Below are 115,343 nucleotides of genomic sequence, written 5' to 3'. Positions count from 1 at the left end.
AGTTCACAGAAGCATCGCCGACTGATAGAGCTTTTTTTATTGATAAAGCGGTAAGTTACTGTATTGAAGGTACCTTACTTAATCGTTACAGCGGCTATAGTAATTATCGTGCAGATGGTGTACCAATAACGGTGCCAGTACTTATGGCAAAATTTTTAGATGTTGGAAGTCGCTTTCAAGTAAATGCGGCAAGTCAATTGCGCTCAGGTAATGTTTTAGTGCGATTGAACTTTATCAAAAATAACGAAAAAGTGAGTTTTAATAACGAAATTCAGGTGCCGAATGTTCCTTAATCGAATCCGTCTAAGTAAAACTACACAATTGCAAGCATACGCAAATAAACGTAAGCAGCGAGGCAGTGCCCTAGTGATTGCAATATTTATCATTATTGTTATGACCTTATTAGGTACGGCATTAGTGCGAATGTTGTCAACAGAGGCTGAAAGTGTTGCTTACGAAGTTATCGGAACTCGCGCTTTTCTAGCAGCTCAATCAGGAATGCAATGGCAACTTCAGCAAGTTTTTCCATTAAATAGTTCAGCAACGGATTGCCCTGTAGCCTTTAGTACCAAAGACTTTACTAATAGTGGTGTTGATGGCAAGGGTCTGAAAAATTGTAGGGCTGAACTTAGCTGTGAAAGCTTTATACATACCGATGGTGTACGCTATTATCAGTTGGAAAGTACAGGTATCTGTAGTGTTGCTGAGGTTGTAACCTCACGAAAAATTGCAGTTGATGCAAGAAGCTTATAAATGTGTAAGTAATTTTTACACTTATCATTTTTATGTTTATAAAGTTTTATCTAATTTGTTGTTATTGTTAGTTATTATTTTTATGGTATAACAATTGCATTGTTTATGTATAATATTTATCATTAGTAGAGGTAATTTAATGATTAAGTTCGCTCATAAATTTCTATTTATCGCTTCAATGTTTTTTTTAAGCTCAGCGCAAGCTGGATTGATCACTTCAGATCTTACCGAAGATAACTATGTTGTTATTGGTGAGTTGCAATGGGCTTGGGCTTCACCTGTTAATGTTGAAATTTGGAATAACAATACGTTGTATGCACCAAACATTCATACTGGTTGGAGTTACGCTTCTGACGAGCAACTAAATTTACTAAAAGCGGCAATACGTGAAGATATGTTAGATAACGTTTTTGAGTTATTTACGCGTACAAACGCTAATGGTAGCTTTTATGTGCATGCGTTTGAGTATTGGAATAGCTTTTACAGTTACGTAGACACAACCGAAGATGTTGAGGCTGAAATAGTACGTAGTGTTTGGGCAGAAAACGACCCACTCGTGTCAGTTAATAATTCTCTCGCTTATATGCTAATGGAGCAAGCTGACACTTTCTATGTTAGACCAAACGTGCAAGGCGGTGGTGGTAGTGTATCTGTTCCTGAGCCCACTACTATTATGATATTTGGCTTTTGTTTAATTGCTTTAGCAGTCCGTCAAAAATTTATTCTGTAAAATAACTTTTTTGTTTCATGAATATAAAGCCCCACATTTGTGCTGTCTCTTGATCACATTTTCAGATCAAGAGATTGGGCTAATTCATAGCCTTCAAGGATGGTTTGCAATTTAAACCATCCTTCCCATAATCGCTCCCACCCGACACGGCCATTACGTTTTGAATCGTGCCAACCCGCTAACTTCCCAAGGTTAATGTAAGCCCAATAAAGGCTTGGTGCCGTTGTCGGTGGTTTTGATTTTTCTCGTTTTGTCCATAGCAACTTCCACGCTAACGGACTTAAAACCGTTTCACAACTATGCTTTTCTGCTTCTTTCTTATTAAGGCCAAGGTAACGAAGTTGATGAAGGCGTGCGGCAATAAACGCTAATATCACAATCACCTTTTCTAAATTGTCTTTACTTTGCATACGTAAATCTTCTACTTGAGTACCGCCGCTTTTCCACGCTTTGTGGAACTCTTCAATTAACCAGCGTTTTTCATAGTAGGTCAATACTTTTTCGGCTTCCTCTTTGCACGTCACAGGCTCAGATGTTAACAGGTGCCAACTTAATCCTTGGTCATTGTTTTCTTCCTGACAACCCACATAATAGAGAGATACCGAAGCGCCTTTTTTATTCGCTGGCATTTTTACATCAACTTTGGCATAACGTATTTGACAAGAAGCCTCCCGCGCTTTGCGTCCGCCTTTTTGCCTCACCGAAACAATACGTTGACCTGCTGATTTTAACGACTCACTATATTGATAAAGTTTATTTTCACTTTGTTCAATGCAACGACTCTGCATTGAGCGCACGACAAAACGTTGCTGCCTCGCTGTTTTATAAGTCAGGTATTCAATAATATCTGACTCTCTATCACACACTGAAATTACCTTATTCATTGTTGAACCTAGACGGGGAGTCATCGCTTCTGATGCTTGCTCCCACTTATAGCTTTCTTTGTCTTCGTACGCTCGGCTGGCATGGCGATTATTTTGGCCGTACAAACTGACGTCTCGTGTCCATCGTTTTTGCTCAATCAGACCAACAACATGCTGCTGCTCAGGGGCAAATAGCAATACGGAATGAGCATGCATGCCACGCGAACGCTTATTCGAAGTGGTATGCCCCATTTCATCGCGAATCGTTTGATGTTTAAATTCAAGTGATGTGGTGTCTTCTAAAGCAAGTAGGCAATCATAATCTTTAACTTTTGCTGCTGTTGCCTTAAAGCCAGCCTCAGCTATAGCTTGAGCATCAATAGCTTTATTACGAGTAAAACGATAGGCCGCTTCAATATCGGCTGTGGACGTAGATGATTGCACGAGTGATTGCCCTAACTTGTTGGAAAGATTAGAGGCTAACACAACAAGTCGTTTAGCTCTGCGGGTATCGCCCAATTTTGCATGTAAAAATGTTTCTTCTGCCCATTGCTCTGAACTTGTTGTAAACATAGAAATCCACCTCATCACTGAATAAATGGATCAGATCACGTTCTGTACAATAAGTTCATAAAAAAATCCCTCGATTTTTATCGAGGGATTTGTGTAGGAAAGACAGCACATTTGTGGGGCTTTTTATTGGAAAGTTTATATATTTTTCACTCTGAATTAATAAAGCTTATACGCAGCGTTACTGATTTTGATAAAGTTCCAACTCCAACATGGGAGTTGGATAGTAGGGTAACGCAGGAGCAGTTACGGAGAATAACCATTATCTGTGATCAGTGCCTTGCCTCTAAGCTCTTTTAATTCTCGCTGAAGAAACAAATGTTTTTTTCAATTAGGGTCTGTTGATCTTTCAGTTTATAGCTCTGTTGCACTTGAAAAAGATGACAGTCGAGGCACTTAATGTAATGTTTGGTTGTTCCAAATGCACATTAAGTAACAAAGAGTGACGCTTTTTCAAGGCAACCCAAAGGGCTATGACTATTTTTCAACCTAACATCGTTAAAAATGGTTAAAGTACGACTGCACGGATGCAGAAGGTAGAGCGACGCAGGATGCCAAAGCCGAGAATGACTACATTGCACCGTTTTCGCCTTGTTATCTTAAAAAATAGTCTATAGCAGAGGCTAAAATGAAAGATCAACAGACCCTAGTATTACCGTGGAGTGAATGTGAAAAAAGTTACCTCTATAAGTTTAGCGCTTTTGTTCTTGAATGTTATGCTATTGCGTGTTTAGAAATTGACTCGTCGGTGCTTGGTTAGCAGGATTTTGTTGAATGTTGCGCTTACATACAGAGTTGTTACGTTCTAAATCAATCGTTTTTATGCTTTTCTGCAAAAAAAATACAAATTATTACGTTTTTTTCGCTAAACAGGCATCACATCTTGTGAAACCTAAGGTATGATTAACCCATTCGAAAAAATAATGATTATGTTCAGGCAATGACTTGCCTTGTCTACGCACAAAGGACAATTAAACCTTATGTTTAAAAAATTACGTGGCATGTTCTCAAATGATTTATCAATTGATTTAGGAACAGCAAATACACTTATTTACGTACGAGACCAAGGCATAGTGTTAGACGAGCCTTCCGTAGTGGCTATTCGCCAAGATCGTGCTGGTGGCTCTAAAAGTGTGGCTGCAGTGGGTTCTGCTGCAAAACAAATGCTTGGGCGAACACCTGGTAATATTGAAGCTATTCGTCCAATGAAAGATGGTGTTATTGCCAACTTTTTTGTGACTGAAAAAATGCTGCAATATTTTATTAAGCAAGTGCATAGCAACAACTTTCTACGTCCTAGCCCTCGAGTCTTAGTATGTGTACCTTGTGGCTCTACTCAAGTAGAACGCCGTGCGATTAGAGAGTCTGCATTAGGTGCTGGCGCGCGCGAAGTATATTTAATTGATGAACCTATGGCCGCTGCAATTGGAGCGGGTATGCCGGTATCTGAAGCAACTGGTTCTATGGTGGTTGATATTGGTGGTGGTACTACAGAAGTCGGTATTATTTCACTTAATGGCGTAGTGTATTCATCTTCGGTTCGTATTGGCGGTGACAAATTTGATGATGCTATTATTAATTATGTTCGTCGTAATTTTGGTAGTCTAATAGGTGAAGCAACAGCCGAGCGCATCAAGCATGAAATCGGCTCAGCCTATCCAGGTGAAGAATTGGTTGAAATTGAAGTACGTGGCCGTAATCTTGCAGAAGGTGTACCGCGTAGTTTTACGCTTAACAGCAATGAAATTTTAGAAGCATTGCAAGAGCCGTTAACGGGCATTGTAAGTGCTATAATGGTGGCGCTAGAACAATCTCCGCCTGAATTAGCGTCAGATATTTCTGAACGTGGCATGGTGCTTACTGGCGGCGGAGCGTTATTAAAAGACTTAGATCGTTTACTAATGGAAGAGACGGGAATTCCAGTAGTTGTAGCTGATGATCCATTAACATGTGTTGCACGTGGTGGTGGTAAAGCTTTAGAGATGATAGATATGCATGGTGGTGATTTATTCTCTTATGAATAAAGAGGATCAAGCGACTACTTTTACTAAAGTTAGTTACACTGGTTGAGCACTCTTATTATTAAGCGATGGTAGTACCATCGCTTAATCCTATTTAACATAATTAGCTGCTAGCGGAGAAATTAGCGCATCAATGAATCCGATATTTAAACACGGCCCATCTCCTCAGCATAGACTCATTTTGGTGCTCATCCTGTCATCTGCATTTATCTTTTTTGATCATAAAATGGGTAGCTTTGACGTTGTTCGTGGTTATCTCCAATCTTTAGTAAGCCCATTGCAATATTTGGCATCTACGCCCAAAAATGCCGTTAACTGGGCAGTTGAGAACTTAGGGACACGTCAAGCATTAATCGATCAAAATCAACAGTATAAAATGAATGAGTTGCTATTTAACGAGCAATTAATGCAACTTGATATTCTTAAAAAAGAGAATGAGCGATTACGCTCCCTGCTAGCCTCGCCAGTGCGAACCGATTCAAAAAAGATGGTGGCAGAAATACTTTCGGTTGACAGTGATCCATATTCCCATCAAGTTGTTATTAACCGAGGGGCGAATGACGGTGTGTTTGAGGGCCAAGCTTTAATTGATGATAAAGGTATTGTTGGCCAGGTATTACACGTTGGCACTATTACGAGTAGAGTTTTACTTATCACAGACGTAACTCAAGCAGTACCCGTTAGAATTAGCCGTAATGGTGTGCGTTTAGTGGCTAATGGTACAGGCACCCTCGACAGATTAACGCATAACTTTGTACCTCATAGTACAGATGTTAAGCAAGGAGATACCTTAGTTACCTCTGGCCTTGGCGGAAAATATCCAGAAGGGTATCCTGTCGCTAAAGTAACAGTCGTTCGACAAGATGAATCACGTCCATTTGCACAAGTACAAAGTGAGCCTGTTGCTGAAATAGATCGCTTGCGATATTTATTATTATTATGGCCTAAACATAAAAGTAGCCTGTTTTCTTCTCGCCCAGATAATAATGAGCAGGAGCAATAACAGTGTTTTCTCATAACGGTATTATAATATTATTAACATTTATTGTGGCTTTAATGGCAACCATTATGCCTTTACCAATTGCTGTTGATGCATTTCGTCCTGACTGGGTATTGGTGGTAGTGCTATACTGGTGTTTAGCATTACCAAATAGGGTTAATGTGATCACTGCATGGTTATTTGGTTTATTAATTGATATTTTATTAGGGTCAACTTTAGGTGTACATGCTGCAGCAATGGCGCTAACTGTATTTATAATTGCAGGTAACTTTCAAAAAATACGTAACTTTTCTGTTTGGCAACAGGCGCTTATCGTAGGTGTTTTATCTGCGCTTTATCATTTACTTGTCTTTTGGTTTCAGCGGTTTTTAACTGACGCTGTGTTTGTACCGCAATATTTATATCCCGTAATCACGACTGTGATACTGTGGCCTTGGGCATTCTTATTATTAAGAAAAATTCGTCGTCACTTTAAAATAAAGTAAATAGGGTTGAGTAAATGAACCATAAACTTATTCTTGCTTCTCAATCACCTAGGAGAAAAGAGTTACTGACTCAACTTGGTTATGACTTCGAATGTTTAAGTGCAAATATTGACGAAAGTCAGCAAGAGTCTGAAGGAGCGAGTCAGTACGTTAAGCGGCTTGCTTTAGCAAAAGCTCAACACATCGCGCAAAATAAACCTCAAAAGCTTATTGTTTTAGGCTCTGATACAGCCGTTGTGTATCAAAATACTATTTTAGGTAAACCTGAAAACCTTACGCAGAGCATTAAAACGTTGAGTTTACTGTCAGGTAAAACACATCAAGTACTAACAGCAGTAGCTGCCGTGCAAGGTACATATCACGAGGTGATTGAGGTTGTAACAAATGTCACCTTTAAAGTGTTAACAGAGCATGAAATTATTAATTATTGGCATACTGGTGAACCACAAGACAAAGCAGGTTCATATGGTATTCAAGGTATTGCAGGGCAGTTTGTCACTCATATTAGCGGCAGTTATAGTGCGGTAGTTGGTTTACCCTTATTTGAAACAGCACAGTTACTTGCTAAGTTAGATTTACCCACTGCAATACAGCAAAAAGGTTGAAAATAATGAATGGGGAATTACTGATCAATGTGACACCTAGCGAAACTAGAGTGGCATTAATTGAAAATGGTGTGCTGCAAGAGGTGCATGTAGAACGTGAAGCTCGCAGGGGGCTTGTTGGTAATATTTATTTAGGCAAAGTGATCCGCGTGTTACCTGGTATGCAGGCAGCGTTTGTTGATATAAATTTAGAAAAAGCGGCATTCTTACATGCTTCAGATATTAACTCTACTCTCATTACAAACGAAGATAAAGAGTCAAAACAAGTACCAGATATTCGAAGTTTAGTACACGAAGGCCAGCACATTGTAGTGCAAGTAGTTAAAGATCCGCTTGGTACTAAAGGCGCAAGGTTGACTACAGATATTACTGTAGCAGCACGGTACTTAGTTTTAATGCCAAATGCGAGCCATGCAGGTATTTCACAGCGAATTGAAGATGCTGCGGAGCGAACACGATTAAAAAATATTGTTACTCCTTATTGTGATGATGAGCATGGCTTTATTGTACGAACAGCGGCTGAGGGAGTAGGAGAGAGCGAACTTAAACATGACGCAGAGTTTTTACGAAGGGTATGGTCTAAGGTATTAGAGCGTAAAAAGCGCAAGCAAACAAAAATAGCATTATATCAAGATCTATCACTTGCATTTAGGGTGCTTCGAGACTTTGTTGGTGTATCGTTAGAGCGCGTTAGAATAGATTCTAAGTTAACCTTTGATCAGTTAAGTGACTTTACAAAAGAATTCGTACCAGAGTTAACTGGTTTGATGGAATATTACCCTGGTGAGCGACCTATTTTTGACTTGTTTGATGTTGAAAACGAAATTCAACGGGCTTTGCATCGTAAAATTATTTTAAAGTCAGGTGGCTACTTAATTATTGATCAAACAGAGGCGATGACCACAATTGATATCAATACCGGAGCGTTTGTAGGGCATCGTAATTTAGAAGAAACCATTTTCAACACTAACATTGAAGCTACGCAAGCAATAGCAAGGCAATTAAGGCTGCGTAACTTGGGTGGAATTATTATTGTTGATTTTATTGATATGACTGATACTGATCATAAGCGTAGAGTGCTGCATAGCCTTGAATCAGCTATGGCTAAAGATAAAGTAAAATTTAGTATCAGCGGTTTTTCTGCGCTAGGCTTAGTTGAGATGACGCGAAAAAGAACACGTGAAAGCCTTGAGCATATTTTATGTGGAGAATGCGAGGTTTGCTCAGGTAGAGGTAATTTAAAAACAGTAGAAACAGTTTGCTATGAAATTCTAAGAGAAATAGTGAGAGTAAATAGAGCTTACGATGCTGATAAATTTATTGTATACGCATCGACGTTAGTCAGTGAGTCATTAATTAATGATGAGTTTCATAATTTAGCAGAGCTAGAGGTATTTATTGGTAAGCAAATTAAAGTGCAAACTGAAACCATGTATAATCAAGAGCAATTCGACGTTGTTATGATGTAATTAAACTCAAGTGAGTTAGTGGCTGTTGAGTGTTTTTAAAAGAGTATAAATGAGTATTTCTAAAGTCTTAAATCGTTGGTTAAACCGTTTTTACAAAATCATTGCTATTTTGTTGGTGTCCTTTGCGGTTTTGATAAGTTCATTAAGGTTACTACTTCCTTATGCTCATAACTATCGCCTCGACTTTCAAGATTATATTAATACCACCTATCAAAGTAATGTTGTTATAGGCTCATTACACATGGATTGGAAAAGCTCTGGTCCATCTATGGTTGCTAATAATGTAAGTTTTCTTCAAACCGATGGCGTTGAAATATTTATCGGTGCTATCGATTTTCATCTCGACTTTTGGCGTAGTATCCGCCAATTAAACTTTGTAACGAAAGCATTAACGCTTGACGGTGTAAAAGTTTATGTAAATAAAGGCGTAGTAATAAATACAGAAAAAAATAACCAGCAATTAGCGATAGTCGATAATGTTACTGAGTTATTTTTACAGCGCATTAATCGCTTTTCATTACGTGATAGCCAAATTATCTACCGTACCGAACAAGAAGTGCAAACCTTTCTAATTAGCGAGTTAAATTGGTTGAATAATGGAGATAAACATCGCGCTGAAGGTAAAGTAATCATTGATGGTTTAACTTCTAATAATCTAAATTTAGTATTAGCACTAGAAGGAAAAAAACTGTCAACAATGAAAGGGACTGTCTATGTTAAAGCAAATAAAGTTAACATAACTCCCTGGCTTGATAAGGTGCTAGCGATAAAAGATGAAGATACTCACTCTTCGATTAATTTTGATGCGTGGTTAGCAATTAATGATGGCTTGATTGAGAATATTAAAGTCGCTTTAGGGGAAAATCAGATTGTTTGGCAACACTTAGCCAGTATACAGAGTTTTAATATCGAGCACGGCTTAATTCTGATTGAAAATATTAGCGATAATCAATACTTCAACTTCAGTACATCAGAACTCACCTTTAGATCAAATAACAGAGCTTGGTTACCACTAACAATAGAAGTATCTGCTAATAAAAACCAATACAGTGGCTATATTTCAAGTATAGATGCTGAAGGTATAGCGCAATTAGTTCCTTTATTTACCAGTAATAAAGATGCCAGAAAACTGTTATATAGCCTAGCACCTCAAGGGGTTTTAAATGACGTTGTTTGGCAAACCAAAGATTCAAAAACAAGTGTAACTGCAGAGTTTTCACAACTTGGAATTAGTTATTATCAAGGCATACCTAGCATTAACCAGTTATCGGGTGAAGTGCTTTACCACGATCAACAATTATTGATGAAAGTGCAAAGCAATAATGGTGAAATTGACTTTAAAGAGCATTTTATTAAGCCCATTCCTTACCAAACGTTAGCAGCAACAGTTTCTTTATTTTTTCAAGAAAGCGGCGTGTTAGCTAAGATTAACGATATATCACTAAACTCAGAAGAAATCAGCCTATCAGGCGAAGTAACTATTGATGCCCGTGATGATAAGCCTATTACCATGGCCTTATTGGCAGATGTTCAAAACGTTGATGTTAAAAATGCACCGCATTATTACCCAGAACTATTAATGGGACCTGACTTAGTTAACTACTTGAATAAGTCTATTATCAGCGGTAAAGCTACACAGGCCCAGGTATTGTTTAATGGCCCACTAGTTGATTTTCCATTTACTGAGCAACAAGGTATTTTTACCGTTGATGCAGAATTAACTGACGCGACTTTTAAATTTGACTCGGAGTGGTCGGCGATTGAGCAGTTTAATGGCAATTTAAACTTTACCAATAATAGTATGTTGATCACAGGGCGCTCAGGATCACTTGAAGGTGTTGACGTAAGTGGTGTGACTGCGCGTATTGATGAATTAGTTGGCGCTCAGCTACTGGAAATTGAGGCTGGCTTTAATAATACAAAGGCGGCTGATGTTACTCTTTTAATGCAAAAAAGTCCGTTAAAAGAAAGTGTAGGGGTTGTTTTAGAGCAAGTTAAGGTGAGTGATAATATTGCAGGAACTTTTTCACTGACTATCCCGCTAGAGGACACCGACAATACGGTGGCGAAGGGAACTGTTGTATTTACTAATAATAGAGTGTCATTAACTGCCCCTGAAATGGAGTTTGAACAGGTTAATGGTCAGTTAAACTTTGTGAATGATGTTATTACGACTAAAAATATTAAGCTAAATTGGCGCGATTTACCCTTAGCATTAAACGTGAATGCAGAGACAACACCTGAGCATTATCAGACGAATATTGATATTACTGCAGATTGGTCTCAAGCATTATGGCAAAAGCAATTACCCCCATTATTAAAAGATTATGCTAAAGGCCCTTTACAATGGCAGGGTGAATTAACCCTTAAAAATGCTGATGATGGTCAGTTTAAATATGACTTGTTGGTATTGTCAGATCTTGCGCAAACAGAACTAAAGCTTCCAGCACCATTTGAAAAAGTAATAGACGACAAACGTTCAGTACTTGCTAAAGTACAAGGTAACGAAAAGCAATCTATCATAGATGCTGTTGTCGGTAAGCAAATGAGTTTTTACGGCGTGTTAGATCATGAGCTAGTAACATTTTCACGAGCCCATTTAATTCTAGGTAAAGAGGATATGTTACTGCCACTTAACGGCTTTCATATTACTGCAAATTTAGAAAAGGCTAGCTTTGAGCAATGGCAGCCTTTCGTTGTTGATATTATTGACTCATTAGCTAGCTTTTCAAATGATGAAGATAATGTGCAATCGCCTTCTTTGCTTACTCAACCTCAGCGGATTAGGGGCGAAATTTCTCAATTTACACTATTAGGAGAAACACTCGATAATGTTGCTTTTAATATATCTGACGAACAAGCTTGGTGGTTGCTAGCGCTTAGTAGCACACAAGCTAGAGCCGATATTAAGTTTTTACCCAATTGGCTTGAACAAGGGGTTGTGGTCGAGGCAGACTTTATCAATCTTGCTAATACAAAAACGGTGTTACCTAGCGTAGAGTCGAAAAGTGTTAATGAACAACAAGTTATTCCAATTCCAACAAAGTCAATTGAAGAAATTGCTCAAGAGAATGCTGCTGTCGCACATATATTCAATAATGTGCCTCCGGTAACGTTCAGTTGTAAACAATGCCAATACAATGGCTTAGATTTGGGTCAAATCGATTTTCTGATCAAACGAGAGGATGATAACACAATCGCGCTGAATAACTTTGTAGCAAAACGTAAGCGCAATAATGTGAGCTTTGATATGCTATGGCAGCGACAAGCAGATAATTATATTACGTCTATTAATGGAAAGTTATCAATTGATGATTTGGAGCAAGAGTTTAAGCAGCTTGGTTTTGCTTCATTGATCAAAGATAGTGGTGTTGAAGCAACTTATGATATTAATTGGCAGGGTGCACCTTATCAATGGAATGTTGAGACGCTTAATGGTGAGCTTTACACTAAACTAAATGACGGATATTTGGCTGACATTGATGATAAAGGGTTGCGAATTTTTTCCGTGCTGAGTTTACAGTCTTTAGTACGAAAGCTAACATTGGATTTTCGTGATATTTTCAGCGATGGTATGTTTTATAGCCAAATAATAGCCGAAGCACACATCAAAGATGGCGTACTTTATACTGATAACGCAAAAATGAAAGGGGCTGCTGGTGACCTTTCAATTAAAGGTAATACCAACCTGTCGGCTGGCAATCTTGACTATAGAATGTCGTATAAACCAAATTTCAGTGCCAGTTTACCTGCGATTGCTTGGATAGCCACATTAAACCCAGTCACATTTTTAGGCGCATTAGCATTAGATGAAGTGTTAATTTCTAAAGTTTGGTCAGAGTTTAACTTTGAATTAACCGGTAATATTAATGAGCCTGATCTGCGTGAAGTTAACCGCAAAAGCCAAAACATTAGTGTGGGTCGCTCGACACCTCCACAAATAGTAGATGCTGAAACAAATATTCAAGAAGATAAAAAAGCTGCTGAGATAAAGCTTCCAGCTAAAGAAGTAAAAGAACTGGATAAAATCGATGGTTAAATTATCAGTAATGCAAATGTGCTCTGAGCCTAATGTTGAAAATAACTTAGCTTATATCGAGCAGCAGCTTTCAGGTTTAAAAATAGCAGATGAACACATAGTGGTGTTGCCTGAATGCTGTTTATTCTTTGGCGGAAAGGATGCTGACCAACTCGCACTAGCCAAAGAAACAGCACCAGACAATAGCTTGGTGGCTGAATTAGCAGCAATAGCAAAGAAGTACCAAATAATTTTAGTGGCAGGTAGCATTCCTTTACTCACAGAAGAAGGTGATAAGTTTACTAATTCATGTTGTGTTTTTTCTTCAACAGGCGAACAAATAGGGCGCTATGATAAATTACACCTGTTTGATGTAGTGGTTGATGATGCTGAAAAAAATTACTTTGAGTCCCGTTATACACAAGCAGGTAAAGAAACAAAGGTATTGCCAGTCACTCAGAATATTAACCTAGGTCTAACGATTTGTTATGATTTACGCTTTCCTGAATTGTTTCGCTCCCTAACAAGCCAAGGAGCCAATGTGATCACCGTGCCGAGTGCTTTCACTAAAGTAACTGGAGAGGCGCATTGGCAGGTACTACTTCAAAGTAGAGCCATTGAAAATCAGGTTTATATAGTAGCCGCTGGGCAGTCGGGCACTCATGCAAGTGGCCGAGAAACATGGGGCCATAGTATGATAATTAGTCCTTGGGGTGAAGTGCTAACAAATTTAGCAGACCAAAACGGCTGTGCTACAGCAACGTTTTCACTCGAAAACTTAAAAAAAGTACAACAATCAATGCCAGTAAGGGCACATAACCAGTTTATAACCAAGTTGAAATAATATGAATAGTGTAGAGCAAGAGCTCTTGGCCGATAGCCAGTTAGATCCTAGTTTCTTAAATAAAACCCTTTCAAGTATTTATCAGCGACAAGTTGATTTTGCGGATCTGTATTTTCAAGCAAGTAGTCATGAGTCTTGGATGCTCGAAGATGGGATCGTAAAAGAAGGTTCGTATAATATCGAACGTGGCGTTGGTGTTCGTGCGATATCAGGAGAAAAAACCGGCTTTGCCTATTCTGACGATATTACGCCTGAAGCTTTAACTATTGCAGCTGATGCCGCTAAAGGCATTGCTGCTGCCGATAAAAATGGCAGCGTTCAAGCCTTTAAAAAGCAAAATGTGTCACTTATTTATCAAGCGACAGACCCGTTAACAAGCTTAGCTCAAGAACAAAAAATAACGTTACTACATGAAGTTGAAGCACACGCTAGATCGGTTGATGCAAGAGTTAAACAAGTGATCGTGAGTTTATCGGGCGTGTATGAAAAAATATTAGTAGCTGCAACTGATGGAACTTATGCAACCGATATTCGTCCGTTAGTACGATTAAACTGCTCAGTGCTTGTTGAAGAAAATGGCAAGCGTGAGCGAGCAAGCGCTGGTGGTGGTGCACGTACAGACTACAGTTACTTTTTTGAGTTAGAAAATGGTAAAGCGCGTTACTTGAGTTATGCTGAAGAGGCGGTACGACAGGCCTTGGTTAATTTGGTGGCAGTGGAGTCACCCGCTGGTAATTTCCCGGTAATTTTAGGCAGTGGTTGGCCCGGTGTATTGTTACATGAAGCTGTTGGTCATGGTTTAGAAGGTGACTTTAATCGTAAAGGTTCATCAACTTTCTCAGGTCGTATTGGTCAGCAGGTTACCTCTGAACATTGTACTATTGTTGATGATGGCACCTTGCAAAATCGTAGAGGCTCTATGTCGATTGACGATGAGGGCACGCCTTCACAATACAATGTGTTAATCGAAAAAGGCATACTAAAAGGTTATATGCAAGATAAACACAACGCGGGCCTAATGGGCGTTAAACCTACAGGTAATGGGCGCCGAGAGTCTTATGCTCACTTACCTATGCCACGTATGACAAATACCTATATGTTAGCCGGCGAGCATGATCCGAAAGACATTATTGCCACAGTAAACAAAGGCATATATGCGCCCAATTTTGCTGGTGGCCAAGTTGATATCACCTCAGGCAAGTTTGTCTTTACAAGTTCTGAAGCGTATTTAATTGAAAATGGCGAAATTACCACGCCAATAAAAGGCGCAACATTAATTGGTAGTGGGCCAGAAGCAATGAGGAATGTAAGCATGGTAGGCAATGACTTAACCCTTGATGCCGGAGTGGGCGTTTGTGGTAAAGATGGTCAAAGCGTACCTGTAGGCGTTGGGCAGCCAACCTTAAAAATTGATGAAATGACTGTAGGTGGAACACAGTAGTGAGCGATATAACTTCATACCATATATGGCTGTAAAGCATTCTGCTTAGCGACTTTAATTGCTTTGTAATTAGACAGGCTCCATATATGGCATGAGTTATTGTTTCACAATAGTTTTAATAACTTAACCTGAGTTCTGGATAAGCTAAGCAGGTCAATGTCACGATTTTTGCGCGTATCTGCGTTGCCTGCATGGACGTAGGTACTTGGTTTTTGTCTGGAACTAAAAAACCGTTAATTTGCTACTAATAGCTCGCTATTAGGTACGCAAACTTGCCTTGATTCACTCAACACTTATAACATTGATATATAACTACATAAGCAATACGATTGTTCTATAGTAAGTAATTTAAAAATATAACTTTATCTGTATTGAAAGTACATCCGTTATCCAGAGCTCAGGTTAACTTAAATAACCAACACAATGCAGAGCCTATTATCTTTAAAGAAAAGATCAATTTTCCTATTTGCTTCATTGTATTATTGTCTTTAGTGTTATAGTATCACAATCACTATGAGTACTTTAAAACTAAAACTAATTCCGAAATATCGATTAACCAGCCTATTCATGCTGGTGTTTTTGTTGTTTTTTAGTTTAGGGCATGCTCATACGATAGATGTAACAAAGTCTAATGTTGAACAACAAGAGTGTAATTTATGTCAACATAATATTGGTAGCATACCTCAAAGGCTCACGGTAACACCTGTTGAAATCAGTGAGTTTACGCAGCCTTCGACGATAGACAATATTAAGCATGCGACTAAAACTGATTACTTTTCCCCTCAATTAAGAGCGCCACCAACTCATACCTAACCAGTATACAAATTTCTATTATTAGCTTTGCTTAACCCAAGTGAAGTTAATTTAAGCTATCCAATATTGTTTCGCTATTTTAGTGAATGTTTATTTATTGGGGCGTAGAACATTCGAACAAATATTTTCCAGAGATATACATTTTTCAATTAGGTAAAAAATAATGTTAAATAAATTAGTAGCAGCTAGCTTGCTATCATTAATGTATAGCCAGACGGGCTACGCACAAGAAGTAATAGGTAAGATAAAAGACTTGTCAGGTAAACCCATTGTTAATGCAGAAGTAAGTCTTGTAGGTAGTAGCCGAGTGGTTAAAACTGATAAAAATGGCCAGTTTTCTATCGACAACCTTAATCGTGGGGTAGTCGAATTACACGTTACCGCAAAAAGTTATAGTCATAAAAATCAGCGTCTCACAATAGGCGAAGCCGATCTAACCGAATTTGAACTAACACTAATACCAAGTGTTATGGAAGTTATTGATGTACATGCTACTCCGCTACATTCATCTAATATAGAGTCGGCTTTACCGGTTAACGTGTTGGCTGCAGACGAACTTCGCACTAAACATGCCTCAACTCTTGGAGAAACGTTAAAGAATGAGGTTGGTGTACATTCATCTTACTATGGTCCTGCGTCTAGTAGCCCGATTATTAGAGGGCTTGATGGGCCAAGAGTATTAATTACTCAAAATGGATTAGATGTTGGAGATGCGTCACGCGTTGGGCCAGATCACGCAGTTTCTTCCGATACCGCAAATGCTCAACAAGTAGAAGTACTGAGAGGCCCAGCAACACTCTTTTATGGGAGTGGTGCTATTGGTGGTGTTGTAAACGTTGTCGATAATAGAGTTCCTCAATATTTAGATGACAGTGTCGACTATATGGTTAAACATAATGATGTTGCGGATGAAAATGAAGTATCAATAGCGGTAAATACATCGTTTAATAACTTTGCATTTCATCTTGATGGTTTTTGGCGAAATGCTAATAACTACAACATTCCTGGCAACTCAGAGTCTGAAAATCATCATGAAGATGGTGAGCATAGCGAGCACGAAGAGGCGAACACTGGTATTTTATTAAATAGTGACGGTAAAGCATCTGGTTTTACTTTAGGCTCAAGTTATATTTTTGATAGCGGTTATATTGGTTTTTCATACGGCAGAACAGATCGCACATATGGTATTGTCGGTCACAGTCATACGGAGCATGAACATGAAGATTATCACGATGAAACAGGTGAAGAAATAGGGCATGAAGAGGAGCGTGTATATGCTGATCTGAGTCAAAACAAATTTCAAATGCTGTCAGAGTGGAATATTAATAATGCAATTATTAGACAAATTAATAGCAAAATAGCCTTTACAGACTATCAGCATAAAGAAATAGAACATGATGTGGTTGGCACCGTTTTTACCAACGACATGCTCGAAGCGCGAATAGATGCATACCACCAAGAGTTTGATGGTTGGAAAGGCGCGTTTACTTTACACTATAAAAATACCGACTTTTCAGCACAAGGTGTTGAAGCATTTACCCCACCGTCAGAAACAGAATCAATCGCCGTTGCTTGGCTAGAGGAAAAACATTTTGATGATGTATTAATCCAGCTCGGTGCTAGGGTTGAGCATATTTCAATTAACGTTACATCAGCATTAAATAGTGGTGATTTTGTTGGTTTATTAGATGAAGAATACACTTTTACACCAACAAGCGCTTCTTTAGGTTTAGTTTGGGATTATCAGCCAGGATATAACTTAGGTGTGTCGGCGGCTATCTCTCAACGTGCACCTTCCGCAGCTGAGCTATTTTCATTTGGCCCTCATATCGGTACAAGTACTTATGAAATAGGCGCCTTATATCAAGTTGAATATCACCAGGGTCATCAACATAATCATTTTGGGCTTAGTGATAGCCAAGCAGAAATAGAGACTTCTTATAACCTAGACTTAACATGGAGAAAGTTCGAAGGCGACTTTGGCTTTGTTGTTAGTGCTTTTTATAACCGTATTAACGATTATTATTACGCACAAAATACGGGCTTGTTTTTTAGTGAGGAACACGACCACGACCATGATCATGATGAAGAAGAGACTCATGAAGTAGGGCTACCTATTTATAATTACCAACAAAATGACGTTAATCTCTACGGTATAGAAGCAGAACTTGTTTACCAGATTAATAACAATGTTAAAGCAACCTTGTTTAGCGATTATATTCGAGCATCTTTAGTTGATGGTGGTAATTTACCTAGAATACCGCCTTTACGTATTGGAGGACTACTGAATTACCAAGTAGATAGTTATGAAGCAGAGGTGTCGGTGAGTCGCTATAATCAACAATCTAGATTAGCGCCATTAGAAACTCACACTGATAGTTATACTATGATCGATGCGCATCTAAACTACTACTTGCAAGGGGTTGGTGATGATTTAGTGCTGTTTATTAAAGCGAATAACTTAACCAATAAAGAAGCGCGTGTACATTCATCATTTTTAAAAGAGCTTGCCCCGCTACCTGGACGTGGTTTTACCGTTGGTTTTAGAGGCAGCTTTTAAAGAAATGATAAGCTAAAATCACGAATTTGAACCAGTAAATAGTTAATAATTACAGCCTCTTAAACATGTATGTTTAAGAGGCTTTTTAATGATAATTGTTGATATGCACTGACAGTGAACAACACCTTAACCTGTGTATAATACCAATCTCACTAATTATGTGATCATTTCTACTGGTTAAAACAATCAACTACTGCGTTATTTATTTTATAATTAGAACAACTAGTTATAAAATAAATGCCTTGTATTTGCCTGTTTTCACTGCGTATAAAATAGATCACTTATTTAATGAAACTGGTATAAGGCAGCTATTTTGATGAACAAGTTTTTACCACGTTCATCAAGTATGCAAACATATAAAAGTCGGGCATGTAGATCGATTCCCCAATAATATTTAACCTGAGTCCTTGATAACGGATGTACGAGTAATGCCGATAAAGTTATATTTTTCAACTGCTTATTATATAACAATCGTATTGCTTATGTAGTTATAAATCAATGTTATAAATCAATGTTATAAGTGTTGAGTGAATCAAGGCAAGTTTGCGTACCTAATAGCGAGCTATTAGTAGCAAATTAACGGTTTTTTAGTTCCAGACAAAAACCAAGTACCTACGTCCATGCAGGCAACGCAGATACGCGCAAAAATCGTGACATTGAGGTGCTTAGCTTATCCCGATTCAGGTTAAATATTATCAGCCCGTTATGTGGGCGTGTTTTGGTAGAATCTACACTTAAAACGTATCAGATTAAATAGGTGCTACTATACACTAGGTTAGTTTTATACCGTTTGGCTCTATTGTTAATTTACCTTGCTTTAACAAGTTACCAACTGTTGCTTTAAATGTTTTTTTGCTTACACCTAGCTCTTTTTTGATCAGCTCAGGAGCGCTTTTATCATTCAATGGGCTATGCCCACCATGTTGGGTTAAATAGGCAATGAGCTGGCTACTAAAGTCGATTACTTTTCCTTTACCAGCACGAGTTAAGGTTAAGTCAATTCGTTCATCTTCACGTACTTGCTTAATATAACCTGTAACTTTTTGGCCAACGCGTAGTGGTTGAAAAATTTCGTTATCGTACAGTAACCCCCAATGCTTATCGTTAATTACTGCCTTAAAGCCAAGGTCAGTTTTTGCGGCTATCATTAATTCAACTTTTTCTTCCACTTGGTAATCTGCAGGCCAAATATCAACAAATTTATCAATTTTACTCGAAGCAATTAGTCGTTGAGTGCTATGGTCAAGAGATATTCGTACCAGATAATGACGGCCCACTTCCATTGCTTTATGTTGTTGATTATATGGAACCAATAAATCTTTTGGTAAGCCCCAGTCAAGAAAAGCTCCCATTTTATTTACCTGTACAACCTTAAGTGAAGCAAAGGTATCAACTTCCGCATAAGGTTTTTGCGTTGTAGCTACTAATCTATCGGCTGAGTCCAAGTAAATAAATACAGAAAGTTGCTCACCAATTTCACAGTTGGCAGGTAAGTATCGATTGGGTAACAGTATTTCACCCAAATCGCCTGCATCTAAATAGACACCGTTGTCGGATTTTGCAATTACAGGTAGGGTATTAAATTTGCCAATATTAGCCATAGTTTGCCATAAGTTGGTTAATACTAATCTCACTAACTATGTGAATATTTCTACCGGCTAAAACAATCAACTACTGCGTTATTTATTTTATAATTATCACTACATGGGTGTAGCTTATGTGGACAATGAATGAGCATTATTGTCCTGAACAACTCGTTATGAAAATAAATACCTTGTATTTGACTGTTTTCACTGTGTATAAAATAGAACACTTAATTAATGAAACTGGTATAAGTAAAAACAGTTAAATTTATTATATCGCGAATTGATAGTTAGCGCTGAAATAATTTATTTCACACTAGCTCAAACTAGGAGGATATTACATCTTTTGCTTGTATATATTCACTTTGGCGCAAGTGCAATAAGTCAGCAATTCGTCTAATAGTATGCTCTTCAATCGCACTCACTTCGCCATCTGCTAAGGCTAATAACCATAAGTGCTTTACCATTTCTATTTTTTCTTTAATTGTGCAGTTTTTATTAATTTTAGACGTGAACTGGTAAAAGTCTATGGCATGTTCACTTGTTAAAATAGCTTCTTTTATTAATAAAGAAACTTCTTCTTCATTAAGTTTAAAGCGGTGAGTAATTAGCTGGGTTAGCTGCGCAAGCTCTTCTTCATCTAACTTTCCGTCAGCGCGCATTACTTCACATAACAATACGGTTGACGCCATTTCGATAGAAAGCTCGCTATCACTATTAACTGTCTCTTGTTCAGATAGTTCGGTTAAGAATTGTTTTATCTTTGTGATCATTGTGGTGTTGTCCGTTAGGTTATTTTAAAGACCCTAGTAGTTAGCATCCCTATATCGCATATATTATGCAAGTGCGAAGTGTAATATTTTATTGCATTTTGGTGGCTGAACTTTACAATCAATAATGACAGCGCTGTCTAAGCGCCTTTAAATTGGGTGAAAATTAAATGGAAGATCAATTGAACACCACAAAGCCTGAGCAAAAAAAGAAACGCTTATTATCAGTAGATGCATTACGTGGCTTTGACATGTTTTGGATTTTGGGAGGAGAAAAATTCTTTGCTGCATTATTTATTATTACTGGCTGGTCTTTTTTTCATATCGCCTCTTTACAGATGGTACATTCAACTTGGCATGGCTTTACGGCTTATGATCTTATTTTCCCTTTATTTATTTTTTTGTCTGGTGTCAGCTTAGGTATTACAGGTAAGCCTTTATCGCATTACCCCCCTGAAAAAGCTAAGTCAATCGTATTACATGGCGTTAAAAGGTTAGTCATACTAATGTTGTTAGGGATTATCTATAACCATGGTTGGGGCAAAGGTATTCCTGCAGATATTGAGTCTATTCGTGTAGCTAGTGTTTTAGGTCGAATTGGTATTTCTTGGTTTGTTGCGGCTTTACTAGTGTGGTTTTTTAGTGAACGAGTTCAGTGGATAGTTGCATTAACTGTGCTGCTTGGCTATTGGTTACTATTGTCTAGTGTGTCAATAGCAGGCTTAGGGGGCGGTGACTATTCAGCAGATGGGGCAATTAACGTTTGGTTTGATCAGCATTTTTTACCTGGCGCTATACTTCGAGATAAAGCTTTTGATCCAGAAGGGGTTTTATCGAATTTACCTTCTATAATTAATGCGCTTTTTGGGGTGTTTACTGGGCGATTTATAATCAAGTATTCTGCTAATGCCCTAAAGCTAACTTCGTTCTTGATACTTGCTGGTATTTCAATGGTTATTCTCGGTTATGTTTGGGGAATATTTTTTCCAATAAATAAAACGTTGTGGACAAGTTCTTTTGTATTGGTTACCTCAGGTTTTAGTATTTTATTATTAACACTTTTTTATGTATTGATCGATGTGGTTAAAATAAGGGCTTGGGCTACTTTCTTTGCAGTAATTGGTACTAACTCAATTGTTGTCTATGTTGGCAGCAGCGTCGTTAGCTGGGGATACATCAGTAAAAGCTTTTTAGGAGGCTTAATTAATATTGCACCGCCTGGTTGGTCTTCGCTCATATTTTTTGGCGGTGTAGTGCTATTTCAGTGGTTAGTGTTGTACTGGTTATATTGCCGAAAAATTTTTATAAAAATATAATATTTGGTGAGTTACGCTAATTTAGTATTGGCATACCGATCAATTTTCGTTCCTATTTTTTGTGAATTTCATTTCTTTTTCTTGCTATAAGTTGCTGTTATTAAAAGGTAAAAAATTAAAGTTGAAGCCTTTTTATTAATTTTACAAAAACGGCGTAGATCTTGTAATAAGTATTTACACTTTATTTAAATTTTATAAAGGTAATATCGTTAATATATTAGCCATTATAAAAACAACATAACTATAACAATTTTTTTATCATTATTAGCTTGCTTGAAATTCATTCATTAACAACGAATAGTCTTTAATTTTAATTGCAGGGCCAATAATTACTCAAATTGCTATACATTACTTGGGGACTTAGTGATGACAAGAAAAAAACAAATAATTGTACCAATAGCGATAATAGCGGCAGGGGCTTTACTGTTTATATTATTTTCTAACATGAAAAAACCGCCCGAAGAAAAAGAAAAAATTGATACAACACCAATTGTATCAGTTCAACCTGTGGCCATTGGCCCTATGGTATTGGAGGTTAACTCGTATGGCATTGTTACGCCAAAATATGAAACAGAGCTAGTTGCACAAGTTAGTGGACCAATCGTTGAACTTTCACAAACATTTGAACGAGGTGGTTTTGTGGCTAAAGGTCAATTATTGGCACGTATTGACCCGAGTGATTATGAAGCTGCATTAATTGATGCTCAAGCGAACTTGGCGTCAGCACGCGCATCATTAGAAAAAGAACGTGCTCAAGGTAAAGTTGCTGAGCAAGAATGGAAAGAAATTACAGACACTTCACCCACTGAATTAAGTTTACGTAAACCTCAGCTTGCGCAAGAAATAGCACGAGTTAAAGCGGCCCAAGCGTCAGTATTAAGAGCAAAGCGTAATATGGAGCGTACAGAAATTAGAGCGCCGTACGATGCAATGATAGAGAATCGAAATATAGGTTTAGGTTCATTTGTTGGTACCGGCAGTATGGTAGGTAAATTATTAGGTACTGCGATAGCTGAGGTTCGCCTTCCAGTTGCCGATGGTGAGCTACAATTTTTAGCTGAGCAGGGTAAAGATGCATCAGTTGTGCTTATTGGCGATTTTGCGGGTCAAGAAATTGAGTGGCAGGCTAAGGTAATACGTAGTGAAGGGGTAGTTGATGCAAAAAGCCGGATGAGCTATTTCGTTGCACAAGTTCAAGACCCTTATGGCTTAATTGATGAAAAAAAACATGAAATACCACTGAGGTTTGGCGCGTATGTTAATGCGAAAATTAAAGGAATAGAATTAACAAGTGCAACCATAGTACCTCGATATTTAGTGGTTGATGATAAAATTGCGACCTTAGATCAAGATAACAAGCTTCAATTTGTTGCTATTGATATTGTGCGTCAAGTCGGACGAGATGTCATTGTAGCAAGCGGGCTTAATGAAGGAGATCAGGTAATAACCTCAGCTTTAGATTATCCGGTTAATGGCATGAAGTTAGCCTTGCCAGATGACGAAGAAGGTGATTTACCAAAAACAGATGAAACGCAACTAGCAAGTATTAAGGATTAGTTATGGATGATACTAATAAAGGCTTAATTGCTTGGTTTGCACGTAATAGTGTTGCAGCAAATCTTTTAATGATATTTATAATTGTTGGTGGCTTGCTTACCGCATTTACAATTAACAAACAAATGTTCCCCCAATTTAAAATTAACTGGATCCAATATACTGCGGTATATCCTGGTGCTGCGCCGCAGGAAGTTGAAGAAGGGATCACGATCAAAATAGAAGAAGCGCTAGAAACAATTCAAGGTTTAGAGCGTGTTATTACGTATTCTAATCGTAATGCATCGTCGGGGTACTTTCGTGTTGATGAAAGCTATGATCCGCAAGTCGTTTTAGAAGAAATAAAGTCTGCGATAGATTCAATACCAAGCTTTCCTGACGGCATGGAGCGCCCGAAAGTAGAACGTATTAAGTTTCGCCAAGAAGTAATGTATATCAGCTTATATGGTGACTTATCAACGAAAGAACTAAAGGAACTTGGCCGTAATATTCATGATGAGATACAGCAGCTACCATTAATTAATATTTCTGAGTTTTATAGCGGTTTAGGTTATGAAATCTCAATAGAAGTGAGCAAAGACAAATTACGTGAATATAATTTAGGTTTTACCGATGTGGCTAGTGCGGTTCGAAGCTATTCACGCAATATGTCTGCAGGGCAAATAAAAGCCGAAAATGGTTATATAAATTTACGAGTTGAAAACCAAGCCTATCGTGGGCATGAATTTGAACAAATTCCGTTAATGACCTTAGCTGATGGTAGCAAAGTGCTGCTAGGTGAAGTAGCTACTGTTAATGATGGTTTTCAAGAAGGAATTCAATACTCAAAGTTTAATGGTAAAAATTCGATGACCTTTTTTATTGGTGCTGCTGAGAATCAAAGCATTACTGATATTGCCGATATTATGCACAAATATGTTGCCAAGAAAAGTGAAGAGTTACCCAATGGTGTAGATTTAGAAACATGGGTTGATATGACTTATTATCTAGAAGGTCGTTTGACTATGATGCTAGATAATATGAAAAGTGGTGCATTTCTTGTGTTCTTAATGCTAGCGTTGTTTTTACGCATTCGTTTAGCGTTCTGGGTAATGATGGGCTTACCGGTCTGTTTCCTAGGTACATTATTAGTTATGCCGATGGAATTCGTAAACGTTACTATTAACATTACGAGCTTATTTGCATTCATATTAGTACTAGGAATAGTCGTCGATGATGCCATTGTTATGGGTGAAAGTGCCCATAGTGAAATAGAAAAAAATGGCCAGTCAACAGAAAGTGTTATTCGCGGAGTACAACGTGTCGCAATGCCAGCAACATTTGGCGTGTTAACAACGGTTGCAGCTTTTGTGCCTTTTATTTTAGGTGATGGTCCATCATCAGCTTTTAGTAAATCAATTGGCTTTGTGGTTATCTTCTGTTTGCTATTCTCTTTAGTTGAATCAAAACTTATTTTACCAGCGCATTTAGCCGGTATGAAACCTAAGAAGTTTAATCCGAAGAACCCGTTAGATAGAGTCAGAAGAAGTATAGATAAAGGATTAAAACACTTTGTTGATACAGTTTATAAGCCCTCATTGGTCGTATTTATCCGCTATCGTTATGGTGTATTAACCTTTTTTATATCGCTACTGTTGATCAGTGCGGGTTTATATAGTGGTGGAATTTTACGTTTTGTTGGTCAACCTAAGATACCCCATGACTTTCCACGCATTAGCATTGAGATGAATGTCGATTCTTCTGACAAGGCAACGTTAAATACTTTATTAAGAGTAGAGAATATTCTAAATGAGCAAGATAAAATAATTGAACAAGAGTTTGGCAAAGGTATGATTGCCGATATGAATGTTGAATTACGTGGACGTATTGCTGGTAATATTACTGTTAAACTTGTTGAGCCTGAAGACCGAGTAATGGATACCTTTGCTTTAGCTGACAGGTGGCGAAAAGCTATCCCTAAAATGGCGGGTGTTAAGTCATTTAGTATTAGTGATAACTTATTTGGTGGTGGACGAGAAGATGGCGATATTAGTTTTAGGCTTGAGAGTAAAAATGATGATCAACTCTTAGCAGCCGCTATTCAGCTTAAAGCTAAACTTAATTCTTTAAAAGGTGTTGGCGATGTTAATGACAGCCGACAAACGAGTGCTAAAGAAGTACAGTTTGAACTAAAACCACTTGCTTATAGTTTGGGTTTAACCTTATCTGATATCGCCTCGCAAGTTGGTTATAGCTTTTATGGTTTGGAAGCACAACGAATCTTACGAGATACCGAAGAAATTAAAGTAATGGTTCGTTACCCACTAGAGCAGCGCAGTTCAATTGGTCATGTTGATAATGTGATGATCAAAGCGCCTAATGGTGCAGAATTACCACTTTCAGAGTTAGCCGATATTAAATTAACTGAAGGGGTTACCAGTATTCGTCGAGAAAGTGGTAATCGAACAATTAATGTGTGGGCAACGGTTGATGCAGACCAAGTGGAGCCTTTTGCGATTGCTAAAGATATTCGTGAAAACTTTATTCCTAAGTTATTGCGTCAGTTTCCTACAGTTAAAAGTGAAGTTACTGGGCGAATTCAAGAAGAAATGGAAAGTGCGGCTGAACAAATGCGCGACTTTATCATTTCATTAATGGTTATTTACTCGTTATTAGCGGTACCGTTACGTTCTTATTCACAACCTTTTATGATTATGTCGGTGATCCCTTTTGGCATTATAGGTGCTGCCTTTGGTCACTTAATACTCGGTATGGATATGAATACATTATCAATATTTGGTATTATTGCAGCTGCTGGGGTTGTGGTGAACGACTCGCTGGTTATGGTTGATTATGTTAATAATGCGCGCAAAGAAGGCATTCCCCTTAAAGAGGCGGTTGTTTTTGCTGGAACACGTCGTTTTAGAGCGATAATGCTAACGTCTATTACTACTTTTATTGGCTTAGTGCCTATTGTTTTCTTTGAAACAAGCATGCAAGCTAAATTGGTTGTGCCAATGGCGGTGTCATTATCTTTTGGTGTATTGTTTGCAACAATTGTAACGCTAGTATTAATACCAAGCTTATACGTAATTATTGAAGACTTGCGTGGAGTATTTAAGCGGAAGAAAAAAGCAAGTAGTGTTTCTGATAGCAACTCAACAGAAGTGCTTTCAAGTTAATACAGAAAAGGTAAGGTTAAGATAAATCTAATATCACTTACTTTAAAGCCCTGTTTTGTAACAGGGCTTTTTGCTAACAATAATAAGCGCATTAAAAAGTTATACCAGTTTCATTAATTAAGTGATCTATTTTATACGCAGTAATTGACTGTTATAACAAGTAGAAATGATCACATAGTTAGTGAGATTGGTATTATTTTACTCCTAATTCTTTTAAGCGTTCTAGTAAGTAACTGGCTTGTGTATGTTTTTCAGATAAAACAACTTCATCTCTTGGGTGTAAAAATAACGGTAATGAAATACGTGATTTTTTCGCGCTTTCGCCTGTAGGATTAACAACTCTATGGCTTGTAGATGGGAAATACCCAGCGGAAGCTTCTTGTAGCATATCACCGATATTTATAATGAGATAACCAAAGTCAGAAGGAACATCTAACCATTCTCCTGCTTGTGACTTAACTTGTAGGCCAGGTTCATTTGCGGCGGGTAAAATAGTAAGTAAATTAATATCTTCGTGCGCAGCGGCTCGTAATGCTCCTGCTTCTTCATTACCTGTTAAAGGCGGGTAATGTAGCACTCGTAATAATGTGTTTGGTGTGCCTTTTATCATGTTAGATAATGGTTCAGAGTAGTTTTTAGCAATATCTTCAGGACTATATTGCTCAACCCAATCAAGTAATTGTGCAGCAAGCGCAGATGTGCTTTCATAATACTCAATTATTTCTCCTTTAAGTTGGCTCGGAATTCTTCCCCACGGATAAATATGAAAATATTCTTTGATGTCTTTTTTAGTGTGGCCCTTTGCTGTTTCTGATATTTCAGTGGCAAAATAACCGTCCTGCTTTTGTGGATCAAACGCAAAGTCTTGAGGGTTACCATGTGTAAAAAATTCATACCAGTTACGATAAATCGAATCAACGAGTGATTGCTTTATGGGATGATTTTTTAAGACACCAAAACCGGTAGATTTTAAACTTTCTACAAAGCGCTCTGCTGCATCATCTGCATGATAATCAACAACTTGAACTTGCATTTTTTTCTCCTGTTAATCTAATTACGGTATTAACCGTATAAAACAGCATGGTTTTAGTACAGTTTAAACTCGTAATATAAGCTAGTAAGAAAGTATATACTTAAACTGTTATAAGATGCGAGCTTAAGTCAACACTGATAAGCGCTTTAAGCTTTTTTATGGCGTCTGTATTTGTAGAGTAAGCCTGTAGTTCTGGCTTACTTCAAAGGTATAAACTCACGTTATTATTGTCTCACTTTGTACACAAAAAAGAGGTTAAATCAGTGGAAGTATACAATTGCCAAGGGCAACCTGGTGGCAGATAACCTTTTATTTATCTGAACTTGTTTTTTAGGCTTTATGTAATGACCTTCAATGCTTATACTAAAAGTGATAGGCAATTGCTTATCACTACTTTCTTACTCAAAAGAGCCTAAATATGAATATAAAAACGCTATGTGGTGTCGCAATTTTTTCTGCTATTTCGGGATGTGCCAATCAATCAAACCCCTGTGAAGATATTCGCATGGCAAATGAGCAACTAAAGCAATGTGAAATTTTACAAAAGCAAATTACCCAAGCCGCCGGAAAGCCAATACTTAGAACAGAGCTAGAGCGTAGGTACCAAGAGTCTTGTATCGATATTCGCTATTACCGAGATGAGCATCAAGACGCCATTTGTGGCAATAAAGAAGAAATGAAAAAAATAGAAAAATCGATAAGTGATAAAAATTAATAACTTACAATAGCCTACACCTAGTACTCTTAAATTATTTTAGTGGAATTATTATTAATAAGGGTTCATTATGTTAATTGTTAATGGAAGTTATAAAGCTGTGATGTCACGGAATTTACAGGTAATCAATTGAATAAAAAAGAGAATGATCTAGCAAAAGAAAGTTTAATTTTACTAGATAAATATCGCAAACTAGAAGCACGGTATACCGCGCTGTTTACGCTTAATCAACTCGCGGTAGATTGCGCTGATCTTAATACCTTTTTTACTCAAGTTCATCATGCTATTTCAGCGATAATGCCGGCTAATAACTTTTATATTGCCATGTACGATCAAGGTGCTCAAACAATCAACTTTGTCTATGAGGTTGATGAAAAAGATTCTTACCCTCCCGGTGAAATGCCTTTTGCTGAGTTAGAAGGCTCAATGACTTGTTATGTGATCAAGTCAGCAAAACCCTTACTTGCTACGCCAGAGCGAATGGAAGAGCTAATTCAAGAGAACAAAATTAAGCAGGTAGGTACTCGAGGTACGGACTGGTTAGGTATACCGTTAATTAGTGATGGCTTTGTTATTGGTGTAATGGCAGTGCAGAGCTATGACGAAACGGTCCGATATCAAGAGCATGATCTAGAGATGCTAACTTTTACCGCGCAACATGTTGTGAATGCGATGATGCGTTTGCAAGATCGCGAGCGATTACAAAAAGCGGTTGATGCCCGAACACGTGAATTAATGGGGCAAATTAGAGAGCGTGAAAAGTCAGAATTGTTACAAGAGTCACTTTATCGAATTTCTGAATTAACCAATGATACTTCACTCGATATAGATAAGTTCTATAGCATGGTGCATAACATTATTGGGCAGTTAATTAATGCAAAAAACTTCTTTATCGCTAAGTATGATGAAGAGCAAGAGTTATTGACCTTTGCTTACCATTCTGATCAACGCAATACTTATACAGATGCTGACTTTGCTCCCAGAAAGTTTGGCAATCACTACACAGAGCTAGTAATTAAATGTGGTAAAGCAATGCTGCTAACTCATGATGACATGATGGCATTATATGAAGCAGGCGAAGCTGTATTACCTCCGAAGGAAACCAAATCTTGGCTAGGAGTGCCGTTGATCCAATCGGGTAAGGTGATTGGTGCCATGGTTATTCAAAGTTATCAAAAAAATGTTATATTTAATGAGCAAGACCAAGAGCTGCTAAAATTTGTTTCTCAGCATGTATCTACCGCAATAAAAAGAAGAGAAATAGCTGATATTGAAAGAGAAGCACATGAATTGCTAGAAAGTCAGGTTAAATTACGGACAGTCGCGTTAGAAGAAGAAATAAAGCAGCGAAAAGAGGCAGAAGCTAAATTAAAGTATGCCGCCACTCATGACAGCTTAACAGGGTTGCCAAATCGTGCAATTTTTGTTGATTTATTAAATCATGCTATCGCTTGTAATGTTCGTCGACCTGAGTTGAAATTTTCTGTTTTATTTTTAGATTTAGATCGTTTTAAAGTAGTTAACGATAGTTTAGGCCATCATGCTGGCGACCAATTATTAAAAGAAGTTGCGCTTGAATTAAAAAGAATAGTACGCACTAAAGATGTGGTAGCGCGGCTAGGTGGCGACGAATTTGTTATTTTGATTGAGGATTTAGAAAGTAATCAAGAGGCATATGATGTTGCACAACGAATAACCGAATACCTTGCTACGCCTTTTTACATAGCTAATCAGGCTGTATTTATCGGTACTAGTATAGGGCTCTTGTTTAATGACCTTCGCTATACTAGCGCTGATTTAATGCTCAGAGATGCTGATACTGCAATGTATCATGCAAAAGATAAAGGAAAGGGGCGTTATGAAGTGTTTGACGCTAGCATGCATAAAAAAGTACAAAATGCGCTGCGTTTAGAAACTGATATTCGTGAAGCCATTATCAAAAGTGAGTTTATTCCACACTTTCAGCCAATTGTGCGCTTAAGCGATGAGGCTATTGTTGGCTTTGAGGCATTAGCTCGATGGGAAAGTGACCAAAGAGGGTTTGTTTATCCTTCAGAATTTATTCCATTAGCAGAAGAAACCAACTTAATTATGGCAATTGATTTTGAAATATTAGAAAAGGCATGCCGACAATTAAAGTTATGGCAAGATCAATTCAAACGCTTCGACCTTTATGTTAGTTGTAACTTATTTGCTAATCATTTTTTTAATCGTACTCTGCCAGGAGATATTATGAAAATATTGAAGGAGGTTGGATTAGATCCAAGCCACCTTCATATTGAGCTTACTGAACGGGCTTTACTTGAAAATACGCATATTGTGCTTGAGAATATGAATGCACTGAAACAAATGGGTATTAAAATTTTACTTGATGATTTTGGTACAGGCTATTCTAGCTTAAGCTATTTACATCGTTTTCCGATTGACGTGCTCAAAATAGATCGATCATTTATTAATAATGTTGATGAACACGATAATCATCAAGCAATTATTAAAGCGATAATCGATTTAGCAACCAATTTACAAATGGCCACTGTGGGCGAGGGAATTGAAAACCTGTCAGATGCCAAGCTACTACAGGAAATGGATTGTATGTATGGCCAAGGGTTTTATTTTTATAAACCTATGCCCGCACATGATTTAGCTAAACACTTGCAACTTCCTTAACAAGTATAAAAGTGCTAAAGGATACTTGTTGTAGCTCATTCATAAAGAAAACTATACCTGGTTAGCTACGTCTCAATTACATCACTTTAATTCGTACAGAATTTGTACCTTAAAGTTCAACGCGCTTAGTGTAAACCTTATCTTAACTTGAGTTTTGGATGACGGATGTACGATCAACACCGATGAAGTTATATTTTTCAATTGTTTATTATAGAACAATCGTATTGCTTATGTAGTTATATATCAATGTTATAAGTGTTGAGTGAATCAAGGCAAGTTTGCGTACCTAATAGCGAGCTATTAGTAGCAAATTTCACGCAGATACGCGCAAAAATCGTGACATTGACGTGCTTAGCTTATCCAGAATTCAGGTTATCTTATTCCCTTATAAACTCTCTGCTTAAACGATTCCTGTAAGACGCTATGTATTACCGCTCAAATAAAAATTACCCTGGGAATAAAATGTGTTTGCGAAAGGGGCATAAATGCAGAATAATCCACGGTATATTATATATTAGCTGAACATGTATACCACGATGAATACAATTACTAGAGCATTGGATAGAATCGATATTGCTATTTTAGACATTTTACAAAAAAACGGTCGAATTTCTAATGCTAATTTAGCTGAAAAAGTTAACTTAAGTGCTAGCCCTTGTTTAGAGCGGGTTAGGCGATTAGAAAAAGAAGGTTTTATTGAAAGCTACGGTGCATTTCTTAACGCTAGTAAGCTTAAATATGGCATGTCTGCATTCATTCAAGTTACACTAGACAGAGCTAATGGTGGTATTTTTAATGAATTTCGCCAAGAGGTGGTAAAAATAAAAGAAGTAGCTGAATGCCATATGGTTGCTGGTGGTTTTGACTATTTACTACAACTACGGTTTGAAAACATTGATGCATACCGTGGGCTATTGGGTGCAATAGTCGAGCTTCCAGGCGTATCGCAAACACACAGCTATATTGTATTAGAGCATGTTAAGCGTGACACAGGTATACCGATACTTTAAAGACTGTTACCTAACAGCTTAAATAATTAAATAAGAGAGAAAAATGAATTTTAAAAGACTCACTTTTACCGGCATTATATTAGGTTTACTTGTTGGTTGTGGCCAGCAAGCGGTTCATCAACCTGAGATTGCTGCTCCAACATCAACAGTTAACCCTGAAAATATAAAAGCACATCTAGAGTTTTTAGCTGACGATACTTTAAAGGGCAGAGATACAGGCAGTAGTGGTTATCAAATTGCAGCAAATTACGTAAAATCTAATTTTAAGCAGTTAGGATTAACACCCATGGGGGAAGGTCGCGGCTTTGAACAACAAGTGACTTTTCGAAAAACTTTTTTAGAGAAAGACAGTGCGTCTTTAACAATCAAAAGCTCAAATGGAACTGTTGAGCTAAAAGAGTTAGATCACTTTATTACTTCTGGCTCACCTATTGAGACTAACTCAATGCTTGAGGCAGAAGCCGTTTTTGCTGGCTATGGTGTAATTGCTGCTGATTTTGGCTACGACGATTACAAAGATTTAGATGTTCAGGGTAAAGTTGTAGTGGTGTTAACAGGCCGCCCTGACGACTTACCTTCAGAAGAGGGGGCGCATTTAGGCTCGAGTAAAGAAAAGCTTAGGCATGCCGCAGAGCGTGGAGCTGTCGGTTTTATTACGATACATACCCCTAAACGAGAGAAAGTGAGAACATTTGAAAAAACGGCAAGTTATGCTAGTAGTCCTCGGTTTACTTGGTTAGATCAAAAAGGAGAACCTTATGGTCATCAGCCAACAATTAAAGGTGCTGCCTATTTGCATCATGATCACGGGCAAGCTTTATTTGTTGACGCTGATCGCAGTTTAGAACAGTTATTTGAAGATGATACTAATAACAAGTCAATTAAAGGCTTTGCTTTAAACACCACTATAAAGTTAAGTACAAAATCACGACACGAAGAAATCACAAGCCCTAACATTATCGCAATGATTGAAGGCAGTGATGAAAAATTAAAAAATGAATACGTGGTATTTAGTGGGCACCTAGATCACATTGGCGTAAGTGAGCATGGTGATCATGAAGATAAAATTAATAACGGTGCACTAGATAATGCTTCAGGTGTGTCAATACTCTTAGAAACTGCTCGACTATTGTCAAGCATGCCGAAGGCACCCAAACGTTCAATTTTATTTGTTGTTGTTACGGGTGAAGAGAAAGGGCTACTAGGGTCTAGCTATTTTGCCAACAATCCTACAGTGCCGTTAATGAGCATGGTCGCAAACGTAAATTTAGATATGCCACTAATTTTGTACCCATTTGCAGACGTGGTTGCGTTTGGCTCTACACATTCAAGCTTAGGCAGTATTGTAGAAACAGCAGCTAATAAAATTGATATTAGTCTCAGCCCAGATCCTATGCCAGAACAAGCATTATTTACGCGAAGCGATCACTATAGCTTTGTTAAACAAGGCATACCTTCTGTGTTTTTAATGACAGGCTTTAAATCAACTGATGTAAACATAGATGGCGGTAAAGTATTTGGCGACTTTTTGAAAAATCATTATCATCAACATAGTGATCAATTAGATTTGCCCATTAACTATGAGGCTGCAGCAAAGTTTGTTCAAGTTAATATGATGATAGGCCTAGAGATTGCTAATCAAGAAAAGCGGCCTACTTGGAACAAAGGCGACTTCTTTGGCAATACTTTTGCGATGTAATTACTATATAACCTCAACTCGGGATAATAAATAGCTCTCTAGCAGCTATTTTTCCTTACTTCTGTGTTAAATTCATAAACAATAGAATAACTATTCCTAATGAATTTGCCTTGAATTAAGAAAAACTATCAAGCTAGTGAGTGGCTACAACCACAAGTCTAGCAATTTCAGGGCATTAACTTATCTCTTAACCCGAGCTAAGGTTACATAATTGAAGTTAAATAGCTTTGCTTACCCTGAAATGGGATAAGATAGCTAAAAGAACCTCTTTTAAAGCACAGCAATGAAAATTGCTGTGTTTTTTAGTTTTATCAGGCATGCCAACAGGTTACACTCATAGTAACTGAAGCAGTTATTGGGAGTAATACCAGTTTCATTAATTAAGTGATCTATTTTATACGCAGTAAAAACAGTCAAATACAAGGCATTTATTTTCATAACTAGTTGTTCTAATTATAAAATAAATAACGCAGTAGTTGACTGTTTTAGCCAGTAGAAATGATCACATAGTTAATGAGATTGGTATAAGCACTCTACACATTCAATGCCTTGCTTTTTCGCCTTTTAGTTGTTGCTAAGTGTTAATTCTGTTGGTTTTAAATAATATATAATGATTGGATTTTTAATATGAACGCATACGAATATGCCATAAAAGCTAATGGCTCATTTGCGCTACCAGACGCGTGTTTTAAAGTTGAATCGCTTATGGAGCAGGAAGACTCTACCATTGAAGACTTTGCTAACGTCATTAGTGTAGACCCTTCAATGACATCGCGTTTATTGCAAATTGCTAATAGTGCGGTATATAGTTTCCCAGGGGAGATTAGTACAATTTCGCGAGCCATTACTATTATTGGTACGCAAGCTATATACAATATGATGTTGGTTGATGTAGCAGCCAGTGCGTTTAAACATTTTTCAAATCAAGCGATTGATCTTAAACGCTTTTGGCGAATGAGCGTGTTTTGCGGCTTAGCAACTAAAAATTTGGCAATAAAGGCAGGAATTCGAGATATAGAACGACTTTTTGTTGCTGGCTTATTACAAAATTTTGGTGAATTAATTGTTGCTAAAGTTACACCAGAATTGGCCACGCAGTGCGAAGCTTATAATGCCGAGCTATTACCATGGTCACTTCAGCAGCAGATACTTAATTTTACTTATACTGATATAACCGCTGAACTATTGAAAATTTGGCAAATTCCTGAAAAAATTATTCTACCGATAAAACATTACAATCAAGCACATAGTATTCAAATAAATAAAGACGTTAAAGTGCTCTATTTAGCGTCAAGACTTGCCTTGGTTGATAGCGACCCTGAAAAATTTACCTACAATGAAACCATTGACCAATCAATGTGTGCTAGCTTATCTATTACCTCTGAAGATCTTGAAGCAGCAGCAGAGTTTGCGGGTAAAGAAGCGGAAAGTATTTTAGCAATTATGGATGCAAAGTTTTTTAGCCCTAATTAAGAAATGGAATATGTTGACCAGGTAAACTTACTTTTTGTTCAAACGCAACATTTTGTATACAGTTAAGAGTACTTTTTGCTGTACTTAACGTAAAGGTAAAAGAAGACATTATGAAAGAACCTTGATAGCATCGAATAATAAGTAGGTAGACCACTGTGGTACTACCGATAAATAATAACAACTTGCCCTAAAAATTATTATAATCAAGGACATTTATGACAGCCGCAAGAGAACACTTTAGTTCCCGAATAGGGTTTATTTTAGCTGCCGCAGGTTCTGCGGTAGGCATTGGTAATTTGGTTGGTTTTCCAGTAAATGCTGCCAAAAATGGTGGGGGTGCATTTTTATTAATGTACGCACTATTTGTTTTCTTTATTTGTTTGCCAGTAATGGTTGCAGAAATGGCCGTAGGCCGGAAAACACAAAAAGAGCCTGTAGGGGCTTATAAAACATTATCCAATGGTAGTAGGTTTTGGAGTTTTGCTGGGTTTTTAGGTGTGTTAACACCTTTTATGATCGCTGTATTCTATATGGTGATAACGGTTTGGATTTTTGGTTATATCTCGATAATATTAGCTGGTAATTTAGATTACCTAGCAACAGGAGCCGCATTCGGCGACTTTATTAATAGCCCATATATTTTTATCGCTATGGCCGTAGTTGCTGCTATCGTTAACTTTATTTTAGTCGCAGGGGTTAAAGACGGGATAGAAAAAGCGGCTAAGGTATTAATGCCAACACTGTTTTTTATGCTGATTTTAATGGTGATATTCGTTTTAACATTAGATAACGCAATGGCAGGTATTAAGTTCTTTATTATTCCTGATATTGATAAAATCACACCTTCTGTGGTTAATGGCGCACTCTCTCAAGCTTTCTTTTCTCTCTCGCTTGGTATGGGGATTTTAATCACTTATGGCTCTTATATCGATCGCAAAACAGATATTGTTGGCTCTGCTAAGTTAGTGGCTTTAACAGACACTGCAATTGCTTTTATTGCAGGCTTAATGATATTACCTGCTGTATTTTCGTTTAATCCAAACGTGAACCCTGCAGAGTTAAGTGATAGTTCAGTGTCGTTGATTTTTACTTTTTTACCTAAAATATTTTTAGCGTTACAAACAAGTATTGGATACTTTGCTGCAAGTGCAGTTGCTGCATTTTTCTTTATCTTGGTATTTTTCGCAGCAATAACATCATTAGTGTCAATTCTCGAAGTACCTGTTTCTTATTTAGTGACAGAGAAGGGTAAAAGCCGTAAAAATGCACTACTTACCTTATTGATGACAGCTGGTATTTTAACTGTTTGTGCGACTGTTTCATTTGGTATGGTGAGCTTCTTTACTGATTTTGTTAACTACGCTGGCGCATCTAAGTCACTCTTTGATGTGATAATTGACATTTTCTACGATACAATTTTGCCACTCAATGGTTTACTACTGTGTATCTTTGTTAGTTACCGTTGGAAGAAAAAACAACTCACTAAAGAGCTGTCTGATGGTAATGAAAGTTATGCTAACTCATGGGTTGAAAAGTATATTAACTTTTCATTAGGTACATTCATCCCTGTGATTGTATGTTTTATTTTTATTAATACTGTACTACAAAAGTTCTTTTCAATTAGTTTATTTGGTTTTTAAATTATTTAAACTTTTTTCGTTAAGGCCGCATAATTTGTTATTATGCGGCCTTAATTTTTTATAGCGATACTATATGATTAACCATATTAACTTTTCTAAATTTCAACAGCATCACCTTCAAAGTCAACGCTTATTTCATGGTCGAGGTCATGCTTATGAGGGGCTATCGCATGTTAATGTTGATTGGTTTTCTCCGGTTATCTTTATCACACTTTATCAAGCAGTATCGCCACAATGGTTGACTTGTCAGGTGGAGGGGCTTAAAGAAAAAGTAAGCGGCTGCCAATCAATACAAGTACAACATCGCTATATAAAGTTTGCTCCCATAGAGGTACTTTGGGGGGAAAACATAGAGAAAGCGGTAGCAGTAGAGCAGGAATTAAATTATCACTTAACATTAGGTAAGTCGCAAAATTTAGGTCTTTTTTTTGATATGGCTAACGGCCGAGAATGGGTTAAAGCACATGCAAGTGATAAAAATATATTGAATTTATTTTCTTATACCTGCGCGTTTTCTGTTGCGGCCTTAGCAGGCGGAGCTAGGCAAGTTGTTAATATTGATATGAGTAAAGCTTCTTTATCAAAAGGGAGAGAAAACCATAAGCTTAATCAGCAAGACCTCAGTAAAGTAAAATTCGAAGGGGTAGATATCTTTAAGTCTTATGCTCGACTAAAGAAGTATGGACCTTATCAAATGTTAATTTGTGATCCGCCTTCCTTTCAAAAAGGTAGTGTTAACATTGAGCGTGACTATAAAAAAATTATTAAACGACTACCTGAACTTATGGGTAATAACAGTGATGTTATATTATGTTTAAACTCTCCAGACTTAGATGAACAGTTTTTATTAGCAGAAGTTGCAAGGGAATGTCCCCAATGTCATTTTCAATATAAAATAGAAAACCCCTCAGTATTTAAAGAGGCTGAACAGGGCAAAGGGCTAAAAGTATTGTATTTTAAATACCAAACAGTTTAATTAAGCACTACACGAGCAGCGAGTAATATTAAGAAGCCGCCAGTTATTTTATCTACAATATGGCTGTTATGTTTTAACTTCTCTAAAATAGGCCCTCGAGACAACGCATAAGCAACTATCACATACCAAAGTGCATCAATTATACCTACAGTAGAAGTCATTATTGCTTTTTGCTGCCAAGCTGCATTTTCATCAACAAATTGGCTAAATAAAGCGAGAAAGAATATTGCTAATTTAGGGTTCAAAAATGCAATCAAAAAACCATCTCGCCAACCATTAATGTTTGTTGTGACGTTTGCGTTATTACCGTTAGAGTTTTCATTAGTTAAGTTAATCGACTGCTTTTTACTCATTAGCGCTTTAATGCCAAGGTATACTAAAAAAGCGGCTCCAGCGTATTGAATTATAGCGTATAACGTTGGCGATTTAACGATGATAATGCCAATGCCAGTCGCAGTAATTGCTGCATAAAGCGCAACCCCAAAACCATGACTTAACGCTGTAGCATATCCTTGTTTAGAGCCACCATTAAGAGTGTTTCTAATTACAAGCGCTAAACTAGGGCCCGGAGAGAGCGCACCTAGAATACAAATTGTCACTAAAGATAACCATAAGTGCAACTCCATTTATACCCCATTACTGTTTATTACGTAAAAAACTAGCAAATCTTGGCACACCTCGATCGGTTTTACCAATATATTTATAAGTAATTTCGCTACCAATAGGTGGAGGGGTTCTTCGTTCTTTATCGGAAAATCCAGAGCCAATTTTAAATACCAAGCCGTCTTTGTTTTTGACTAATAATGCGCCGAGCATGTTTTTATATTTACCTTTACCTGAAATATGCTTTAACACCACACCTTCCTCATCTTGATAGGGTTTGAGCTTGAGTAATGCTTTGTTGCGCCCTGGTTTATAGTAAGCATTTTTACTATGAAGCATTAATCCTTCACCACCTAGAGCGACTATTTGATCAAGCATACTAAAGAGTTCTTCTTCGCTATTTATACTAAATTGTTCAACCATTTTTATCGTTTTACTGGGTGCATTATTAAGTAGTTGTTTTATTTGGTTAAGTCGTTGGGTGAAGTTTGCTTTACTTTTTGGTAAGTCAAATACCCTAAACTCAATTTCACGCCAACAACTCGGCTCAGGTATTTTTTTTCTTACACAAGATACTGTTTTTTGAAAGCCTCCTCGACTGTGCCAAAGTTCACCATCAAAAGGTACACTAGGCCAGTTGTCACTATAACCTTTAGGTAAATTAATTGGATTGCCTTGTCGTGTATACATCTGTTGGCCGCTCCAATATCCACGCACACCGTCAAGTTTTTCGCTGACCCAATACTGCCTAATATCTAAATTATTATGGTAATTGACACTATGTTGTATCGCTGGCTTTTTAGCGTATACATTTGGCGTGAACAAGCTAACGAGGAAAATTAAATAGATGAAGGGTTTCATGTTGAACTTCCTTGTTCATATTATCGATAATAAAAGTATAGCCACGATGTTCATAATTGGGGGATTATTTCACTAAATATTAGCGAAAAATTACATTTTTGATGCCTTTGGAATGTTTATATTGCTTAAGTTCTTCACAAGTAACTGAATGTATTGCACTTAGTTGTTTGGCGTTAAACTTGCTTGCATTAATTTAACATATAAATAATACCAATCCGTATAAAGAAGGGATCACTTTATTATGCGGGTTAGTGTGAGGAGTGATACATTGAATAATATAAAGCGATTTTCTTTAACTGTTTTAGGTGCGTTGTTCTTGGTCCTTGGTGTGATCTTTATATTATTACCAGGGCCTGCCGTTATTTTTATTCCACTAGGCCTTGGTTTGCTAAGTTTTGAGTTTGATTGGGCAAAGCGCTGGCTAAAAGTTTGCCAACGCTGGATGAGAAAAAGTGCAGTTAAAATGGATAAACTAGTAACAAAATATAAAGCATAGACTCTATGCTATGCCTTAGCATAAAAGTCTGCTTTTTTAGTGTTATAAATTTCAACAATCTCATTAATAGTCTCTTGTTCATAAGGGCGTAGGCCACTTAGGATCATGTGCTTTTTGCCATGACCAATTACTTTACTATCAGCAACTAAATTAAATATCAGGTCTGCCACGCCTCGTTTTCCATCAATAGAAAGTGTGGTGTTAGCTAATTCGAGTGTAACTGCTTTGAAAGCTAAACTTTCCAGATGAATTGACATGCTTTCATACATAATCATTGGTCTGGCAGGATTTATCATCACTTTTTCTTTCGCCATTAAATCAACCAATATGTGTGGAAATGTGTGACCAGAAAACTCTACATAAGCTTTGATTAGTGCATTAATTGTTTCTGCACTGTCGGTGGTTTTGCCACTCACTTCGACTGATAAGTATTCTTTACCATTATCATCAGTAATATGTGCTTTTTCCTCAACACTCTTAGGAAAGTTTAAAAAAATATTATCGTTAACCATGCCTGAAAATTTAAAAGTCATGTTTTGAGATAGTCCGGCTCTCTCTAAAATAATAGCAAAAAGTAAATCGCCAGGTACACAAAATCGTTTTGCATCAATATCATGTAATGGATTGAAATCATCAGCTATTTTTTTAGCAAAATCACTTGCTTGCTGACGAGTAAAACTGATTTTATTATTCTTATTGTGACAATAACTTTCAAGAAACATAATAACTACTTTATATATACAGGCTAAAAACCGACGCATTCTATCAGTACTAGCGATAAAAAGTCGAAATAAAATTAAAATATTAACTCAGCAGACCAGTAAAGACGGGGCTTTTGAGCAATCTGTTTTACATCTTAATTTAAGGCAGATGAGTAATAAGCTGCTCTTTTTGTTTTTTATTTAACCGCTTTAATTGACATTCTCGCTTGCTTGCTGCACTTCTATTTTCGTGTATTTCGTTATATACCAGTTTTACCGGTCTTCGAGCGCGAGTGTATTTTGAGCCTAGCTTATTGCAATTGTTATGTTGATTTAAACGTAAATTAATATCTGTGGTTATGCCAGTATAAAGACTGTTATCGCTACAGCGTAATAAGTAGACATACCATGTTTTAGACAAGTGTTAATTTCCACAATTTATAAGTTAGGTGAATTTTATCTGCGATTAACAACCACTAAGCTAACAGTTCTAGTCTAGTGACGCGTTTTTCAGTACTATACCACCATAGAATTTTAAAGAGAATAACACAATGGTTTCAACCGAATACGGTGCGCTTAAAAAAATGATCGGCCAATTGGATTCAGAGGGAAATGTGAGCTACCAGCTGCCAATTGGTGAAGAAAAAATTTCAATGAACGATTATCTGGGTAAAACGATAACGCTGACTTATCGCGGAGAAATTAATTGTTGCCATTGTGGTAGAAAAACTAAAAAAAGCTACTCACAAGGTTTTTGTTTTCCTTGTATGCAGAGGCTTGCTCAATGCGATATGTGTATAATGAAACCGGAAACTTGTCACTTTGATAAAGGTACTTGCAGGGAGCCTGAATGGGGCATAAAAAACTGTATGATCCCTCATTATGTTTACTTGGCGAATACCTCTGGTTTGAAAGTAGGTATTACTCGACATACACAAATACCAACACGCTGGATAGATCAAGGTGCAACTCAGGCACTACCTATTTTTAAAGTAAGTACTCGCTTACAGTCTGGTTTAGTTGAAATAGCATTAGCTGAATTTATTGCTGATAAAACCAATTGGCGTGCAATGCTAAAGGGCAACGCTGATCCCATTAACCTTAACGATAAAGCAAACCAGCTACGTCCAAAAATAGAAAAAAAGTTGATGGAACTTGGTAGCAGGTTTGGAGCCGAAGCCATTGAGCCGATTGAACAAGAGGTTGTGGCGTTGAAATTTCCGGTATTACAATTTCCTGATAAAGTAACCTCTTTTAACTTTGATAAGACCCCTATTGTTAGCGGGGTATTGCAAGGTATTAAAGGGCAATACTTATTACTAGATACGGGTGTAATTAATATGCGTAAATTTGGCGCTTATCAGGTGAGTTTTACAGCAGATTAAATAACCTGAGTTCGGGCCAAGCTAAGTACACCAAAGCTAAGGTTTTCGCGCGTATCTGCGTATAATTTGCTACTAATAGCCAGCTATTAGGTACACAAATCAGCCTTGATTCACACAAAACTTTTAGCATTGGTTGAGTTACAATGCACCTAGTACTTATAAAAAGTCACCTAAAGCACTGTAAAATATTATTTTAAATGTTTTTATGCACATCCATTATCTCGAACTCAGGTTAAATAATGTGCGCGATGTTATGTTAAGTAGCTAGTATGAGTAATTGCTAAATGATTGCGATTTTTAGGGCCTGTTGATCTTTCCTTTTAGGCTCTGCTATAGGTTGCTTTTTTGAGATAACAACACGAAAATAGTGCAATGCAGTTATTCACCCTTAACTATTTTTAACGTAGTTAGGTTGAAAAATAGCCATAGCCCTTTGGGCTGCCTTGAAAAAGCATCACTCTTTGTTGCTTAATGTGCATTTGGAACAACTAAACATTACATTAAGCGCCTCGATTGACACCTATTTAAGTGCAACAGAGCTATAGACTGAAAGATCAACAGACCCTAGTGGTTTTTGAATTTTTATGGCTACAAAGTTATAAAATTAACGTCTATACTGTAAATAAGCAGTTTAGTTAATGCTATGCGCACTGTAGAATAGTTACTTTAGTTAGATTGAAGTTACTTCAATCGTATTAGTTTATTTTTCATATTTTGGGATGTTTAGGATGGATGCTGAAGACTACGCTGATCAGGCTGGTGAAATGTTTGTTTTATCTGATTCTTTTATCCGTATTAAAGAGTTAATTGATGATGAATCTTCAACAATTGACGATATTGCAGATATTATTTTATTAGACCCGGCGTTAGCTAGCACTATCTTGAAGTTAGCTAATAGTCCATTTTTTAGTTATCCGGGTAAAATCGATACTATTTCTAAAGCAGTATTGGTTTTAGGAATAACCGAGGTATATAACTTAGTAATTGCCTATTTTGCGACTGAAACGTTTAAGTCGATTAAATGCGATGCCCAGTTCTTAGAAGAGTTTTGGGAAAGCAGTGTTGATACCGCATTAATAATTAAATACATTGGCTTTAAATTACGTATGCCTAATGCAGAGCGTTTATTTATTTTAGGCTTGTTACATAATGTAGGCGAGCTAGTTATGCAGCAATTAGCGCCTGAAAAAGCTGCGAAAGCCGCGAATTTATCTTCTGGTCAATTACCTTGGCAGAAGCAGCAAGCAGTATTTGATTTTACCTATGCTGAGATGAGTGCAGAACTGCTGAAAGAGTGGCAGCTTCCCTTTAGTATTGTGGAACCGATCCGTTACCAAAATAAAGACGACTTTGAGTTTAGTACAGCAGAAACCAAGCTTTTATATTTAGCGAAAAGAGTAATGTTAGCCAATTATCAGTGTAGTGATATTAAGCAAGAGCACTTAATTTCTCCAGATAAATTAGCGGAAGTTGGTATAGACAAAGCACTTATTAAAGAAGCAAATGAATTTTGTGATTTGGAACGATTAGGTATTTTAGCGGTACTAAACCCTGGTTCTGCAATGATTTACTAGTACGTTACTGCACTGTGGAAAATATGGCATTAATTGGTTGAATTTCTCTTTTATTTTAGCCTAATGTATTAAAAAAAACGCTTGCCCAGGCAAGCGTTTTTCGTTTTATTTTACTACTTTTCAACTTTACTCATATCACCGGCTTTAATAATAGTAAAAGCGTCAACTGAAAGGTAACGACGTATTACTTTGTTAACATCATCAACAGTTAACTGTTCAATTGCTTGCTCATACTTTTTACTAAACTGCATAGTGCGTTCTAAACGTAGGTTACTATTTAACTTACCAGCAAGTTCTCTATCTTGCGAGCGGCTTACTTTACGACCTTGTAACATACCTGACTTAGCGCTTGCTACTTCTTCTTCAGTAAATCCATCTTTAATTAAACGTTCAATCTCTTCTTTAAAACCAAGCTCTACTTTGTCCAAGTTTTGTGGGGCACAAATTGCGTACGCCCCTAGAGCTGCACGTTGATCTTGTGCGCTTAAGTTTAGAAATGAACCTGCGCCATAGCTTAACCCATCTTTTTGGCGTAAGCGTGTAGCTAAGCGACTATTTAAGAAGCCACCACCTAGCATATAATTGCCTAGTGTTAAGGCTGGTGCATCTTTATGGTTTTCACCAACAGGCAAGCTTGCTGACGCAACAAAAGTCGCATTTTCTTTGTCTGGAGTGTCAAAGTTTAAAGCTTCTACTGTTAATGCTTTATAAGGGCTTGCTACACGTTTATAAGTCGCCTTACTTTGCCAGTTTGAAGTGATCTCTTCTAATGTTTTAGTAATAAGTTTTTGATCAAAATCACCAGTAACAGTCACCTGCATTTGGTTTGCACCGTAAAACTTCTGATGAAAGTCTTTTACTTGATCTAATGTTAATGACTCTAAATCAGCCAAAGCTTCTTCATAGGTTGGTGTGTAGTTTGGGTGTCCTTTTGGATATGGGCTTTGATGACGTGCGTAAGCTCTAAATGCAATCGACTGTGGATCTTGTAATTGCTGTTCTATTGCTACCTTTAATTCACTTTTATATAAATCAAATTCTTTTTCAGTAAAGGCTGGTTGTTGTAATACTTCAGCGACTAACTTCAGCGTTTCGTTCAAGTTTGCTTTCGTCGTATTGATAGATGCGTAAGCATTTTCGCTTCCACCACCAACACGAACTTGCGATTCAAGCTTATCAAAAGCTTCTTTTAGCTGCTCTCGGGTATAGTTTTTACTACCGCGCATTAACAACGCACCTACAGCACTTCCAACAGTGTTTAGTCCATATAGCGATTTTTCATCACCCATTTGCAGATTTAAGCTAACAACTACAGATTCACCACGAGTTTTCTTAGGTAATAAAGCAACTTTAACACCACTTTCTAGTGTTAATACTGCTGTGCGCTGATCAATATTGTCATGAGAAGGGTCAAATGCTTCTCCCTGTGCAACTTGTTCTCTACCTTTATAGCCTTCAAGCATTTTACTTACATCTTCAACTTGAGGTATTTCAACACGCTCTGGATTTTCAGCAGGAATAAACTTGCCTAAAGTACGATTGTTTTGAACAAAATATGCTGTTGCTACACGTTGTACATCTTCAACAGTTACCTTCTCTAAACGATCTCTATTTAAAAACAGTAAGCGCCAATCGCCCATTCCTAACCATTCACTTAGGTTAAGCGCTACGCCTTCTGAAGAATTAAACGATAAGTTTATATTTTTTAATAAAGTACGCTTTGCTCTTTCAACTTCTTCTTCAGTAATTGGAGCTGTGTTGATACCTTCTAATGTACTAAGTAGAGATTTCTTCGTATCTGCAAGGTTGTTATCTTTATCAACTTGAGCGACAAAAATAGCCACTCCTGGCTCTTGCCATTGAAAGTTGAAGCCTGCGGTACTGGTAGCAAACTTATTCTCAACAACTGCTTTGTGTAAACGGCCGTTTGGCGTGGCAGAGAGCACTTCATTTAATACGTCTATTGCTGCAAAGTCAGGATGAGAGCCTGCTGGTACATGATATAAAGCAGTTAACAGTTTAATGTCACCCACTCGGCGCACGGTAACTTCTCTTTCACCATCTTGTGCTGGCTCTTGCGTATAGAGTGGATTAATGACGCGTGTTGGCTTGGCAATTTCACCAAATGTTTGATTAATTTTTTTCAGAATTTCTTTACTATCAAATTTCCCCGCAACAATAAGTGTTGCGTTATCTGGTTGATAATATTTACGGTAGAAGGCTTGTAATCGATCAATTGGCACATTCTCTAAGTCAGCGCGTGCTCCAATGGTTGATTTTCCATAATTATGCCACTCATAGGCAGCGGCCATTGAGCGTTGTAAAGTAATTCTAAAAGGATTATTTTCACCACGTTCAAATTCATTTCGTACAACCGTCATTTCACTGTCTAAGTCTTTTTTAGCAATAAACGAATTGACCATACGATCGGCTTCCATATCTAAAGCCCAATCAATGTTTTTTTCAGTTGCTGCAAATGTTTCAAAGTAATTAGTTCGGTCAGTCCATGTTGTACCGTTAGGTCTAGCACCATGAGAGCTTAATTCTGCTGGAATGTCTTTATGTTTTGGCGTGCCTTTAAATACTAAATGCTCAAGTAAATGTGCCATGCCTGTTTCACCGTAGTTTTCGTGCTTAGAGCCTACGTGATAAGTAACATTTACTGTAACGGTTTCTTTGGTTTGATCAGGAAACAATAATACTTGAAGACCATTAGCGAGTTTATACTCACTGATGCCTTCAACTTCCGTTACCTTCATTATTTTATTTTCAGCATTTGCTGCGCCGCTATATGCTGACGTAGTTAGCATTAATGCCGCAGCTGCTACTATGCTTGGCTGCTTTATCCATCGATTTAACATCTTATGTTCCTGATTTATGTTTAAGACGGACATACTCTACCAAATTTGTTAATGCTCTGTTAAGCACTCTTGGTACTTATTGCTTAATATTATACATCTATACTCTTTTAAGCTTTTTTAGGCGTGCACTATATCTGCTCATAGCTAGACATTTTAAGCACTAATAAAGTGCAACCTCGAAATTATACTTAGTAGTAAAATACTTAAGTTCTTATTATTTAAAGTTAAAATATTTTGGCATGTTGATTGATTAGCTTAGGGTCTGGTGCTCTTTCTTTTTAGGCTCTGCTATAAACTGAAAGATCAACAGACCCTCAGTTAAATAATTAATAAGGATTATCAATGAAATTAATAAGCGCAATTATTAAACCCTTTAAACTTGATGACGTTAGGGAGGCAATTTCTTCAGTTGGGGTTGAGGGCTTAACTGTCAGTGAAGTTAAAGGTTTTGGCCGACAAAAAGGCCATACAGAGCTTTACCGAGGAGCTGAATATCAAATTGATTTTTTGCCTAAAGTAAAATTAGAGATCGCTGTAAAAGATGATGCTGTTGAACGTTTAATTTTGGCAATAACTCAATCGGCTTATACAGGTAAAATAGGTGATGGAAAAATATTTGTCGTAAATCTTGAGCAAGCTTTGCGTATTCGTACTGGCGAAACTGACTTAGCTGCACTATAGGGGGCGTTATGGAACAAAATATCTTTCACCTTCAGTATGCACTTGATACCTTTTATTTTCTTGTTTGCGGCGCTTTGGTCATGTGGATGGCTGCTGGTTTCTCAATGTTGGAAGCTGGTTTGGTTCGTTCAAAAAACACTACTGAAATTCTCACTAAGAATGTCGCACTTTATGCTATTTCATGCACTATGTATTTAGCTTGTGGTTACGAACTTATGTACGATGGAGGCTATTTTCTTAATAATATTACGATGATAGATCTTGAAGCTACGTTACATCAGTTTGGCCAACGTGAAGGTGGATTTACTGGAGATGCTATATATTCACAAGCATCTGATTTCTTCTTTCAAGTGGTTTTTGTTGCTACCGCGATGTCGATAGTATCCGGTGCAGTCGCTGAGCGAATGAAACTATGGGCATTCTTAATTTTTACGGCGGTATTAACAGCAGTTATTTATCCGATAGAAGGGAGCTGGACATGGGGAAATAATACCGTTTTTGGGCTTTATAAATTGAGTGAGCTTGGCTTTTCCGATTTTGCGGGTTCAGGTGTTGTTCATCTTGCTGGTGCTTCAGCTGCGCTGTCTGGTGTATTATTACTTGGAGCAAGAAATGGTAAGTATAGTGCAAACGGGAAAGTGAATGCTATTCCAGGCGCTAATCTACCATTAGCGACACTAGGAACATTTATTTTATGGATGGGCTGGTTTGGTTTTAATGGTGGTTCAGTATTGAAATTAAGTGATATTGGCAACGCTAATACCATTGCTGCGGTGTTTGTAAATACTAATGCTGCAGCCGCAGGTGGTGCACTAGCAGCATTAATATTAGCCAAAACTTTATTTAAAAAAGCTGATTTAACCATGGTATTGAACGGTGCGTTAGCGGGGTTAGTTGCAATTACGGCTGAACCATCTACGCCTTCGCCATTGCAAGCAACCTTGTTTGGCGCACTAGGTGGGCTTTTAGTTATTGTCTCTATTATTGGTTTAGATCGCTTAAGAATTGATGATCCTGTTGGCGCTATTTCTGTTCATGGTGTCGTAGGGTTGTTTGGTTTATTAATTGTGCCAATAACTAATAAAGTGGCTACTTTTAGTGGCCAAATTATTGGTGCAGTCACCATATTCGCATGGGTATTTATTGCAAGCTATAGCGTTTGGTTGTTACTAAAAGTTACCATGGGGATCAGAGTAAGTGAAGAGGAAGAATACGAAGGTGTTGATAAGTCTGACTGTGGTTTAGAGGCATACCCAGAGTTTACGTAACCTATTTTATGCCCTTTCGTCGTTAAGGTTTCTATTTTAAATTAAACAGTTACTGTCAATTGTTGAAAAATGTGTAAAATTACCCTAATTAGCAGTAATGCATTAGTTTTAGGAGCTGTAAATGGCTAGAGAACAATTTGGTATTTGCGCAGAGCCGAGCTTACACGGGTACTATTTATTATTTAATGTATTGGATGATAATAATGACTATATTCGTCAAGCATTATCGCGACTTCCAGCGTTATTTGATAAGTATGCAGATCGGTTTTCAGAAAGTAACTTAACCGGTGTAATTGCTATTGGTTCAAACTATTGGGACGAACTTTTCCCACAAGCTAGACCGAAATATTTACAGCCTTTTAGTGAAGTCTCTTGCGACGATCGTATAGCACCAGCAGTGAATTACGACTTATATATTGAAGTAAGAAGTGACCGCGCAGACGTTAATCATATTGTTGCGGGTAAAGTCTGTGCATTACTGGCTGACAGTGTAGATTTAGTTGAGCAAATTAGAGGTTTTCGATTTCTTGATGGCCGAGACCTAACAGGATTTGTTGATGGAACAGAGAACCCAAAAGGGCGACACCGCAGAGATGTTGCACTTGTCCATGCTGAAGACGATGACAGGTTCTCTAGTGGTAGTTATTTACATATTCAGCGCTATCGCCATAATTTAAATCATTGGAATACACTCGAAGTCAAAGAGCAAGAGGATGTCTTCGCCCGTACTAAAGTTGATAACGAAGAATATACCTCAGAAAATAAACCTCATACTTCTCATACTAAACGAACAAGTTTGAAAAATGAGCAGGGAGAAAGCATAGAAATTTTAAGACAAAGTATGCCTTATGGCGATATGAAATTGCAGGGGTTATTTTTTGTTTCATACTGTCGTTCACCGGAGCCTTTCAACCTGATGCTGAAAAGTATGATAATAGGTGACGAAAATGGTAATTTTGACCATATGCTTAAATACACGCAAGCTGAAACAGGTGCTGCTTTTTTTGCGCCAAGTTTAAATATATTGGCAGAATTAATGAAAGTTGAAGATGATAGTTAACTCGACCCTAAGCCTTAGGGTCTATATGTTACGTCAGATTTTTAGAAAATAATAATTCGAGTTGTGCAATAGTTTGCTTAATTTCAGCTACCTTGGTCGGAGCGATAAAAATAGTATCATCGCCAGCTATTGTGCCAAGCACACCATCATTTTTACTTAAACTATCTAATAGTCTTGCGATTAACTGTGCTGCGCCTGGGCTTGTACGAATAATTATCATAACGTCGTTATGTTCAATATCTAATACCAGCTGTTTCAGCGGACTTTTTGCTGTTGGTACACCAAGCTCTGCAGGCAAGCAATACACCATATCTTGGCGTGCATTACGTGTGCGAACAGCGCCAAACTTACTGAGCATACGCGAAACTTTAGATTGACTAATATTATCAAATCCTTCGTTTTTTAATGCGTCAACTATTTCACCCTGAGAGCCAAAATGCTCTTGTTTTAGCAGGTCTTTAAAGGCTTGTACTAAAGCTTCTTGTTTTTGTTGTACTGTCATAAAACTCACTAATTATTAATTTAGATGAGACAGGCTTAAATAGAGCACGAGAATAATTTTTTAATCGCTATAGAATTACAATCGTATATCTAACCTGCTTAAATGTCCTGCTATAATACCATAGTATTATTTTAATAATTCAATTATACGGTATCCTTGTATGCCATAACAGATGAATAATAATTGTTTTTTGGTGCTTGATACTATATCTTTTGGGCAGCAAAAATTTACGTATTTACTCAAATTTTGGAGACAACCCATGAAAGTAGCAGTCTTAGGTGCCGCAGGCGGTATCGGTCAAGCGTTATCATTACTCTTAAAAACTCAATTACCAGCAGGTTCTGAATTATCATTATATGATGTTGCACCCGTTGTACCTGGTGTTGCTGTAGATTTATCACACATACCTACTGCTGTTAAAGTTGCAGGGTATGGTGCTGATGCATTAGCTGAAGCGTTAACCGGTGCCGATATTGTTATTATTCCAGCAGGTATGCCTCGTAAGCCAGGAATGGACAGAGCTGATTTATTTGCTGTTAACGCGGGTATCATTAAAACGTTAGCTGAAGGTATTGCTGCAAACTGTCCTAAGGCATTGGTGGGTGTAATTACTAACCCTGTAAATGGCACAGTACCTATTGTTGCTGAAGTATTTAAAAAAGCAGGCACTTATGACGCTGCTCGCGTTTTTGGTGTTACCACATTAGATGTTATTCGAAGCGAAGCTTTTGTTGCGGAATTAAAAGGATTAGACGTAGCAAAAACAAGTGTACCGGTTATAGGTGGTCATTCAGGTACTACTATCTTACCTTTATTATCACAAGTTGAAGGTGTTGAATTTACTGATGAAGAAGTTGCAGCCTTAACTCCACGCATTCAAAACGCGGGCACTGAAGTGGTTAATGCTAAAGCCGGTGGTGGTTCAGCCACTTTATCAATGGGCGCAGCAGCGGCACGTTTTTGTATGTCTTTAGTTAAAGGTTTACAGGGCGAAAGTGTTGTTGATTATGCCTATGTTGAGGTAGAAGGCGGCGACGCTTCTTATTTTGCACACCCTGTGCGTTTAGGTAAAAACGGTGTTGAAGAAATTTTATCTTACGGTAAATTAAGTGCATTTGAAGAAAAAGCAAAAAATGACATGCTAGCAACACTTAATGCTGACATTAAAGAAGGTGTTGATTTTATCAACGGCTAAATCTACTACCTTTTTCAATTAGTATTAAAACCGTCTAAAGGGCGGTTTTTTATTAATTAAAAATTATTTGAAAAATAAAATCACTAGGATATTACCTACTAACTCGGTAAAATCAGGCTGAATTAACAGTTATTGGCTTTTGATAATGATCTCTACGCGTAAAAAAAATGAAGCGGAATTAGTTTTCGCATTTAAAGCGTTGTTGCACGAACAATGTTATGGCTCTCAAGGACAATTAGCTGATGCATTAGCAGAGCAGGGCTTTGCTAATATGTCGCAAGCAAAAATATCACGTTTATTGTCTAAGCTTGGTGCCGTTAAAATGCGAAATACCAACAATGAAGTGGTTTATATTCTTCCCGACGAGCTAGCTATTCCAAGATCAAAACAAGCGATCGAGTCAGTTGTTATGAGTGTGAAGCATAACAACATGCAAATTATTGTTAAAACAGGTATCGGCGGCGCACCATTAATTTCACGTATGCTTGATAGTTTAGGTGAATCTGCTGGTATTTTAGGCACATTAGCAGGTGACGATACTATTTTTATTGCGCCATCTGATATTAATAAAATTGCGGAAATTACAATAGATATCCGTAAGAAGCTAGGCTTAGGTTAAGCTTTTGGTTTTATCGTATCGAATTGATAACGTGTTTTACTATAAAATGGTGTATCAGGTTGGAGCATTACTGGCGTTAAATCATTAATATACTCTTTTGTAACAGCTCTTACAGGCTCTAAGCAAAGTGCGGAACGAGCCTGATAACGAACATTGTTTTTACCAGCATGGCTTCCGTCGATATAGTTTGCTGTATATATAATCATGCTAGGCTGATCAGTATAAATGGTCATTCGTCGACCTGAATTCGGTTCTTCTAATATTGCAGAAAATTCAATGTATTTTGAAGCTGCATCATTAAGCAACCAGTAATTATCATAACCTTTTCCAATAATTATTTGCGCGTCATTACTGTCTATGTCGTCACCAATACGCTTACTCTTTCGAAAGTCGTGTACAGTCTCAGTCACAGGCATTAGATCACCTGTTGGGTAAACTTCATCATTCATTGGCAGGAAGTGTGATGCATTTAACGTTAATTTATGGTCGTTAATATTACCACTAGCATGGCCCGCCAAATTAAAGTAACTGTGCTGAGTTAGGTTAATAATCGTTGCTTGATCGGTATTTGCAAAATACTCAATCTCTAATGCGTTATTGTCGAATAGGGTATATTGAACTGTTAAATTTACCGTGCCAGGAAAGCCTTCCTCACCGTCTGGGCTGGTATAATTAAGTGTTAAGCATACACTAGAATCGGTTACTGCTTTGCTAGCTTGCCATAAGCGTTTATTTAACCCTTTAAAGCCACCATGTAACTGACTATTACCTGCGTTAAGTGTTAATTGATATTCTTTAGCGTTAATAGAGACTTTGCCATTTTTAATACGGCCCGCATAACGACCGATAACGCCGCCAAGGTAATAGGTGTCATTTTCGTAATCTTCAGCACTACTATAACCTAGTACTATGTCGTCAAATTCTCCTGAATTGTCAATAACAGATAAACTAACAATAATAGCGCCATAGTTGCTTATACTGATCTTTGTGCCTGAGCGATTAGTTAATTCAAAAAGCTGAACGGCCTCCCCACTGCTTAGGTGACCGAAAGGTTTTTCGGTAATTTTATTACCTTCTGTTAAATTCGTTGATTTCATAGGGGGTTATTACCTTAAAGCCCATACGGATTAATGATATATAGTTTAGATGTTGTAGAAGTTGCTGAATTTCAGGCACAAAAAAAGCGAAACAAGTTATGTTTCGCTTTTTTTAAGAATTTTTGAATTACGCAGCAGTTACGTTTTCAGCTTCTGGGCCTTTTTGACCTTGCTTAACAGTAAAAGTAACAGCTTGGCCGTCAGTTAGCGTACGGAAACCGTCACCAGTGATTGCACTAAAATGAACAAAAACGTCAGGTCCATTTTCTTGCTCAATAAAACCAAAGCCTTTAGATTCGTTAAAAAATTTTACTTTACCGCTTACAGTATTAGACATGCCTACATTTCCCGTAGTTAATATATTTAAATTGTTGTGGCCATAGTGGCCAATTTCACGGAGTAAATGCTCTCTACCTAGTAGTACAGACAGAGAAAGGTATCCAATAACACAATACTAAAAGCGTCTAGGCCGGTTTAGCAAGTTAGTAACTAATCACTAACATTAAGCTTAACCTATCCTTCTCCCGAAACGCACAAACTCAACGCCGATATAGATTAGCATATAGTTTATAAATAATCATGGTAAATTTAGTTTAAATATATAAAAGCCAACGAGTTGTTGGCTTTTAAAGTGAACAATAGAGTTATTAGATTAAGCGCTCAGATTATAATGCCGCAATCTGTGCTTTTTGCTCAATCATTTTATCTAAAACTGATTGAGCATCGCTAAGTTTATCTTTTTCTTTAGTGATCACCGCTTCAGGAGCTTTACTAACAAAGCTTTCATTACTAAGCTTTCCTTGAATACGCTGAACTTCTTTTTCTAGCTTTTCAATAGCTTTGCTAAGCCTAGAAAGCTCTGCATCTTTATCAATTAACCCAGCCATTGGAATTAGTACAGACAACTCCCCTACAACAGCGGAAGCACAAGCAGGGCTCTCTTCATTAGGAGCCAGTACTACAATTGACTCTAATTTAGCTAAGGCACTAATAAATTGACTGTTTTCATCTAAGCGGCGTTGATCATTTTCATTAACATTTTTTAGTAAAACAGGGAGCGGTTTACTTGGAGATATATCCATTTCACCACGAATATTACGTATCGCAATAATAAACTGTTTCACCCATTCAAGATCTGCAATAGCTTGTTGGTCTACTAAGCCCTCGTTATAGAGAGGAAAGCTTTGCACCATGATGCTATCGCCAGTTTTTTGAAAGTTTGTTAACGGTACAACACGTTGCCAAATTGTTTCAGTGATAAAAGGCATTATTGGGTGCATTAAGCGTAATAACCCTTCTAATACAGTTACTAGCGTATGACGAGTGCCGCGTTGTTGCGCTTCGTTACCCTTGAATAATACAGGTTTAGTTAGCTCTAAATACCAGTCACAGAATTGATTCCAGGTGAACTCATATAATGCTTGTGATGCTATATCTAAACGGAAGCTATCAAAGGCTTCATGAACCGCTTTAACTGTGTGTTGAAACTGTCCCAAAATCCAGCGATCAGCTAAAGAAAGCTCCATATCGCTGTTAGTTTTACCGCAATCTTGATCTTCAGTATTCATTAGTACATAGCGGCTTGCGTTCCATAATTTATTACAAAAATTACGGTATCCATCTAAGCGTTTCATATCCCAACTGATGTCACGGCCTGTTGAAGCAACCGATGTCAAGGTAAAGCGCAATGCGTCGGTACCATGAGCCTCAATGCCCTCTGGGTATTCCTTTTTGGTTAATTTAGCGATTTTTGCAGCGAGTTTTGGCTGCATCATGTTACCAGTACGTTTTTCTAATAAATCGTCCAGTGAAATACCATCGATCATATCTAAAGGATCAACCACGTTACCCTTAGACTTACTCATCTTATCGCCATTTTCATCGCGTATTAGACCGGTAACATATACCTTTTTAAACGGCACTTGAGGTTGACCATTTTCATCTTTAATGAAATGCATAGTCATCATGATCATGCGGGCAACCCAGAAGAAAATAATATCAAAACCTGTAACTAACACGTCGGTAGAGTGGAACTTTTTCAAATCATCAACGCTGTTTGGCCAACCTAATGTTGAGAATGTCCATAATGCTGAAGAGAACCAAGTGTCGAGCACATCATCGTCTTGGCGAAGTGCAATATCGGCTGCAATATTATGTTTTTCGCGTACTTCTGCCTCTGTTCTACCTACATAAACTCCGCCATTATCGTCATACCATGCTGGAATTCTATGTCCCCACCATAATTGACGCGAGATACACCAATCTTGGATGTCACGCATCCACGCGTTATACATGTTTTCATATTGCTTAGGTACAAACTCAATATCACCACTTTTTACCGCATCAATTGCTGGGCCAGCTAAAGGTGCTGCTCTCACATACCATTGGTCAGTTAACAGTGGCTCAATTATAACACCTGAGCGGTCACCGTAGGGGGCAACTAGATCATGCTCTTTAACTTCAACAAGTAACCCTAAATCATCAAAGCTTTTAACAATTGCCTTGCGCGCGTCAAAGCGGTCTAATCCGGCAAATTCGCTTGGTAACTCTGCGCTGTAATCATCTGTAGGCTCACCATGTGTATTATACACTTCAGCGTTAGTTAATATGGCTGCATTTTTATCAAAAATATTAATCAGTGTTAAATTATGACGCTTACCGACTTCGTTATCGTTAAAGTCGTGCGCAGGTGTTATTTTTACACACCCTGTGCCTTTTTCCATATCGGCATGTTCATCACCAACAATAGGAATTAAACGATTTACTAATGGTAATAAAACATGCTTGCCAATTAAGTCTTTATAACGCTGATCGTTAGGGTTTACTGCAACCCCAGTGTCACCTAGCATAGTTTCAGGGCGCGTAGTCGCTACCACTAAGTAATCTTTACCTTCAGCAGTTGTTGCACCATCCGCTAATGGGTAGCGTAAGTGCCACATGTGGCCTTTTTTGTCTTTATTTTCTACTTCAAGATCTGAAATAGCGGTATGAAATTTAGGATCCCAATTAACAAGGCGTTTGCCGCGGTATATTAGGTCATCTTCAAACAAGCGAACAAATACTTCCTGTACCGCTTCAGACATACCATCGTCCATGGTAAAGCGCTCACGCGACCAATCAATAGAGTTGCCTAGTCGACGCATTTGCTGGCCGATAGTATCGCCTGACTCTTCTTTCCATTCCCATATTTTGTCAATGAAAGCGTCACGACCATAGTCATGGCGAGTTTTATCTTCTTCTGCGGCTATTTTACGCTCAACGACCATTTGTGTTGCAATGCCAGCATGATCTGTGCCTGCTTGCCACAAGGTGTTTTTACCCTGCATGCGTTGATAACGGATTAAGGTATCCATAATTGTTTGTTGAAACGCATGGCCCATATGCAAACTACCGGTGACATTCGGTGGTGGAATTGCTATACAATAGCCATCACCCTCGCCAGTAGGGCTGAAGTAACCTTGCTCTTCCCAACTTTGGTAAAGCGACTGTTCGATATCGGCGGGATTAAATGTTTTTTCCATCAGAATAACTACTTACTTGTTGATTGCATCGTCGGCTACTTGATCAGCATTGAGAGTTTGGTTAATTTTTTGATTATCAACCTTAAAACCTAATTGGCGGTAGCTTTTATAACGCTCTCTTGCCAATTGTTTTAATTGTTCATCGCTTGGAACAAAGTCAACGATTTGTGAAAATTGATGAGCAAAGTTTGGTACAGTGCTCGTTAAATTTATTAATATCGGGCGGCGGTTCATTGGACGTTGCCAACTGATTTCAACTGCCGCACCACTTTTGGGGCCTTCGCCCACTAAATTATGAGGCACAAAGCTGTCTGGCTCGAATGACCACAAAAGCTCATCAATTGCATGTGCTTGATTCTGGTCTTGAGTATAAATAAAAACACTCTGATTTTGTCGATAATAATAGGCGGCCTGAAAGCATGCCTGCAATTTTACTAACGCCAACGTATCGGCGCTAGTATCTTCTTGCTCTAAAATATAAAACATTACATTTGTATTCATCGGCAATAACTATTATTGAGTCTTTTTGTCATGGACTAGTTTTCAGGGTAATTCAGCGTATATTTATCAAGGTTACTCGCCTTGCTCAGCGCCTGAACGGTTGAGCAAAAACTGCGTTAACATGCTAACCGGACGTCCTGTTGAACCTTTATCTTTGCCGCCACTGCGCCATGCTGTACCAGCAACGTCTAAATGTGCCCAATGATATTTTTTGGTGAATTTAGACAAGAAACATGCAGCGGTAATTGTTCCTGCCGCACGTCCACCTAAATTAGTGAAGTCAGCAAACGGGCTTTCAAGCTGCTCGCTGTACTCTTCCCATAATGGTAAACGCCATGCGCGGTCACCACTTTGGTCTGAGGCATTTAATAGCTCATGAGCAAGCGGGTTATGTGTGCTGAGTAATCCAGAAGCATGTTTACCTAGGGCTACTACGCAAGCACCGGTTAATGTAGCAACATCAACAACAACTTCAGGCTCAAATCGTTCAACGTAAGTTAAGGCATCACATAGCACTAAGCGGCCTTCAGCATCAGTATTAAGTACCTCTACTGTTTGTCCAGACATAGTGGTTAAAATATCCCCTGGGCGATAAGCATTGCCACCAGGCATATTTTCACAACCAGCAAGTACACCAATGACATTAATGGGTAATTGTAATTCAGCCAATGCATGCATTGCGCCTAAAACCCCGGCAGCACCGCCCATGTCGTACTTCATTTCGTCCATGCCTTCAGACGATTTAATTGAGATACCACCAGTATCAAAAGTAAGCCCTTTACCCACTAGCACTATAGGCTTAGCTCCAGGTTCACCACCTTGATAATTGATAATACTCATTAATGATTCATTAGCTGAGCCTCTACCTACAGCTAGGTATGATCCCATACCTAAAGCTTCCATTTCTTTTTCATCAACTATTTCAGTTGTTACATTATCGTAGTCGTTTGCTAAAATTTTAGCCTGTTCAGCTAAATAAGCAGGATTACAAATGTTAGGTGGCATATTGGCTACATTTTTACATGTAGTAATGCCCTCAGAAACAGCTAAACCATGAGCGATGGCTCGCTCACCAAGCGGAAGTTCGCGTCGTGTTGGTACATTAAATACCATTTTACGAAGCGGGCGGCGAGGTTCTTCTTTGCGTGTTTTTAAACTATTAAAACTGTATAAACAATCTTGAGTTGCTTCAACAGCTTGGCGAACTTTCCAGTAAGTATCACGGCCTTTAACATGAAGCTCAGACAAGAAACATACCGCTTCCATTGAACCTGTTTCATTAAGGGTATTGATTGTTTTACTGATAATTTGGCGATACTGACGTTCGTCTAGTTCACGTTCTTTACCACAGCCAACAAGTAACACTCGTTCGCTTAAAATATTAGGGACATGATGAAGTAGTAGCATTTGCCCTGACTTACCTTCAAGGTCGCCACGGCGCAGTAAATTACTAATGTAACCTTCACTAATTTCATCAAGTTGCTCAGCTATTGCCGAAAGACGACGTGGTTCAAATACACCAACAACAATACAGGCGCTACGTTGCTTTTCCGGGCTGCCACTTTTTACACTGAACTCCATGGATTCTCCTAATTTTGCGTTTAATGGGTATTTTACTTTAGTATATAAGCCATAACATGTTTAAAACACATAATTTAAACTGAGTTTACTCTATATTTTTTTTCGCTAAAGGCTATAATTATAGCTGTACGCAGCAACTTTAGCTAAAGGCTTATTAATTATTTTACTTATGAAAACGACAAGTTTACTTAAAAAATGTTCAAATGTCAGAAAAAAACTAAGTTTTTGTAGGTATTTCCTGTGATTATTTTTCGCTACTTATTAAAAGAAGTTACTAAAACCCAGTTAGCTGTTTTTGTTGTTCTGATGACTATATTTATTAGTCAAAAGTTTGTACGTGTATTAGATGACGCTTCTGAAGGCGGTATTCCTGGCCATATGGTGATGATATTCATTGGCTTAAAAGTACCAGACTTAGCAGGAATGATGCTGCCTTTAAGTTTCTTTTTAGGTATTTTACTCGCTTATGGGCGCATTTATGCTGACAGCGAAATGACTGTGCTGCATGCCTGCGGTGTGAGTGAATGGTATACCGTAAGAGTGATGTTGATTCTAGGCGTAATTACAGCAATGTTAACGGGCTTATTTACCTTATATTTAGCTCCAATGGCCTCCGAGTATGAATACCAAGTAAAAGAGCAGATAGCCGCAGACTCGGGTTTAAGCTCACTTATCGCCGGGCGTTTTCAACAAACAGGTAACCAAAAGGCGGTAGTGTTTATTCACGAAAAAAACCGCACAGACAACAGCTTAGAGAAAGTTTTTGTTGCTCAACTCCCCGATAGTCACAATGCTAAAAGTATTAAAGAAAACATTATTAATTCAAGTATTGTGTACGCTCAAAAAGGCCAAATAATTGAAGAAGAAAGTGGTTCTCAACGGCTAGTATTAAGCGATGGTATTCGTTATCAAAGTGATGCTGAAAATAATGAATTTAGAAAAGTTGCCTTCGGTAAATACTATATACAGATACAAGATCAAAAGGTTGAGCAAAAGCGTCGTAAGCTTAGTGCTATACCTACTTATCAGCTTTTGAATAGTGAAAAAGCTGATTACCAGTCGGAAATACATTGGCGAATTGCATTTCCATTAGCGTGTCTTATTCTTGCCTTTGTTGCTGTCCCCTTAAGTGTGGTAAATCCTAGGCAAGGTAAGTTTGCAAAAATGTTACCAGCGCTGCTTTTATTTTTAAGCTATTTTTTATTACTTACCGCGATGCGTTCGGCTATTGAAAGAGAAAGTATTCCTGCGGCTCTTGGATTATGGCCAGTTCACTTTATTGCATTAGCATTAGGCGTTGCATTAATTCTACAGGAGCGTGTAAGTGGTAAACAGTTACGAGCAAAACTACCACGAATGAGAAATTTGAGGAAAAATACACCATGAAGATTTTAGATCTTTATATTGGCCGTATCGTTGCCTCAACTACATTTATCACCTTAGCGGTATTTGTGAGCTTAAGCGGTATTATTAAATTTGTAGAGCAAATGAAAGCAGTAGGGCGAGGAAACTACGATCTATCGCATGCAGCACTCTACGTGCTTTATGCCGTACCTAGAGATGTAGAAATCTTTTTCCCATGGTCAGCACTTATTGGCGGCTTAATTGGTATAGGAATGCTTGCAAGCAATAGTGAACTTGTGGTGATGCAAGCGGCAGGGCTTTCACGCTTAAATATAATAAAGTCAGTAATGAAAGTCGCAGCGATACTGGTTGTTCTTAGTATGTGTGTTGGAGAATGGCTAGCTCCTTCAGGTGAGGAAGCTGCGAGAGAGATTAAAGCCCAAGCACTGTCTGGAGGTAGCTTAATTTCAGCTAAAAATGGTATTTGGGCCAAAGATGGTGATTATTTTGTTCACATTGCCGAAGTGCAAGATAAAGGCTCTTTAAAAGGCGTACAAATATATCGCTTTGATCAGCAGCTTAAAATGACAAGTTGGCTTTCTGCAGAAAGTGCTCGCTACCTTACTGAATCTTGGCAGCTAGCTAACGTAACAGAAACATTTATAGCGCAAGATAAAATCACCACTAAACTGCTTGAATACAAAGAATGGAACTCTACATTAACACCGGACAAGTTAGGGGTGGTAACGGTAAAACCTGAGTCATTATCTATTCGTGGGTTAACTGATTATTTAGATTACCTTGAAGAAAATGATCAAGACCCTAGCCGCTATCAATTAGCATTTTGGCGTAAACTAGTTCAGCCCATTACGGTTGCTGTTATGTTGCTGTTAGCCTTATCATATATTTTTGGCCCATTACGTTCAGTCTCAATGGGCGCGCGCATCATGATGGGGGTTGGAACAGGCATATTGTTTTTCTTAACGAATGAGGTTTTTGGTTCATTAAGTTTAGTGTATCAGTTACCACCTGTATTGGGTGCCACTATGCCCAGCTTGTTATTTGTTAGTATTGCTATTTATTTGATCAAGCGAAAAGCTAAATGATAATTATTAGGCGCTTAAATTAATTCAAAGGAATAAGTATGAGTATCGTTATAGAAATATTTTCCTGGTTCAATATTTGGATTTATTTTCTATTTAACGGGGTGTTTACTATTGAAAACGCTTACATTTGGTAAGTTTGAAATAGAGTTTAAGAGCTTAACTGTTTATAAAGGTAATTAATCTAGAAAGGTTAATTTAATTTGCATACTAGTCATCGCCTTCTATGTGTTTCATATTGTATTGATAGCGACTATACATAGTTAGCGCATAAAATAATTAATGCATAGAAGTTTCACAGTAAATATAATTAAAAAAGCTATTTTGATTTAAAAACTGCTCTTGAGTAAAAAATAATCGGCACATAGTAAATAATTAAAGCCTACCGCGATTAGCTGCGAGAGAGAGTAATACCACTTCAGTATTCGTCATTTTGTCTTGTAAGCTTTGTTTGTTTGTTCTATCTATTATCAGCCATAAATTACCTAACCCTAATAGCGTTGGTACTAGGCGTTTTATCGCAGTTGTTTTAGAGATAAGCGTGCCATCAGTATTTTGTAAACGCAAACGCCAAGCTTTCATCCCTAATGTTTGCCCGCTTTTATTCCAAAAATATACAAAGAAATACGCTACCCAGAGTAAGTTCCAAAGGTAAATTAAGCCAGAATATAAAAGCGAAGATTGCTGAACTTCGATCAAATGTTCAGAGCCACTCATATCAACTAACCCCATCGCAGCGAAAATAGCAAAAATGGCAAAACCAAGTGCCCCTGCAACCATATAAACGGCAATAGCTAATAATAAGTCATATACCCCAGAAGCTAAGCGGCGAAGTAAACCTGCGCGAGGAAACTGGGTATAATCAAATATAGGCATAAGTAGTACTCAAAAAAGTTTGGCGTAGTTTAGCAAAGCTAATTAATAATACCAATTTGATTGCGCATATCATGCAGGTGCTTTTACCTTATAAAAGCTGCAATACAGTACAGGCACTACGGCTAAGGTTAAAATAGTGCCAATACCTAAACCAAAGGCAATAACATTTGCCATACCGTAAAATAATGGGTCTTTACCTAAAATTAGCGGTAGTAAGCCCATTACTGTGGTAATTGTGGTCATTGCAATGGGTCTTAAGCGGGTTAAGCAAGCATCTACTAATGCTTGGTATTCACTTTTACCACTGTCGAGCTCGATTTTAATCCTATCTATTAAGACAATGGCATTATTAATAATGATACCTGCCAAACTATAAAGACCTAAAGTTACCATAAAGCCAAAAGGTGCTTGCATGACTAGTAAGCCAATTACGGCACCAATAAATGATAATGGAATAGTCAGTGTGATCACAGCTGCTTTTCTAAACGAATTAAACTGTGCAACTAATAGAATAAGGATAAACCCTAGTACCATTGGCATACTTGCACTTAGTGCTTTTTGAGCTGCTTTCGCTTCTTTAATTGCGCCGTCATACTCAATCACGTGATTAATAGGTAAATCGGCAGCTAGCGCCTGAATTTGGTCATCAATAACTCCCTGTAAATCTTCTGCAGCCATATCGTTATTACGTGCTTCAATGCTGATAGTTCTAAACATATCTTCATGATGTATAACTGAAAACTGATTAACAGGTACAAAAGTAGCTACTTGAAATAAGGGGACAGCTTTGCCGGTAGTTTTAGAATAAACATTGAGAGTACGCAAGCGGTCTAGGTTATGGCGTTCGCCTTCTTCAGCCCTAATAATAATAGGAATTATTTCATCTTCTTCTCTAAACTGTGTTACTTGTGTGCCTGAAAAGTAGGTTTGTAATGAATCAGCTATTTCGTTTGACGATAAGCCGGCACGTTTTGCTCGGTGCTGGTCAATTTTTACATCTATTTTAACAATTAAATTTTCCCAGTCATTACGTATGTCAATTGTATTAGGCACTTGGTGCAACAGTTCCATTATTTGTTGGGCTTTTTGATAAATAATATTTTTATCAGGACCTTTTACCTGAATTTTAATGGTTTTTGCATCAGAAGGGCCCAAGAACATTTTCTTTACTCGTGCAGAAACATTAGGAAATTGAGCTTCTATTTGTGTGTCGAGCTCGAGCACTCTTTTGGTAATGTCAGTTCCATCGAGTACGTTTAATACCACAAACCCTTTGTTATGAGCAGGGTCTTCTGGGTTTAAAGACAACACAAAACGAGGGCCATTAAAACCAACGTAGCCTGAATAGTTATCGATAAAAGGAAACTTTTCTTTATTGTCTAGCCATTTAAAAATGTCTTGCATCTGTCGATTTGTCTCGCGTGATGAAGTACCATTAGGTAAGTCGATATAAATTAATATTTGAGTACGATCTGACTCGGGGAAAAACTGTTTAGCCACAAAATTCATAGAGCCTATAGCGCCAAAAAACAAAACAATCATTAAACTCATGAACAAAAGTTTATGTCTGAGAATGCCATGTAAAAATTTTTCATATCCGCGATATAGCTTATCAATAAAAGCTTCTTTTTCATTGTTGTTATTTGCAGGCTTAATAAAGTAATAACAAAGAATTGGGGTAACACATAAGGCTAAAATCCAACTGGTCATTAACGTTATTAAAATAACTAACGAGATAGAGCGGGTATATTCACCAGCAACATGCTCAGCAAGCATTAACGGCAAAAAGAATAAAATAGTAGTAACAGAAGAGCTAAGTAACGGCATTGCAAGCTCGCTGCAACCTTGTATCATCGCATCATAACGACTAATGCCATCTTCAATTCTACGTTTGAAATCTTCGGCAATTACAATGCCATTATCAACTAGTAGCCCTAGCGATATAATGAGCGTTGCTAAGCTCATACGTTCTAATTTCATGTCAAAAAATAGCATGAGCGATAACGTGGTTAACATTACAAAAGGCACAATAGCGCCAACAATTAACCCAGTTCTCAAGCCTAAAAATAAAACAACTACCACCAGAACTATAGCGAGTGTTTGTAAAACATTAATTGATACACCTTCAACGGTTTTTTCAACTTGATCTGCTTGATAGGTTGCAATATCGAGTTGGTAACCCATGGGCAGGGTGGTGACTACTTTCTCAAATTCGGTCTTAACACGAGGAGCGTACTCGAGTATGTTGTACTGAGGCAACATAGAAATAGCGAAGAAAATAGCGGGCTTACCATTAAAGTAGGCGAGCTTATCAGGTGGATCAATATAGCCTCGTTTAACACTAACTATATCTTTTAAGGCGATAAAGTCTTGTGAATTTGGTATGTTTATATAGGTGTCTTCAATATCTGCTAGGTTATTAAAGTTTCCTGAAGGCTCAATAATAAAGCTTTTAGCGCCAGTATCTACTTCACCACCAGAGCGTATAATGTTTTGATTTTGCAACTCATTCAATAAAGTAAGCGGTGAAATACCTAGTTGCGATAAACGGGTATTAGAAGCTTCAAGATAAATACGTTCTTCAAGCTGTCCTAGTATTTCAATTTTTTTGGTGCCCTCAACTGAATAGAGCGTGTCTCGAATATGCTGGGCAATATCATACATTGCACTCATATCAAAACCATCAGCGGTTAAGGCTAAAGTGACTACGGATACATCACCAAATTGGTCGTTAACAAAGGGTTGGCTTGTACCTGCTGGCATTCTTCCATGTGCAGCGCTGGCTTTATTTCTTACATCTTGCCAAATATCATCAAGGTTAAAGTAGCGATCATAAATTTTTACATGAATAGTTGATGCACCAGTGGTTGATATTGAGCGTATTTCTTTTACTTCTGGTATCTTTCGTATTTCTTCCTCAAGCTTTTTAGTGATCAGTTGCTCGACACGCTCAGGTGCCATTCCCGGAAAATATGTGCCGACAATGGCTTCTCTAATGGTAATTGTCGGATCTTCTTGCGCAGGTAAAGTAAAATAGGCAAATACGCCGTTAATTAACAACAAGCCCATAATTAAAAATACCGTTTTACGATATTGAAAGGCGATCTGAGTTAAATTCATGGATTGCCCCTAGTTAAATCGCTGTATTTTTTTATCTAATAAGGTAACTTGTTGTCCATCTCGTAAAAAAGCAACACCAGCGGTTGCAATAATTTCACCTGCAGAGAGCCCTGAAGAGATAAAAGCCATGTTATTTAATACGTTTTCAGTTTGCACTTCACGTTGCTGTACTGTTTGCGATTGAGGATTATAAACAAATGCATAGGTTTTTTGATTGACCCCTGCGCGCAACGCAGAAAATGGGACGCTAACAGTAATGCCTTCATAACCTGTTTGACCAACACCGTCGAAGCTAAAATCGACTTCAGCCGTCATCCCTGCACGAAGTAACGGGTTATTTTCGTTTAAAACCACGGTTACAGGGAAGGCATTAGCTGTTTGTGCACGAGTGCCTATCTCAGTAATTTTCCCGAACATTTCAGTACCTACCAACACTGGAAAGCGGACAGGGAGAACATCATGTTTTGTTAATTCCCTGATTAATGTTTCAGGAACCATCACATTGACTTCTAAACCGTGATTCCCCTCAATTTCAAAAGCGGCTTGCCTAGCGCCTATTTGTTGAGAGGGTTCAATTAAACGCTTCGTAATAACACCATCGTAAGGCGCTAGTAGCGTGCTGTCTTGGAGGTGCTTATTGGATATATTAAGCTGTGCTTGTGCAACCTTTACGGCACTCTTACTTGATTGAAAAGTAGCTTGTGCATTTTCAAATGCAGATTGCGACACCAAGCCTTGTTTAATCAATTGACGATAGCGTTCATAGGTATTCTCTGCTTCATCTAATGCTGAATTTGCCTTATCTAATTCCGCCTGTGCAGACTGTAAATTCAAATCAAAATTACGCGTGTTTAATTGTGCTAATACTTGATCTTTTTTTACCCTATCACCAAGCCTAACCGCAACTAAGTCAATTTTACCAGGCACCTCAAAACTCAACTGAGCCGACTCAACTGGCGATACTATGCCTGATAAAGTTCGTAGTTGCTGAATGTTAGATTCGGAAATCTTGAGCCAAGCAATAGGGCGAATAGCTTTTTCAGCGGTAACTTTTTGCTCACTGCAACCTGCTAAAAGTGTAGTAAAAAGCAGAATGTATAGAATACGCATAAAAAATCCTAATTAAAAATATGACTTAAGTTAAGGTGATAACTTCGATTATGTAAATTGGTACTGGATAGTACCTGCTATTTTGGTACTATGTAGTACCTAAGTCAATCAATATAAAAATGTTTATAGGTAATAATGTTTAACAGTGAAATATCAACTAAAAATGAATTGAGTACTCGTGGCGAGTTAATTTTAGCCGCGGCACAAAAATTATTTTTAAAACAAGGATATGATCAGACCTCGCTTGAAATGATAATAAATGAAGCAGGAGGCTCACGCCGCTCTATTTATAATGAATTCGGTAATAAACAGGGATTGTTACTCGCAGTAATGCGCAAGCAAGTTGATATTCAGATAGATATAATTGCCTCAATAAATTACGACTTATCTCCAGATCATGCACTTAAAGAAATGGCGACAAGATTTTTGAAAAGATTGCTATCAGACACCTTAATTTCATTATATCGGCTTGTTATACAAGTTGTGCCTAAAGTCCCTGAAGCGGGTTTTTTAATTTATGATAGGGGCCCGCTGAGTGGAGTAACCCCTTTAACTGATTACTTACGCTACTTAAATACAAAAGGCTACTTAGCTATAGAAGACTGCAGCTATGCGGCTTTTATGCTTATCGCGATGATTAAAGACAATTTACATTTTAAGGCGGTGTTAGTGCCTAGTATTACCATTACAGATAATGAGATTATTGAGCACATAGATCGCTCAGTAAACTTGTTTATTAAAGCATATCAGCCTAATTAACCCCTATATAAAAGTTGACATAAAACTGCATAAATAACAGACAAACAGTAGTTTAACTAAGAAAAACTATTGCACAAGCAATGATATCTCGTATAATGCCTGCCACTTAGTTTTCTTTATTTATTGCAAATCAAATAATATAAAGAAGCGATGAGTTCAATACTGTTTTTTATAAAAAATTTTACTGATTAGAATATTTTATAAAACTAAAGTATTTTCAAAGTTTTTGCCGGTGTGGTGAAATTGGTATACACAGGGGATTCAAAATCCCCCGCCTTTAAAAGCGTGGCGGTTCGAGTCCGCCCACCGGTACCATAATATGAAAGCCCTGTCCGTTAATGGATGGGGCTTTTTTGTTATATAGTGTTGAATCAACTACGTTTCTATTAGGCTGCTTTTCTAGCATATAAAGTTAAAGCATCCAATTTATCAAACGGCTGACTGTGGGGAGTTTGTTATATTTAAAACGACCTTAGTCATTTTTGTTTGTTATCTCAATAATGTTAATTTTATTAGTGGCGACTAGGTCAGTTAATGGTGTATGTCTTAGTTCATTATTTGTGACATCATTTGATTCGATTACACCTGTAGCCCTATTGCGGCCACTATGTTTACTTAAATATAGTGCTTCGTCAGCTAGTTTTATACAAGCTTCCCAGTCAAGCTTTTCACCGGTTATGTCATTGAACGGGCTATAGATAAAACCAATTGACATAGTTACATTAAGCGTTTGTTGTTCAAATTGAAACTTGCTCTGTGAAATATGCTTAAGTAGCCTGTTAACTACTTTGCTAATGTGTTGTTTGTTAAGGTCTCTAAAGTACATTAAAAACTCCTCACCTCCCCAACGCACTACAATTTCATTATCTCGAATATTCATTGTTAAAATGCGGGCAATTTCTTTAAGTACATAATCGCCAGCCGAATGACCATAAGTGTCATTAACTGATTTAAAATGATCGATATCCATTATCAAAATAGCGTCGGAGTGTTTAGTGCTCGGTATGTTTTCTTCAGCAAAGTTATAGCGTGTTATAAATGATTCAAACCCCCTTCGATTGCTTAAGCCTGTTAATGGATCTTTTTGAGAGTCTAATTTGAGTTGGCTGTTTTTAACGCTAAGTTTTCGGTTTTTTTCTTTGATTTTCATGGCAAATATCAAAATAAGTATTAATGCCATTATTGCGATGCTAGCTAAGCTTAGCATAAGGAGTTGCTCTAGCTCTTGTGAAACTAGGCGTTCATTTTTAAGCTGAAGGTCACGCTTTAGTAACTCGTTAATTCTGTCTTTTTCATTAAGATCGAGCTTGTTTTGCATGCTAGCGAGTGCTTTTTCGCGTTCTTTGTTAAATAGTTCATTTTCTAGTAAGTTTTGCTCTCTTAGCAGGTTATATGCTTTTTTATAATTACCAATGTCGGCATACATATCAACCAAGCTATTTAGCATCATAGATTCCATTTGACGAAATTCAATTTCTTTAACTATAGCAATAGCTTCTTCAACTTTTATTATGCCTTCATTCTTTAACCCTTGCAGAAACAATGACATACCTAAGTTTCCAATAGACATTGCTTCTTCTCTTTTTGCATTAAGTTGACGAGCCTTTGCTATCGCTAATAGGGCACTTTCTTGGGCTTCTTTATATTGTTCTGAAACAATAAGATAGTCAGTTAAGTTGGTAAGCGCCGTTAGCTCAACAATGGGGTAATCAATTTTTACACCTAAGTTATACGCTGATAGTGTGTTTTTATACCAACCGTCGATATCTCCTGTATTTCTGTAGTAAACTCCTCGGTTGATATATAAATGAGCAAGCATTTCATTGTTGCCATTTTCTTGTGCAAGCTTTATTGCTTTTTCAATATAATTAAGGCCCTTTTCATTTTTTCCTATATCTAAGTTTATAAGGCCTAGCATATTATAGAGTTCCATTACGTTATAGCTTTGATCCGCTTTAAGCATCAAAGGAATAAGTTCACTCGCTTTTAAGTAATGTGACAATGCTAATTGATATTCGGCCATTCGATAATGAAGGAAAGCAATGGTAGAAAAGTATTGAAAGCTCAGTTGAGTGTTGTCGGCACTAGAGATAGAAAGGTTTAATGATGTTAAAATATCTAATGCTTTATAACTATTGCCTTTATCCATTGCGATTTTTGCTTCAAGAATTGTTGCATGGGCTTTTAGTGTTAAATCTGTAATTTTAGTTAACAGCCGTGTCAGTTGCTTATAAATTATTTCGCCTTGCGCTAGCTCTCCTCTTGCTAAATACATGTTACTGCCAATAATTAGTAGCTCAGCTTTATTTGCTAGGCTTAATTGTTGAAATTCACTGTCGTATATTTTTTTCCACTCTTCGATTGCAGAGTCTAGCTGTTGTGGTGAGGTTTTTTCTAGTTTTGCTAATTTATTTTCAATGCTTTGTTGGTTATTATCTACTATCGACTGAGCAGAAATAATGGGTGTTATAAAAAGAAACACTATTAAAACAACAATATGCGTTAAATTAAATGATTTGATTGGAAGCTCCTAGCTATTCCATGTTGATAATGTTTACAGATATTTTGAGTGTAGCATTGGATTGAAAAATTACACTACTATTCGTTATCAAAATTATTATGATATAAATAATGCGTTGTGACTTAAATTGAAGTGTACCTTGCTTAAGTCTAGAACTTTTTGTGGTAATTTTTACGGCTATTGACCTTTTTGTTTTTTCATTTTGACTACTTTTCTGGCTATGGCGAGTAATTCAGGTGAAATATCGTCAGCACCATTTTTAATTAGTTTACTAACATCGCCTGATGAGAAAAATGAACCACGCTCAGATTTTACCCCTAGTGATCTAACAAAATCTTTAGTTTTACCCGTACTGCCAGTATCAATATATTTAAAAATAATTTTTTCGTTAAAGCTTTGAGGCTCTTGCTTTAACGTATTGACTTCTGCAGAAAGCGATTGAATTTCTGCTTCAAGTAATTCGATTAATTCATTAAGGTCTGCGTATTGTTTCATCACGTTTTAACTCTTTTAGGGCAATTGTTAACTATCGGTAGGGCAAATGAGTTTATACAGTTAAATAGTTGATATGCCCAAATTTTGTATTATCTATTGTAGCGTTAATTATCATAAGTAAATAGGCGTGATGAGCTCATTTTGTATAATTCACGCATGCCGCTTCTATTCTTAAATTGCCATGCGATATTGATCGTAATGAGTAATACCAATCTCACTAACTATGTGATCATTTCTACTGGCTAAAACAGTCAACTACTGCGTTATTTATTTTATAATTATCGCTACATGGATGAAGCTTATGTGGACAATGCAGGAGCATTATTGTCCTGAACAACTAGTTATGAAAATAAATGCCTTGTATTTGACTGTTTTCACTGCGTATAAAATAGATCACTTAATTAATGAAACTGGTATAAAAGTTTATTCAATACACTTTTTTATTGGTACAGTTAACAGTATTAGGTGAGTATGAAGGCTTCTTATGAGTGATATTGAGTTACAGTCAGCGGTTAAATTAATGCGGCAAGCACGTGAAAATGCACGTGGTTATGCTGATTTTTTTACTTGGAGCCCTGATCGAGATCAAGAAGAGCTGGGAGTGGTTAGGGCGCTTGCTGAAACATTAGCATTATCAGGTGAAGCCTATTTTGATCATATTCGTATTAGAGGCCGAGGGGAAGACCCACCCGATTGTGAAGCGGTTAATCAACTTGGCCAGCGTGTTGCGATTGAAGTAACAGAGCTTGTTGATGGCGAAGCTATTAAAGCGGTTAAAAATAGTGGTAACCCTTATAAATGGGCCGATTGGTCAATAACTAAATTCGAAGAGTCGGTAAATCATTTAATTGCACGTAAAGACAGCCGTTTCCCATACTTAAAAGATGGCCCCTACCAAGGCGGATATACTGTATTATTATTTACTGATGAACCAATGCTGAGCAAAAAAACGGTTGAGCTTTACTTAGCGTCTATTGTCATTGTTGAGCCTAAAAATATCGACAAAGTTTTTTTATTATTATCGTACGACCCCACATTAAAAAGTTACCCATACTTTACACTTACCAATAAATAAAAGTGGGGCTATACAAGATTGTTATACAAGGAGTAAAAGTGGAATTAAATAACAAACCCAAGGTGTTAACAAGGTCTAAGCACGGTTTAGTGTCGGGTACACTGCGTGGCTTAGCGCAATATTACAATTTGAATTTGAACGGGTTACAGTTTGTGTTTTTAATTATGGCCTTTTTTGGCGTGGGCATAATACTGTATTTTGTTTTATGGATTAGCATTCCCAGTTACTCCAAAAGAGATTTTTTATTAACTGAGCTGGCAAATAAAGAGCGCTAAATACTACCGTTAAATCACTTGTTAAATATAAAGTTGACCCCTAATGAATATTGAAATAGTGAGTGAGATAAATGCATCAATAGAAAATGTCTGGACAGCTTGGAACAACCCAAGTGATATTGTGCAATGGAATTTTGCTTCTAACGATTGGACTTGTTCTAGCGCAAGTAATGAGCTTGTTATTGGTGGTAAGTTTAACTACAGAATGCAAGCAAATACAGCTCTATGGGGTTTGACTTTGAAGGTGTTTATACCTCTGTTTTGCACCATGCAGAAATTGAATATGAATTAGCTGATGGTCAAAAGGTAAATATCAATTTTATTGAAATAGGTAACGGGGTGAAAATAATTAAACGCTTTGATGCCGACAATAAACATACAGCTGAGCAACAAATACAAGGCTGGCAAAGTATTTTAACTAACTTTAAGCACTATGTTGAAAGTAAGTTATCGTGATTAACTATCGTAATGAGCTATCGTGAACTTATTTTTATAAATTTATTATTGAAGCGTTAAACATAACGTTGTTAAGAGGTATATATGAAACAGAACCACTTATTATATTCAGCATTTATTACATTATTGTTGCCGTTTGGCGGCGCTCATGCCACTAACTTACCTAGTGAGACAGAATTAAAAGCTGAAGCTATTACTATAGTTAAACAGTTTGGTGGAACACTAAAGCCAAAACTGCAGCAAGGTATTAAACAAGGTGGCTTTGAACATGCTATTAAAGTGTGTGCGATTGAAGCGCCTAAAATAGCTAAAGAGCTAAGTAATCAAACAGGGTGGACAGTTAAACGAGTAAGTTTAAAACCAAGAAATAGCAGTGCAGCCCCTGATGAATTTGAACGAAAAGTGCTTGAAAGCTTTAATACTCAACTAGCGGCGGGTGCTTCAATATCAACTCTTCATTATGCTGAAACGGTGGGTGATGAGTATCGGTTTATGAAGCCACAACCCGTTGAAGCTGTTTGCTTAGGGTGCCATGGCAAGGCAATATCGGAAGGTGTAAAAACGTTGATCACCGAACATTATCCAGAAGACACTGCGACTGGTTATTCGCTCGGTGAGATACGAGGAGCATTTAGTTTAGTTAAAAAGCTATAAGTTTAGGTTAGTTTCATTTAAAGGACGGTTATAGTCCTTTTAAATGCTTATTAAACTTATGGTAGCTTAGGTTGAAAAGCTCAGTCTTGGCTTTGCATTATTACTAGTATCAATACTAGGTGTGCATAAAATTATGCGTGAGCTTGGTATATTATGTTGTTTAATCATAAGCGTTTTAAAGCTATTAAACCGCTGTAATGAAACCGCGTTAAGTTGCTCTATTTGCTCAGGCTCTATAACGGCAGTACCATTTTTTAAATTAATATCTTCAGGTACAGCTATTGGGCAAATAGTAACGTGAGTGTCGGGCTTATCAATTAAAAGCTGTGCAAATTGTGCTACAAAAGTATCCTCTGTTACTGAAGTTTGAATTTGCTTAGGTACAAAAAACAAGTCATTAAATCGTACTTTTAATATAGCGTCTGCGGCGCTCATCGCAATAGAAACCACATTGGCATAAGGCACGAAAGTCTTCATTAAATAATCTTTTGCGGCCATCATTGATGCTTTTTTTACTAAAAAAGTGGTTATGTTAATTAATCCAAATTCAGGCGCATTAATATCGCCCGAAATGGGGATTGATAAGTCAACATTACCATCGCTATCTTTAAGTAAATCAAGTGCCACATTCAAAGGCATACTAGCCGTTGTATTTACAACTCCTGGTGCGGATGCAATTTGTGTATCAAATTCTATGTGGCGAATTAGTAGATCGGTATTACCTGATAATTCATCATTGTCGATTTGGGTATCAATAGTTAAATTAAGTTGACCACTTTTTATTTCATGCTTGAGCGCACTGCTAACATAAGGTGAAACATCGGTTAAATCTATCTCATTAATATTTCCCTTCACACTATACTTTGGCTTTTTAGCAAAAAATTGATTAACACTGGTTAGGTTAAAGTTTTCATACTTATTACTTTGCCCAGCAATAGATAGCGTTGTTTCTTGGTGAGGTAGGTGATTATTAATTGGGCCAAGTTCAAACTTATCGATAGTGTATTTACGCTGATAAAAAGGCTTTATGCTAGCATCAACTAAATTAATGGTTGCCGGATCGCTAACACTTAACTGGTTAAGAATAAACTGATAGTCGCTAGTCGCTGGGCTTGTTGTACTGTTACTAACGTTTGTATTAGGTATAGATGGGTTATTGCTAATGTGCTTATTAGCATCTGTTGCATTGTTACTGGCAATAAATAATTGAAGAGGGAGTAAGTTCTCAATTTCTTTTGTCGCGTTAATATATGTATCTATAGCTAAACCACCAAAGGTTAATGTATCTATTTCAGTGTTTAATTTACTTGCTTTAACTGCGGAGAATTTGGTTTGGTCAATGCGTAATATAGGGGGTAATTCAGTAGTAAGGTCATCAGATACTATTAATTTGTTAATTAATACTGAAGGTAGCGTTAACGTTGGAGAAAAACCTGTGGTTTCGATCGTTATGGTTGGTAATAATATTTTTCGCACACTAGTAAGTAATAATTGCTTGTTTTCGTTGTTATTTACTGCCAAGTGGTCAAGTGTGTATGTACCACTTCCATTCACTGAAAGCGTTTTGTCGTTGTTGATCTTAAGTGCTAGCTCCTTTGCGTAGAACACTTGTTTGTCAATTGACGCTGCAATGTTGTTATGAACAAGCGCTAATTGCTCTAAACGTACTTGTGAGTTGTTTAACATTACCTCAATTTTGCCACCAAACAGATTAGTTTTTTGTTGGCCGTTAATATCGATTAAGCCAGACGCTATTTGGCTATTGTGGGGGAGCCAAGGTGATAGTAATGATAGGTCAAAACGACTCATTTCAATGTTAGTTTCAATCGTTCCCTGATCGGCAACCTTATTAATATCACCCGATATATTTATTTTACCCTGTGCTATTTTTGCATTTAATTGAAATTGACCTGACTGCTTTTTGCTGTCAGCTACAATATTTTTTGTACTTAAATAGCTGGCTATAAAGTCGAGCTTTTTATCATTGTTTTCATAACCAATTTTTGCATTTTTAATACTAAGCAAAGGTATTATAAGTTCATAGTTTATTGGTGAGGCTTGTTCGTTGGCTGTTTTTGTAGCTTTGCTAGCTAATGAGAAGCCAGCCACTTCTTCAAATTTACCGTCTTTACGTACTTTAATAAATAACCCATTAAGATCGAATTGTTTAATATAAACCCGATCAAATAACAGTTGATAAAGACTAACTCCCAACTCAAGCTTTCTAATAGCTAAAACAATGTCTTTATTTTTACTAATAACAAAGTTTTCAACATTAATTTTTGATAAAAATGGATTGTAACGTACATGGCTTTGCCCAGCTAAAGTAAGTGCTTGTGGGGTAAGTTGCTGCTGTATATAGTGCTTTGCAATTTGCGGAGATAACAACCAAATTAAAATAAGCGTAACAAAAATAAAAATAACAAAGTATTTAAGTGTTTTTAGGCAAGTATTAATCATTTTACCAGTAGTATTAATTAAAAGACGGTAATGTTAACTGATATTAGTAGTTATGCATACGTTGTTTATTAAGATGTTTAGGTATAACTTTTATTACTAAAATGCGTTTTTCTGGTAATGGGTATTAAAGCTAACGACAGTAATAACAATAGTACGGAACTTGGCTCAGGTACCGAAATATAAGGGTATAAAAATTGACGAATACCATAATCGTCATTTGATAATGGGTTCGGATTATTAGCAGGGTTCATTGAAGAAATACCTAATCCGTACGACTCCATTAAAATATCAACGCCAGACTTTTGAGGAGTATTACCCACATTGTAAATGCTAAGTGGAGATGCCGCAGGGTTAAATACATTAACCGCTGAAGCCCAAGAGTTAGTTAAAGAGCCAGCACTGCCGTCGTAATTATCGTCAATAAAGTTAGCGCTATACACATCTACATCACCAAAGCCCAGTGCATGACCAATTTCATGAGTTAATAAACGAAAAAAAATATCTAAATTATAAACAGCATTAGCGTTACTATTAAGAGTAAGATCTGCACCCACAATAGCAGTAGAACCATCATAGTTTTTAGTGCCAGATGTTAAATCAACACTACTACCTATGGCGCTAAACCATGTTTCGCCTTGTAAGTTTGAGTTACCAGGATTCCAGAAATAAGCGTCGTTTTTTGCTAATAAATCAATTTCTGCACCTGCACGATTAATTCCTCCCCCGTTTAAATAATTTGCCCCTTGAACAGGCGTATCAAAATCTTCAACAAAGCGTAAATCAGTGCCTAACCCTGAAATGGGATCAACACTAGTCCATACATTAAACGCACTCTTAACGGTATAGGTAAAAGCATTGACTGAAGGTAATTCGTTCCAAGTAAAAAAGTCGCGATAAGCTTCATAAGAACCACCTTGTAATGAATAACGAAGTCCACTAGCGAGAGAGCGCTCACCTGCGCCAAAAACTACGCGTTCACTTGCATCCCATCGAGAGCCCCCAGATAAACCGTTATTATTAAAAATAACGCCTGCGCTAACGGGAGCGACATAAATCAGAGTGATAATCAGTAATAAGATAGCAGTAGTTACTTTCATTTTAGATCATCCTTAATGTTAATAGGAGGCAAATTCTAGCGCTTAAGCACAAGGATTTAAGATCAAGTGTAGTAAACAATCTCAGATATAAAAGTTATTTCGATTAAAAAAACAACAGCAACAAACCAATTTCTTTGCTAAAATGCGCGACTATTTTAATCTACAGCACCATATTTACGATATGGCTAGTTCAATGGGTATGTTATGAAACAAGTTACCGTATGTGCACTTTATAAATTTGTGCGTTTAGAAGATTTTGAAAAAATTAAAGACCCTTTACTCAATCACATGTTAACGAATGATGTCAAAGGCACTTTGTTAATTGCTAACGAAGGCATTAACGGCACAATTGCTGGTTCGGCTTCAGGTATAGAGTCAGTGTTAGCGTTTTTACAAAAAGATGAACGTCTTGCTGAAGTGTCTTATAAACTCTCTTACCACCAAGAAAACCCTTTCCAACGCACAAAAGTTAAATTGAAAAAAGAAATTGTTACAATGGGGGTTGAAGGTATCGATCCTAATCAAGTAGTAGGCACTTATGTAAAACCGAGTGAGTGGAACGAGTTAATTTCTGATCCTGAAGTACTGCTAGTAGATACACGAAACGATTACGAAATTGAAATTGGTACCTTTAAAAATGCAATTAATCCTAATACCGAAAGCTTTCGTGAGTTTCCTGATTACGTTAAAAATAATCTTGATAAAAATAAACATAAAAAAGTGGCCATGTATTGTACTGGTGGGATCCGCTGCGAAAAATCAACAGCTTACCTAAAAGAACAAGGCTTCGAGGAAGTTTACCACCTTGAAGGCGGTATTTTAAAATACTTAGAAGAAGTACCACAAAGCAATACAATGTGGGAAGGTGAATGCTTTGTTTTTGATGGCCGTGTAGCGGTAAATCATAATTTAGAGCAAGGTGAGTATGATCAATGCTTTGCGTGTCGTTACCCGATTACCGAAGCAGAAAAGCAAAGCGAGCATTATATAAAAGGGGTAAGCTGTCCTAAATGTCACGACAAAATGACCGCCGAGCAAAAAGCACGTTTCGCCGAGCGAGAGCGTCAAATCGAACTTGCTAAACAACGTGGCGATATTCATATTGGCGGCGAAGTTAAAGAGATAATTGAACAACGCCGAATTGAGAAAAAGCAGAATAAAGTAGTTGAAAAATAACAAAGTCTGCTTGTTTGCTTGCTCATAATAAAATTGACCTAATCACCCGTGGGTTAGGTCAGTAATGAGACTACAAAAGTCTCTAAGCTAAGTTTTCTTTTACAGTTGGCTAAAATGTGAAGTACCGCGAAACCAAGCAAGCTGTAACGAATCAGACTTGAAAAACCTTATAGAGCCTATTGGCTACAACCTACCAGACTTCTTTTATTAACGTAAGCGTCGGTTAAACCACACCTTTTCAATAATCGCCAAACTAAATAAACTCCTCAATAATTTACTATTGAGGATATATCATGACCCGAAGAACGTTAGATGATTGGACGAAACTTATTGAACAACAAGCCCAAAGTGGCTTATCTATTCTTGCTTTTTGTAGGCAACACCTGATACCTACGTCAAATTTTTATAAATACCGACATAAAATTGAACACCTCAATCAAACATCGGGTTTTGTAAAAGCTAAGGTAGCAACAAAGGTAACAACTCAACCTGCCGATGCAACAATACACATAGTCTTTGGCGACACAAGGTTAACGCTACCTCATCATTGCGAACCAACATGGTTAGCTGAACTTATTAAAGCGTTACACGCATGAAGATGTTTGTTGATGTGCCTGATGTCTATTTACACCGCCAGTTTGTCGACTTTCGCAAATCCATTAATGGTTTATCGGCTTTGCTCGATAGTGAGCTGCAATTACCCGTGCTCTCTGGGGCTTTGTTTGTGTTTTGTAATAAAGGTCGCGATAAATTAAAAATTTTGTATTGGGATCAGACGGGTTTTGCGCTGTGGTATAAACGCCTTGAGCGAGATAAATTTAAGTGGCCAACAAGGTTAACTGAATCGACCATGGAGCTCACCGAGCAGCAATTACATTGGCTGTTATCTGGCTTTGATGTGGTGGGCCATCAAGCGATGAGCCTCGATAATTTGTCCTTATAACCTGCGATCATAAGCAGCAGTTATCGATCACGAAATAGTCTAGGTAATAACAACAACTTAACCATTTACTCTGGTAAAATAACTGCATGAATACCAAGACTAAACTTCACCAACGTATTGCTCAGTTAGAGCGGTTATTAGCAGAAAAAGACGCACGTTTACTGTTCCTTGAAGAGCAGTTTCGCCTAGCGCAGCAAAAACAATTCGGTAAAAGTGGTGAAGGCTTTGCAGGTCAAGGGGAATTGTTCAACGAGGCGGAAGAAATCGCTGTGCTTGCTGAAACTGAGCAACAAGACATCAGCTATCGCCGTAATAAACCAAAGCGTAAACCCTTACCGAAAGACTTACCACGGGAAGTGGTGGTGCATGATATTAGCGACGCTGAGAAAGTGTGCGTTTGTTGTCATGCTCAATTACATAAAATCGGTGAAGACATCACTGAAAAACTAGACTTCATCCCGGCACAAGTCAAAGTTATTGAACATGTTCGCCCTAAATACGCGTGTCGTGAATGCGAAAAAACAGGCACTAGCAACCCGATTAAACAAGCGTTGATGCCAGTAAGTCCTATCCCTAAAGGCATTGCTACTGCAAGTTTACTGAGTCAACTCATTACCAGTAAATATCAATATGGTTTGCCTCTTTATCGCCAAGAATCATTATTCAAACAATACGGTATCGCGCTCAGTCGCCAAACAATGAGTGATTGGATGCTCAAATCAGCAGCGTTATTTCCCCCGCTCATCAAACGGCTTAAGGAAGAATTACGAAAACAAGCAGTGATACATGCCGATGAGACTACGGTCAATGTCATCAAGTCTGACAAAATAAAAAGTTACATGTGGTTGTATTGCACGGGCACGGATTCCCCCATGCCCACTAGTTCAATCCCAAATATTATCTTATACGATTATCATGATAGCCGTGCAGGTCGCTGCGTGGTTGATTATCTCGACGGCTATTCGGGCTACCTTCAAGTTGATGGTTATCAAGCCTATCATCAAACCCAAGCAACCTTAGTGGGTTGTTGGGCACATGCGCGGCGTAAATTCATTGAAGCCAAACAAGCACAACCCAAAGGAAAAAGTGGTAAAGCTGATGTGGCGCTAAGTTATATTCAAAAATTGTACGGTATTGAATCGCGTTTTAAAAATACAACTCCAGAAGAGACTTACGAGGCTCGCCAAACTCAAGCCAAACCGATACTAGATAAATTACACGGTTGGTTTACTCAACAAAATGTGTTGCCCAAAAACAAATTAGGTGAAGCTATCACGTATCTGAGTAATCAGTGGCCAAAATTGGTGGGTTACCTCGAAGACGGTCGCTTGAGCATCGACAATAATCGTGCAGAGCGGGCAATAAAGTCCTTCGTTATCGGACGTAAAAATTGGTTGTTTAGCCAAACCGCTAACGGTGCCGATGCGAGTGCTGCACTGTATAGTATTATCGAAACCGCTAAAGCTAATGGCTTAGTTCCATTTGATTATGTCAAGCAATGTCTTGAAGAGTTATGTAAACCACACCCTGATATTGACGCAATATTGCCGTGGAACATCAAGCGTTAGTCAGTAGAAAATGATAATGCAGAAATAAAAACGAAAGGTAAAACAGAGGTAATCATCCGTGATCAACACTCCCTGTTTACTTCATCCCTCATAGCAATCCTCGCTACATCACCTCATCCGTAAAGCTTCCCTAAACAAGCATCCAGCTTGCTGTTGTTACCAACTTTTTAAGTCTAGAATAAGGATGAAATATTGCAAATAATGCTGAATAAAAAATTTAGGTGTGGTTTAACCGACGCTTACCATTTATATATTCGCAATTGGTGGACATTATGCCGATCATTAGAAAAACATAGCCATAATTAGTTTGTTAAATAACTAAAGCGACGGCTAGTACGAATAACTTAACACAATTTTTATCGGATCAGATACACATAAAACATTTACTCAACTTGCTGTTTTAAATGATGAACGTGGAGCTAAACCTGAATCATTAGGTAAGAATTAATATCAATTAATCAGCCTTTATTTAGCTCGAAATCAAATATAAGCGACTGTCCTAGTTATACTTTGTAAGCGACTGTCCTTGTTATACTTTGCAACTATTTACTTTATAAGTAGCGCTTTGGGCTTGTTCAACACCCGAATAAGATGTCGGCTGCGCGACACCTATTCTTATTTGTTATATTTTTAATACTTTATTTTAGAGAGAATATTTAATAGTTGCTTACCACTAAATTCACCTGTGACTTGATATACTATATCACTACCTTTTTTATTTAAATAAATTCTATCGTAATCAACATTACTTCCTATTATGACAAAGGCATATAAATTTCCATTGCTATAAACGGATAGCTTATTTTGAGAATTTATATCAAATGCCGATTTGATATCGTTGAAGTTATCTATATCTAAATCCTCACTGTACAAGCCCATAAAAAACTCATGAACGGTGAGTCCTAACTTTTTATGTAAATTGGATATTGATATTTCAGGAGGATTCAATCCAATTGATAACTCTAGACTGCCTTCTTTTATTACCGCAGTAGTGGAAGTTATACCTAAAAGGTAAACTTCTTCTATTGTGTGTTTCGACACACAATAGAAGAGGTCAACCACTCTTATACTAAAATAATTGTCATAACACTTTGTGCTTGGTAATTTCAATATTGGATTCGCATATATTGAATATGATGTCATTAATAAAATGATAAATGCACCAATTTTCATAAATTATTGCCCCATCGATGCCATTTGTAAGTCTGTACGGAAATTTCTAATAACGACCTTTGCACAGGTTAATGATTGTTTATTACTTAATTGGCTAAGTACTCGTTGAGTAAAGTTTCTTGCAATCCACGAAATGGTCGCTTTGCCGCCAGTAGGTCTTGGAACCCAATTTAATGCTGTAGTGCATTTTTGAGTTTCAAAAAACATTTTTCCAAATACTTCTGCGACCCTTGGGGTTACAGTGCCATTAAATTGTAAATTTAAACCTGCCCCTTTATAAAGTGCATTAATGGCATTTTTAACTGCTGCCTGTTCCTTCATCGATGTTTTCCTCGGTTTGATAAAAGTATCGCCTCATTAAGAGGTGAGCGAAGCGAATTCTAGCCAACTGAAACGAACCCTAATTGAATGACTTATAGTTAGACCGTTCCACTAATTAACCAGTTTACTTAACTCACTAAACGGTGGAATATGCTTCTGTTGAACACGAATGTTTGAATGAAAACATTCGATGCTTATAACAAGACCTTCGGTTCAACAGAAGTCACTTGTTTTACTACGCATACTCAGGGATTGTCGTCTTGTTATATTTTTATAGGTAGTTTTATCCGAGATAAAATTTCAGTGGCCTTATCTAGACTTATGTCACCTGTAATTTGATAAACAAACTCACTCTTTGGTGTTGTTATATAAATAGTATCGATTCGTTGTTTACCTATAATGGCATAAGCTTTGACATCGTTATTTTGAAACATAAAAATATGATTTTCAACATTGATATTGTAGGCATTCAATATCGCATTAATATTATTAATTTCGTCACTTTTCTCATATAACTTTTGAAAAAAGACTTGAACACTGAGTTTATATTTTATATGAAGATCATTCGTTACGATTGAGGAAGGAATGTATCCTACAGATATATCACCTCCATTACTTTCAGTATAAGTAAATGTCGGTATAGAGCCACCAATATTTTGGATTCTCGTTAATTTTTTTTTATCAAAACAAAAAGCTAAATCTACAATTGAAGTGGTTAAATCAGAACTTTCGCATATGGATGAAGGCCATTCTGTATTGGCGTGCGCATAAACATTGAATGTTAGCGCACATGCTAAAGAAAGTGTTTTAAATTTCATTTTATATCCCTAATCCAGCCAATTGGAGTGGGCGTTGAAATTGTCCAACCCTTACCCTAGCACAAGACAATGATTGCTTTTCGGATAATTGAGCTAAAACACTTTTCCCAACATTTTGCGCTACCCAAGCTATAGTTGCTTTACCTCCTGTAGGTCTAGGAACCCAACTAAAAGCAGTTGAACACGTGTTGATCTCTTTTAATAATTGACCTACTAACTCTGCCACCTTTGGATTTATGTCGCCAGTATACTTACTTTGTATACCTGAAAAATTGTATAGTGAGTTTATTACTTGTCTTACTTTCTCTTTATCATTCATCTGATTCTCCTTAATTAAATTGAATGAAAATATAGACATAATGACTCCCTACGAGGCTAGCCTCCATATCGTGGGTTAATTTAAAAAATCAGAGCCATAATTAGTTTGTTAAATGACTAAAGCGGCGGCTAGCATGAATAACTTTAACATAATTTTTATCGGATTAGATACACATAAAACATTTACCCAACTCCTTGTTTTAAAATAGGATCGAGGGGCTAAACCTGAATCATTAGGTAAGAATTAATATCAATTCATCAGCCTTTATTTAGCTCGAAATAAAATATAAGCGACTGTCCTTGTTACTTTTATCCTTGTTATTTTCATTGTTATTTTTATGTGTTAGAAACTAACCTTCCCGAAATGCTTCTGCATTTAAATGATGTTTATTCAATAGTTTGTAAAACTCTGTTCGGTTTCTTTGGGCAATTTTGGCGGCTTGCGACACATTGCCTGCGGTTGTTTTTAAGATAGTTGCCAAGTAGTCACGCTCGAATTGATCACGTGCTTCTTGAAAAGAAGGGTGTTGAGCGGGGGCTTCGCGTAGTGCATTTCTAACTAAAAAATATAAGCGACTGTCCTTGTTATTTTCAAAAATAATTAGCACTAATTTGGTTAAAACTAGCAGTGTATTAAAATATAAGCGACTGTCCTTGTTATTTTCATTGTTATTTTTATGTGTTAGAAACTAACCTTCCCGAAATGCTTCTGCATTTAAATGATGTTTATTCAATAGTTTGTAAAACTCTGTTCGGTTTCTTTGGGCAATTTTGGCGGCTTGCGACACATTGCCTGCGGTTGTTTTTAAGATAGTTGCCAAGTAGTCACGCTCGAATTGATCACGTGCTTCTTGAAAAGAAGGGTGTTGAGCGGGGGCTTCGCGTAGTGCATTTCTAACTAATGATTCACTAATGAGTGACTCGGTTGATAATGCAACACTTTGTTCTACCACGTTTTGTAATTGCCTTATATTACCCGGCCAAGGCGCACAAATAAGTAATTCCATAGCCGCTTGTGTAAAACCATTAACTTGTTTAGTGGTTCGCCCTGATGTTTGGCTTAAAAAGTGTTGTGCAAGCAGGGGAATGTCTTCTCTTCGATCAGACAATGGCGGTAATACTAATTCAACCACGTTTAAGCGGTAATATAAGTCTTCTCTAAATGTTTGCTCTTTAATCGCTTTTTGAAGGTTTTTATGAGTAGCAGCAATAATTCGTACATCAACCTTTACTGAAGTTGTACTTCCAACGGGGCGTATTTCTTTTTCTTGTAATGCACGTAGTAGCTTAACCTGAAAATTCATTGGCATATCGCCAATTTCATCTAAAAATAAGGTGCCACCATCACTGGCTTCAAATAAACCAATATGGTGATTGTCGGCGCCAGTAAAAGCCCCTTTTTTATGGCCAAAAAGTTCTGACTCTAGTAATTGCTCTGGAATTGCAGCGCAGTTAATTGCGGTAAAAGGCTTTGTGCTACGCTCGCTTGCTTGGTGTATTGCTTGCGCTAATAGCTCTTTACCCGTACCACTTTGGCTATGAATTAACAGACTAAAATCACTTTTTGCTACCTGATAAGTTTGCTGTAATAGTGTTTCCATTACCGCGCTACGCGAAATGATTTTTTCTCGCCAAACGTGCTGAGCTTGATCGTTATTATTTGTGCTTGAAAGGGGCTGTAAACGAATAGCCTGTTTAACCGTATCCAGTAACTCTTGGCTTTCAAAAGGCTTTGTTAAAAAACTAAAAACACCTTGCTTAGTTGCATTAATAGCGTCGGGAATTGTTCCATGTGCTGTCATAATAATAACTGGCAAACTGGGGTATTGTTGACGTATTTTTTCAAATAACGCCATGCCGTCCATACCTTCCATACGTAGATCGCTGATCACTAGTTGTGGCTGAAAGCTTTTTAAAATTCCTAACGCTTGCTTAGCGCTTTCTGCCGACTCTATTTGATAGCCAGCTGCTGTAAGTCTTATGCCTAGCAACCGTAATAAACTTGGATCATCGTCAACAATTAACACCTTCTCTTTGGTGTCGATTGCGCTATTGTTGTTCTCGTTATTTATACTCATAACGATGTACCATGATCATTAATTGAGCGCTCAATTTTTTTAAGTTGAATTATTTGTTGCTGTAATTTTTGTGAGCGCATTTCAAGCATTTCAATTGACTGTTGCTGTAGCTGTAATTGTTTCTGTGTTTCTGTGTTAGTTTTTTCTTTATTAATTAACTTATTTAAAATTAATAACTGTTGGTTGAGTTGGTCCCTAAGCATGATAATAAAAGCAAGATCTCCTACATTAAATTGAGCTTGTGCTTCTTGAATTAATGCTTGCTGGTTAAGTCGTGACTTTGCAGAATACGGATTATGTATTGGAGAATTGGGCAAGCTGTGAAGTAACAATAAATGATATTCTGCCGCTTGGTTCCCTTGTGACTCTTTAAGTTGTTGATTTTTAATCTCTGTAGTTAGTTCTTCGTTATCAAGGCTTTTTATCCATAAATAGTAACTGCCGTAATAAGAGTATTCGGTATTGTTTTTTGCAGTTAACTGACAACCAGACACTAGCGTAATCAATACAATTACCAGGGCTGTTTTAAAAATACTAAAGGGGCTAAGTAATAAATTCATAGTGAATCAGGTTCCGTATGAGTAACAGATAAAGGTGATATTAGTTGGGCTTTGGGTAATGTTATTTTGAAAGTAGTATAACTTGGAGACTTAGTACTACTGTCGATACTGATTGTTCCATTCAAACGCATCAACAATTCTTTTACAATAGTTAGACCTAAGCCACTGCTTTTTATTTGACTGTTGTGCGCTGTAGAGCCTTGATAAAAAGCATCAAATACTTGATTGTAGTCATGCGAAGATATACCAGCACCTTGGTCGGTAATTGTTAAGTGTAACAAGTGCTCTTCAACCCATGACTTTATGGTAATTATGCCATTTTCAGGCGAAAACTTAACCGCGTTCGATAGCAAATTATCTAATATTACGCTTAATTGCTTGCTGTTACACTGAATAGTAATGTTATCTACCTTTTGAATAATGGTTAATTGTTTTCTTTTTAAGTCTAAAATACGAAGCTCCAAAGCGCTTTTAACTTCTTTGGCTAAGTTAATAACTTCGGCATCTTGTAAGCTGGTTGAGTCAAGCACAATATTAAAATCGAGCAAGTCTTCAATAAGGCGTTGTAAACGATTAACACTCGTGCGAATAATATGTGTTATTTCTTGTTGATCATTATTTAATGCGCCTACACTGTTATCGTAAAGCAACTCAGTGCCTTCTCTAATCGCAGCTAACGGCGTTTTAAGTTCATGAGAAATATGGCGAATAAAGCTCGATTTTTGTAGCTCTAATGCATGTAAACGGCTGCGCATTAACTCTAACGCTTCTGCTATTTCTTCTATTTCAATAGAGCCATCAACAGTAATTGGTTGTTGAAAGTTACCTTGCTCTAACAATTTAATTTTACCGAGCAATACTTTAAGAGGTAATGTAATTAATACAATAAAAATGCCAGCAATTAATAGGGTGATAGGAATAATTAACAAGCTAAAGAGCATAGTGCGTTTAACTTGGTTGGCAGAGTTTTCCATATTGCTTGCTTGTTGATTAATAACCTTATTTGAATGTAAAGCCAGTTGTTGATTAACGAGGGCAAGCTCTCTAAAGTATCGTTGAAGCTGCTCTAAGCTTATTGAGTTTACTGAATTTACTTGAATCAGCTGGTCGATTTCAATGAGCTTGTTATTATACTGTTGAATGATTTTTCGGAACTGTTCATCATTATATTGGCTAAACTCTTGTACTAAAATTTGCTTTAGCGCTGCTTTTCTTTCTAAGTATTGATTAAGCAATTCATGCTCTTTCAACACTACGTATTGGCTAGCAAAACGCTCTAATCGCGTTAAGGTTTGGCTCACCTGCCTATTATTTTCAACAAGTTCAGCGACGTTAAATATTGCAGTTGTACCTTGCTCAGAGAGTTTATTCACTTGGTTTGCACTATAAAGAAACGCAAAAACCAAAGGCAGGGCAACCAAGCCGAACCCCATAAGTGTTAGCGTTTTAATTGAAACATGATAAAACGAGATTTTTTTAATCCATTGTTGCATAAGTTAATGCGCTTATTTGTTGTAAACCACTATCTAATACCCCGATTTAACCCTTTTTAGTGAGGATAAACAATATTGTCTCAAATTAGCGACAGGAGACTTTGTTGAAAATTTACCTTCTTAGTTATTGTTATTTAACATTATTTTTATATTTGTGTTGGCTCAGCGTTAAGTAGTTTATTTGAAATTATTTTAGTTGTTGCTAATTAGCGACAGTGTATCCCTGGTGGTTTATATAAAACCCTTTAATTTCAGTTGGTTACATTTTGGCACGTTGCCTGCAATAGTCCAAGTGATAGTACATAAACTTACTACGTTAACCATACTAACTATGAAGGAATAAAATTATGTTTAATTTAAAAAAAGTATCGCTAGTTGTTGTTGGTTCTTTAGTAACCGCTTTTTATGTTAGCGCAAACGAGCCAGAAAATACTGCAACTGAAGCGTCTAATGTCGATCTCACACAATTGTTAAGTCAATACGATAAAGACGGTAATGGTTTGCTAAGTAAAGCAGAAGTGGCCGCGAGTAAGCACAAAATATTATTAGAGAATTTTGATGATATTGATACCAATAACGATGAAACGCTAAGCCATTCAGAACTTAGTTCATTTAAATTAGATAACTAACAGACGCTTATTGGTTAATCACTCAGTATTAACCAATCACTATTAATCACTTTATGAAGGAAGAAAAAATATGTTTAGTTTAAAAAAAGTAACCTTAGTTGTAATTAGCTCTTTAGTAGCTGCTTTTTATGTTAGTGCAAATGAGCCAGCAAAACTTTCAAATGAAGTAAGCAAGGTAGATCTTACTCAATTATTAAGTAAATTTGATAATGACGGTAATGGCTTATTAAGCAAAGCGGAAGTGGCTGTTAGTAAGCATGCAGTATTATTAGAAAACTTTGATCACATTGATGCTAATAATGATGGCGGCTTAAGTGAAGCAGAACTTAGCGCTTTCGACAGTAATAACTAATTTAATGGCTTACTTTAAAATAGAAGTAAGTCTGTTAGCCGTTTAAGCTCGACTTTGCCAGTTACTGTCCCCCAACCAAGTAACTGGCTTTTTTTACAAGGTACAAAAAATGATCAAGTCAGATATTCCAAAGCCAGCAATGACACGCTATATCCAATTAGATGATTGGATTTTTGAAGTAAAAGCAGTAAGAGCTTTAAGAGTAAAAGACTACGGACAGCCTTATTCAGCTATCGTCAACATTAATGTGAATGGCGATAGCGCTTATATCGATGGATTGATGAGTCGTGAACAAGAGCAATTTTCACGTAATGACTATAATACTGTAGTCGAATTTTGTCGTAAACTATCATTAAATACTGTTAGTTTTGATCGTTTTAAAAATGGTGCCCTTGTATCGGAAATAATCGACTTAAAGAAACAAAGTACTGCGATGTTATTTAAACTCGCTAATTAGCTGACGAGTTACAAGCGACGTTTTATAATAACTAGCTCATACCATAGGTTTTTATAACGAAAGTAAATACTTACTTATGCTAACCTATGGTATTACTTTGTACTTGCTGTTTTTGTAAAAAAGTAGATGGGGTTTTCTTTCCAAAAAGGTGAATGTCATTATAAATACGCTAGTTAACCTTCCTTTATCCCAGATAATTATTATTCTATAGTCTATGACCTAGTTGAAGGTCTACAATACTTTCACGCTAATAATTTGCCAAATAATAGGAATTCCTGTGAGATCATCCCTCTTGATGATTATTGTCTCAACTTTCGTGTTGAGCGCCTGTAATCAAGCTAGCAATAGCGACCAAAACAACATAAATAAAGACGTAATTACTGATTCAGAAATACCAACTTTTTCAGTGCGAGCAAATAACGCGCATTTAAGCGAAGCACAAGCCATGCAACGCTCTAAAAGAGTGTCTGATGTTGATTATAAATTAACATTTGAATTAACGGGTGAAGAAAGCTTTAGTGCAACATCTGTTATTAACTTCCAGTTAAACGATGCGTCGTCGCCGTTAACGGTTGACTTGAACGAAGCAAGTATTAATAAATTAACCGTTAATGGTAAAGACGTTACCGCAGATTATAATAACTGGTTTATTACTCTAGCACCTGCAGACTTAAATACAGGTAAGAACTCAGTTGCGGTTAGCTTTACGCGAAAGCATAGTACCAATGGCGAGGGTTTACACCGTTTTGTTGATCCTGTAGACGGTAAAGTCTATTTATATTCTCATTTTGAGCCAGCCGCAGCACAACAAATGTTTGCGTTATTTGATCAACCTGATCTAAAAGCAAATTACCAAATGACGGTAACATCGCCTGCTAACTGGCACGTACTTTCTGCTATGAAAGAAACACGTTCAGAAATTAAAGGGGATAAAAAGGTATGGTACTTTGACCGTACTTTAAAACTTAGCCCTTATAATTTTTCACTACATGCAGGGCCTTATCACAAATGGGAAGATAACACGGGTAAGTACCCACTACGTTTATTTGTTAGGCAGTCGGTAGAACAACAAGTGGTACCACAAGATTGGTTTAACTACACCCACAAAGGTTTGGCTTTTTTTGAAGACTATTATGGGGTTGACTACCCATTTAGAAAATATGACCAAGTATTAGTGCCAGACTTTATTTATGGGGCAATGGAAAATGCTGCGGCAATTACTTTTGGAGAAGGTGGCTTTTTAACCAATGGCGAAATGAGCCAAAGCCAGAAACAACGTTTAGCCAGTGTAATAATGCATGAAATGGCGCATCAATGGTTTGGTAATTTAGTGACCATGAAATGGTGGAATGGTTTATGGTTAAATGAAAGTTTTGCCGCTTTTATGGCGACATTAGCAACTGCAGAAGCAACAGAATTTGATAATGCATGGCGCTCTTTTTATGCGTATGGTAAGCAGTCAGCTTATCGACAAGATCAACAAATAACTACTCACCCAATAGAAGTACCTATTCCGTCTTCAGCAAATGCATTTGACAATATTGACGCGATCACATATTCAAAAGGTGCATCTACACTTAATCAATTACGTCATTTACTGGGCGAAACAACGTTTAGGCGTGGCATTCATAATTATCTCGCTAAAAATGCATACCAAAATGCTGAACTAGACGATTTTATCGAAAGCTTAGCTGACGCCTCAGGTAAAAATTTAGATAACTGGAAGCAAGAGTGGTTATATAAAGCTGGGGTAAATACTATTCAGAGTAACTTTGCGTGTGAAAATGGTAAAATTACTGAATTTAATTTATTACAAACTGCAGATGAAAACTTCCCGACATTACGTGAACAACATGTTCAAGTTGCACTGTTTTCCATTGACAAAAAGGGACTAAATTTAACAGAAAATGTTGCTGTTACTTATCGTGGGAATACCACCAGTGTTGCACCTCTTATTGGTAGTAAGTGCCCTGATCTAGTTTACCCAAATTATCAAGACTGGGGGTTTGTAAAAGTTAATTTAGATGCTAAGTCATTTGAAACAGCAAAAAGTAACTTAAGTAAAGTAGACGACCCATTATTACGTTCAATGCTTTGGCAGGCATTATGGGACAGCGTACGCGACGGTCAATTACCGTTAAACGACTTTATCGATACCGCAATTGCCAATGCCCCGCTTGAAACTGATTACACCATACTTGGGCAAGCGTTATCGCAAATTGCACAAAGTGCCTCGTACATTAAAAATATTTACACTATGGAGCATAGCTATGTGCAAGAGACATTACAAAAGCTTGAAAAAATGGCATGGGACAATACATTAGCCAACATCAATGATACCAATAAGTTGCGTCGTTGGTTTGGGTATTACCAGTCGTTTGCAACGTCTGATAAGGGCATGAACACCTTGGTTGCATTACTTAATGGCGATCAATCGATTGAAAACCTCACCATCAACCAAGATTTACGTTGGGGAATTATTCGTCACTTGAACCGTTATCAGCATCCTCAAGCCTTAGCGTTACTTGAAAAAGAGCAACAAGCTGATAACTCAGATACAGGAATAAAGTCAGCAATTTCTGCACAAGTCATTCGTCCTGATACAGCAACTAAAACCTTATGGCTAGCCAATATACATGCAACTGAAAACCCAATGCCTTATGCAAAACTTCGTGCAGCAATGGGGGCTATGTATCCTTCTGAGCAAACGGCACTTAATGAGCTAACGGCTGATAGCCGAATAGCAATGCTTGCTGAAGTTGATAAAGCACATGATCATGTATTTATGCGAACCTATGCAGGCACTATGATCCCAACAAGCTGTACAACAGAAAGTGTTGCTCGTTTAGAAAAAGCAATAGCTGACAATAAAGACCTTTCTACCGGTACAAAAAGGGCATTGTTAGTTGCTCATCAAAATAACAAGCGTTGTTTAGTGATTAAAAATAAAATATCAATTAAATAAGCGGTTTAACTTAACAAGAATTTATTGATACCACCAAGTAAAGCTCAAAAGCCGTAATGTACATTACGGCTTTTTAATAGAGCAGGAGCACGAGCAATTTAACCTGCGTGGTTTATATAACCTGAGCTCAGGTTATTTAGCCAAATACAAAAAACGCCCATTAGGGCGTTTTTTAGTTGATAGCTGCAGTGTTATTGATGCAATTGTAGTTAAGCACCAATAAACATTAATCCAAAAGCAATGTAGGTAAGGATCGTTAAACCGCCGGCAAATAATGCATAAGGAAGTTGAGTGCGCACATGTTCGAGTAAGTCGCAGCCTGAAGCTACCGCACTCACTGCGGTGGTATCTGAAATAGGAGAACAATGATCGCCAAAGACACCGCCACCGAGTATTGCTGCGAGTAATAAAGGCGCAGGTAAACCAAGGTTAATGACTAAAGGCATACCTATAGGGATAAGTATAGCAAATGTGCCCCAAGATGTTCCCGTAGTGAAAGACATTAAGCCACCGGCTAAAAACAAAACAGCAGGCACTAAAAATAAAGGGAGATTTTCTGCGACTAAACCTGAAATAAAAGTGCCGGTTCCTAGCACCTTCAAGCTTGCGCCTAATGCTAACGACAATAATACAATCATAACTAAAGGTAATAGCTCAGATATGCCTTGAAAACCAATTTCAGTCATTTTTTTATGGGTAAAACGTTTACTTGCCACCATCATAATATAAGCGACTAAACAAGCGAGTGTGGTTGCATAAAGCACAGATTTTGAACCTGAACCTTCAACAAAGTTGCCATTACCCGTGATAAACATAAATGCGACCATTGATACCGATAACGTAATAAGTGGTACTAACATATAGCGAGGCTTGCTTGCCGGCACATCTAACTCTAATTTTTTTGTGCCTTTTTGTTGGTTTAATTCGGCTTGTTTTAATGGGCCATGAGTTTTGTCGGTCCAGCAAGTATAAACTACAATAACTAAGGTGATCAGGGCATAAAAGTTGAGCGGTATCGTTTGAATTAATATTGAAACGGCAGACTCTTCTAATTCATAAGTATTAAGTAACCCAAGCACATAGGCACCCCAGCCATTGAGTAATAATAAAATACAAATGGGCGCGCTGGTACTATCAATAATATAGGCAAGTCGCGCTCTGCTCATGCCAAACTTATCAAATAAGCCGCGTGAAATAATACCGGCCATTAATACACTTAAATTTGACTCAATAAATATGGCAACACCGGTAAAAAAAGCTAAAAAGCGTGAGCGCCTTGCACTACCACTTAATCCTTTATCAATTAATACATTTACCGTAGCGGTTACACCACCAGACTGGCGCATAAAAGCTAGTAGTGCGCCAACGAGAAGCGAGAATACTAAAATTCGGGTATTTCCGTCTGATTGAAATACACTAATAATGCGCTCTACCGTACTAATGCCAAAGCCGGCAAGTGGACTATAAGCCTCGGATGAGCTAAAAAGTATCAGTAACTCTGAGCTGGCAATGGCTAATAGTAACGCCAAAATAACTTCTTTTTTCCACAATACAATGATTATGGCTAGAATAGGGGGGATAATGGAGATCCAATCAGACACAACAACTCCTAATGAGTATTTTTATTATTTTTGAATGAATTAATAATACTGAGCAATTACTTAACGGTTCAAATAATTTACTCACCATGATTTAAGAGCTTGATGATATATGGCTGAAATAAACACTACAACCAAAAGATTAGTTCGAGGTATAGATTGAAAGATAAACTAGAGTGGTATGCTATTAACTTAGGAGATGCCATTTTGGCAACAACTGCTTTGTATGAACTACAAGACCAACTAGATAAGGTGTATCAAGACTCCGATCGTTGTGAGGCAATGCAGGCTTATTATCGATATGAGTCGGGTAATACACATTGTAAGGTAAATGTGTATCTAACAGCTCACTTTCAACAAGCGTTATGTGTTAAAGGTGCATTGCCTTGTATGGCGCCGCTTTACTCAGACTTAACCTTTCTAGCTGGAAATAAAACGCCTTAGTTTAATTTAAGCAAACTAAATATATCGCCTGGACCATCAGTATTTGAGTGTTGTAATTGGATTTCCATGTTTTGAACAAAGTGAGCGTTATGCTGGCGTTTACGTGCATATGTTTGAAATAACTGAATGAGTTTTTCCTGAGTTAGTTCACCTTCTTTTTCAGCGATACCAGCAAGATAGGCGCGCTGCATAAACAAATCTACACTCATAATTTTAAAAAACTGAAATGGGGTTTTGTCTTGGTTATGCATAAATTGGTTATGAAATAAGTAATATAAAATATAATTGATTAAAATATGCTCTTTATCTGCTAAAAAAGCATCTACTTTTTCTTGTCCTGAATTAAATATTTCTAAAAAAAGTTCGACTTCTTTAGCTTTAGGTTGAATTTCCTTACGTTCTTTAATCAGTTCAAAAATAGGTGTTCTTACTTGGTCAAACCTGCTTTGGCTTTCAGAGGCGCTGGGTAGCTCTGCAGATTTCTGATGTAATTTTTCCTCTACATCTAATTTATGATGTTGATTGGCAAACATTACCCACTTAAAACGCTCATTGACTGAAAGGTCTTCAAACATTTTACTGAAAGAGCCATCAGCGGTCATTTCTTCAGCTGTTGCTAAAAACTCTTGTAACCGTTGCGGATTGTCAATGTGTTTTTCACCTTGTTTTAGTGCCATGCCCATTGCAAATAGGCGATGCTCTAATGATATTTGTTCAAATAATACTACCGAAAAACAAAAATCTCTTAGTATTGGCATCCAAGCAGGGAGTGTGTCGCTAGTGTAACCACCTAACACAATATGATTAAGACTTTGTAATGTATCTTCGTGCCTCTTAAAGGTAAATGCAGAAGGGTTTAGTAAAACAGCCTCTGCTGCACTAGGGCAAGATATACTAATACTTGCTTCTACTTGTTCACCAAAGACTAAATAAGACTTTGGATAATTTTGACACGTTTTTGGTAACGCTTGATGACCAATTTGTTTATGTACTTCACACCACCCAGTTGTATCTAAAAATGGGCAATAGCCGTCATCTTTTAATTTGATTTTACCCCAAGTGTTAGTCGATTCACGAGCAAGTGACAAATGCTCATTCGCTAATTGACGAATAATAACGTTTTCATTTTTTTTCAGGTTTTTAAATGCTTTTTTATCAACGTTAATTTCCCAGCTGCGACAACAAGTATCTGTGCATTCAGCACCAACACATTTGAACTCGCTCGAAAAATTTGGGGTCATTATATTGTAAAGCTGTGATGTTGCCATAAGCGTCAAAAACCTGTATTTGTTAAGATAAGTTAATAATAAGCAATAACTACACCATATCAAACTTTGTTATCTCTTACTGTTTAATTACTCATAACAAGTTTAAATTATATGACATTTTAGTGTTTTGTTTAGTGCTTTGTGCTAAACTGCGCGCGTTTTATGGTGCCTAATTTAATAAGAATATGTATTAAATTATTAGGGCTTAAAAGGGAATGTGGTGCGTAAATAATTATTACTCCACAACTGTTCCCGCAACTGTAATTAGAGCTGAGTTAACAACACCACTGGTATCACACCGGGAAGGGTAAGCTTGGGGTATCTCTATAAGTCAGGAAACCTGCCATAAATTATATACAAAGTAACGAAACCGTGCGGGTAACATGGGGATGTATTAAAAGACTCTTAGCTAATATTGTTAGTACTTGATAATAATTAGCTACCTTTCCAATATCTCCTTTCTGCCTCGTACCTCATTTTATTATTGAGATGCAACATGTCTGTAGTGCTAGAAGCAAATAACTTATCGTGGCAAGTTGGTAATAAAGTTATTGTTGAACAAATCAGCTTTTCACTAAAAAAAGGTGAAACGCTAGGTATTGTTGGTCCTAATGGCGCAGGAAAAACCTCACTATTAAAATGTTTATATCGTGAATATATAGTTGAAAAAGGGGAGGTTCGTTTACAGGGTAAAAATATTTGTGAAGTGAGCCGTAATTATATTGCGCAAAAAATTGCGGTTGTCGGTCAGCATCATGATTCTATTTTTGATCTCACCGTTTTTGACGTTGTTCACATGGGCTTACTACCACACAAAGGCTTGTTCGATCGTGATAACAGCGAAGATCTAAAGCTCATTGAGCATGCTTTACAAAAAGTAGATTTACACACTAAAGCTGAACAAGTATTTAAAACGTTGTCAGGGGGCGAACAGCAACGCTGTTTAATTGCTCGAGCCATTGTGCAGCGCTCAGACATATTAATAATGGACGAGCCAACCAATCATCTTGATGTGTTTTATCAACACCAAATTTTATCGCTGGTTAAAAAATTAAAACTTTCATTGGTGATCACTGTGCACGACCTTAACTTAGCTGCGCAATATTGTGACAGACTATTGCTGATGTCTGATGGTAAGTTAAAGGCCATTAACACCCCTGAAAAGGTATTAACTAGCGAGTGTTTGCAGCAAGTCTTTAAATTGAACTGTGTTGTTGACACTAACCCATTTACACAAGCGCCACGCATTACTTTTGCGGGCTTACATCATGATACTGAACATCCTCATTTAGTTACATTAGCAGGTGGACTAAATGAAAACTAAGCTTTCAACACTGTCAGTAAGTCTATTATTGGCAATTATGGTAACGCTTACAATAGTGCTAGCTATGGGGTTTGGTACGGCTGAAGTTGGATTTAAAGCGCTAGGTTATTGCTTAATTGGTGAATGTGAAAAATCAATTTATAGCACTATTTTAATTGATATCCGATTTCCTCGCGTGCTTATGGGGTTTTTAGCTGGTTTTGCACTTGCAGCAGCGGGGGCATTAATGCAAAACGTAACTCGCAACCCGTTGGCTGACCCTTATTTATTTGGCATTGTTGCTGGCGCAGGTTTAGGGGCAACACTTTCAGGGTATTTACCACAAGAATATCAAATATTTACTTTACCTTTGGCTGCTTTTATTGGGGCAATGCTCTCAGTAGGTATCGTTATGATTGTTTTAATGCAAAGCAATTGGCGCAAAATAGAACACTTATTGTTAGCAGGCGTTGCCGTCTCTTTTTTACTGAGTGCTATTACTAGCTTTATTCTTTATTTTGGCGAGGCGTTTGCGAGTAATCGCGTAATTTTTTGGTTAATGGGAAGCTTATCACGTGCCGACTATAGTGCGCTGCAATGGGCTTTCCCCGTAATTGCGGTGTGTTTAACTGTGGCGTTGATATTTTCTCGGCAGTTAGACGCATTATTACTGAGTGACGAAAGCGCTAAAACCCTAGGGGTTAATGTTGACAGGTTAAGATTACTTAGCTTAGTGCTTTGTGCAGCAATGACCGCTGTTATTGTTTCATACTGTGGGGGTATTGGTTTTGTTGGCTTAATGATCCCTCATATTGTACGCCCTTTTATTGGGTTAACCACCGCTAAACTGCTCATTGGGGCAGGCATAGTTGGAGGCTGTTTTTTAATTTGGATCGACGTATTTGCACGCACCATTGTACCTGGCCAAGAAATTCCAATTGGTGTGATAACCTCGGTTATTGGTAGTGTGTTTTTTCTGATGTTGATGAGAAAAATGTAATGATAAATTTTACTATTTCACCACTTGACCTTAGCTACTTACCTGAACTAAAAAATACTGTTGATAATAAAACCAAACCGTTGGGTTCATTAGGACAATTAGAAAGCTTAGCGATACAACTTGGTTTAATTCAAAGTCAGCCTTTACAAAGGGTAGTTGATAAAATTTCACTTCATCAACCTACCATACTGGTGTTTGCTGGCGATCATGGTATTGCAAAACATGGTGTTAGTATTGCGCCTAGCTCAGTAACACGGCAGATGGTATTAAATTTTCTTGCAGGTGGTGCAGCAATAAATTGTTTTTGTCGAATTAATAATATTACATTAAAAATTATTGATGCAGGTATTATTGAAGCGCTCACCACTGATGAAATAGGTGCATGTAAAACATTTTTTTCACAACGTATAGCTGCAGGCACTAATGATTTTACAAAAGAGCCAGCCATGACACTTACACAGGTCAACCAAGGCTTAGCCTATGGTGCCTCAATCGCATTGCAAGAAATATTACAAGGGTGCAATCTCTTAATGCTAGGCGAAATGGGGATAGCCAACACTAGTTCAGCATCTGCTATTATGGCTTTGTTGTTAGATACTCCGTCTGAAATTTGTGTCGGACAAGGCACAGGTATTACCTCTGACCAACTATTGCTTAAGCAACAATTGGTCAAGCAAGCGATAACACGAGTCACTAATAAACATGCGAAAGAGCATGTGTTACCCATTACTAAATTGTCGCCACAGCAAGTTATGGCTGAAGTGGGTGGATTCGAAATAGTACAAATGGTTGGGGCTATTTTAGCAAGCGCACAAGCGCAAACACCGGTATTAATTGATGGCTTTATTGTTAGTGTGGCGGCATTAATTGCAGTAAGTATGCACACTCATACCAAAGATTATTTAATATTTTCCCATCAGTCTGATGAACAAGCCCATCAATTAATATTAGCTCAATTAGACGCCAAACCTTTACTTAATTTAGCGCTGAGATTAGGTGAAGGAACGGGCGCAGCACTAGCATTGCCTTTGCTAACTGCAGCAGTGAGTTTTTATAATGATATGGCAAGCTTTGAAAGTGCAGGGGTGACGGTGTGACCTTCCCTTCCTTAAATGGGCTTATCAAACGCAGTATCGGCGAATGGCAGCTTTTTTGTTTGTCAGTGATGTTTTTTACCCGCTTCCCTGTGCCGCAGTCAACACCTTATTCAGAAGCATTAATGAATAAGTCTAATCGTTACTTTCCATTAGTAGGCTTTTTGTTAGCACTGTTGCTTTGTGTTCTTTACGTTATCTTTAATGCCATTTTACCGCTTGATGTTACTGTGGTTTTAATTGTTATTGCTTCTTTACTATTTACCGGTGCATTTCATGAGGATGGTTTAGCCGATATGGCAGACGGTATTGGTGGAGGGTTAACGGTTGAACGACGCTTATCTATTATGAAAGACAGTCGTATTGGCACTTATGGAACCGTTTCTTTGGTACTTTCGTTGTTACTAAAGTTTGTTTTATTACTAGCACTTGCCGAGCATCAGCTTTTTATTCCTAGTTTACTTATTGCTTACACTGTTTCGCGCGCTTTAGCTGCGACAATTATTGTGAATACCAACTACGTAACTGATGACAGTGAAAGTAAAAGCAAACCTTTAGCAAGTCAGCAAAGTGCCACTGAATTACTTTTTGTTATTGCTAGTGGTTTATTAACGTTGTTAATGTTAATTAATGAGCCTTGGTTTTTTACCTTTTTAATAAGTTTAGTTGCTGTTTTAGTCTTATTTCGCTTTTTCTTTAGGCATTGGTTAATAAAACGCATTGGAGGCTTTACGGGTGACTGTTTAGGAGCGGGGCAGCAAATGAGTGAGTTATTAATTTATCTTACTTTATTAGCGGTATATCAGGCTTATTTGAGTGAAAAACTTCCTCTACTCAGTTCGTTGGTGGAGTTTTAATGACACACAATATTTACTTATTACGTCATGGGAAAGTATCAGGGAAAGCTGCGCTATATGGCGTTACTGATGTAGATGTATTGCCCGAAGTTAATCTGGCAATAAGCCACGATCTTAACAGCGGAAAGTTAGCATTTGAACATGTTTTTAGCTCACCTTTAAAGCGTTGTAAATCTCTTGCTCGATGTATTTATTCATTGAATATTCAAGCCGATAGCTCAGAGCTTTTAAACGATGTTAACTTAATTGATGGCCTACAAGAAATGAACTTTGGCATATTTGATGGTGTAGACTTTGATGAAATATATCAAAATAAACTACAGTGGCAAATGCTAGAAAAATTTTGGCAAGCGCCAAGCGAAAATACACTGCCGCAGGCCGAACCCATTAGCGCTTTCTATCAACGAGTTGAAAAGGCATGGCGACATATTTGTAACAAAATTCAAGCGCAGAAAATACCTGATCAGGCCGTTGAAAATAATTCGTTAATTGTTTGCCATGGTGGCGTTATTCGTATGATTCTAGCGAATATTTTAAAAGAAAATATACACCAAGTAGGGTGGTATCAACGCTATAGTATTCCTTATGGTAGCTTGACGCACTTAACGCTTTCGCAGGGGCAAGTTTTTATAAAAAATATAGCAGTGCCCTATTCGCATTAGCAATTGAAATTACAATCACAACATTGAGATGATTATGACTGAAATAGATAAAGCACAGAAACATCAACAAAGACAGCAAAAACTAAAAGAAAAAGTAGATGAACGCATCGCTAATGCGACTAACGATAAAGGCTTACTTTTAGTGATCACCGGTAATGGTAAAGGCAAATCTACCTCAGGTTTTGGCATGGTAACACGCTCGGTTGGGCATGGCTTAAAAGCAGCTGTTTGTCAGTTTATTAAAGGTACTTGGGAGTGCGGTGAGCGTAATTTATTAGAAAGTCATGGCGTACCTTTTTATGTGATGAAAACGGGGTTTACGTGGGAAACTCAAAATAAAGAAACAGATATAGCGGCTGCAGAATTAGTGTGGCAAGAAGCGAAAAAGTTATTATCAGATAAAACAATTAACACTGTAATGTTAGATGAATTAACTTACATGCTGACTTATCGTTATTTAGATATTGATGAAGTACTTGAAACCCTTGCTAATCGTCCAGAAGGGCAACACGTTATTGTTACTGGTCGCGCTTGTCACCGTCGTTTAATTGAAATGGCAGACACTGTTTCTGAGGTGCAATCAATTAAACACGCATTTGATAACGGCATACAAGTACAAAAAGGCATTGACTGGTAACGCTTATGGATTTGTATATTAAAAAAGCTGTTAAAGGTTTGTTGATATCGCTTAGTTTTGCTCTGTTATCAACTACACAGGTAATAGCTGATGAAATAGAACAGCCGCAATCAAAACCTAAAATTATTGCATTAGCCCCTCATATTGTTGAAATGTTATTCGAGATTGGCGCGGGTGATCTAATTATTGGTACGACAGATTATGCTGACTTTCCCGAACAGGCGAAAGCTATCCCTCGCGTTGGAAATTATACTAAATTAAGTATCGAACAAATATTATCGCTAGCCCCTGACATAGTTATTGCATGGCGTACGGGAAATCCAAGTGATGATTTGGCCAGGCTTAAAAAAATGGGCGTTAATATAGTTTATTCAAACCCAACCTTACTAGAAGATGTTGGTAAGGAAATTGCCACCTTCGCTATGCTTGTTGGTAAAGAAGAACAGGGTAAAAAAATTGGTCAAGCTTTCTCAACAAGATTAGCAAAAATTAAAGCTCAGTATAAAGATAAACAACCAATAACTATTTTTTATGAGCTGTGGTCACGCCCATTAACTACGGTGGCAAATCACTCGTGGCTTCAGCAACAATTAGACATTTGTAAAGCAAGTAACCCGTTTATCGATAGTGCAACAGACTATCCACAAGTCAGTGTGGAGCAAGTAGTGCTAAGTGCACCTGAAATCATTATTCAGCCAACAGGTAGTGGGCACAATAATGCCGATACGGTTAATTGGCAGCAATGGCCAACTATTCCTGCGGTTAAAAATAACGCATTTTTAACTCCTAATGCCGATAAAATGCATCGCATGTCATCACGCGTATTAGATGAATTAACTTTATTATGCCAACAAATTGATAGCCGTAGAGTGAGTGGTTAAACGTTTGTGGCGTAAGCTAACTGGCCTATTTTTCCACTTTGGAAAGTTAGGATATTACGAGTTTAGGTGCTTTGAAGCTTTACTAATATAAAAGCTAATCTAAGCAATTAGGGAAATAAGTGAAACTCTTATACTGCCCCCGCAACGGTAAATTAGTGATGTGAAATATCATTAATAAGTCCGGAGACCGACCTAAACTCTTCATTTTGTTTTACTAATACGGGTGGTATTAGTAGCGAGGAGATTATGAAAAAATCATTATTGTCGGCGTCTATAATAGCGTCATTAACTTTAGCAACATCAACAACATTTATTGCCAAAGCTAATCAAGGTACACAAATAAATTCGCAACTAGATAAAAACGTCGATGTAGAAGAACACGTTTTAGTGACTGCAAATCGTAGTCAACAAGATCGCTTTTCTGCATTATCGTCAAACGTTGTTATTACACAATATGAAATAGAAGCGATGCAAGTAACAAGTGTGGGTGATATTTTAAAGCGTGTTGCAGGTATATATGTTGCCAATCAAGGTGACTCAGGGCAAATATCATCAATTTTTACCCGTGGTACTAATAGCAATCATACCTTAGTTATTATAGACGGCGTTCGCGTAAACTCGGCTACAACAGGAGCTACTAATCTTTCTGCTATTTCAGTACAGCAAATAGATCGTATTGAAGTGGTTAAAGGTCCTAGAGCTGCACTTTGGGGCTCTGACGCTATTGGTGGTGTAATTCAAATCTTTACTAAACAATACCAGCAGGGCAACGGCTATGTTTCAGCTGGCTTTGGTAGTAATGATTATTACCAAGCTTCTGCATCGTTAGGCTTAGGTAATGAGGACCATAACTACACTGTTAACGTCTCTACTGAAAAATCAGATGGTTTTAATGCATACACAACCGATCCAGATAATCCTTATGATATTGATGAACCAGATGATGACGGCTATAAGCGAGAGTCAATTTCATTAATTGGTAAAAGCGTGCTATCTAATGAGTTTTCAGTGAACCTTGTTGGTCGATATGAAAAAACGTTTAGCGAATTTGACAGCGCTTATGGCGGTTTTCCTAGTTTAAACGAGCAAAACGCTGATAATTATCATATTAAAGCGGGAAGCTTGTATCGCACACAAGACTTTTCATTAGCGTTTTCATTAGCTAAAAGCCAAGACCAAGGAGCAAGGTTTGGTAATGGGATTAAAGAACGTGACGCTGAAGCTCTAACAACTAAACGAGACCAAGCATCGTTAGTGGGTCATTATAGCTTAGCAAAACTAACCGGCCTTACAGCTGGTGTTGATTGGTACCAAGAAGAAGTATCTGCGAATTATGATCTGAGTGCTTGGGACGAAGGTCATCAACAATATGATCAAAAGTCGCGTGAGGTACAAGCGGTATTTTTACAATTAAATCATCAAGAAAATGATTGGTTATTTGAAGCAGCTACACGATATGACGATATCGAAAATTTGGGTAATAAAACTACCTATAACCTTTCGGTTGGCTACCAATTAGCGAATAATTGGCTAATAAGCTTTAACCGTGGAACAGGCTTTAAAGCGCCTACATTTAACGACTTGTACTGGCCTGGTTCAGGTAACCCCGAGTTAGCACCAGAGCATTCGTTAACTCACGAGATTTTATTACGTAATCAAGCATCTAATTACACATTTGAGTTAAGTGTATTTGATACTGATGTTGATGATCTTATTGCGTGGAATAGCGCAGCATATCGTAGTGAAAATATAGAAAAAGCAACCATGAAAGGTGCTGATGCTAATGTTACCTTAAACTTAGGTAACTTTAGTCACAGCTTAGGTCTTGCTTATGTTGATGCTAAAAATGTCTCACAAAATGTTAAACTTGCTCGCCGTCCAGAGTGGAATGCTAACTACGCGATTAACTACCAATTAGAAGACTGGCAATTAGGTACGGTTTTAAGTTACCGCGGCGAAAGTGAAGAAGCTGTTTATGGCGCGGGCAATGTTAAATTAAGCAGTTACTGGTTAGCAGATATTACTGCGGTTTACCAAGTAACAAACAACGTTACGATAAATGCTAAAGTTGCAAACTTGTTTGATAAAAAATACCAATCAGCGTTAAATTATATTTCAGATGGTGTGAACTACAGATTAAGTGTTAGCTACATATTTTAATTCAGCTTAAGTATACTTAATTATTGTTGAAAAGGCGTTGCTCAGTTACTATGAGCAGCGCTTTTTTATGTGTATATGCATAAGCATGCCATGCAAGGTGCAACTTCAGAATGCCTGATGCAATTATAATTAAAGTGTATTTTTTAAAGGGAAGTATTACGTGATCAATAAGAAACTACTATCATCTTTTTTAAACTTTAGTCAGCAGCAAAAACCAGCCCCTAGTTTTATCCTATTATATGTTTTTACGTGGTTAATATGGCATAACCAAATTTTTACAGCATTTTTTAGCCAAACAGGCGATGTTATTGATCGACTTATGGCGGCTTATCAATCAGTTGAAGAAAATCAATACATGCTTGTGCTATTTTTGGCACTGTTATTTCTAGTGATACGTTTAGGTTATAATTATATTGTTTTTAAATCACAGCAATTAGTGATGAGTGTCGACGATGAAGAATTACTCGTTAGAGGCGATCAACTTGCACAGGAAAACGATGATATAAAAGCGTTAATGACAACGCTTACTAATACCCAAGCCCAGCTAAAACGTGCTCAAGAGAGAGAAAAACAAGCAATAACAGAAAAAAATAACACAATCGCTAAATTATTAGCTACACAAGCTGAGCTCGAAGAAGCGTTAGCTGATAACCAACTGTTAGCCCAACAAGCAATTATCAAGTGAGCCTAGCGCTCAAGGTGAAAATAGTAAAAAGCCAGTTACGTTTGTAACTGGCCTTGTTGTTTTTTAGCTAAAACCCATAATAAAACAATAAGTTTTTACAACATTAATGAGCTTTTGTTGCTAATGCTTTATTGGCATCTCGTAAGCGTTTAGCACGTGCTTTTTCTGTTTTTAATTTTGCTGCTTTCAAAATTATAAATTTACAGCCCTTTATAATAAGAGGCTGTAGAGTAATTAAATAGAAATTTTTAGATTTGCCCTAATCAATGTCTGTTACTGGGTCTTTTGTTCAATTTTATAGTTGGGTTGAAACCAAATGGTGCAGTATTTTATCAAGTAAATAGAAAACACCAATGCATATATGTTTTTTTGACTGTATTACTACTATATGAATTCCCAGACTTTACTAAAATTTTTGCAATATAGAAAAAGCATGCCTCCGTAATTGAAACAAAAGATTTACATTTAGTAACACTTACAATACACTCCTGTCGCAAGTTATTCAGGGATGAAGTTTACTAATGAAATGGCATGAGGCCTTTTATGCTTTTTATCCCTACGATTTTATAGGTTTAGGATGAATAAAAAGCAATTCCTAGGTAAAGTATTTTTTCTTTTTATATTAATTTTTACTTTCTCAGCATATTCACAAGAAGCGGTTAAATGGGATGATGAAACCTATATTTCCTACTTTGGCGACTTTAATGGTGATCAAGTTAGTGATGTTTTATTACTCCCGTTAGAAGAGACATTAGCACCTAAGCTAGTCCTGGGGACTGAAGGTGGACTAAAATATTCTTCAGTTAATCAACTCATACTTACAAGTCATATAAATAATCAAACCGTCGTTGCTGAATTAGTAGAGATTGTTGTTGCCGATTATACCAACGATGGCTTTAGTGACTTATTAATTGCCTTTAAAGAATATAACAACGCATTCTTGGTTGCAGGGTCAGTTAATGGTTTAAATTTTGCCGACCCTATTAAGCTCTATTCCAACAATGAACTTTCTGTATTCGACATTGGTAACTTTTCTTTTTATGCAGGTAATTTCAATGGAGATGAATACTTAGACCTACTTGCTATTTCTGATAATAGTAAACACCATAAAGTATTTCATGGTAAAGAAGGTGTTAATTTTGAGTTGGTTCAATCTAAAAAAAATCATTTTAAATGGAAGAATAAAGCCAAAACCAAAGTACGTATTGCTGACATAAACGGTGATGGAAAAGACGATATTATTGCCTCAAGTCGAAAAAAAGGGATCACACATTACGTTTCATTTGCTAATAAAAAAGGTAAGCTCAAAAAGTCAAAAAAATTAAAAGCTAAGCTGCTCAATAAAGAGTGGAACAGCGATGACTTTGGGTTAACAGTTAATGACGCTAATGGTGATGGTACCCTAGATATTGTAAAAAGTTAGGACACCCAATATTATTGCTAGTGGTACCTTAATTAATCGTTATGTTCATGGCACTGCAGCAGACGACCCCGTAGTTTGGTATCAAGGGGCTGGCACCGCTAATAAACATTACCTACTGGCCGACGAGCGCGGCTCTATTATTGCAGAAACCAATAGTGCAGGTAATATAACAGCTAGCCATCAATATGGCCCTTATGGCGAGCCGATAAACCAAAGCGCATCACGCTTTAGGTACACTGGGCAAATACTATTACCCGGCACCGAGCTTTATTACTACAAAGCACGGATTTATCATCCAAAGTTAGGTCGTTTTATGCAGACCGATCCTATTGGCTATAAGGATGGGATGAACTGGTATGCTTATGTGGGGAATGATCCTGTTAATATGGCAGACCCAACAGGTGAATTTGGTATATTTGGCGCATTAATTGGTGGTGCTTTCGGCGCAGTATCTTCTATTGCTGTACAAGCGTTTACAGGAGATAAAAAGATAAATTGGTCAACAGTGGGCGCAGCAACTCTAACTGGCGCTGCGGTTGGGGCAACAGGCGGATTAGCGGGAGCAGCCGTTGCTAAAATTGGACTACAGGGAGCTGAAGCTGCCGCAACTGTATTGATTCCATCGTCTGGTGTAGCGGCAGTTGGTGGTGCCGCTACACAAATGGTTGAAAATGTCGCTAATGGCGATCCCATTGATCAAGGTGTTGCAAAAGCAGCCGGAGTAAGTGCTGGAGGAACTGTAATTGGTGGTGTTGCTGGTGAGAAAGCTGTTAAGGCATTAACAAGTTCTAGCTCTTTAGGGCCAGCAGGTACTTTAGCTGGAGGTAAGGTAACTGCCGAAGCTATAGTTACAGGAACTCAAGAATCAATAAATCAGGCTGCATCGAATACTTGTATTGGTGATAATTGTAACTAGATTTGCATTCTTACATTAAAGTAAATATTAAAAAATATTGGAATAAATTAAATGAACCTATATGTAGAAAGCTTAAAAAAAGGTTTTAAGAACGGGACCTTGTTGCTTCTGGTTTACGTGGCCTTTGCGGTTTTTGTCAATATTTTAAGCGGGAACAATGGTGTGGATTTTTTGTTTAGTATAGATTTCTATATAAATATGTTAACAAATCCACTAATTGTTGGGGTGTTTATAATATTGGTCATTGTGTTTTCGATTATCTCTCTGGTTAAATTGAAGAAAAGTGATTAAATACAATGTAACCTTTTTGAATCCAAAGCCTCGCTAGTCGCTGTCTTTCCTACACAAATCCCTCGATAAAAATCGAGGGATTTTTTTATGAACTTATTGTACAGAACGTGATCTGATCCATTTATTCAGTGATGAGGTGGATTTCTATGTTTACAACAAGTTCAGAGCAATGGGCAGAAGAAACATTTTTACATGCAAAATTGGGCGATACCCGCAGAGCTAAACGACTTGTTGTGTTAGCCTCTAATCTTTCCAACAAGTTAGGGCAATCACTCGTGCAATCATCTACGTCCACAGCCGATATTGAAGCGGCCTATCGTTTTACTCGTAATAAAGCTATTGATGCTCAAGCTATAGCTGAGGCTGGCTTTAAGGCAACAGCAGCAAAAGTTAAAGATTATGATTGCCTACTTGCTTTAGAAGACACCACATCACTTGAATTTAAACATCAAACGATTCGCGATGAAATGGGGCATACCACTTCGAATAAGCGTTCGCGTGGCATGCATGCTCATTCCGTATTGCTATTTGCCCCTGAGCAGCAGCATGTTGTTGGTCTGATTGAGCAAAAACGATGGACACGAGACGTCAGTTTGTACGGCCAAAATAATCGCCATGCCAGCCGAGCGTACGAAGACAAAGAAAGCTATAAGTGGGAGCAAGCATCAGAAGCGATGACTCCCCGTCTAGGTTCAACAATGAATAAGGTAATTTCAGTGTGTGATAGAGAGTCAGATATTATTGAATACCTGACTTATAAAACAGCGAGGCAGCAACGTTTTGTCGTGCGCTCAATGCAGAGTCGTTGCATTGAACAAAGTGAAAATAAACTTTATCAATATAGTGAGTCGTTAAAATCAGCAGGTCAACGTATTGTTTCGGTGAGGCAAAAAGGCGGACGCAAAGCGCGGGAGGCTTCTTGTCAAATACGTTATGCCAAAGTTGATGTAAAAATGCCAGCGAATAAAAAAGGCGCTTCGGTATCTCTCTATTATGTGGGTTGTCAGGAAGAAAACAATGACCAAGGATTAAGTTGGCACCTGTTAACATCTGAGCCTGTGACGTGCAAAGAGGAAGCCGAAAAAGTATTGACCTACTATGAAAAACGCTGGTTAATTGAAGAGTTCCACAAAGCGTGGAAAAGCGGCGGTACTCAAGTAGAAGATTTACGTATGCAAAGTAAAGACAATTTAGAAAAGGTGATTGTGATATTAGCGTTTATTGCCGCACGCCTTCATCAACTTCGTTACCTTGGCCTTAATAAGAAAGAAGCAGAAAAGCATAGTTGTGAAACGGTTTTAAGTCCGTTAGCGTGGAAGTTGCTATGGACAAAACGAGAAAAATCAAAACCACCGACAACGGCACCAAGCCTTTATTGGGCTTACATTAACCTTGGGAAGTTAGCGGGTTGGCACGATTCAAAACGTAATGGCCGTGTCGGGTGGGAGCGATTATGGGAAGGATGGTTTAAATTGCAAACCATCCTTGAAGGCTATGAATTAGCCCAATCTCTTGATCTGAAAATGTGATCAAGAGACAGCGCTAGTCGGGGCTAGGATTCAACAATCGAGATCAATATGATTTGCTCTCAATCCAAAGCCAGCGGAAGCTGGTTTTGTTTTTTGGGGTCAATGAAAATAGTCGTTTGGTGCCAAATTCAATTGGGTGATTTGCTCTGGCGAAAATCCGTGCCGAAGAAGTTCAAAATCTTTCATCTGCAAAAAAAGTTAGGACACCCAACATTATTGCTAGAAAGTTTAAAAGTTAGGACACCCAACATTATTGCTAGTGGTACCTTAATTAATCGTTATGTTCATAGTTTAAAAGTTAGGACACCCAACATTATTGCTAGTGGTACCTTAATTAATCGTTATGTTCATGGCATTGCAGCAGACGATCCGGTAGTTTGGTATCAAGGGGCTGGTATCGCTAATAAGCATTATCTACTGGCCGACGAGCGTGGCTCTATTATTGCAGAAACTAATAGCGCAGGTAATATAACAGCAAGCCATCAATATGGCCCTTATGGCGAGCCGATAAACCAAAGCGCATCACGCTTTAGGTACACTGGGCAAATACTATTACCCGGCACCGAGCTTTATTACTACAAAGCACGGATTTATCATCCAAAACTAGGTCGTTTCATGCAAACCGACCCCATTGGTTATGAAGATGGTATGAACTGGTATGCTTATGTTGGGAATGACCCTGTTAATGGGACTGATCCAACAGGTATGGCATCAGAAGACTTCGGTTTTAAAGGGAATACAGATGCAGCAATGGCTAAAGTGACGGAAGTGGCTAATAAAATAGATACAGTTGTTAACGATGGGGTTTCGGCTATATCAGATGCTGCAAGCGGTTTAAGTGATAGAGTATCCGTTTCTTCACAAGGGTCTGCAGGAGTCGGTTTAGGTGCTACGGCGTCTGCTGAAGTTGACTCTCAGACAATGCAAGGGGACGGGCTTAAGGTTGAAGCTGGTCTAACCGGTACAGCCTACGGCGCTTCTGTTGGATTAACAGCTAATGTCACAATTATTAAACCTGATTCAACAGCTACTGGGCCAACTTCAAGCACTACAATTATGGGCGGTGCAGGGTTAGGTGGCGGAGTATCAGTTCAATGGACTCCTTCAATTGGGGTTACAGTTCATGCGGGACCTGTTACTGGGTTTAGTGTGAATTCTAAAGTTGCGGGTGTTGGTACCAGAATTGGTGGAAACGGTAAAAAGTAGGATTTTAAATGATGAAAATAATATGGGTGGCGACAGCATTGAGTCTATTTCCTTTAACTATATGGTATTACGCTTTATTTAAAAAAACTTTATCTCACTTGGAGAAAAGACACCCTGAAATATGGAGGTCCTTAGGTGAAATTGGGTTTGTGAAAAATAATAACATTATAAATTCAAATAAATTTATTATGTTCTTATTACGTAAAGAATATAAAGCTTTAGATGATTCAAATTTAAATAAAGACGCAACCTTATGTCGAGTTTTGTTAATTTCTGGATTTATATTGGCCACTATAGCTTTTGTGACGCCCATAATCATAGGAAAATATAGCTAGGCTATAAATCGTTCTTTAATCAATAGGGGCAGAGTAGATTGATTTTATAAACACGGTGAAAAAGTTAGGACACCCAACATTATTGCTAGTGGTACCTTAATTAATCGTTATGTTCATGGCATTGCAGCAGACGACCCGGTAGTTTGGTATCAAGGGGCTGGCACCGCTAATAAGCATTATCTACTGGCCGATGAGCGCGGCTCTATTATTGCAGAAACCAATAGAGTAGGTAATATAACAGCAAGCCATCAATATGGCCCTTATGGCGAGCCGATAAACCAAAGTGATTCACGTTTTAGGTACACTGGGCAAATACTATTACCCGGCACCGAGCTTTATTACTACAAAGCACGGATTTATCATCCAAAGTTAGGCAGATTCTTGCAAACTGACCCTATTGGTTACGATGATGGTATGAACATGTATGCTTATGTGGGGAATGATCCTGTTAATATGCTTGACCCTACTGGTAAGACAGGTGTTGAAATCGAAAAAGTCATAATGGATACCAAGCTAATTGAGAATGATGGTGATTATGAAGCTGCCAATACTGAAACTAATCAGGAATTAGATAAAGTAGCTGACGCAATGGCTACAGGTTTTGAAATTGTTTCGGCAGTCGCTTCGACAGTAGTTATTGCTGAAAAAACCGCAGAACTTACAATATCTGCCGTGAAAGAAGAAATTATAGCTGTAGCTGTTTCTGCCGCAGCAGCTATTGCAACTGGTGAAGACATAGATATTGGTAAGAAAAAATTGAGTGGCGGAAGGAGTATTCGAAATAGAATAGAAAAGGGTGCTCCTAATACAGATCAAGTAAAATTATCTTCAATGCTACAAAAACCAAGAGGCAAATAAATGCATAAAAGAATACAATTTAACATGGTTTTTAGATTAATCATGTTGTTACTTGCCTGTTTAATTGTTGCTGGAATCGTTATAACTATATTCGATTCGTGGGTTAGCGGAGTAATTAGCTTTATTCTGCTAATTTTTATAATTAACCAAATCTTTTTGTTAAAAAAAAGAAGGTTAATGTTGAGTTGGGTTAAAGAGCTGATAGAAAAGAGTCAAAAGCTAAACGGAGTAAGTGTTTATGATTCAAATCAGAATAAAAACTGGAAGCTTGGCTCTATAATTTTTAAAAAAAAACAGCAAGCGGTTAAAGTTCAATATACAGAACAAGGTGTTGAAGTGTTTTTTAGCGGTCTTCCTAAGCTTGGGGTGAGGCTTCTAGAATGGGATATAGTTAGCAATATGGTAATTATTGAACTGGAAGATTTATCATCTCCTTCAAAAACTGCTGAGATTTATTTTAATGACATTCAAGACTGTTGCTACTTACCATGGGATGAAAGGTTTGAGGAGTTCATCCCCGATTCTGTTGGTTTGAACATAGATAAATAGGAAATTTAAATTGTGAATACTTTATTAGGTACAATTTTTTTGCTTGTAGCGTTTTTTATACAGGCCAAATTTAGCTATACACTAGGTTCCGGGATTTTTATTCTAATATCACTGGTATTCTTTTTCTCTTCTAAAAAGAAAAAAAATCATAGTACCGCTAACTCGGAAGTTTTCGACTCTGACAGTGGGTCTTCTGGTGGTGAGTAGGTTCATTTGAATCCAAAGCCTCGCTAGTGAAGTGACCCTCAATAGTCGGGGCTTTAATCTCCACAAACAATAATAACTACAAATTAGGACTAGTTGTATGGAGAAAAGTTAGGACACCCAACATTATTGCTAGTGGTACCTTAATTAATCGCTACGTTCATGGCATTGCAGCAGACGACCCAGTAGTTTGGTATAAAGGTGCTGGCACCGCTAATAAGCATTATCTACTGGCCGACGAGCGCGGCTCTATTATTGCAGAAACCAATAGTGCAGGTAATATAACAGCAAGCCATCAATATGGCCCTTATGGCGAGCCGATAAACCAAAGTGATTCACGTTTTAGGTACACAGGGCAAATATTATTACCCGGCACCGAGCTTTATTACTACAAAGCACGGATTTATCATCCAAAGTTAGGCAGATTCTTGCAAACTGACCCTATTGGTTACGATGATGGTATGAACATGTATGCTTATGTGGGGAATGATCCTGTTAATTTAGTTGATCCTAGTGGTGAAGGTGCTTTAGCTACATGCTTAGCTGGTCCTGTAGCTTGCGTGGTTGGTGTCAGCTTGACAGTGTATGGTGCCTATAAATATGTTGATAAAGGAAAAAAGGTTGTTGATGACGGTCAAAAAGTAAGAAATACACGAAGAGGTGAGAAAGCCAGCCAATATTATGAAGCTCTTAGTGCGAAAGCTAGAGGAGAAAATATAACGGCAGAAGAAATCAATAAAAAAGGTAAAGAAATGGGTAAAGCAACTCAAGAATTTGCTGACGCTGCAAAAGATTTTGCTAAATCTGCCTCTGATGCTGTGCCACACACAACAATGACAGGATTGGGTCCCACATCTGTTAGAGATATTAAAGTCAACGGAGTTGTAGAAGTTTCTGGGAGAATTGAGTCATTAAAATTAAAAGAGCAGGATAAGCAAAAATGATAAAGAACAAAATTATTGTGGTTTTAGTCTTCGGTATACTTTTTGCGAGCTATTTCTACCTTGATGATGCACCTTCAATTTATTTTTATGTCAAAAATGGAACTGAGTTTAAAGGAGAAGATATAAACTTAAAAATTAGTAGTGATTTTTACTTTATAGAAAATGATAATGAAAGTAGTAGTTACTTGCTTGTCTCAAGATCACTTAATAAAAATACTCCTATAGTCGTATTTTTAGAAGGAAAGTTTGATTTCGATGAACTTGAAAAAAAAAATCTTATCGTATTTGAAAAAGAAATTCTAAAGAACTGTTACTTATACAGTTCTCCATCCTCTGATGAATTTTTAATCAAAGATACCAAGCACAATGTATTTTTCAGTATTACTAGAGAGTACACAGATGCTAAAAGTTTACAGACAGTTTGCGGTACTATTGAAGTGGATAAAAATTAGTAAAAGTTAAAAGTTAGGACACCCAACATTATTGCTAGTGGTACCTTAATTAATCTTATGTTCATGGCATTGCAGCAGACGACCCGGTAGTTTGGTATCAAGGGGCTGGCACCGCTAATAAGCATTATCTACTGGCCGATGAGCGCGGCTCTATTATTGCAGAAACCAATAGTGCAGGTAATATAACAGCAAGCCATCAATATGGCCCTTATGGCGAGCCGATAAACCAAAGTGATTCACGTTTTAGGTACACAGGGCAAATATTATTACCCGGCACCGAGCTTTATTACTACAAAGCACGGATTTATCATCCAAAGTTAGGTCGATTCTTACAGACTGACCCGATTGGCTACGATGATGGCATGAATATGTATGCCTATGTGGGTAATGATCCTGTTAATGCGACTGACCCTACAGGTAAGTTTCTTGTTCCTGGTTTTCTCATTGGGGCTGGTATTGAATTAATTGCTCAGGCAGCTACAGGTAACTTTGATGCAAGTGATGTGTTAATCGCTGGTGCTGTAGGCGCTGTTACTGGTGGTTTTGCTGGGAAGGCAGCAATGAGTGCTATAAAAGGCACAATAACTGCCAGTAAAGCCGTTAAACAGACAACAGCTGTGAGTGCTATAGCGAGTGGTACGGGTTCTATGGGGCAAGACCTAGCAAATGGAGATTCAATCTCAGTGACTAAAGCGGCCATAAGCACTGTAAGTGGTGCTGCGGGTGGTTTAGTAGGTGGTAAAGTTGGTAATTCATTCGCTGGTAAGTTAGACAGTATGTCCAATGCAGGCGGGATTGCATCACAAGTCTCTGGTACTACTAGAAGTGCGATGATTGGGAATACTGCCGGGCAGACAACCTCTGCGACAACAGGAGGGTTGAATAAAGCTGTTGATGTAGGAATTTCTGTAGTCGATAAAAAAGTGAAAGATAATTTATAATAAGGGTGAAAGATGAGTTTTTTTAGATTATATAAAGTCCAAATAATAGTGTATTTGATCTTGTCATTTATCTGTGGCGGTGTAATTTCAATTGAAAATGGTTTAATTCGAGGGGTAGGATTTTCGGTAGTCTGTTCATTCTTTTTGATATTTATCTCATATATTTCTTACCGAAAGAGTATCTCAAAATACGGAAAAAATAATATTAAGAAATAAAAGGGGGCAGAGCCGTTTTAATATTCATGGACAGCATTTTTTGAATCCAAAGCCTCGCTCGTCGGGGCTTTATTTTTCTGGCATTGAAAGTATTAGTAGCACTTAAAGTGGAGTATTTGGGTTTCTAAAGGCTAGAGCTGAAATAAAACAGTGCTAATAGCTTCTTAATAGAAAATGTATGGTGTAAATTAGATATAAAGAATAAAAATAATAACAGGGATGAAAGAATAATGATTATTCAAACAGTTAAAGTTAGTGGCTTTAGAAATTTTGTTGATTCTGAAATTAATTTTAATGAAAAGACTTTAATTATTGGGGCTAATGACGTAGGTAAAACAAACTTAATCTACGCATTGCGACTTCTTTTAGATAAATCTTTATCAGACCGAGATATAGAGCCTGAAATAACAGATTTTCATATTAACTCAACCGGAGAGCAATCTGAAAATTTTTCCATAGAAATCTAAAAATAATAGGACACCCAACATAATTGATTTATTCACTTCTCTTTACTATGGTTAAATAATCTACAGTAAAGTGGTGTTTAACATGACTCAAGCACGTAGCAAGCAAGTATCCCTTGAAGATACTCGTTATTATCACTTAATCTCTCGCTGTGTACGTCGAGCTTATTTATGTGGCGAAGATAGTCACACTAATCAAAGCTTTGAACACCGCAGACAATGGATGGTTGACCGCATTCGATTTTTAACGTCTGTTTTTGCCATTGAAAAAATAATAGGACACCCAACATTATTGATTTATTCACTTCTCTTTACTATGGTTAAATAATCTACAGTAAAGTGGTGTTTAACATGACTCAAGCACGTAGCAAGCAAGTATCCCTTGAAGATACTCGTTATTATCACTTAATCTCTCGCTGTGTACGTCGAGCTTATTTATGTGGCGAAGATAGTCACACTAATCAAAGCTTTGAACACCGCAGACAATGGATGGTTAACCGTATTCGATTTTTAACGTCTGTTTTTGCTATTGATGTAGTAAAAAGTTAGGACACCCAACATTATTGCTAGTGGTACCTTAATTAATCGTTATGTTCATGGTATTGCAGCAGACGACCCGGTAGTTTGGTATCAAGGGGCTGGCACCGCTAATAAACATTATCTACTGGCCGACGAGCGTGGCTCTATTATTGCAGAAACTAATAGCGCAGGTAATATAACAGCAAGCCATCAATATGGCCCTTATGGCGAGCCGATAAACCAAAGCGCATCACGCTTTAGGTACACTGGGCAAATACTATTACCCGGCACCGAGCTTTATTACTACAAAGCACGGATTTATCATCCAAAACTAGGTCGATTCATGCAAACCGATCCGATTGGTTATGGCGATGGCATGAATATGTATGCCTATGTGGGGAATGATCCGATTAATATGATTGACCCAACTGGATTATGTGGAAAGTTTAAAGATGAATCGAGAGGCTGTGGGGGCGTTGATATCTTAGGCTCTTTCTCTAAGTGGACTGAAGGATGGAAAAAGTCTCAAGATAGAGTAGAAGATTCAGCTCAAGCATTAGTAGGTACGGCAGAAAAAGTAGCCGATGATACATTAGAGTCAATAAATTCTATAGAAAGAAAAGATGTTTATGAAACTGCTAACAATGTTTCATTGTCATTAACAGCAGCTTCTCTTTCACCTTGCTCTATTTATTGTGCATTGGCATCAGGTGCTATTGACGGAGTAATAGCCTTTGATCAATTTTTACAGGGCGACATCAAAGGAGGTTTAATAACCTTAGCGCCTTTAGCGTCTGGTGAAATGTTAAAGGTTGGCATGAAAGCAGGTAAAATGGGCACTCAGACATCTAGAGATCAAAGGGCTGTCGCTACAAGTATATTGTTAAACCAAACATTAAATCATAACAGTGGAAATTAGATGAAAAGCAAAATAATAATACTTGGGTTCTATTTTTGGTTTGTAATTTCGGGAATATTCATCGTTGAAAGAGTCGGAATTGAAAATTGGATATTGAACTTGATAGCTTATTCTTTCGGTTTGTATTATGTACACCCTTTTATAATAGGTAAACCGATGTCAGTGCCGTATTTAGATAGGGAACTATCTCCTGAATCTAAAAATCTAGGTTTAAGGCTGTTGCTTTTTTTACCTGCATTGGCTATTTCAATCTTAGTTTCAATCAAATAATAGCTATAAAGTGAATCCAAAGCCTCGCTAGTCGGGGCTAGGAATCAATAAACAATAATCTTGCTCTCAATCCAAAGCCAGCGGTAGCTGGTTTTGTTTTTTGGGTCAATGAAAATAGTCGTTTGGTTCCAAATTCAATTGGGTGATTTGCTCAGGCGAAAACCCGTGCCGAAGGAGTTGGAAGTCTTTTAATTGCACTTGAGATTTTTGGCCCTCGCCAATCAATTTATAGCAACTGCCACTCGCT

At 37.5% G+C, this 115,343-nt stretch carries 107 protein-coding genes, 1 tRNA gene and 2 riboswitches (2 of these 110 running past the window's edge); of the genes, 75 read left to right on the top strand and 33 right to left on the bottom strand.

Features of this window, described 5'->3' with window-relative positions; all coding sequences use genetic code 11:
• From QUD79_RS14845 to QUD79_RS14835, 3 genes are all read left to right on the top strand, one after another.
• Nucleotides 1–293, top strand: the 3' portion of a protein-coding gene (locus QUD79_RS14845) for a PilW family protein (RefSeq protein WP_184425869.1). It extends 496 nt beyond the left edge of the window; 293 of the gene's 789 nt are visible here — the last part of the coding sequence; its start codon lies off the left edge, out of view; the stop codon is at nucleotides 291–293.
• A complete protein-coding gene (locus QUD79_RS14840) occupies nucleotides 283–753 on the top strand; it encodes a pilus assembly PilX N-terminal domain-containing protein (protein ID WP_184425867.1) in 471 nt (156 codons plus the stop codon). Before QUD79_RS14845 ends, QUD79_RS14840 begins: the two co-directional genes overlap by 11 nt.
• 139 nt (nucleotides 754–892) lie before the next feature.
• Nucleotides 893–1,483, top strand: coding sequence for a PEP-CTERM sorting domain-containing protein (locus tag QUD79_RS14835; protein ID WP_184425865.1), 591 nt, complete (start codon nucleotides 893–895; stop codon nucleotides 1,481–1,483).
• Between the two features lie 53 nt (nucleotides 1,484–1,536).
• On the opposite strand, the gene QUD79_RS14830 is transcribed toward QUD79_RS14835, so the two are convergent.
• Entirely contained in the window at nucleotides 1,537–2,919 is a 1,383-nt protein-coding gene (locus QUD79_RS14830) for an IS4 family transposase (protein WP_286288804.1), read from the bottom strand.
• A 625-nt stretch (nucleotides 2,920–3,544) separates the two neighbouring features.
• On the opposite strand from QUD79_RS14830, the gene QUD79_RS14825 reads away from it, so the two are divergent.
• From QUD79_RS14825 to QUD79_RS14775, 11 genes are all read left to right on the top strand, one after another.
• Complete coding sequence (locus tag QUD79_RS14825; protein ID WP_281401845.1) at nucleotides 3,545–3,676, top strand: hypothetical protein; 132 nt, start codon at nucleotides 3,545–3,547, stop codon at nucleotides 3,674–3,676.
• Nucleotides 3,677–3,896: 220 nt separating this feature from the next.
• On the top strand, nucleotides 3,897–4,940 hold the full coding sequence (locus QUD79_RS14820; RefSeq protein ID WP_184424662.1) for a rod shape-determining protein: 1,044 nt from the start codon (nucleotides 3,897–3,899) through the stop codon (nucleotides 4,938–4,940).
• A gap of 130 nt (nucleotides 4,941–5,070) precedes the next feature.
• The gene (gene mreC / locus QUD79_RS14815; protein ID WP_184424661.1) at nucleotides 5,071–5,940 is read left to right on the top strand and encodes a rod shape-determining protein MreC; all 870 of its coding nucleotides are present in this window, start codon (nucleotides 5,071–5,073) and stop codon (nucleotides 5,938–5,940) included.
• 2 nt (nucleotides 5,941–5,942) lie between these two features.
• Nucleotides 5,943–6,422 (top strand): rod shape-determining protein MreD, encoded by a 480-nt coding sequence (mreD, locus tag QUD79_RS14810; RefSeq protein ID WP_184424660.1) that lies wholly within the window; start codon nucleotides 5,943–5,945, stop codon nucleotides 6,420–6,422.
• Between the two features lie 14 nt (nucleotides 6,423–6,436).
• Nucleotides 6,437–7,027, top strand: a complete 591-nt coding sequence (locus QUD79_RS14805) for a Maf family protein (protein ID WP_184424659.1) — start codon at nucleotides 6,437–6,439, stop codon at nucleotides 7,025–7,027.
• 5 nt (nucleotides 7,028–7,032) lie between these two features.
• Nucleotides 7,033–8,496 (top strand): ribonuclease G, encoded by a 1,464-nt coding sequence (rng, locus tag QUD79_RS14800; RefSeq protein ID WP_184424658.1) that lies wholly within the window; start codon nucleotides 7,033–7,035, stop codon nucleotides 8,494–8,496.
• Nucleotides 8,497–8,545: 49 nt separating this feature from the next.
• Nucleotides 8,546–12,535 (top strand): YhdP family protein, encoded by a 3,990-nt coding sequence (locus QUD79_RS14795; RefSeq protein ID WP_184424657.1) that lies wholly within the window; start codon nucleotides 8,546–8,548, stop codon nucleotides 12,533–12,535.
• Complete coding sequence (locus QUD79_RS14790; RefSeq protein ID WP_184424656.1) at nucleotides 12,528–13,358, top strand: carbon-nitrogen hydrolase family protein; 831 nt, start codon at nucleotides 12,528–12,530, stop codon at nucleotides 13,356–13,358. Before QUD79_RS14795 ends, QUD79_RS14790 begins: the two co-directional genes overlap by 8 nt.
• Nucleotide 13,359: 1 nt before the next feature.
• A complete protein-coding gene (gene tldD, locus QUD79_RS14785) occupies nucleotides 13,360–14,799 on the top strand; it encodes a metalloprotease TldD (RefSeq protein ID WP_184424655.1) in 1,440 nt (479 codons plus the stop codon).
• A gap of 513 nt (nucleotides 14,800–15,312) precedes the next feature.
• Nucleotides 15,313–15,612 carry a DUF2607 family protein gene (locus QUD79_RS14780; protein WP_184424654.1) on the top strand — a complete coding sequence of 100 codons (300 nt, stop codon included), beginning with the start codon at nucleotides 15,313–15,315 and terminating at the stop codon, nucleotides 15,610–15,612.
• A gap of 163 nt (nucleotides 15,613–15,775) precedes the next feature.
• Nucleotides 15,776–18,172 carry a TonB-dependent receptor gene (locus QUD79_RS14775; RefSeq protein ID WP_184424653.1) on the top strand — a complete coding sequence of 799 codons (2,397 nt, stop codon included), beginning with the start codon at nucleotides 15,776–15,778 and terminating at the stop codon, nucleotides 18,170–18,172.
• 770 nt (nucleotides 18,173–18,942) lie between these two features.
• Here QUD79_RS14775 and QUD79_RS14770 read toward each other — a convergent pair.
• Nucleotides 18,943–19,773 (bottom strand): CvfB family protein, encoded by an 831-nt coding sequence (locus QUD79_RS14770; RefSeq protein WP_184424652.1) that lies wholly within the window; start codon nucleotides 19,771–19,773, stop codon nucleotides 18,943–18,945.
• A 116-nt stretch (nucleotides 19,774–19,889) separates the two neighbouring features.
• Here QUD79_RS14770 and QUD79_RS14765 point away from each other — a divergent pair, with 116 nt between their 5' ends.
• Complete coding sequence (locus tag QUD79_RS14765) at nucleotides 19,890–20,021, top strand: hypothetical protein (RefSeq protein WP_281401844.1); 132 nt, start codon at nucleotides 19,890–19,892, stop codon at nucleotides 20,019–20,021.
• A gap of 60 nt (nucleotides 20,022–20,081) precedes the next feature.
• Here QUD79_RS14765 and QUD79_RS14760 read toward each other — a convergent pair whose 3' ends face one another.
• A complete protein-coding gene (locus QUD79_RS14760; RefSeq protein WP_184424651.1) occupies nucleotides 20,082–20,528 on the bottom strand; it encodes a tellurite resistance TerB family protein in 447 nt (148 codons plus the stop codon).
• Between the two features lie 167 nt (nucleotides 20,529–20,695).
• On the opposite strand from QUD79_RS14760, the gene nagX reads away from it, so the two are divergent.
• From nagX to QUD79_RS14745, 3 genes are all read left to right on the top strand, one after another.
• On the top strand, nucleotides 20,696–21,841 hold the full coding sequence (gene nagX / locus QUD79_RS14755; protein WP_246454975.1) for a transmembrane glucosamine N-acetyltransferase NagX: 1,146 nt from the start codon (nucleotides 20,696–20,698) through the stop codon (nucleotides 21,839–21,841).
• A 366-nt stretch (nucleotides 21,842–22,207) separates the two neighbouring features.
• On the top strand, nucleotides 22,208–23,398 hold the full coding sequence (locus QUD79_RS14750) for an efflux RND transporter periplasmic adaptor subunit (RefSeq protein ID WP_184424650.1): 1,191 nt from the start codon (nucleotides 22,208–22,210) through the stop codon (nucleotides 23,396–23,398).
• Between the two features lie 2 nt (nucleotides 23,399–23,400).
• Nucleotides 23,401–26,556, top strand: coding sequence for an efflux RND transporter permease subunit (locus QUD79_RS14745; RefSeq protein WP_184424649.1), 3,156 nt, complete (start codon nucleotides 23,401–23,403; stop codon nucleotides 26,554–26,556).
• Nucleotides 26,557–26,749: 193 nt separating this feature from the next.
• Here the strand turns inward: QUD79_RS14745 and QUD79_RS14740 are convergent, their stop codons facing one another.
• Nucleotides 26,750–27,589 (bottom strand): isopenicillin N synthase family oxygenase, encoded by an 840-nt coding sequence (locus QUD79_RS14740; protein WP_184424648.1) that lies wholly within the window; start codon nucleotides 27,587–27,589, stop codon nucleotides 26,750–26,752.
• 418 nt (nucleotides 27,590–28,007) lie between these two features.
• Here QUD79_RS14740 and QUD79_RS14735 point away from each other — a divergent pair, with 418 nt between their 5' ends.
• The 7 genes from QUD79_RS14735 to QUD79_RS14705 all read left to right on the top strand — a co-directional run bounded on the left by QUD79_RS14735 (nucleotide 28,008) and on the right by QUD79_RS14705 (nucleotide 37,769).
• Nucleotides 28,008–28,304, top strand: a complete 297-nt coding sequence (locus QUD79_RS14735) for a hypothetical protein (protein WP_184424647.1) — start codon at nucleotides 28,008–28,010, stop codon at nucleotides 28,302–28,304.
• A 129-nt stretch (nucleotides 28,305–28,433) separates the two neighbouring features.
• The gene (locus tag QUD79_RS14730; RefSeq protein ID WP_221435202.1) at nucleotides 28,434–30,971 is read left to right on the top strand and encodes a sensor domain-containing phosphodiesterase; all 2,538 of its coding nucleotides are present in this window, start codon (nucleotides 28,434–28,436) and stop codon (nucleotides 30,969–30,971) included.
• A 536-nt stretch (nucleotides 30,972–31,507) separates the two neighbouring features.
• A complete protein-coding gene (locus QUD79_RS14725) occupies nucleotides 31,508–31,981 on the top strand; it encodes an Lrp/AsnC ligand binding domain-containing protein (protein ID WP_184424646.1) in 474 nt (157 codons plus the stop codon).
• Nucleotides 31,982–32,024: 43 nt separating this feature from the next.
• A complete protein-coding gene (locus QUD79_RS14720; protein WP_184424645.1) occupies nucleotides 32,025–33,680 on the top strand; it encodes a M28 family metallopeptidase in 1,656 nt (551 codons plus the stop codon).
• Nucleotides 33,681–34,307: 627 nt separating this feature from the next.
• Nucleotides 34,308–35,153: an HDOD domain-containing protein gene (locus tag QUD79_RS14715; RefSeq protein WP_184424644.1), complete on the top strand. Its 846-nt coding sequence runs from the start codon at nucleotides 34,308–34,310 to the stop codon at nucleotides 35,151–35,153.
• 215 nt (nucleotides 35,154–35,368) lie between these two features.
• Complete coding sequence (locus tag QUD79_RS14710) at nucleotides 35,369–36,793, top strand: sodium-dependent transporter (protein ID WP_184424643.1); 1,425 nt, start codon at nucleotides 35,369–35,371, stop codon at nucleotides 36,791–36,793.
• 73 nt (nucleotides 36,794–36,866) lie between these two features.
• Nucleotides 36,867–37,769 carry a class I SAM-dependent methyltransferase gene (locus QUD79_RS14705; protein ID WP_184424642.1) on the top strand — a complete coding sequence of 301 codons (903 nt, stop codon included), beginning with the start codon at nucleotides 36,867–36,869 and terminating at the stop codon, nucleotides 37,767–37,769.
• On the opposite strand, the gene QUD79_RS14700 is transcribed toward QUD79_RS14705, so the two are convergent.
• Together QUD79_RS14700 and QUD79_RS14695 are read right to left on the bottom strand one after the other, a co-directional pair.
• A complete protein-coding gene (locus tag QUD79_RS14700) occupies nucleotides 37,766–38,395 on the bottom strand; it encodes a LysE family translocator (protein WP_184424641.1) in 630 nt (209 codons plus the stop codon). The genes QUD79_RS14705 and QUD79_RS14700 overlap by 4 nt on opposite strands.
• Nucleotides 38,396–38,405: 10 nt before the next feature.
• Nucleotides 38,406–39,233, bottom strand: coding sequence for a DNA ligase (locus tag QUD79_RS14695; RefSeq protein ID WP_184424640.1), 828 nt, complete (start codon nucleotides 39,231–39,233; stop codon nucleotides 38,406–38,408).
• Between the two features lie 268 nt (nucleotides 39,234–39,501).
• Between QUD79_RS14695 and QUD79_RS14690 the strand changes: the two genes are divergently transcribed.
• Complete coding sequence (locus QUD79_RS14690) at nucleotides 39,502–39,729, top strand: PGPGW domain-containing protein (RefSeq protein WP_246454974.1); 228 nt, start codon at nucleotides 39,502–39,504, stop codon at nucleotides 39,727–39,729.
• 8 nt (nucleotides 39,730–39,737) lie between these two features.
• Here QUD79_RS14690 and QUD79_RS14685 read toward each other — a convergent pair whose 3' ends face one another.
• On the bottom strand, nucleotides 39,738–40,451 hold the full coding sequence (locus tag QUD79_RS14685; RefSeq protein ID WP_184424638.1) for a DUF3581 domain-containing protein: 714 nt from the start codon (nucleotides 40,449–40,451) through the stop codon (nucleotides 39,738–39,740).
• Nucleotides 40,452–40,590: 139 nt separating this feature from the next.
• On the bottom strand, nucleotides 40,591–40,851 hold the full coding sequence (locus QUD79_RS14680) for a GIY-YIG nuclease family protein (protein WP_184424637.1): 261 nt from the start codon (nucleotides 40,849–40,851) through the stop codon (nucleotides 40,591–40,593).
• A gap of 130 nt (nucleotides 40,852–40,981) precedes the next feature.
• Here QUD79_RS14680 and QUD79_RS14675 point away from each other — a divergent pair, with 130 nt between their 5' ends.
• Nucleotides 40,982–41,815 (top strand): DUF2797 domain-containing protein, encoded by an 834-nt coding sequence (locus QUD79_RS14675; RefSeq protein WP_184424636.1) that lies wholly within the window; start codon nucleotides 40,982–40,984, stop codon nucleotides 41,813–41,815.
• Nucleotides 41,816–42,543: 728 nt separating this feature from the next.
• Nucleotides 42,544–43,389: an HDOD domain-containing protein gene (locus QUD79_RS14670; RefSeq protein WP_184424635.1), complete on the top strand. Its 846-nt coding sequence runs from the start codon at nucleotides 42,544–42,546 to the stop codon at nucleotides 43,387–43,389.
• 113 nt (nucleotides 43,390–43,502) lie between these two features.
• On the opposite strand, the gene QUD79_RS14665 is transcribed toward QUD79_RS14670, so the two are convergent.
• Nucleotides 43,503–46,250 carry a M16 family metallopeptidase gene (locus tag QUD79_RS14665; protein ID WP_246454973.1) on the bottom strand — a complete coding sequence of 916 codons (2,748 nt, stop codon included), beginning with the start codon at nucleotides 46,248–46,250 and terminating at the stop codon, nucleotides 43,503–43,505.
• A 342-nt stretch (nucleotides 46,251–46,592) separates the two neighbouring features.
• Here QUD79_RS14665 and glnK point away from each other — a divergent pair, with 342 nt between their 5' ends.
• The 3 genes from glnK (at nucleotide 46,593) to QUD79_RS14650 (ending at nucleotide 49,259) form a co-directional block, all read left to right on the top strand.
• Nucleotides 46,593–46,931 (top strand): P-II family nitrogen regulator, encoded by a 339-nt coding sequence (glnK, locus tag QUD79_RS14660; protein WP_184424634.1) that lies wholly within the window; start codon nucleotides 46,593–46,595, stop codon nucleotides 46,929–46,931.
• A gap of 8 nt (nucleotides 46,932–46,939) precedes the next feature.
• Nucleotides 46,940–48,199, top strand: coding sequence for an ammonium transporter (locus tag QUD79_RS14655; protein ID WP_184424633.1), 1,260 nt, complete (start codon nucleotides 46,940–46,942; stop codon nucleotides 48,197–48,199).
• Nucleotides 48,200–48,320: 121 nt separating this feature from the next.
• Nucleotides 48,321–49,259: a Dyp-type peroxidase gene (locus tag QUD79_RS14650; protein WP_184424632.1), complete on the top strand. Its 939-nt coding sequence runs from the start codon at nucleotides 48,321–48,323 to the stop codon at nucleotides 49,257–49,259.
• 28 nt (nucleotides 49,260–49,287) lie between these two features.
• Here the strand turns inward: QUD79_RS14650 and argR (QUD79_RS14645) are convergent, their stop codons facing one another.
• Entirely contained in the window at nucleotides 49,288–49,761 is a 474-nt protein-coding gene (argR, locus tag QUD79_RS14645; RefSeq protein ID WP_184424631.1) for a transcriptional regulator ArgR, read from the bottom strand.
• Between the two features lie 259 nt (nucleotides 49,762–50,020).
• Here argR (QUD79_RS14645) and mdh point away from each other — a divergent pair, with 259 nt between their 5' ends.
• Both mdh and argR (QUD79_RS14635) read left to right on the top strand, forming a co-directional pair.
• Nucleotides 50,021–50,956, top strand: coding sequence for a malate dehydrogenase (gene mdh, locus QUD79_RS14640; protein WP_184424630.1), 936 nt, complete (start codon nucleotides 50,021–50,023; stop codon nucleotides 50,954–50,956).
• A 148-nt stretch (nucleotides 50,957–51,104) separates the two neighbouring features.
• On the top strand, nucleotides 51,105–51,575 hold the full coding sequence (gene argR / locus QUD79_RS14635; protein WP_184424663.1) for a transcriptional regulator ArgR: 471 nt from the start codon (nucleotides 51,105–51,107) through the stop codon (nucleotides 51,573–51,575).
• Here the strand turns inward: argR (QUD79_RS14635) and QUD79_RS14630 are convergent.
• The 5 genes from QUD79_RS14630 to pepA form a co-directional block, all read right to left on the bottom strand.
• Nucleotides 51,572–52,672 (bottom strand): aldose epimerase family protein, encoded by a 1,101-nt coding sequence (locus QUD79_RS14630; protein ID WP_184424629.1) that lies wholly within the window; start codon nucleotides 52,670–52,672, stop codon nucleotides 51,572–51,574. The two genes, argR (QUD79_RS14635) and QUD79_RS14630, sit on opposite strands and share 4 nt — an antisense overlap.
• Before the next feature lie 127 nt (nucleotides 52,673–52,799).
• Complete coding sequence (locus QUD79_RS14625; protein ID WP_184424628.1) at nucleotides 52,800–53,009, bottom strand: cold-shock protein; 210 nt, start codon at nucleotides 53,007–53,009, stop codon at nucleotides 52,800–52,802.
• 328 nt (nucleotides 53,010–53,337) lie between these two features.
• Complete coding sequence (locus QUD79_RS14620; protein ID WP_184424627.1) at nucleotides 53,338–56,193, bottom strand: valine--tRNA ligase; 2,856 nt, start codon at nucleotides 56,191–56,193, stop codon at nucleotides 53,338–53,340.
• A 12-nt stretch (nucleotides 56,194–56,205) separates the two neighbouring features.
• Nucleotides 56,206–56,694: a DNA polymerase III subunit chi gene (locus tag QUD79_RS14615; RefSeq protein WP_184424626.1), complete on the bottom strand. Its 489-nt coding sequence runs from the start codon at nucleotides 56,692–56,694 to the stop codon at nucleotides 56,206–56,208.
• A 72-nt stretch (nucleotides 56,695–56,766) separates the two neighbouring features.
• The gene (pepA, locus tag QUD79_RS14610; RefSeq protein ID WP_184424625.1) at nucleotides 56,767–58,275 is read right to left on the bottom strand and encodes a leucyl aminopeptidase; all 1,509 of its coding nucleotides are present in this window, start codon (nucleotides 58,273–58,275) and stop codon (nucleotides 56,767–56,769) included.
• A gap of 240 nt (nucleotides 58,276–58,515) precedes the next feature.
• Here pepA and lptF point away from each other — a divergent pair, with 240 nt between their 5' ends.
• Both lptF and lptG read left to right on the top strand, forming a co-directional pair.
• Entirely contained in the window at nucleotides 58,516–59,661 is a 1,146-nt protein-coding gene (gene lptF / locus QUD79_RS14605; protein WP_184424624.1) for an LPS export ABC transporter permease LptF, read from the top strand.
• Nucleotides 59,658–60,725, top strand: a complete 1,068-nt coding sequence (lptG, locus tag QUD79_RS14600; protein ID WP_184424623.1) for an LPS export ABC transporter permease LptG — start codon at nucleotides 59,658–59,660, stop codon at nucleotides 60,723–60,725. The genes lptF and lptG overlap by 4 nt, the downstream gene beginning before the upstream one ends.
• Before the next feature lie 372 nt (nucleotides 60,726–61,097).
• On the opposite strand, the gene QUD79_RS14595 is transcribed toward lptG, so the two are convergent.
• The 3 genes from QUD79_RS14595 to QUD79_RS14585 form a co-directional block, all read right to left on the bottom strand.
• A complete protein-coding gene (locus QUD79_RS14595) occupies nucleotides 61,098–61,598 on the bottom strand; it encodes an RDD family protein (protein ID WP_184424622.1) in 501 nt (166 codons plus the stop codon).
• 69 nt (nucleotides 61,599–61,667) lie between these two features.
• Nucleotides 61,668–64,718 (bottom strand): efflux RND transporter permease subunit, encoded by a 3,051-nt coding sequence (locus tag QUD79_RS14590; RefSeq protein WP_184424621.1) that lies wholly within the window; start codon nucleotides 64,716–64,718, stop codon nucleotides 61,668–61,670.
• Between the two features lie 9 nt (nucleotides 64,719–64,727).
• Nucleotides 64,728–65,828: an efflux RND transporter periplasmic adaptor subunit gene (locus tag QUD79_RS14585; protein WP_184424620.1), complete on the bottom strand. Its 1,101-nt coding sequence runs from the start codon at nucleotides 65,826–65,828 to the stop codon at nucleotides 64,728–64,730.
• A gap of 135 nt (nucleotides 65,829–65,963) precedes the next feature.
• On the opposite strand from QUD79_RS14585, the gene QUD79_RS14580 reads away from it, so the two are divergent.
• Entirely contained in the window at nucleotides 65,964–66,587 is a 624-nt protein-coding gene (locus tag QUD79_RS14580) for a TetR/AcrR family transcriptional regulator (protein ID WP_184424619.1), read from the top strand.
• Nucleotides 66,588–66,815: 228 nt separating this feature from the next.
• Nucleotides 66,816–66,902: transfer RNA gene (locus tag QUD79_RS14575), tRNA-Leu, on the top strand.
• A 157-nt stretch (nucleotides 66,903–67,059) separates the two neighbouring features.
• Here QUD79_RS14575 and QUD79_RS14570 read toward each other — a convergent pair.
• Both QUD79_RS14570 and QUD79_RS14565 read right to left on the bottom strand, forming a co-directional pair.
• Nucleotides 67,060–69,069 carry a tetratricopeptide repeat-containing diguanylate cyclase gene (locus QUD79_RS14570; protein ID WP_184424618.1) on the bottom strand — a complete coding sequence of 670 codons (2,010 nt, stop codon included), beginning with the start codon at nucleotides 69,067–69,069 and terminating at the stop codon, nucleotides 67,060–67,062.
• Between the two features lie 216 nt (nucleotides 69,070–69,285).
• Nucleotides 69,286–69,603 carry a hypothetical protein gene (locus tag QUD79_RS14565; protein ID WP_184424617.1) on the bottom strand — a complete coding sequence of 106 codons (318 nt, stop codon included), beginning with the start codon at nucleotides 69,601–69,603 and terminating at the stop codon, nucleotides 69,286–69,288.
• Between the two features lie 301 nt (nucleotides 69,604–69,904).
• On the opposite strand from QUD79_RS14565, the gene QUD79_RS14560 reads away from it, so the two are divergent.
• The 6 genes from QUD79_RS14560 (at nucleotide 69,905) to QUD79_RS14540 (ending at nucleotide 72,063) form a co-directional block, all read left to right on the top strand.
• A complete protein-coding gene (locus tag QUD79_RS14560) occupies nucleotides 69,905–70,072 on the top strand; it encodes a hypothetical protein (protein WP_184424616.1) in 168 nt (55 codons plus the stop codon).
• 15 nt (nucleotides 70,073–70,087) lie between these two features.
• Nucleotides 70,088–70,678, top strand: a complete 591-nt coding sequence (locus tag QUD79_RS14555) for a hypothetical protein (protein ID WP_184424615.1) — start codon at nucleotides 70,088–70,090, stop codon at nucleotides 70,676–70,678.
• Nucleotides 70,679–70,680: 2 nt separating this feature from the next.
• Nucleotides 70,681–70,953: a PspC domain-containing protein gene (locus QUD79_RS17475; RefSeq protein WP_350226569.1), complete on the top strand. Its 273-nt coding sequence runs from the start codon at nucleotides 70,681–70,683 to the stop codon at nucleotides 70,951–70,953.
• A gap of 43 nt (nucleotides 70,954–70,996) precedes the next feature.
• Nucleotides 70,997–71,245 carry an SRPBCC domain-containing protein gene (locus QUD79_RS14550; RefSeq protein ID WP_246454972.1) on the top strand — a complete coding sequence of 83 codons (249 nt, stop codon included), beginning with the start codon at nucleotides 70,997–70,999 and terminating at the stop codon, nucleotides 71,243–71,245.
• A complete protein-coding gene (locus tag QUD79_RS14545; RefSeq protein ID WP_246454978.1) occupies nucleotides 71,179–71,409 on the top strand; it encodes an SRPBCC family protein in 231 nt (76 codons plus the stop codon). The genes QUD79_RS14550 and QUD79_RS14545 overlap by 67 nt, the downstream gene beginning before the upstream one ends.
• A gap of 84 nt (nucleotides 71,410–71,493) precedes the next feature.
• Complete coding sequence (locus tag QUD79_RS14540; protein ID WP_184424613.1) at nucleotides 71,494–72,063, top strand: Tll0287-like domain-containing protein; 570 nt, start codon at nucleotides 71,494–71,496, stop codon at nucleotides 72,061–72,063.
• Nucleotides 72,064–72,129: 66 nt separating this feature from the next.
• Here the strand turns inward: QUD79_RS14540 and QUD79_RS14535 are convergent, their stop codons facing one another.
• Both QUD79_RS14535 and QUD79_RS14530 read right to left on the bottom strand, forming a co-directional pair.
• Nucleotides 72,130–74,523, bottom strand: coding sequence for a DUF748 domain-containing protein (locus tag QUD79_RS14535; protein WP_184424612.1), 2,394 nt, complete (start codon nucleotides 74,521–74,523; stop codon nucleotides 72,130–72,132).
• A gap of 77 nt (nucleotides 74,524–74,600) precedes the next feature.
• Nucleotides 74,601–75,620, bottom strand: coding sequence for a PEP-CTERM sorting domain-containing protein (locus QUD79_RS14530; protein WP_184424611.1), 1,020 nt, complete (start codon nucleotides 75,618–75,620; stop codon nucleotides 74,601–74,603).
• Between the two features lie 204 nt (nucleotides 75,621–75,824).
• On the opposite strand from QUD79_RS14530, the gene trhO reads away from it, so the two are divergent.
• The 4 genes from trhO (at nucleotide 75,825) to tnpC (ending at nucleotide 79,307) form a co-directional block, all read left to right on the top strand.
• On the top strand, nucleotides 75,825–76,796 hold the full coding sequence (trhO, locus tag QUD79_RS14525) for an oxygen-dependent tRNA uridine(34) hydroxylase TrhO (protein WP_184424610.1): 972 nt from the start codon (nucleotides 75,825–75,827) through the stop codon (nucleotides 76,794–76,796).
• Nucleotides 76,797–77,089: 293 nt separating this feature from the next.
• Nucleotides 77,090–77,392, top strand: a complete 303-nt coding sequence (gene tnpA, locus QUD79_RS14520; RefSeq protein WP_184423956.1) for an IS66 family insertion sequence element accessory protein TnpA — start codon at nucleotides 77,090–77,092, stop codon at nucleotides 77,390–77,392.
• Nucleotides 77,389–77,739: an IS66 family insertion sequence element accessory protein TnpB gene (gene tnpB, locus QUD79_RS14515; RefSeq protein WP_286287996.1), complete on the top strand. Its 351-nt coding sequence runs from the start codon at nucleotides 77,389–77,391 to the stop codon at nucleotides 77,737–77,739. The genes tnpA and tnpB overlap by 4 nt, the downstream gene beginning before the upstream one ends.
• An 86-nt stretch (nucleotides 77,740–77,825) precedes the next feature.
• Complete coding sequence (gene tnpC, locus QUD79_RS14510; protein WP_184426944.1) at nucleotides 77,826–79,307, top strand: IS66 family transposase; 1,482 nt, start codon at nucleotides 77,826–77,828, stop codon at nucleotides 79,305–79,307.
• Between the two features lie 630 nt (nucleotides 79,308–79,937).
• Here tnpC and QUD79_RS14505 read toward each other — a convergent pair.
• From QUD79_RS14505 to QUD79_RS14465, 8 genes are all read right to left on the bottom strand, one after another.
• A complete protein-coding gene (locus QUD79_RS14505; protein ID WP_184426572.1) occupies nucleotides 79,938–80,480 on the bottom strand; it encodes a hypothetical protein in 543 nt (180 codons plus the stop codon).
• A gap of 3 nt (nucleotides 80,481–80,483) precedes the next feature.
• Nucleotides 80,484–80,801, bottom strand: coding sequence for a hypothetical protein (locus QUD79_RS14500; protein ID WP_184426574.1), 318 nt, complete (start codon nucleotides 80,799–80,801; stop codon nucleotides 80,484–80,486).
• Nucleotides 80,802–81,064: 263 nt separating this feature from the next.
• A complete protein-coding gene (locus QUD79_RS14495) occupies nucleotides 81,065–81,619 on the bottom strand; it encodes a hypothetical protein (RefSeq protein ID WP_184426576.1) in 555 nt (184 codons plus the stop codon).
• Nucleotide 81,620: 1 nt separating this feature from the next.
• Nucleotides 81,621–81,938 (bottom strand): hypothetical protein, encoded by a 318-nt coding sequence (locus QUD79_RS14490; protein WP_184426578.1) that lies wholly within the window; start codon nucleotides 81,936–81,938, stop codon nucleotides 81,621–81,623.
• A 349-nt stretch (nucleotides 81,939–82,287) separates the two neighbouring features.
• Nucleotides 82,288–82,545 carry a helix-turn-helix domain-containing protein gene (locus tag QUD79_RS14480; RefSeq protein WP_286288855.1) on the bottom strand — a complete coding sequence of 86 codons (258 nt, stop codon included), beginning with the start codon at nucleotides 82,543–82,545 and terminating at the stop codon, nucleotides 82,288–82,290.
• An 81-nt stretch (nucleotides 82,546–82,626) separates the two neighbouring features.
• Nucleotides 82,627–84,015 carry a sigma 54-interacting transcriptional regulator gene (locus QUD79_RS14475; protein WP_184426580.1) on the bottom strand — a complete coding sequence of 463 codons (1,389 nt, stop codon included), beginning with the start codon at nucleotides 84,013–84,015 and terminating at the stop codon, nucleotides 82,627–82,629.
• Nucleotides 84,012–84,575, bottom strand: a complete 564-nt coding sequence (locus QUD79_RS14470; protein WP_184426582.1) for a hypothetical protein — start codon at nucleotides 84,573–84,575, stop codon at nucleotides 84,012–84,014. The genes QUD79_RS14475 and QUD79_RS14470 overlap by 4 nt, the downstream gene beginning before the upstream one ends.
• Nucleotides 84,572–86,068, bottom strand: coding sequence for a sensor histidine kinase (locus tag QUD79_RS14465; protein ID WP_184426584.1), 1,497 nt, complete (start codon nucleotides 86,066–86,068; stop codon nucleotides 84,572–84,574). The genes QUD79_RS14470 and QUD79_RS14465 overlap by 4 nt, the downstream gene beginning before the upstream one ends.
• A 347-nt stretch (nucleotides 86,069–86,415) precedes the next feature.
• Between QUD79_RS14465 and QUD79_RS14460 the strand changes: the two genes are divergently transcribed.
• The 4 genes from QUD79_RS14460 to pepN all read left to right on the top strand — a co-directional run bounded on the left by QUD79_RS14460 (nucleotide 86,416) and on the right by pepN (nucleotide 90,471).
• Complete coding sequence (locus QUD79_RS14460; RefSeq protein ID WP_184426586.1) at nucleotides 86,416–86,697, top strand: EF-hand domain-containing protein; 282 nt, start codon at nucleotides 86,416–86,418, stop codon at nucleotides 86,695–86,697.
• Nucleotides 86,698–86,767: 70 nt separating this feature from the next.
• Entirely contained in the window at nucleotides 86,768–87,049 is a 282-nt protein-coding gene (locus tag QUD79_RS14455) for an EF-hand domain-containing protein (RefSeq protein ID WP_184426588.1), read from the top strand.
• 109 nt (nucleotides 87,050–87,158) lie between these two features.
• Nucleotides 87,159–87,506, top strand: a complete 348-nt coding sequence (locus QUD79_RS14450; RefSeq protein ID WP_184426590.1) for a hypothetical protein — start codon at nucleotides 87,159–87,161, stop codon at nucleotides 87,504–87,506.
• Between the two features lie 277 nt (nucleotides 87,507–87,783).
• On the top strand, nucleotides 87,784–90,471 hold the full coding sequence (pepN, locus tag QUD79_RS14445) for an aminopeptidase N (protein ID WP_221435279.1): 2,688 nt from the start codon (nucleotides 87,784–87,786) through the stop codon (nucleotides 90,469–90,471).
• 209 nt (nucleotides 90,472–90,680) lie between these two features.
• Here pepN and QUD79_RS14440 read toward each other — a convergent pair whose 3' ends face one another.
• Nucleotides 90,681–92,072 carry a Na+/H+ antiporter NhaC family protein gene (locus QUD79_RS14440; protein ID WP_184426592.1) on the bottom strand — a complete coding sequence of 464 codons (1,392 nt, stop codon included), beginning with the start codon at nucleotides 92,070–92,072 and terminating at the stop codon, nucleotides 90,681–90,683.
• A 156-nt stretch (nucleotides 92,073–92,228) separates the two neighbouring features.
• On the opposite strand from QUD79_RS14440, the gene QUD79_RS14435 reads away from it, so the two are divergent.
• Complete coding sequence (locus tag QUD79_RS14435) at nucleotides 92,229–92,513, top strand: hypothetical protein (RefSeq protein ID WP_184426594.1); 285 nt, start codon at nucleotides 92,229–92,231, stop codon at nucleotides 92,511–92,513.
• Here the strand turns inward: QUD79_RS14435 and fliB are convergent.
• Nucleotides 92,510–93,781 (bottom strand): flagellin lysine-N-methylase, encoded by a 1,272-nt coding sequence (gene fliB, locus QUD79_RS14430; RefSeq protein WP_184426597.1) that lies wholly within the window; start codon nucleotides 93,779–93,781, stop codon nucleotides 92,510–92,512. The genes QUD79_RS14435 and fliB overlap by 4 nt on opposite strands.
• A gap of 146 nt (nucleotides 93,782–93,927) precedes the next feature.
• Nucleotides 93,928–94,143, top strand: a riboswitch (cobalamin riboswitch).
• A gap of 134 nt (nucleotides 94,144–94,277) precedes the next feature.
• On the opposite strand from fliB, the gene QUD79_RS14425 reads away from it, so the two are divergent.
• The 23 genes from QUD79_RS14425 (at nucleotide 94,278) to QUD79_RS14315 (ending at nucleotide 114,826) form a co-directional block, all read left to right on the top strand.
• Nucleotides 94,278–95,105, top strand: coding sequence for an ABC transporter ATP-binding protein (locus tag QUD79_RS14425; RefSeq protein WP_184426599.1), 828 nt, complete (start codon nucleotides 94,278–94,280; stop codon nucleotides 95,103–95,105).
• Nucleotides 95,095–96,084 carry a FecCD family ABC transporter permease gene (locus tag QUD79_RS14420; protein WP_184426601.1) on the top strand — a complete coding sequence of 330 codons (990 nt, stop codon included), beginning with the start codon at nucleotides 95,095–95,097 and terminating at the stop codon, nucleotides 96,082–96,084. Before QUD79_RS14425 ends, QUD79_RS14420 begins: the two co-directional genes overlap by 11 nt.
• Entirely contained in the window at nucleotides 96,084–97,181 is a 1,098-nt protein-coding gene (gene cobT / locus QUD79_RS14415; protein WP_184426603.1) for a nicotinate-nucleotide--dimethylbenzimidazole phosphoribosyltransferase, read from the top strand. Before QUD79_RS14420 ends, cobT begins: the two co-directional genes overlap by 1 nt.
• Nucleotides 97,178–98,035, top strand: a complete 858-nt coding sequence (locus tag QUD79_RS14410) for an adenosylcobinamide-GDP ribazoletransferase (RefSeq protein ID WP_221435281.1) — start codon at nucleotides 97,178–97,180, stop codon at nucleotides 98,033–98,035. Before cobT ends, QUD79_RS14410 begins: the two co-directional genes overlap by 4 nt.
• On the top strand, nucleotides 98,035–98,697 hold the full coding sequence (locus QUD79_RS14405) for a histidine phosphatase family protein (RefSeq protein WP_184426605.1): 663 nt from the start codon (nucleotides 98,035–98,037) through the stop codon (nucleotides 98,695–98,697). The genes QUD79_RS14410 and QUD79_RS14405 overlap by 1 nt, the downstream gene beginning before the upstream one ends.
• Nucleotides 98,698–98,731: 34 nt before the next feature.
• Nucleotides 98,732–99,334 (top strand): cob(I)yrinic acid a,c-diamide adenosyltransferase, encoded by a 603-nt coding sequence (gene cobO / locus QUD79_RS14400; RefSeq protein ID WP_184426607.1) that lies wholly within the window; start codon nucleotides 98,732–98,734, stop codon nucleotides 99,332–99,334.
• 5 nt (nucleotides 99,335–99,339) lie between these two features.
• Nucleotides 99,340–100,215 (top strand): cobalamin-binding protein, encoded by an 876-nt coding sequence (locus QUD79_RS14395; protein ID WP_184426609.1) that lies wholly within the window; start codon nucleotides 99,340–99,342, stop codon nucleotides 100,213–100,215.
• A 47-nt stretch (nucleotides 100,216–100,262) separates the two neighbouring features.
• A riboswitch (cobalamin riboswitch) is annotated at nucleotides 100,263–100,425 on the top strand.
• Between the two features lie 36 nt (nucleotides 100,426–100,461).
• The gene (locus tag QUD79_RS14390) at nucleotides 100,462–102,375 is read left to right on the top strand and encodes a TonB-dependent receptor domain-containing protein (protein ID WP_184426611.1); all 1,914 of its coding nucleotides are present in this window, start codon (nucleotides 100,462–100,464) and stop codon (nucleotides 102,373–102,375) included.
• 160 nt (nucleotides 102,376–102,535) lie between these two features.
• Nucleotides 102,536–103,060 carry a hypothetical protein gene (locus QUD79_RS14385; protein WP_184426613.1) on the top strand — a complete coding sequence of 175 codons (525 nt, stop codon included), beginning with the start codon at nucleotides 102,536–102,538 and terminating at the stop codon, nucleotides 103,058–103,060.
• A gap of 577 nt (nucleotides 103,061–103,637) precedes the next feature.
• Complete coding sequence (locus QUD79_RS14380; RefSeq protein ID WP_184426615.1) at nucleotides 103,638–104,483, top strand: FG-GAP repeat domain-containing protein; 846 nt, start codon at nucleotides 103,638–103,640, stop codon at nucleotides 104,481–104,483.
• Nucleotides 104,484–104,493: 10 nt separating this feature from the next.
• A complete protein-coding gene (locus QUD79_RS14375; protein WP_184426623.1) occupies nucleotides 104,494–105,399 on the top strand; it encodes an RHS repeat-associated core domain-containing protein in 906 nt (301 codons plus the stop codon).
• 437 nt (nucleotides 105,400–105,836) lie between these two features.
• Complete coding sequence (locus tag QUD79_RS14370; protein ID WP_286288804.1) at nucleotides 105,837–107,219, top strand: IS4 family transposase; 1,383 nt, start codon at nucleotides 105,837–105,839, stop codon at nucleotides 107,217–107,219.
• A gap of 102 nt (nucleotides 107,220–107,321) precedes the next feature.
• Nucleotides 107,322–108,425, top strand: a complete 1,104-nt coding sequence (locus tag QUD79_RS14365) for an RHS repeat-associated core domain-containing protein (RefSeq protein ID WP_184426774.1) — start codon at nucleotides 107,322–107,324, stop codon at nucleotides 108,423–108,425.
• Between the two features lie 8 nt (nucleotides 108,426–108,433).
• Nucleotides 108,434–108,760: a hypothetical protein gene (locus QUD79_RS14360; RefSeq protein WP_184426772.1), complete on the top strand. Its 327-nt coding sequence runs from the start codon at nucleotides 108,434–108,436 to the stop codon at nucleotides 108,758–108,760.
• Between the two features lie 78 nt (nucleotides 108,761–108,838).
• Entirely contained in the window at nucleotides 108,839–109,618 is a 780-nt protein-coding gene (locus QUD79_RS14355) for an RHS repeat-associated core domain-containing protein (RefSeq protein ID WP_184426786.1), read from the top strand.
• Nucleotides 109,619–110,167 (top strand): hypothetical protein, encoded by a 549-nt coding sequence (locus QUD79_RS14350; protein ID WP_184426770.1) that lies wholly within the window; start codon nucleotides 109,619–109,621, stop codon nucleotides 110,165–110,167.
• 248 nt (nucleotides 110,168–110,415) lie between these two features.
• Complete coding sequence (locus QUD79_RS14345) at nucleotides 110,416–111,315, top strand: RHS repeat-associated core domain-containing protein (RefSeq protein WP_184426784.1); 900 nt, start codon at nucleotides 110,416–110,418, stop codon at nucleotides 111,313–111,315.
• Entirely contained in the window at nucleotides 111,312–111,767 is a 456-nt protein-coding gene (locus QUD79_RS14340) for a hypothetical protein (protein ID WP_184426768.1), read from the top strand. Before QUD79_RS14345 ends, QUD79_RS14340 begins: the two co-directional genes overlap by 4 nt.
• 68 nt (nucleotides 111,768–111,835) lie before the next feature.
• Nucleotides 111,836–112,708 (top strand): RHS repeat-associated core domain-containing protein, encoded by an 873-nt coding sequence (locus QUD79_RS14335; RefSeq protein ID WP_184426782.1) that lies wholly within the window; start codon nucleotides 111,836–111,838, stop codon nucleotides 112,706–112,708.
• A 446-nt stretch (nucleotides 112,709–113,154) separates the two neighbouring features.
• Nucleotides 113,155–113,391 carry an AAA family ATPase gene (locus QUD79_RS14330; RefSeq protein WP_184426766.1) on the top strand — a complete coding sequence of 79 codons (237 nt, stop codon included), beginning with the start codon at nucleotides 113,155–113,157 and terminating at the stop codon, nucleotides 113,389–113,391.
• An 82-nt stretch (nucleotides 113,392–113,473) separates the two neighbouring features.
• A complete protein-coding gene (locus QUD79_RS14325; protein WP_184426763.1) occupies nucleotides 113,474–113,716 on the top strand; it encodes a hypothetical protein in 243 nt (80 codons plus the stop codon).
• A 23-nt stretch (nucleotides 113,717–113,739) separates the two neighbouring features.
• Nucleotides 113,740–113,937, top strand: coding sequence for a Type I secretion system protein TolC (locus tag QUD79_RS14320; protein WP_184426761.1), 198 nt, complete (start codon nucleotides 113,740–113,742; stop codon nucleotides 113,935–113,937).
• A 10-nt stretch (nucleotides 113,938–113,947) separates the two neighbouring features.
• On the top strand, nucleotides 113,948–114,826 hold the full coding sequence (locus tag QUD79_RS14315; RefSeq protein WP_184426780.1) for an RHS repeat-associated core domain-containing protein: 879 nt from the start codon (nucleotides 113,948–113,950) through the stop codon (nucleotides 114,824–114,826).
• Between the two features lie 375 nt (nucleotides 114,827–115,201).
• Here QUD79_RS14315 and QUD79_RS14310 read toward each other — a convergent pair whose 3' ends face one another.
• Nucleotides 115,202–115,343 carry the 3' portion of a hypothetical protein gene (locus tag QUD79_RS14310; protein WP_184426757.1) on the bottom strand. Its footprint extends 176 nt past the window's final position, so 142 of the gene's 318 nt are visible here — the last part of the coding sequence; its start codon lies off the right edge, out of view; its stop codon occupies nucleotides 115,202–115,204.

Source organism: Thalassotalea piscium, from assembly GCF_030295935.1.
In the GTDB taxonomy this organism is placed as follows: Bacteria; Pseudomonadota; Gammaproteobacteria; order Enterobacterales; family Alteromonadaceae; genus Thalassotalea_B; species Thalassotalea_B piscium.
This window is presented reverse-complemented; position numbering and strand designations above follow the sequence as displayed.

Coding starts and splice junctions, on each gene's coding strand:
- QUD79_RS14840 (WP_184425867.1), top strand. CDS start 283: ATGTTCCTTAATCGAATCCGTCTAAGTAAAACTACACAATTGCAAGCA.
- QUD79_RS14835 (WP_184425865.1), top strand. CDS start 893: ATGATTAAGTTCGCTCATAAATTTCTATTTATCGCTTCAATGTTTTTT.
- QUD79_RS14830 (WP_286288804.1), bottom strand. CDS start 2,919: ATGTTTACAACAAGTTCAGAGCAATGGGCAGAAGAAACATTTTTACAT.
- QUD79_RS14825 (WP_281401845.1), top strand. CDS start 3,545: ATGAAAGATCAACAGACCCTAGTATTACCGTGGAGTGAATGTGAAAAA.
- QUD79_RS14820 (WP_184424662.1), top strand. CDS start 3,897: ATGTTTAAAAAATTACGTGGCATGTTCTCAAATGATTTATCAATTGAT.
- mreC (WP_184424661.1), top strand. CDS start 5,071: ATGAATCCGATATTTAAACACGGCCCATCTCCTCAGCATAGACTCATT.
- QUD79_RS14805 (WP_184424659.1), top strand. CDS start 6,437: ATGAACCATAAACTTATTCTTGCTTCTCAATCACCTAGGAGAAAAGAG.
- rng (WP_184424658.1), top strand. CDS start 7,033: ATGAATGGGGAATTACTGATCAATGTGACACCTAGCGAAACTAGAGTG.
- QUD79_RS14795 (WP_184424657.1), top strand. CDS start 8,546: ATGAGTATTTCTAAAGTCTTAAATCGTTGGTTAAACCGTTTTTACAAA.
- QUD79_RS14790 (WP_184424656.1), top strand. CDS start 12,528: ATGGTTAAATTATCAGTAATGCAAATGTGCTCTGAGCCTAATGTTGAA.
- tldD (WP_184424655.1), top strand. CDS start 13,360: ATGAATAGTGTAGAGCAAGAGCTCTTGGCCGATAGCCAGTTAGATCCT.
- QUD79_RS14780 (WP_184424654.1), top strand. CDS start 15,313: ATGAGTACTTTAAAACTAAAACTAATTCCGAAATATCGATTAACCAGC.
- QUD79_RS14775 (WP_184424653.1), top strand. CDS start 15,776: ATGTTAAATAAATTAGTAGCAGCTAGCTTGCTATCATTAATGTATAGC.
- QUD79_RS14770 (WP_184424652.1), bottom strand. CDS start 19,773: ATGGCTAATATTGGCAAATTTAATACCCTACCTGTAATTGCAAAATCC.
- QUD79_RS14765 (WP_281401844.1), top strand. CDS start 19,890: ATGTGGACAATGAATGAGCATTATTGTCCTGAACAACTCGTTATGAAA.
- QUD79_RS14760 (WP_184424651.1), bottom strand. CDS start 20,528: ATGATCACAAAGATAAAACAATTCTTAACCGAACTATCTGAACAAGAG.
- nagX (WP_246454975.1), top strand. CDS start 20,696: ATGGAAGATCAATTGAACACCACAAAGCCTGAGCAAAAAAAGAAACGC.
- QUD79_RS14750 (WP_184424650.1), top strand. CDS start 22,208: ATGACAAGAAAAAAACAAATAATTGTACCAATAGCGATAATAGCGGCA.
- QUD79_RS14745 (WP_184424649.1), top strand. CDS start 23,401: ATGGATGATACTAATAAAGGCTTAATTGCTTGGTTTGCACGTAATAGT.
- QUD79_RS14740 (WP_184424648.1), bottom strand. CDS start 27,589: ATGCAAGTTCAAGTTGTTGATTATCATGCAGATGATGCAGCAGAGCGC.
- QUD79_RS14735 (WP_184424647.1), top strand. CDS start 28,008: ATGAATATAAAAACGCTATGTGGTGTCGCAATTTTTTCTGCTATTTCG.
- QUD79_RS14725 (WP_184424646.1), top strand. CDS start 31,508: ATGAATACAATTACTAGAGCATTGGATAGAATCGATATTGCTATTTTA.
- QUD79_RS14720 (WP_184424645.1), top strand. CDS start 32,025: ATGAATTTTAAAAGACTCACTTTTACCGGCATTATATTAGGTTTACTT.
- QUD79_RS14715 (WP_184424644.1), top strand. CDS start 34,308: ATGAACGCATACGAATATGCCATAAAAGCTAATGGCTCATTTGCGCTA.
- QUD79_RS14710 (WP_184424643.1), top strand. CDS start 35,369: ATGACAGCCGCAAGAGAACACTTTAGTTCCCGAATAGGGTTTATTTTA.
- QUD79_RS14705 (WP_184424642.1), top strand. CDS start 36,867: ATGATTAACCATATTAACTTTTCTAAATTTCAACAGCATCACCTTCAA.
- QUD79_RS14700 (WP_184424641.1), bottom strand. CDS start 38,395: ATGGAGTTGCACTTATGGTTATCTTTAGTGACAATTTGTATTCTAGGT.
- QUD79_RS14695 (WP_184424640.1), bottom strand. CDS start 39,233: ATGAAACCCTTCATCTATTTAATTTTCCTCGTTAGCTTGTTCACGCCA.
- QUD79_RS14685 (WP_184424638.1), bottom strand. CDS start 40,451: ATGTTTCTTGAAAGTTATTGTCACAATAAGAATAATAAAATCAGTTTT.
- QUD79_RS14675 (WP_184424636.1), top strand. CDS start 40,982: ATGGTTTCAACCGAATACGGTGCGCTTAAAAAAATGATCGGCCAATTG.
- QUD79_RS14670 (WP_184424635.1), top strand. CDS start 42,544: ATGGATGCTGAAGACTACGCTGATCAGGCTGGTGAAATGTTTGTTTTA.
- QUD79_RS14665 (WP_246454973.1), bottom strand. CDS start 46,250: ATGTTAAATCGATGGATAAAGCAGCCAAGCATAGTAGCAGCTGCGGCA.
- glnK (WP_184424634.1), top strand. CDS start 46,593: ATGAAATTAATAAGCGCAATTATTAAACCCTTTAAACTTGATGACGTT.
- QUD79_RS14655 (WP_184424633.1), top strand. CDS start 46,940: ATGGAACAAAATATCTTTCACCTTCAGTATGCACTTGATACCTTTTAT.
- QUD79_RS14650 (WP_184424632.1), top strand. CDS start 48,321: ATGGCTAGAGAACAATTTGGTATTTGCGCAGAGCCGAGCTTACACGGG.
- argR (WP_184424631.1), bottom strand. CDS start 49,761: ATGACAGTACAACAAAAACAAGAAGCTTTAGTACAAGCCTTTAAAGAC.
- mdh (WP_184424630.1), top strand. CDS start 50,021: ATGAAAGTAGCAGTCTTAGGTGCCGCAGGCGGTATCGGTCAAGCGTTA.
- QUD79_RS14630 (WP_184424629.1), bottom strand. CDS start 52,672: ATGAAATCAACGAATTTAACAGAAGGTAATAAAATTACCGAAAAACCT.
- QUD79_RS14625 (WP_184424628.1), bottom strand. CDS start 53,009: ATGTCTAATACTGTAAGCGGTAAAGTAAAATTTTTTAACGAATCTAAA.
- QUD79_RS14620 (WP_184424627.1), bottom strand. CDS start 56,193: ATGGAAAAAACATTTAATCCCGCCGATATCGAACAGTCGCTTTACCAA.
- QUD79_RS14615 (WP_184424626.1), bottom strand. CDS start 56,694: ATGAATACAAATGTAATGTTTTATATTTTAGAGCAAGAAGATACTAGC.
- pepA (WP_184424625.1), bottom strand. CDS start 58,275: ATGGAGTTCAGTGTAAAAAGTGGCAGCCCGGAAAAGCAACGTAGCGCC.
- lptG (WP_184424623.1), top strand. CDS start 59,658: ATGAAGATTTTAGATCTTTATATTGGCCGTATCGTTGCCTCAACTACA.
- QUD79_RS14595 (WP_184424622.1), bottom strand. CDS start 61,598: ATGCCTATATTTGATTATACCCAGTTTCCTCGCGCAGGTTTACTTCGC.
- QUD79_RS14590 (WP_184424621.1), bottom strand. CDS start 64,718: ATGAATTTAACTCAGATCGCCTTTCAATATCGTAAAACGGTATTTTTA.
- QUD79_RS14585 (WP_184424620.1), bottom strand. CDS start 65,828: ATGCGTATTCTATACATTCTGCTTTTTACTACACTTTTAGCAGGTTGC.
- QUD79_RS14580 (WP_184424619.1), top strand. CDS start 65,964: ATGTTTAACAGTGAAATATCAACTAAAAATGAATTGAGTACTCGTGGC.
- QUD79_RS14565 (WP_184424617.1), bottom strand. CDS start 69,603: ATGAAACAATACGCAGACCTTAATGAATTAATCGAATTACTTGAAGCA.
- QUD79_RS14560 (WP_184424616.1), top strand. CDS start 69,905: ATGTGGACAATGCAGGAGCATTATTGTCCTGAACAACTAGTTATGAAA.
- QUD79_RS14555 (WP_184424615.1), top strand. CDS start 70,088: ATGAGTGATATTGAGTTACAGTCAGCGGTTAAATTAATGCGGCAAGCA.
- QUD79_RS14550 (WP_246454972.1), top strand. CDS start 70,997: ATGAATATTGAAATAGTGAGTGAGATAAATGCATCAATAGAAAATGTC.
- QUD79_RS14545 (WP_246454978.1), top strand. CDS start 71,179: ATGGGGTTTGACTTTGAAGGTGTTTATACCTCTGTTTTGCACCATGCA.
- QUD79_RS14540 (WP_184424613.1), top strand. CDS start 71,494: ATGAAACAGAACCACTTATTATATTCAGCATTTATTACATTATTGTTG.
- QUD79_RS14535 (WP_184424612.1), bottom strand. CDS start 74,523: ATGATTAATACTTGCCTAAAAACACTTAAATACTTTGTTATTTTTATT.
- QUD79_RS14530 (WP_184424611.1), bottom strand. CDS start 75,620: ATGAAAGTAACTACTGCTATCTTATTACTGATTATCACTCTGATTTAT.
- trhO (WP_184424610.1), top strand. CDS start 75,825: ATGAAACAAGTTACCGTATGTGCACTTTATAAATTTGTGCGTTTAGAA.
- tnpA (WP_184423956.1), top strand. CDS start 77,090: ATGACCCGAAGAACGTTAGATGATTGGACGAAACTTATTGAACAACAA.
- tnpB (WP_286287996.1), top strand. CDS start 77,389: ATGAAGATGTTTGTTGATGTGCCTGATGTCTATTTACACCGCCAGTTT.
- tnpC (WP_184426944.1), top strand. CDS start 77,826: ATGAATACCAAGACTAAACTTCACCAACGTATTGCTCAGTTAGAGCGG.
- QUD79_RS14505 (WP_184426572.1), bottom strand. CDS start 80,480: ATGAAAATTGGTGCATTTATCATTTTATTAATGACATCATATTCAATA.
- QUD79_RS14500 (WP_184426574.1), bottom strand. CDS start 80,801: ATGAAGGAACAGGCAGCAGTTAAAAATGCCATTAATGCACTTTATAAA.
- QUD79_RS14495 (WP_184426576.1), bottom strand. CDS start 81,619: ATGAAATTTAAAACACTTTCTTTAGCATGTGCGCTAACATTCAATGTT.
- QUD79_RS14490 (WP_184426578.1), bottom strand. CDS start 81,938: ATGAATGATAAAGAGAAAGTAAGACAAGTAATAAACTCACTATACAAT.
- QUD79_RS14475 (WP_184426580.1), bottom strand. CDS start 84,015: ATGAGTATAAATAACGAGAACAACAATAGCGCAATCGACACCAAAGAG.
- QUD79_RS14470 (WP_184426582.1), bottom strand. CDS start 84,575: ATGAATTTATTACTTAGCCCCTTTAGTATTTTTAAAACAGCCCTGGTA.
- QUD79_RS14465 (WP_184426584.1), bottom strand. CDS start 86,068: ATGCAACAATGGATTAAAAAAATCTCGTTTTATCATGTTTCAATTAAA.
- QUD79_RS14460 (WP_184426586.1), top strand. CDS start 86,416: ATGTTTAATTTAAAAAAAGTATCGCTAGTTGTTGTTGGTTCTTTAGTA.
- QUD79_RS14455 (WP_184426588.1), top strand. CDS start 86,768: ATGTTTAGTTTAAAAAAAGTAACCTTAGTTGTAATTAGCTCTTTAGTA.
- QUD79_RS14450 (WP_184426590.1), top strand. CDS start 87,159: ATGATCAAGTCAGATATTCCAAAGCCAGCAATGACACGCTATATCCAA.
- fliB (WP_184426597.1), bottom strand. CDS start 93,781: ATGGCAACATCACAGCTTTACAATATAATGACCCCAAATTTTTCGAGC.
- QUD79_RS14425 (WP_184426599.1), top strand. CDS start 94,278: ATGTCTGTAGTGCTAGAAGCAAATAACTTATCGTGGCAAGTTGGTAAT.
- QUD79_RS14420 (WP_184426601.1), top strand. CDS start 95,095: ATGAAAACTAAGCTTTCAACACTGTCAGTAAGTCTATTATTGGCAATT.
- cobT (WP_184426603.1), top strand. CDS start 96,084: ATGATAAATTTTACTATTTCACCACTTGACCTTAGCTACTTACCTGAA.
- QUD79_RS14405 (WP_184426605.1), top strand. CDS start 98,035: ATGACACACAATATTTACTTATTACGTCATGGGAAAGTATCAGGGAAA.
- cobO (WP_184426607.1), top strand. CDS start 98,732: ATGACTGAAATAGATAAAGCACAGAAACATCAACAAAGACAGCAAAAA.
- QUD79_RS14395 (WP_184426609.1), top strand. CDS start 99,340: ATGGATTTGTATATTAAAAAAGCTGTTAAAGGTTTGTTGATATCGCTT.
- QUD79_RS14390 (WP_184426611.1), top strand. CDS start 100,462: ATGAAAAAATCATTATTGTCGGCGTCTATAATAGCGTCATTAACTTTA.
- QUD79_RS14380 (WP_184426615.1), top strand. CDS start 103,638: ATGAATAAAAAGCAATTCCTAGGTAAAGTATTTTTTCTTTTTATATTA.
- QUD79_RS14370 (WP_286288804.1), top strand. CDS start 105,837: ATGTTTACAACAAGTTCAGAGCAATGGGCAGAAGAAACATTTTTACAT.
- QUD79_RS14365 (WP_184426774.1), top strand. CDS start 107,322: ATGAAAATAGTCGTTTGGTGCCAAATTCAATTGGGTGATTTGCTCTGG.
- QUD79_RS14360 (WP_184426772.1), top strand. CDS start 108,434: ATGATGAAAATAATATGGGTGGCGACAGCATTGAGTCTATTTCCTTTA.
- QUD79_RS14350 (WP_184426770.1), top strand. CDS start 109,619: ATGCATAAAAGAATACAATTTAACATGGTTTTTAGATTAATCATGTTG.
- QUD79_RS14340 (WP_184426768.1), top strand. CDS start 111,312: ATGATAAAGAACAAAATTATTGTGGTTTTAGTCTTCGGTATACTTTTT.
- QUD79_RS14330 (WP_184426766.1), top strand. CDS start 113,155: ATGATTATTCAAACAGTTAAAGTTAGTGGCTTTAGAAATTTTGTTGAT.
- QUD79_RS14325 (WP_184426763.1), top strand. CDS start 113,474: ATGACTCAAGCACGTAGCAAGCAAGTATCCCTTGAAGATACTCGTTAT.
- QUD79_RS14320 (WP_184426761.1), top strand. CDS start 113,740: ATGACTCAAGCACGTAGCAAGCAAGTATCCCTTGAAGATACTCGTTAT.